The organism is Rhodococcus sp. NPDC060176, assembly GCF_042728675.1.
Taxonomy (GTDB): Bacteria; Actinomycetota; Actinomycetes; order Mycobacteriales; family Mycobacteriaceae; genus Rhodococcus_F.
Window position 1 is genome coordinate 506,147 of sequence record NZ_JBHWYS010000003.1, and the last position, 115,343, is coordinate 621,489.

At 63.0% G+C, this 115,343-nt stretch carries 99 protein-coding genes, 1 pseudogene and 1 riboswitch (2 of these 101 running past the window's edge); of the genes and pseudogenes, 53 read left to right on the forward strand and 47 right to left on the reverse strand.

Features of this window, described 5'->3' with window-relative positions:
* On the reverse strand, positions 1–34 hold the 5' portion of the coding sequence (locus tag ACFWEM_RS17235) for an ABC transporter permease (protein ID WP_378535313.1). 1,001 nt of this gene lie to the left of the window's left edge; only the first 34 of its 1,035 coding nucleotides appear in the window; its start codon is at positions 32–34; the stop codon falls past the left edge of the window.
* Complete coding sequence (locus tag ACFWEM_RS17240) at positions 31–1,653, reverse strand: ABC transporter substrate-binding protein (RefSeq protein WP_378535315.1); 1,623 nt, start codon at positions 1,651–1,653, stop codon at positions 31–33. Before ACFWEM_RS17240 ends, ACFWEM_RS17235 begins: the two co-directional genes overlap by 4 nt.
* 171 nt (positions 1,654–1,824) lie before the next feature.
* On the opposite strand from ACFWEM_RS17240, the gene purD reads away from it, so the two are divergent.
* The 4 genes from purD to ACFWEM_RS17260 all read left to right on the forward strand — a co-directional run bounded on the left by purD (position 1,825) and on the right by ACFWEM_RS17260 (position 6,969).
* Complete coding sequence (purD, locus tag ACFWEM_RS17245) at positions 1,825–3,081, forward strand: phosphoribosylamine--glycine ligase (RefSeq protein ID WP_378535317.1); 1,257 nt, start codon at positions 1,825–1,827, stop codon at positions 3,079–3,081.
* 242 nt (positions 3,082–3,323) lie between these two features.
* Entirely contained in the window at positions 3,324–4,892 is a 1,569-nt protein-coding gene (locus ACFWEM_RS17250; protein WP_378536169.1) for a GMC oxidoreductase, read from the forward strand.
* A gap of 110 nt (positions 4,893–5,002) precedes the next feature.
* The gene (locus ACFWEM_RS17255; protein WP_378535319.1) at positions 5,003–5,836 is read left to right on the forward strand and encodes a helix-turn-helix domain-containing protein; all 834 of its coding nucleotides are present in this window, start codon (positions 5,003–5,005) and stop codon (positions 5,834–5,836) included.
* Positions 5,837–6,027: 191 nt separating this feature from the next.
* Complete coding sequence (locus ACFWEM_RS17260) at positions 6,028–6,969, forward strand: ABC transporter substrate-binding protein (RefSeq protein ID WP_378535321.1); 942 nt, start codon at positions 6,028–6,030, stop codon at positions 6,967–6,969.
* A 6-nt stretch (positions 6,970–6,975) separates the two neighbouring features.
* Here the strand turns inward: ACFWEM_RS17260 and ACFWEM_RS17265 are convergent, their stop codons facing one another.
* On the reverse strand, positions 6,976–7,431 hold the full coding sequence (locus ACFWEM_RS17265; protein ID WP_378535323.1) for a MarR family winged helix-turn-helix transcriptional regulator: 456 nt from the start codon (positions 7,429–7,431) through the stop codon (positions 6,976–6,978).
* Between the two features lie 147 nt (positions 7,432–7,578).
* Between ACFWEM_RS17265 and ACFWEM_RS17270 the strand changes: the two genes are divergently transcribed.
* Positions 7,579–8,613, forward strand: coding sequence for an ABC transporter substrate-binding protein (locus tag ACFWEM_RS17270; RefSeq protein WP_378535325.1), 1,035 nt, complete (start codon positions 7,579–7,581; stop codon positions 8,611–8,613).
* Here the strand turns inward: ACFWEM_RS17270 and ACFWEM_RS17275 are convergent.
* Entirely contained in the window at positions 8,549–9,382 is an 834-nt protein-coding gene (locus ACFWEM_RS17275; RefSeq protein ID WP_378535330.1) for a phosphatase PAP2 family protein, read from the reverse strand. The two genes, ACFWEM_RS17270 and ACFWEM_RS17275, sit on opposite strands and share 65 nt — an antisense overlap.
* A 117-nt stretch (positions 9,383–9,499) precedes the next feature.
* Here ACFWEM_RS17275 and ACFWEM_RS17280 point away from each other — a divergent pair, with 117 nt between their 5' ends.
* Positions 9,500–10,174 carry a response regulator transcription factor gene (locus tag ACFWEM_RS17280; protein WP_378536171.1) on the forward strand — a complete coding sequence of 225 codons (675 nt, stop codon included), beginning with the start codon at positions 9,500–9,502 and terminating at the stop codon, positions 10,172–10,174.
* Between the two features lie 3 nt (positions 10,175–10,177).
* Here the strand turns inward: ACFWEM_RS17280 and ACFWEM_RS17285 are convergent, their stop codons facing one another.
* The 4 genes from ACFWEM_RS17285 to ACFWEM_RS17300 all read right to left on the reverse strand — a co-directional run bounded on the left by ACFWEM_RS17285 (position 10,178) and on the right by ACFWEM_RS17300 (position 18,105).
* On the reverse strand, positions 10,178–11,566 hold the full coding sequence (locus tag ACFWEM_RS17285; protein ID WP_378535332.1) for a sensor histidine kinase: 1,389 nt from the start codon (positions 11,564–11,566) through the stop codon (positions 10,178–10,180).
* An 87-nt stretch (positions 11,567–11,653) separates the two neighbouring features.
* Positions 11,654–13,069: a serine hydrolase domain-containing protein gene (locus ACFWEM_RS17290; protein ID WP_378535334.1), complete on the reverse strand. Its 1,416-nt coding sequence runs from the start codon at positions 13,067–13,069 to the stop codon at positions 11,654–11,656.
* 2 nt (positions 13,070–13,071) lie between these two features.
* Complete coding sequence (locus ACFWEM_RS17295; RefSeq protein ID WP_378535336.1) at positions 13,072–16,440, reverse strand: serine hydrolase; 3,369 nt, start codon at positions 16,438–16,440, stop codon at positions 13,072–13,074.
* Positions 16,441–16,494: 54 nt separating this feature from the next.
* The gene (locus ACFWEM_RS17300; protein WP_378535338.1) at positions 16,495–18,105 is read right to left on the reverse strand and encodes an ABC transporter substrate-binding protein; all 1,611 of its coding nucleotides are present in this window, start codon (positions 18,103–18,105) and stop codon (positions 16,495–16,497) included.
* A gap of 162 nt (positions 18,106–18,267) precedes the next feature.
* On the opposite strand from ACFWEM_RS17300, the gene ACFWEM_RS17305 reads away from it, so the two are divergent.
* The 5 genes from ACFWEM_RS17305 (at position 18,268) to ACFWEM_RS17325 (ending at position 23,499) form a co-directional block, all read left to right on the forward strand.
* The gene (locus ACFWEM_RS17305; protein WP_378535341.1) at positions 18,268–19,428 is read left to right on the forward strand and encodes a pyridoxal phosphate-dependent aminotransferase; all 1,161 of its coding nucleotides are present in this window, start codon (positions 18,268–18,270) and stop codon (positions 19,426–19,428) included.
* A 64-nt stretch (positions 19,429–19,492) separates the two neighbouring features.
* The gene (locus ACFWEM_RS17310) at positions 19,493–20,098 is read left to right on the forward strand and encodes a TetR/AcrR family transcriptional regulator (protein ID WP_003945736.1); all 606 of its coding nucleotides are present in this window, start codon (positions 19,493–19,495) and stop codon (positions 20,096–20,098) included.
* 55 nt (positions 20,099–20,153) lie between these two features.
* Positions 20,154–21,575 (forward strand): adenylosuccinate lyase, encoded by a 1,422-nt coding sequence (gene purB / locus ACFWEM_RS17315; protein ID WP_378535344.1) that lies wholly within the window; start codon positions 20,154–20,156, stop codon positions 21,573–21,575.
* A 66-nt stretch (positions 21,576–21,641) separates the two neighbouring features.
* Positions 21,642–22,055, forward strand: coding sequence for an HIT family protein (locus tag ACFWEM_RS17320; RefSeq protein ID WP_378535346.1), 414 nt, complete (start codon positions 21,642–21,644; stop codon positions 22,053–22,055).
* A 55-nt stretch (positions 22,056–22,110) separates the two neighbouring features.
* A complete protein-coding gene (locus tag ACFWEM_RS17325; protein WP_378535348.1) occupies positions 22,111–23,499 on the forward strand; it encodes a DUF1254 domain-containing protein in 1,389 nt (462 codons plus the stop codon).
* 42 nt (positions 23,500–23,541) lie between these two features.
* Here ACFWEM_RS17325 and fes read toward each other — a convergent pair whose 3' ends face one another.
* Positions 23,542–24,777 (reverse strand): enterochelin esterase, encoded by a 1,236-nt coding sequence (gene fes / locus ACFWEM_RS17330; RefSeq protein ID WP_378535350.1) that lies wholly within the window; start codon positions 24,775–24,777, stop codon positions 23,542–23,544.
* A 65-nt stretch (positions 24,778–24,842) separates the two neighbouring features.
* Between fes and fepB the strand changes: the two genes are divergently transcribed.
* From fepB to ACFWEM_RS17345, 3 genes are all read left to right on the forward strand, one after another.
* A complete protein-coding gene (gene fepB, locus ACFWEM_RS17335; RefSeq protein WP_378535352.1) occupies positions 24,843–25,838 on the forward strand; it encodes a Fe2+-enterobactin ABC transporter substrate-binding protein in 996 nt (331 codons plus the stop codon).
* A 111-nt stretch (positions 25,839–25,949) separates the two neighbouring features.
* The gene (locus ACFWEM_RS17340; protein ID WP_378535354.1) at positions 25,950–27,263 is read left to right on the forward strand and encodes a sensor histidine kinase; all 1,314 of its coding nucleotides are present in this window, start codon (positions 25,950–25,952) and stop codon (positions 27,261–27,263) included.
* The gene (locus ACFWEM_RS17345; protein WP_378535357.1) at positions 27,260–27,922 is read left to right on the forward strand and encodes a response regulator; all 663 of its coding nucleotides are present in this window, start codon (positions 27,260–27,262) and stop codon (positions 27,920–27,922) included. Before ACFWEM_RS17340 ends, ACFWEM_RS17345 begins: the two co-directional genes overlap by 4 nt.
* 92 nt (positions 27,923–28,014) lie before the next feature.
* Here ACFWEM_RS17345 and ACFWEM_RS17350 read toward each other — a convergent pair whose 3' ends face one another.
* Positions 28,015–28,947, reverse strand: coding sequence for a tyrosine-protein phosphatase (locus ACFWEM_RS17350; RefSeq protein WP_378535359.1), 933 nt, complete (start codon positions 28,945–28,947; stop codon positions 28,015–28,017).
* Between the two features lie 248 nt (positions 28,948–29,195).
* Here ACFWEM_RS17350 and ACFWEM_RS17355 point away from each other — a divergent pair, with 248 nt between their 5' ends.
* The 3 genes from ACFWEM_RS17355 (at position 29,196) to ACFWEM_RS17365 (ending at position 33,390) form a co-directional block, all read left to right on the forward strand.
* Positions 29,196–30,230, forward strand: coding sequence for an ABC transporter substrate-binding protein (locus ACFWEM_RS17355; RefSeq protein ID WP_378535361.1), 1,035 nt, complete (start codon positions 29,196–29,198; stop codon positions 30,228–30,230).
* 155 nt (positions 30,231–30,385) lie between these two features.
* Entirely contained in the window at positions 30,386–31,279 is an 894-nt protein-coding gene (locus ACFWEM_RS17360; protein WP_378535363.1) for a phosphoribosylaminoimidazolesuccinocarboxamide synthase, read from the forward strand.
* On the forward strand, positions 31,276–33,390 hold the full coding sequence (locus tag ACFWEM_RS17365) for a S9 family peptidase (RefSeq protein WP_378535365.1): 2,115 nt from the start codon (positions 31,276–31,278) through the stop codon (positions 33,388–33,390). The genes ACFWEM_RS17360 and ACFWEM_RS17365 overlap by 4 nt, the downstream gene beginning before the upstream one ends.
* 28 nt (positions 33,391–33,418) lie before the next feature.
* Here ACFWEM_RS17365 and ACFWEM_RS17370 read toward each other — a convergent pair whose 3' ends face one another.
* Positions 33,419–34,108 carry a response regulator gene (locus tag ACFWEM_RS17370; RefSeq protein WP_378535367.1) on the reverse strand — a complete coding sequence of 230 codons (690 nt, stop codon included), beginning with the start codon at positions 34,106–34,108 and terminating at the stop codon, positions 33,419–33,421.
* On the reverse strand, positions 34,105–35,691 hold the full coding sequence (locus ACFWEM_RS17375; protein ID WP_378535369.1) for an ATP-binding protein: 1,587 nt from the start codon (positions 35,689–35,691) through the stop codon (positions 34,105–34,107). Before ACFWEM_RS17375 ends, ACFWEM_RS17370 begins: the two co-directional genes overlap by 4 nt.
* 119 nt (positions 35,692–35,810) lie before the next feature.
* Here ACFWEM_RS17375 and ACFWEM_RS17380 point away from each other — a divergent pair, with 119 nt between their 5' ends.
* Positions 35,811–37,223: a cation:dicarboxylate symporter family transporter gene (locus ACFWEM_RS17380; protein ID WP_378448841.1), complete on the forward strand. Its 1,413-nt coding sequence runs from the start codon at positions 35,811–35,813 to the stop codon at positions 37,221–37,223.
* A gap of 131 nt (positions 37,224–37,354) precedes the next feature.
* Here ACFWEM_RS17380 and ACFWEM_RS17385 read toward each other — a convergent pair whose 3' ends face one another.
* From ACFWEM_RS17385 to ACFWEM_RS17395, 3 genes are all read right to left on the reverse strand, one after another.
* Complete coding sequence (locus ACFWEM_RS17385; protein ID WP_378535371.1) at positions 37,355–38,578, reverse strand: acyl-CoA dehydrogenase family protein; 1,224 nt, start codon at positions 38,576–38,578, stop codon at positions 37,355–37,357.
* Positions 38,575–39,852, reverse strand: a complete 1,278-nt coding sequence (locus ACFWEM_RS17390; RefSeq protein WP_378535373.1) for an acyl-CoA dehydrogenase family protein — start codon at positions 39,850–39,852, stop codon at positions 38,575–38,577. Before ACFWEM_RS17390 ends, ACFWEM_RS17385 begins: the two co-directional genes overlap by 4 nt.
* 125 nt (positions 39,853–39,977) lie before the next feature.
* Positions 39,978–40,802 (reverse strand): sucrase ferredoxin, encoded by an 825-nt coding sequence (locus tag ACFWEM_RS17395; protein WP_378535375.1) that lies wholly within the window; start codon positions 40,800–40,802, stop codon positions 39,978–39,980.
* Positions 40,803–41,079: 277 nt separating this feature from the next.
* Here ACFWEM_RS17395 and ACFWEM_RS17400 point away from each other — a divergent pair, with 277 nt between their 5' ends.
* The 4 genes from ACFWEM_RS17400 to ACFWEM_RS17415 all read left to right on the forward strand — a co-directional run bounded on the left by ACFWEM_RS17400 (position 41,080) and on the right by ACFWEM_RS17415 (position 44,988).
* Complete coding sequence (locus tag ACFWEM_RS17400; protein WP_378535377.1) at positions 41,080–42,015, forward strand: ABC transporter substrate-binding protein; 936 nt, start codon at positions 41,080–41,082, stop codon at positions 42,013–42,015.
* A 47-nt stretch (positions 42,016–42,062) separates the two neighbouring features.
* Positions 42,063–42,560, forward strand: coding sequence for a glutathione peroxidase (locus ACFWEM_RS17405; protein ID WP_003945816.1), 498 nt, complete (start codon positions 42,063–42,065; stop codon positions 42,558–42,560).
* 125 nt (positions 42,561–42,685) lie between these two features.
* On the forward strand, positions 42,686–43,390 hold the full coding sequence (locus ACFWEM_RS17410) for a DUF2334 domain-containing protein (RefSeq protein ID WP_378535379.1): 705 nt from the start codon (positions 42,686–42,688) through the stop codon (positions 43,388–43,390).
* A 227-nt stretch (positions 43,391–43,617) separates the two neighbouring features.
* Positions 43,618–44,988 carry an Ig-like domain-containing protein gene (locus ACFWEM_RS17415; RefSeq protein ID WP_378535381.1) on the forward strand — a complete coding sequence of 457 codons (1,371 nt, stop codon included), beginning with the start codon at positions 43,618–43,620 and terminating at the stop codon, positions 44,986–44,988.
* A gap of 9 nt (positions 44,989–44,997) precedes the next feature.
* Here ACFWEM_RS17415 and ACFWEM_RS17420 read toward each other — a convergent pair whose 3' ends face one another.
* Positions 44,998–45,645 carry an MBL fold metallo-hydrolase gene (locus tag ACFWEM_RS17420; protein ID WP_378535383.1) on the reverse strand — a complete coding sequence of 216 codons (648 nt, stop codon included), beginning with the start codon at positions 45,643–45,645 and terminating at the stop codon, positions 44,998–45,000.
* Between the two features lie 165 nt (positions 45,646–45,810).
* Between ACFWEM_RS17420 and purS the strand changes: the two genes are divergently transcribed.
* Both purS and purQ read left to right on the forward strand, forming a co-directional pair.
* Positions 45,811–46,050 (forward strand): phosphoribosylformylglycinamidine synthase subunit PurS, encoded by a 240-nt coding sequence (purS, locus tag ACFWEM_RS17425; protein WP_003945817.1) that lies wholly within the window; start codon positions 45,811–45,813, stop codon positions 46,048–46,050.
* Positions 46,047–46,724, forward strand: a complete 678-nt coding sequence (purQ, locus tag ACFWEM_RS17430) for a phosphoribosylformylglycinamidine synthase subunit PurQ (protein WP_050655460.1) — start codon at positions 46,047–46,049, stop codon at positions 46,722–46,724. The genes purS and purQ overlap by 4 nt, the downstream gene beginning before the upstream one ends.
* A 77-nt stretch (positions 46,725–46,801) precedes the next feature.
* Here the strand turns inward: purQ and ACFWEM_RS17435 are convergent, their stop codons facing one another.
* The gene (locus tag ACFWEM_RS17435) at positions 46,802–48,022 is read right to left on the reverse strand and encodes a pyridoxal phosphate-dependent aminotransferase (RefSeq protein ID WP_378535386.1); all 1,221 of its coding nucleotides are present in this window, start codon (positions 48,020–48,022) and stop codon (positions 46,802–46,804) included.
* Between the two features lie 137 nt (positions 48,023–48,159).
* Between ACFWEM_RS17435 and ACFWEM_RS17440 the strand changes: the two genes are divergently transcribed.
* Together ACFWEM_RS17440 and ACFWEM_RS17445 are read left to right on the forward strand one after the other, a co-directional pair.
* Positions 48,160–49,566, forward strand: a complete 1,407-nt coding sequence (locus tag ACFWEM_RS17440; RefSeq protein ID WP_378535389.1) for a PLP-dependent aminotransferase family protein — start codon at positions 48,160–48,162, stop codon at positions 49,564–49,566.
* Between the two features lie 55 nt (positions 49,567–49,621).
* Positions 49,622–50,068: a MarR family winged helix-turn-helix transcriptional regulator gene (locus ACFWEM_RS17445; RefSeq protein ID WP_378535391.1), complete on the forward strand. Its 447-nt coding sequence runs from the start codon at positions 49,622–49,624 to the stop codon at positions 50,066–50,068.
* Positions 50,069–50,074: 6 nt separating this feature from the next.
* Here ACFWEM_RS17445 and ACFWEM_RS17450 read toward each other — a convergent pair whose 3' ends face one another.
* On the reverse strand, positions 50,075–51,283 hold the full coding sequence (locus tag ACFWEM_RS17450; RefSeq protein ID WP_378535393.1) for a macrolide family glycosyltransferase: 1,209 nt from the start codon (positions 51,281–51,283) through the stop codon (positions 50,075–50,077).
* A gap of 164 nt (positions 51,284–51,447) precedes the next feature.
* Here ACFWEM_RS17450 and ACFWEM_RS17455 point away from each other — a divergent pair, with 164 nt between their 5' ends.
* Positions 51,448–51,738 (forward strand): YiaA/YiaB family inner membrane protein, encoded by a 291-nt coding sequence (locus ACFWEM_RS17455; protein WP_054800678.1) that lies wholly within the window; start codon positions 51,448–51,450, stop codon positions 51,736–51,738.
* On the opposite strand, the gene ACFWEM_RS17460 is transcribed toward ACFWEM_RS17455, so the two are convergent.
* Together ACFWEM_RS17460 and ACFWEM_RS17465 are read right to left on the reverse strand one after the other, a co-directional pair.
* Positions 51,722–52,828, reverse strand: coding sequence for a sensor histidine kinase (locus ACFWEM_RS17460; protein WP_378535396.1), 1,107 nt, complete (start codon positions 52,826–52,828; stop codon positions 51,722–51,724). The two genes, ACFWEM_RS17455 and ACFWEM_RS17460, sit on opposite strands and share 17 nt — an antisense overlap.
* The gene (locus ACFWEM_RS17465; protein ID WP_378535398.1) at positions 52,825–53,538 is read right to left on the reverse strand and encodes a response regulator transcription factor; all 714 of its coding nucleotides are present in this window, start codon (positions 53,536–53,538) and stop codon (positions 52,825–52,827) included. Before ACFWEM_RS17465 ends, ACFWEM_RS17460 begins: the two co-directional genes overlap by 4 nt.
* Before the next feature lie 212 nt (positions 53,539–53,750).
* Between ACFWEM_RS17465 and ACFWEM_RS17470 the strand changes: the two genes are divergently transcribed.
* Together ACFWEM_RS17470 and ACFWEM_RS17475 are read left to right on the forward strand one after the other, a co-directional pair.
* Positions 53,751–54,401 carry a DUF305 domain-containing protein gene (locus ACFWEM_RS17470; protein WP_378535401.1) on the forward strand — a complete coding sequence of 217 codons (651 nt, stop codon included), beginning with the start codon at positions 53,751–53,753 and terminating at the stop codon, positions 54,399–54,401.
* Between the two features lie 112 nt (positions 54,402–54,513).
* Entirely contained in the window at positions 54,514–56,577 is a 2,064-nt protein-coding gene (locus ACFWEM_RS17475) for a heavy metal translocating P-type ATPase (protein ID WP_378535403.1), read from the forward strand.
* Between the two features lie 18 nt (positions 56,578–56,595).
* Here the strand turns inward: ACFWEM_RS17475 and ACFWEM_RS17480 are convergent, their stop codons facing one another.
* The 4 genes from ACFWEM_RS17480 to ACFWEM_RS17495 form a co-directional block, all read right to left on the reverse strand.
* Positions 56,596–57,366 (reverse strand): alpha/beta fold hydrolase, encoded by a 771-nt coding sequence (locus ACFWEM_RS17480; protein WP_378536174.1) that lies wholly within the window; start codon positions 57,364–57,366, stop codon positions 56,596–56,598.
* 78 nt (positions 57,367–57,444) lie between these two features.
* Complete coding sequence (locus ACFWEM_RS17485) at positions 57,445–57,984, reverse strand: hypothetical protein (RefSeq protein WP_378535405.1); 540 nt, start codon at positions 57,982–57,984, stop codon at positions 57,445–57,447.
* Positions 57,985–58,034: 50 nt separating this feature from the next.
* Entirely contained in the window at positions 58,035–59,636 is a 1,602-nt protein-coding gene (locus tag ACFWEM_RS17490) for an ABC-F family ATP-binding cassette domain-containing protein (RefSeq protein WP_378535407.1), read from the reverse strand.
* 218 nt (positions 59,637–59,854) lie between these two features.
* Positions 59,855–60,409, reverse strand: coding sequence for a hypothetical protein (locus ACFWEM_RS17495; RefSeq protein WP_378535409.1), 555 nt, complete (start codon positions 60,407–60,409; stop codon positions 59,855–59,857).
* A gap of 100 nt (positions 60,410–60,509) precedes the next feature.
* On the opposite strand from ACFWEM_RS17495, the gene ACFWEM_RS17500 reads away from it, so the two are divergent.
* The 3 genes from ACFWEM_RS17500 (at position 60,510) to ACFWEM_RS17510 (ending at position 64,882) form a co-directional block, all read left to right on the forward strand.
* Positions 60,510–62,327 carry a penicillin-binding transpeptidase domain-containing protein gene (locus ACFWEM_RS17500; RefSeq protein WP_378535411.1) on the forward strand — a complete coding sequence of 606 codons (1,818 nt, stop codon included), beginning with the start codon at positions 60,510–60,512 and terminating at the stop codon, positions 62,325–62,327.
* 107 nt (positions 62,328–62,434) lie between these two features.
* Positions 62,435–64,114 carry an NTF2-like N-terminal transpeptidase domain-containing protein gene (locus ACFWEM_RS17505; RefSeq protein ID WP_378535413.1) on the forward strand — a complete coding sequence of 560 codons (1,680 nt, stop codon included), beginning with the start codon at positions 62,435–62,437 and terminating at the stop codon, positions 64,112–64,114.
* 30 nt (positions 64,115–64,144) lie between these two features.
* Complete coding sequence (locus tag ACFWEM_RS17510) at positions 64,145–64,882, forward strand: sulfite exporter TauE/SafE family protein (RefSeq protein WP_378535415.1); 738 nt, start codon at positions 64,145–64,147, stop codon at positions 64,880–64,882.
* A 6-nt stretch (positions 64,883–64,888) separates the two neighbouring features.
* On the opposite strand, the gene ACFWEM_RS17515 is transcribed toward ACFWEM_RS17510, so the two are convergent.
* From ACFWEM_RS17515 to ACFWEM_RS17530, 4 genes are all read right to left on the reverse strand, one after another.
* Positions 64,889–66,361, reverse strand: a complete 1,473-nt coding sequence (locus tag ACFWEM_RS17515) for a peptide MFS transporter (RefSeq protein WP_378535417.1) — start codon at positions 66,359–66,361, stop codon at positions 64,889–64,891.
* Positions 66,362–66,418: 57 nt separating this feature from the next.
* Positions 66,419–66,796: a DUF3054 domain-containing protein gene (locus tag ACFWEM_RS17520; RefSeq protein ID WP_378535419.1), complete on the reverse strand. Its 378-nt coding sequence runs from the start codon at positions 66,794–66,796 to the stop codon at positions 66,419–66,421.
* A 64-nt stretch (positions 66,797–66,860) separates the two neighbouring features.
* Entirely contained in the window at positions 66,861–67,409 is a 549-nt protein-coding gene (locus tag ACFWEM_RS17525) for a YceI family protein (protein ID WP_019747097.1), read from the reverse strand.
* Positions 67,410–67,487: 78 nt separating this feature from the next.
* The gene (locus ACFWEM_RS17530) at positions 67,488–69,224 is read right to left on the reverse strand and encodes a 2-isopropylmalate synthase (RefSeq protein ID WP_378535422.1); all 1,737 of its coding nucleotides are present in this window, start codon (positions 69,222–69,224) and stop codon (positions 67,488–67,490) included.
* A gap of 163 nt (positions 69,225–69,387) precedes the next feature.
* Between ACFWEM_RS17530 and ACFWEM_RS17535 the strand changes: the two genes are divergently transcribed.
* Positions 69,388–70,068, forward strand: a complete 681-nt coding sequence (locus ACFWEM_RS17535; protein WP_378535424.1) for a FadR/GntR family transcriptional regulator — start codon at positions 69,388–69,390, stop codon at positions 70,066–70,068.
* Here ACFWEM_RS17535 and ACFWEM_RS17540 read toward each other — a convergent pair.
* Positions 70,065–71,171, reverse strand: coding sequence for a YbhN family protein (locus ACFWEM_RS17540; protein ID WP_378535426.1), 1,107 nt, complete (start codon positions 71,169–71,171; stop codon positions 70,065–70,067). The two genes, ACFWEM_RS17535 and ACFWEM_RS17540, sit on opposite strands and share 4 nt — an antisense overlap.
* Before the next feature lie 9 nt (positions 71,172–71,180).
* Positions 71,181–72,659, reverse strand: a complete 1,479-nt coding sequence (locus tag ACFWEM_RS17545) for an adenylate/guanylate cyclase domain-containing protein (RefSeq protein WP_021343017.1) — start codon at positions 72,657–72,659, stop codon at positions 71,181–71,183.
* A 192-nt stretch (positions 72,660–72,851) separates the two neighbouring features.
* Here ACFWEM_RS17545 and ACFWEM_RS17550 point away from each other — a divergent pair, with 192 nt between their 5' ends.
* Genes ACFWEM_RS17550 through ACFWEM_RS17565 form a run of 4 tightly spaced genes read left to right on the forward strand, consistent with a single transcriptional unit; the run spans position 72,852 to position 76,653 of the window.
* Positions 72,852–74,030 carry an AI-2E family transporter gene (locus tag ACFWEM_RS17550; protein ID WP_378535428.1) on the forward strand — a complete coding sequence of 393 codons (1,179 nt, stop codon included), beginning with the start codon at positions 72,852–72,854 and terminating at the stop codon, positions 74,028–74,030.
* Positions 74,023–75,246, forward strand: coding sequence for a MacS family sensor histidine kinase (gene macS / locus ACFWEM_RS17555; RefSeq protein ID WP_378535430.1), 1,224 nt, complete (start codon positions 74,023–74,025; stop codon positions 75,244–75,246). The genes ACFWEM_RS17550 and macS overlap by 8 nt, the downstream gene beginning before the upstream one ends.
* 28 nt (positions 75,247–75,274) lie before the next feature.
* The gene (locus ACFWEM_RS17560; protein WP_047269712.1) at positions 75,275–75,907 is read left to right on the forward strand and encodes a response regulator transcription factor; all 633 of its coding nucleotides are present in this window, start codon (positions 75,275–75,277) and stop codon (positions 75,905–75,907) included.
* Between the two features lie 17 nt (positions 75,908–75,924).
* Complete coding sequence (locus tag ACFWEM_RS17565; RefSeq protein ID WP_378448809.1) at positions 75,925–76,653, forward strand: DUF1707 domain-containing protein; 729 nt, start codon at positions 75,925–75,927, stop codon at positions 76,651–76,653.
* Positions 76,654–76,657: 4 nt separating this feature from the next.
* Here ACFWEM_RS17565 and ACFWEM_RS17570 read toward each other — a convergent pair whose 3' ends face one another.
* Together ACFWEM_RS17570 and ACFWEM_RS17575 are read right to left on the reverse strand one after the other, a co-directional pair.
* Entirely contained in the window at positions 76,658–77,110 is a 453-nt protein-coding gene (locus ACFWEM_RS17570) for a MaoC family dehydratase (protein WP_378535432.1), read from the reverse strand.
* A 35-nt stretch (positions 77,111–77,145) separates the two neighbouring features.
* Positions 77,146–77,673: a cupin domain-containing protein gene (locus ACFWEM_RS17575; RefSeq protein WP_378535434.1), complete on the reverse strand. Its 528-nt coding sequence runs from the start codon at positions 77,671–77,673 to the stop codon at positions 77,146–77,148.
* Positions 77,674–77,825: 152 nt separating this feature from the next.
* On the opposite strand from ACFWEM_RS17575, the gene ACFWEM_RS17580 reads away from it, so the two are divergent.
* Positions 77,826–78,398, forward strand: coding sequence for a TetR family transcriptional regulator (locus ACFWEM_RS17580; protein WP_378535436.1), 573 nt, complete (start codon positions 77,826–77,828; stop codon positions 78,396–78,398).
* Between the two features lie 105 nt (positions 78,399–78,503).
* Positions 78,504–80,381, forward strand: a complete 1,878-nt coding sequence (locus tag ACFWEM_RS17585; protein ID WP_378535438.1) for a DUF2339 domain-containing protein — start codon at positions 78,504–78,506, stop codon at positions 80,379–80,381.
* On the opposite strand, the gene ACFWEM_RS17590 is transcribed toward ACFWEM_RS17585, so the two are convergent.
* The 3 genes from ACFWEM_RS17590 to trmB are packed head-to-tail and all read right to left on the reverse strand — an operon-like array spanning position 80,356 to position 84,783.
* Positions 80,356–83,310, reverse strand: coding sequence for an MMPL family transporter (locus tag ACFWEM_RS17590; protein ID WP_378535440.1), 2,955 nt, complete (start codon positions 83,308–83,310; stop codon positions 80,356–80,358). The genes ACFWEM_RS17585 and ACFWEM_RS17590 overlap by 26 nt on opposite strands.
* A 10-nt stretch (positions 83,311–83,320) precedes the next feature.
* Positions 83,321–84,028, reverse strand: a complete 708-nt coding sequence (locus tag ACFWEM_RS17595; RefSeq protein ID WP_283307642.1) for an NYN domain-containing protein — start codon at positions 84,026–84,028, stop codon at positions 83,321–83,323.
* Positions 84,025–84,783 (reverse strand): tRNA (guanosine(46)-N7)-methyltransferase TrmB, encoded by a 759-nt coding sequence (gene trmB / locus ACFWEM_RS17600; protein WP_378448806.1) that lies wholly within the window; start codon positions 84,781–84,783, stop codon positions 84,025–84,027. The genes ACFWEM_RS17595 and trmB overlap by 4 nt, the downstream gene beginning before the upstream one ends.
* Positions 84,784–84,946: 163 nt before the next feature.
* Between trmB and ACFWEM_RS17605 the strand changes: the two genes are divergently transcribed.
* From ACFWEM_RS17605 to epsC, 6 genes are all read left to right on the forward strand, one after another.
* Positions 84,947–85,879, forward strand: coding sequence for a GTPase domain-containing protein (locus tag ACFWEM_RS17605; RefSeq protein ID WP_378535442.1), 933 nt, complete (start codon positions 84,947–84,949; stop codon positions 85,877–85,879).
* On the forward strand, positions 85,872–87,212 hold the full coding sequence (locus ACFWEM_RS17610; RefSeq protein WP_378535444.1) for a hypothetical protein: 1,341 nt from the start codon (positions 85,872–85,874) through the stop codon (positions 87,210–87,212). Before ACFWEM_RS17605 ends, ACFWEM_RS17610 begins: the two co-directional genes overlap by 8 nt.
* A 131-nt stretch (positions 87,213–87,343) precedes the next feature.
* A complete protein-coding gene (locus tag ACFWEM_RS17615; protein WP_378535446.1) occupies positions 87,344–87,685 on the forward strand; it encodes a DUF6802 family protein in 342 nt (113 codons plus the stop codon).
* Positions 87,686–87,962: 277 nt separating this feature from the next.
* Positions 87,963–89,792, forward strand: coding sequence for a phosphoenolpyruvate carboxykinase (GTP) (locus ACFWEM_RS17620; RefSeq protein WP_317551408.1), 1,830 nt, complete (start codon positions 87,963–87,965; stop codon positions 89,790–89,792).
* 170 nt (positions 89,793–89,962) lie between these two features.
* A complete protein-coding gene (gene cysK, locus ACFWEM_RS17625; protein ID WP_019747115.1) occupies positions 89,963–90,898 on the forward strand; it encodes a cysteine synthase A in 936 nt (311 codons plus the stop codon).
* 5 nt (positions 90,899–90,903) lie between these two features.
* Entirely contained in the window at positions 90,904–91,482 is a 579-nt protein-coding gene (gene epsC, locus ACFWEM_RS17630) for a serine O-acetyltransferase EpsC (RefSeq protein WP_003945907.1), read from the forward strand.
* A gap of 59 nt (positions 91,483–91,541) precedes the next feature.
* Here the strand turns inward: epsC and ACFWEM_RS17635 are convergent, their stop codons facing one another.
* From ACFWEM_RS17635 to ACFWEM_RS17645, 3 genes are read right to left on the reverse strand one after another with little or no spacing between them, the layout of a single operon-like run.
* A complete protein-coding gene (locus tag ACFWEM_RS17635) occupies positions 91,542–91,847 on the reverse strand; it encodes a hypothetical protein (RefSeq protein WP_378535448.1) in 306 nt (101 codons plus the stop codon).
* Positions 91,848–91,875: 28 nt separating this feature from the next.
* Entirely contained in the window at positions 91,876–92,823 is a 948-nt protein-coding gene (locus ACFWEM_RS17640; protein WP_378535450.1) for a cation diffusion facilitator family transporter, read from the reverse strand.
* A 10-nt stretch (positions 92,824–92,833) separates the two neighbouring features.
* Positions 92,834–93,772, reverse strand: a complete 939-nt coding sequence (locus ACFWEM_RS17645; protein WP_378535452.1) for an alpha/beta hydrolase — start codon at positions 93,770–93,772, stop codon at positions 92,834–92,836.
* 52 nt (positions 93,773–93,824) lie between these two features.
* Here ACFWEM_RS17645 and ACFWEM_RS17650 point away from each other — a divergent pair, with 52 nt between their 5' ends.
* The 5 genes from ACFWEM_RS17650 (at position 93,825) to ACFWEM_RS17670 (ending at position 98,281) form a co-directional block, all read left to right on the forward strand.
* Positions 93,825–94,433 (forward strand): TetR/AcrR family transcriptional regulator, encoded by a 609-nt coding sequence (locus tag ACFWEM_RS17650; protein WP_378535454.1) that lies wholly within the window; start codon positions 93,825–93,827, stop codon positions 94,431–94,433.
* A 16-nt stretch (positions 94,434–94,449) separates the two neighbouring features.
* A riboswitch (cobalamin riboswitch) is annotated at positions 94,450–94,587 on the forward strand.
* Between the two features lie 115 nt (positions 94,588–94,702).
* Positions 94,703–95,710, forward strand: coding sequence for a FecCD family ABC transporter permease (locus ACFWEM_RS17655; protein WP_378536176.1), 1,008 nt, complete (start codon positions 94,703–94,705; stop codon positions 95,708–95,710).
* Positions 95,707–96,525 carry an ABC transporter ATP-binding protein gene (locus tag ACFWEM_RS17660; RefSeq protein ID WP_378535456.1) on the forward strand — a complete coding sequence of 273 codons (819 nt, stop codon included), beginning with the start codon at positions 95,707–95,709 and terminating at the stop codon, positions 96,523–96,525. Before ACFWEM_RS17655 ends, ACFWEM_RS17660 begins: the two co-directional genes overlap by 4 nt.
* Complete coding sequence (locus tag ACFWEM_RS17665) at positions 96,522–97,583, forward strand: ABC transporter substrate-binding protein (RefSeq protein WP_378535459.1); 1,062 nt, start codon at positions 96,522–96,524, stop codon at positions 97,581–97,583. The genes ACFWEM_RS17660 and ACFWEM_RS17665 overlap by 4 nt, the downstream gene beginning before the upstream one ends.
* On the forward strand, positions 97,580–98,281 hold the full coding sequence (locus ACFWEM_RS17670; protein ID WP_378535461.1) for a hypothetical protein: 702 nt from the start codon (positions 97,580–97,582) through the stop codon (positions 98,279–98,281). The genes ACFWEM_RS17665 and ACFWEM_RS17670 overlap by 4 nt, the downstream gene beginning before the upstream one ends.
* Before the next feature lie 332 nt (positions 98,282–98,613).
* Here the strand turns inward: ACFWEM_RS17670 and ACFWEM_RS17675 are convergent, their stop codons facing one another.
* The 5 genes from ACFWEM_RS17675 to ACFWEM_RS17695 all read right to left on the reverse strand — a co-directional run bounded on the left by ACFWEM_RS17675 (position 98,614) and on the right by ACFWEM_RS17695 (position 104,224).
* The gene (locus ACFWEM_RS17675; RefSeq protein WP_003945530.1) at positions 98,614–100,059 is read right to left on the reverse strand and encodes an aldehyde dehydrogenase; all 1,446 of its coding nucleotides are present in this window, start codon (positions 100,057–100,059) and stop codon (positions 98,614–98,616) included.
* A 4-nt stretch (positions 100,060–100,063) separates the two neighbouring features.
* Positions 100,064–101,233 carry a hypothetical protein gene (locus ACFWEM_RS17680; RefSeq protein ID WP_378535463.1) on the reverse strand — a complete coding sequence of 390 codons (1,170 nt, stop codon included), beginning with the start codon at positions 101,231–101,233 and terminating at the stop codon, positions 100,064–100,066.
* A gap of 1 nt (position 101,234) precedes the next feature.
* Positions 101,235–102,422 carry a phosphotransferase family protein gene (locus tag ACFWEM_RS17685; RefSeq protein ID WP_378535465.1) on the reverse strand — a complete coding sequence of 396 codons (1,188 nt, stop codon included), beginning with the start codon at positions 102,420–102,422 and terminating at the stop codon, positions 101,235–101,237.
* Positions 102,423–102,561: 139 nt separating this feature from the next.
* The gene (locus tag ACFWEM_RS17690) at positions 102,562–103,449 is read right to left on the reverse strand and encodes an ROK family protein (RefSeq protein ID WP_378535467.1); all 888 of its coding nucleotides are present in this window, start codon (positions 103,447–103,449) and stop codon (positions 102,562–102,564) included.
* A 4-nt stretch (positions 103,450–103,453) separates the two neighbouring features.
* The gene (locus ACFWEM_RS17695; RefSeq protein ID WP_378448792.1) at positions 103,454–104,224 is read right to left on the reverse strand and encodes a class I SAM-dependent methyltransferase; all 771 of its coding nucleotides are present in this window, start codon (positions 104,222–104,224) and stop codon (positions 103,454–103,456) included.
* Positions 104,225–104,397: 173 nt separating this feature from the next.
* Between ACFWEM_RS17695 and ACFWEM_RS17700 the strand changes: the two genes are divergently transcribed.
* Positions 104,398–105,612 carry a glycosyltransferase family 4 protein gene (locus ACFWEM_RS17700; protein ID WP_378535469.1) on the forward strand — a complete coding sequence of 405 codons (1,215 nt, stop codon included), beginning with the start codon at positions 104,398–104,400 and terminating at the stop codon, positions 105,610–105,612.
* Here the strand turns inward: ACFWEM_RS17700 and ACFWEM_RS17705 are convergent.
* The gene (locus tag ACFWEM_RS17705) at positions 105,559–107,298 is read right to left on the reverse strand and encodes a hypothetical protein (RefSeq protein WP_378535471.1); all 1,740 of its coding nucleotides are present in this window, start codon (positions 107,296–107,298) and stop codon (positions 105,559–105,561) included. The genes ACFWEM_RS17700 and ACFWEM_RS17705 overlap by 54 nt on opposite strands.
* 33 nt (positions 107,299–107,331) lie before the next feature.
* Here ACFWEM_RS17705 and ACFWEM_RS17710 point away from each other — a divergent pair, with 33 nt between their 5' ends.
* Positions 107,332–108,558: a lipopolysaccharide biosynthesis protein gene (locus tag ACFWEM_RS17710; protein ID WP_378535473.1), complete on the forward strand. Its 1,227-nt coding sequence runs from the start codon at positions 107,332–107,334 to the stop codon at positions 108,556–108,558.
* Here ACFWEM_RS17710 and ACFWEM_RS17715 read toward each other — a convergent pair.
* Together ACFWEM_RS17715 and ACFWEM_RS17720 are read right to left on the reverse strand one after the other, a co-directional pair.
* Complete coding sequence (locus ACFWEM_RS17715) at positions 108,539–109,495, reverse strand: ABC transporter substrate-binding protein (protein WP_378535475.1); 957 nt, start codon at positions 109,493–109,495, stop codon at positions 108,539–108,541. The genes ACFWEM_RS17710 and ACFWEM_RS17715 overlap by 20 nt on opposite strands.
* Positions 109,496–109,664: 169 nt before the next feature.
* Positions 109,665–110,798 (reverse strand): DUF3068 domain-containing protein, encoded by a 1,134-nt coding sequence (locus ACFWEM_RS17720; RefSeq protein ID WP_378535477.1) that lies wholly within the window; start codon positions 110,796–110,798, stop codon positions 109,665–109,667.
* Between the two features lie 216 nt (positions 110,799–111,014).
* Here ACFWEM_RS17720 and ACFWEM_RS17725 point away from each other — a divergent pair.
* A pseudogene (locus tag ACFWEM_RS17725) lies at positions 111,015–112,064 on the forward strand (acyltransferase family protein); the annotation flags it as partial.
* 23 nt (positions 112,065–112,087) lie between these two features.
* Here the strand turns inward: ACFWEM_RS17725 and ACFWEM_RS17730 are convergent.
* Positions 112,088–115,343, reverse strand: partial view of an alpha-(1->3)-arabinofuranosyltransferase family protein gene (locus ACFWEM_RS17730; RefSeq protein WP_378536178.1) — the 3' portion only. It continues 1,064 nt past the right edge of the window; the window shows 3,256 of its 4,320 coding nt (coding positions 1,065–4,320); its start codon lies off the right edge, out of view; its stop codon occupies positions 112,088–112,090.

Consider the following 115,343-nt stretch of genomic DNA (forward strand, 5'->3'; position numbering starts at 1 on the left):
CCGGCGCGTCTGCCCGAACGTCGACCGCTGTCATTGCCCTCGGGCCCACGTCTGCAGTGACCACCACGGGCCCCAGGTCACACCGTGTGAGTGTGGCTCGAGTACCGGTCCGGACATCTGCCAGTCGGAATCCTTCGATACGTACGTATGGTCGAGGAAGACGAGGATGACAAATCCGGGATCTTCGACGTACGCCTGCTGAACGTCGCGATACGCGGCGTCACGCGTTGCCGGATCGAGGCTGCGGCGTCCTACTTCCAAGCCTGCGTCGACTGCTGGATTGGAGTAGTCGCTGGCGTTGTCGTAGATGCTGCCGACCCCGGGTGCGATGTACTTCGAGTTCAGCGCGTCGTACGCCTGTGTGTCAGGGTCGAAAGGTTCGTCTCCGCCACCGAGAAGCGTCGAATCCTGGTTGATTCGAGGGTCTATGCGGTCCCAGGAGAGAGCTTCGAGATCCACCTCGATGCCGACTGCGAGAGCGTCGGAGGCAAATGCCTGAGCAAGATCACGTCGGACGGTGTCGACGGAGTTGTACATGATCGTGAACTGCGCGCGCCGGCCTTCCTTCGAACGGATTCCTTCGGCACCTTCGATCCAGCCGGCCTCGGTCAGAATTCGCTCGGCCTCGGCCGGGTCGTAGGCGAAGGTCGCGTTCGGGTTGTACGAGTCGCCGTAGACCTCGGGGATCGGAGTGGCGGCAACTCTGCCGTGTCCGCCCAGGACGTTGTCGATCATCGACTGGCGATTGGCGGCGAGGTTGAGCGCCATACGCACGGCTTTGTCGCCCGCGACGGGATTGTTCGTGGGGAGTGAGAGGCCGCGCCAGTCTGCCGACTGATGGGCTGTCACGGACATGTTGTCTTTGCCTGAGAACGTATTGGCAAGCAGTGGAGGGAGATTGGTTCCGTCTATCTCACCGGACACCATTCGTTGGGCGCGGGTGTTGTCATCGGGAACGTAGAGAAGAGTCAGCTTCTTGATCTCCGGCGCTCCGTCCCAGTAGTTCTCGTTCGCCTCGAAGACCGCTCGATCCGGTGAGAGGTCGACGAGTGTGTACGGACCCGTACCGACGGGCGCTGTGTTCAACGGTGACTCGGCGGCGAGCCCGGGTGTTGCGAGGGACTCCGACGGAACCATGCCGATCAGCATCTTCGTCGGCAACGGCGCATACGAGTAGGCGAGTCGAAACTCGACTGTGCTGTCGTCGACGGCCACGACATCGCTGATCATGTCGTACGACGACCGCGCCTCCGAGGCGGAAGCGGGATCGAGGATCGCCTGGTACGTGGCAACCACGTCGGCGGCATCGAAGGTCGATCCGTCGGAGAAGGTGACCCCGTCACGGAGCTTGACCGTCCAGACTGTCGCGTCGGCGTTGGCCGTCGGCATCTCTGCGGCCAAAGACGGCTCGAATCCAGGCATGCCGGCGGCGCCGGTGAGCCGGACGAGACCGTCGTACATCTTGGCTTCACCGGCAGCGCCGAAGCCTGCGACCGGGTTGTAGCCGCCCAGTTCGTAGCCGTCGGCCAAGACGAGGCCGTCGTTGTTGCCCGAAGAGTTGGTGCCAGTCGGGCTACTGCACGACGTGATCAGAAGTGCGCCGATTGCGGCGGTTGCGGTGAGCGTCAGAACGCCTGGTTTGTGGAGTTTCACGGGAGTCCTTTCCTCGGTGGACAGGTGTCCGAAAACATCTGTTCACCTATTCAGGTATTCATATGATCTCATCTCGAAACGGATATTTCGCACAAAGGCCGAACCCTGCGACCTTGGCCCCACCCGTAGCACTCCGAGAGCGCTGTTACCGCAGGCCGTAGTCTGTTCCCCGTGCGCGTACTAGTAATCGGCTCCGGAGCCCGTGAACATGCCCTCCTTCTCTCTCTTGCTCGCGATCCAGGTGTCACGGCCCTGATCTGCGCGCCTGGCAATGCCGGGATCGCAAAAATCGCCGAGCAGCACCCCGTCGACGTTGCTTCGGGTGACGCGGTTACCGCGCTGGCCAAGAAAGTCGAGGCCGACCTCGTCGTCATCGGACCGGAGGTTCCCCTGGTTCTCGGTGTCGCAGATGCGGTGCGCGCAGCAGGTATCGCCTGCTTCGGGCCGTCGGCCGACGCCGCCCGCATCGAGGGCTCGAAGGCTTTCGCCAAGGACGTGATGGCTGTCGCCGGCGTCAAGACCGCACACAGCGAGATCGTCGACAATCCGGCAAAGCTCGACGACGCACTCGACCGCTTCGGACCGAACTGGGTGGTCAAGGACGACGGTTTGGCTGCAGGCAAGGGTGTTGTCGTCACGACGGATCGTCTCGCCGCGCGCGATCACGCCGCTGAACTGCTCGAGACCGGACACCCGGTGCTCCTCGAGTCCTTCCTCGACGGTCCGGAAGTTTCGCTCTTCTGCCTCGTCGACGGCGAAACCGTGATCCCTCTGCTCCCGGCGCAGGACCACAAGCGCGTCGGCGACGGAGATTCCGGACCCAACACCGGCGGCATGGGCGCATACACACCGTTGCCGTGGCTGCCCGACGAGATGATCACGCAGATCGTCGACGACGTGGTCAAGCCCGTCGCTGCCGAGTTGGTGGCGCGCGGTAGCAGCTTCTCCGGCCTTCTCTACGCTGGTCTCGCGATCGGCGTCGACGGCCCGGCCGTGGTCGAATTCAACTGCCGGTTCGGTGACCCCGAAACTCAGGCCGTGCTTGCTCTCCTCGAAACGCCGCTCGGCGGTCTACTCAATGCAGCCTCGACCGGAACCCTCGATTCGGTCGGCCCGTTGCAGTGGCGCGACGGTTCCGCCGTCACGGTCGTGATTGCTGCCGAGAACTACCCGGCAACCCCGCGCACTGGCGACGTGATCACCGGAGCAGACGCCGACGGAGTCCTGCACGCCGGTACCAAGAAGCGTGAAGACGGAGCCGTCGTCTCGGCCGGTGGACGTGTGCTGAGTGTTGTCGGAGTGGGCAAGGATCTGACCGAAGCTCGTGACGACGCCTACGCAAAGATCGCCGACGTCAAGCTTCCCGGCGGTCATTTCCGCAAGGACATCGGACTCGGCGCCGTCGAAGGTCGCATCTCAATTCCCTGACTCGTTCTTTCGGAGGGCCGGTGAACTTTCTGTTCATCGGCCCTTTTCGTGGAAAATCAACGGTTCCTCGAAGTTACCCACGAGTATGGACTTCTCGTTCGGTTTCTCCCGGTATATCTCAGCGCGGGGGTCACGGAAAGAGAAGGGCACACTTGAGCATTCGCGCTGGATCCAACGAACGGCACGCACGTACCAATTCCACGCTCTCGCGTAGAAACTTCTTGGCAGCAACAGGATTAGCTGTGGGCGCCGCTGCGCTCTCGTCCTCGTGGACTACGGCGGCCGCTGCGCCCAGGCGAGCATTGAACGACGGAGACCGTGTCCCCGCGCTTGTGATCGGGAGCGGATACGGCGGGGCCGTTGCGGCACTTCGGTTGACGCAGGCCGGCATCGACACACACATGGTCGAAATGGGGAAGTCGTGGACCACACCAGGGTCCGACGGCAAGATCTTCTGCCCGATGCTCTCGCCCGACGGCCGGTCCTTCTGGCTCAGAGACCGTACAGTTCAACCGGTTTCACACTTCTCCGGCGGCTCGGTGGACAAGAACATCAACCGGTATGTCGGTGTTCTCGACGCCGAGGACTTCGGCGGGATCAAGGTCTACCAGGGCCGAGGGGTCGGCGGTGGGTCGCTGGTCAACGGCGGTATGGCTGTCACACCCAAGCGCAACTATTTCGAAGAGATCCTGCCCGGGGTCGATTCCAACGAGATGTACTCGACGTATTTCCCGCGGGCCAACGCCGCGCTCGGAGTCAACAACATCGACCCGGCGTGGTTCGAATCGACCGAGTACTACAAGTTCGCGCGGACCGGGCGAAAGACCGCTGAGAGATCCGGTTACACAACAACGTTCGTGCCGAATGTCTACGACTTCAACTACATGAAGCAGGAAGCTGCAGGCCAGGTCACCAAGTCCGCCCTGGTCAGTGAGGTCATCTACGGCAACAACGCGGGAAAGAAGTCTCTGGACAAGACGTACCTCGCTGCGGCATCCGCCACGGGCAAGCTCACCATTTCAGCTCTGCACGTCGTGACCTCGGTTGCCCCGGCCGCGACCGGCGGTGGTTATCAAGTGGTGATGAATCAGATCAACGAGCAGGGCAACACTGTCGGCACCAAGACGGTGACGGCGGACAAGGTCTTCTTTGCAGCCGGCAGTATCGGCACCAGTAAGCTCCTGGTCGCGATGAAAGCGCAAGGGCAGCTGGCGAATTTGCCGGGTGCTGTGGGCCAGGAATGGGGTCACAACGGCAACGTGATGGTGGGTCGCGCCAATCACATGTGGGACGCCACCGGTGCGAAGCAATCTGCGATCCCGGTGATGGGTATCGACAACTGGGCCGATGCATCCGCACCTGTATTCGCGGAAATCGCACCCTTCCCGGCCGGTACCGAACTGTGGGTCAGCCTGTACTTGGCGATTGCCAAGAATCCGCAACGTGCGCAGTTTCAATTCAACTCGGCAACAGGCAAAGTCGGTTTGAACTGGCAGCGTTCGCAGAACCAGCCGTCGATCGACATGGCGAAGAAGCTCTTCGACAAGATCAACAAGAAGGAAGGCACGATCTACCGGACCGACCTCTTCGGCCCGACACAGACGTGGGGCGACCAGTTGACGTACCACCCCCTCGGCGGTTGTGTGCTCGGCAAGGCGACCGACGGCTACGGTCGTCTGCCGGAGTACCCGGGTCTGTACGTCATGGACGGATCCCTCGTTCCGGGCAACGTCGGAGTCAACCCGTTTGTCACCATCACCGCTCTGGCCGAACGGAATATCGAGAACATCATTGCGAACGACATGAACTAGAGCGGCAACTCGCGGTCAGGTGCGGTGGGATCGACTTCCACCGCACCTGTTCAACGTGGGTAGCGGTTACAGTCACCTGGACAGACGACGCTCGATCCAGGGATGTAGACGTGAGGCGGACAAAATCCGAGATCGACGGTGATTGGCTCCGGTGGGGCGTGCCGTCGAACGACGAGTTGGTGGTATCCGAACACGAATTGGACGACGAGCCCGAGGATTTGGTTCTGTGGGGTGGTGCGTCGAGTGCTGATCAGCCGGTGACGTGGGAAACCCACGCACACCGATCGAACGAGATTCTTTTTCCTCGTTCCGGCATTGTGGTTGTACGCTCGGGCGCTCAGATGTGGACGTTGCTGCCGGGCAGAGGGCTGTGGATACCGGCACTGGTTCGGCACTCGGTGCGCGTTGCCGCGGGTGCGCAATTCTTGACCGTGTATTGCGCTGTAGGGCAGGGACCTTCGCTCGGTGATCACCCGGTTGCGGTGCACGGCACGCCGCTTCTGTACGAGTTGTTTCTGCATCTGAGTGCTCGCGAGATGACGGACGATGCGAGGCGCCGCGCCGAGCGAGTGTTCTTCGACCTCGTTGTTCCAGGCGACGAGCGCGGAGCGATGAAGATTCCCGATTCGGGGCCGGTCGGCCGGATTGCGCGCGACCTGTTGTCCCAACCGGACGATCCACGCAGTTTCGAAGACTGGGCGAACGAGATCGGTGTCAGTACCAGCACTTTGGCTCGTCGATTCAAAGTGGATACCGGCGTCAGTTTCGGCCAGTGGCGCGTTCTGCTTCGGATGAACGTGGCGATGTCCCTGCTCGGCCAAGGCATTGCGGTGACCGATGTGGCAGAGCAGATCGGATACTCGACGCCGAGTAGCTTCGTCGCAGCCTTCAAGCAGTCCACAGGTGTCACACCGATGGCATTTCGAAAGAACGCGGACCGCTGATCGGATTTCGACATTCTTTGACAAAACTCCGCGATTGCGTCAATTCCTGATCCGATCTACCGTTAGCCATGTAGGCGAGGCTTACTTTACTTTCCGGGTTCGGGGTTCTCCCGAAACCCGCTCGACAGCATGGGGCAGAAGTGATCGATTTTGTTGCGCCGCGTTCCCAACGCGGTAGCAGGGCCATCTTCATGGCTGTGGCAGTGGCACTTTCGACGGTGCTGGCAGCATGTGGCACCTCGACGACCGACACGAAGCCCGACGGTGAAGCGTGGACGTATGTAGATGCGCGCGGGCAGCAGATTTCGCTCGACAAGGTCCCCGAACGCATTGTGGCGACGGCGGACACCGCACCGGTGCTACTCGAATACGGCGTCGTTCCGGTCGGCATCATCGGATTCTCCAGGCTCGACGAATCCACGTTGAATGCATTCGACTTCAGCGGAATCGCCCATGTCAGCGAGACTGACACAGATATCAGTGCCGAGAAACTCCTGGCAGTGGACCCGGATCTCGTCATCGACATCTGGAGTTCGTACAACGGTGGAAACTTCGGCAGCATCTGGGGTGACGATATCGCTCGCGTCGAAGAGGTTGCTCCCATTGCCGGCGTCAAGATCACCGACGGGGCGCAAGCGGCGCTGGACAGCTTCAGTTCGTTGGTCCAGGGTATCGGCGGCACCGACGCCTCGCCGGTCTACGCGGCGAAGCGGGAAGAGTTGAGTGCGCTCGGTGACCGGGTGCGCGACTTGGCCACTTCGCGGTCGAATATCTCTGTTGCATACGTGATTCCGTTGGAGTCGAGCCTTGACTACGCGGTGCCGGGATGGACTCCGCTCGGAAGTATTCTCGAAACGATGGGCGTCGAATTTGCGAAGCTCGACAGCGAGGACGGTTTCTGGGCTTCGGCGAGTTGGGAAGAGCCGGGCGTCTTTCCGGCTGATCTCCTCCTGATTCCGCCGACTTGGTCGGATGCACCGGAGCTCAATTCGCCGACTGTCACCAGGCTTCCGGCTGTGGTTTCAGGCCAGGTTGCGTCGGTCGAACTTCGTACGGGGTACAGCCTGACGGGCATCACCGAGCAGATGAAGCGTTTTTCCGACGTCTACGAGAAGAGCGGGAAAGTCACCTGAGCAGCATCACCGCGGTGCGTGATCTCGCAATGATCGATTGACCCGGTCGAGGATGCCGATGGCAGCGGTCAATGTGCCGAGGTCGCCCTCGTCGAGGGACTCCAGTTCTTCGGCGAGGACACCGATGCGTAGTTCGGACCGACGGTCCCGTCGCGCGCTTCGCTCGTCCTTCACGTAAAGCGTGCTCACTCGGCCGTCCGTGGGATCGGGCCGTCGCTCGATCAGATCTTTGTCGGAGAGTGTGCGCACCAGTGTGCTGACGGTGTTCGGGCGTCTGGAGAGACGGTCGGCGACAGCCCCGATGCGAGTGCCCGGATGGTGTGCAACATCGTGAAGTACTTCGGATTGTGCCTCGGGCAACGTCGCGTCGGTGCCCGATGCGTCCATGTATTCGCGCAGCGCTCGACGTAATTCGAAGGCCGTAGCGATGAGTGATCTCGATGATTCTTCTGCTGTGGGCACGCGATCAGGGTAGCGATCAGCCCCGTGTGAGCCACGCCCTGAAACTGTATCTGACACAGATATAGTTTACAGTTCTCTAAAGGGTAGGCTCACCTAACCATGGCGGAACATGAAGCAGCCATGCTTCACGACGTACGGGACACGATCATGAATTTTCGAATAAAGTCACGCAGTGCACTGCTGATCGGCGCACTGGCCTTGGTGGCGACTCTCAGTGGCTGCGCGAGTGAGAACGCTTCGACCACAGATCCTGAGATCAGTGCGTCGGCGCCGTCGGACTCTGCGTTTGTCGCTCCGCGAAAAGTCCCCGCCGGCATGGGGAGCGGGAAGTCGGACGGCGAATTTCCCCGCATCGTCTCACACTTCAAAGGGGACACCACGATCGAATCACAGCCGGAGAAGGTTGTAGTGATCTCGACCGGACAGGCCGATGCACTCCTGTCGCTCGGTGTCGTGCCGGCAGGTTCGACGCGTGGTGACGGTGCGGATCTGGTGCCGCCGTACTTGTCGGCCGCATACCCCGAATACCGAACTCAGTTAGGTGATGTCGTCGACGCAGGTGGTCGCTTCACACCGAACTTCGAAGCGATCGTCAAGCTCGATCCTGACCTGATCTTGATGAATGTTGCAGGGAAGGATGCTGATTCGCTGTACGACCAGCTTTCGGCGATTGCACCCACCGTGGCAACACAGGGGACCGGCGTCAACTGGAAGCAGGACTTCCTGCTCGTTGCGGACGGAATCGGCAAGACACAGCAGGCGACGGCACTACTGGATACCTTCAACGCGGATGCCGCAGCTCTCGGTGCTTCCCTCTCGTCGCCGCCGACGGTGTCGTTCACCCGCCAGAACGGAAATCGGCTGCGCATCTTCGGCATTCCTTCGTTCACCGGCAGTATCGCCCAGGATGCCGGCCTGACGCGTCCGGAGTCGCAGCAATTCGACGACACCTCCCGAGACATCAGTGAGGAGGAGTTGAACGTGGCGGACGCTGATTGGATCTTCTACGGAGTGCAGGGCGGGGACCCGGCGGCGTTGACGAACGCGCCGTTGTGGGCGCAGCTACATGGTGTTGTTGCCAACCACGCCGTTGCTGTCGACGACGACGTCTTCTACCTCAATACCGGACCGACTGCGGCGCGTGAAGTGCTGAAGGTTCTGCAGAGCACACTGCAGCAGTAGTCGATTCGGCTTGGCTGGGGGTGCCGACGAACCGGAATACTGCCCCGCCCACAGTGACTGCAAGCGTCGCGAGAATGGCTCCGCCGATGACGTCGGTGAGCCAGTGCGCTCCCAAGTAGAGGCGAGTGAGCGCGACGACGACGGTGACCGTCACGGCGAGGAGCATCAGAAGGCGTTTGACGGCCGGTGTTCGGTCGATGCTCACAACGAGAACCGCGATGCCGAACAACGCTGCGGTTCCGGTCACGTGACCGGACGGGAACGAGTGGCCGGTCTCGAGAAGTACTTGGATATTGGTCGGCGGACGTTCGCGACCGACCAGTGCCTTGACGACTGTGCTGGCAACCGCTGCACCGCCAACGGTTCCGATCACGATCAAGCCTGGAACTACCGAACGCGCTCGCCACGAGATGAGCACGCCGCAGGTGACCCCGAGCAATGCGGTGGCGACAGGACTGCCGAGATCTGTGACTGCGACCGCTATCTGGTTCAGGGTGCCGCTCCGATGATCGACCATCCAGTCGGTCACCGGCCCGTCGAAGCTCGTCAACCAGCCGTTTCCATACACCTGGATCGACAGCGTCACCAGTGCAAGCACGAGTCCGCATGTGCGGAGGACTGTAGACCGAACGCTGGAAGCTCGGTAGATCGAACCGAACGCGAACAGAGCTGCGGCAACCACGATTGCGGCAACCGCAATCTCTGCGGTGGTGCTCTCGGTCAGGACTTCGGTGACCACGTTTCGCACGGTCGATACAGTTGCGGGCATGAATGCAGTGTGACGATCCGAAGCTGAAGAAACGCTGAACAGAACTCGGCCATGGGTCAACCGTCTGCTCTACTGGGTGCATCCGAACAACTGTGTGTCGACGAAACGGGGCCGGTGGTGCGAGTACTGGTGGTCGAAGACGAAGTGCGCCTGGCCGAGACGATCCGGCGGGGACTCGTGGCCGAGGGATTCGTGACCGCCGTCGAAGTCAACGGGGACGACGGATTCGCGACTGCCTGCAGCGACGAATTCGACGTGATAGTTCTCGACATCATGTTGCCGGGCAAACACGGATACGACATCGTGCGGGACCTACGCGCCCGGGAGATTTGGACGCCGATCCTGATGCTGTCCGCGAAGGACGGCGAATACGACCTCGCTGATGCTTTCGACCTCGGTGCCGACGACTATCTAGTCAAGCCCTTCTCGTTTGTCGTCCTCCTCGCGCGGCTGCGCGCTCTGGTGCGGCGAGGCGCTCCGCAACGTCCCGCGATACTCACAATAGGAAACCTGTCCCTCGACCCTGCCAAACATCAGGTGCGGCGAGCGAGAAGCGAATTGACCTTGACGCCGCGTGAGTACAGCGTTCTCGAGTTCCTGATGCGCAACAACGGAGTTGTGGTCACCAAGAGCGAGATCGTTCGCTCCGTCTGGGACCGCAACTACGAAGGTGACGAGAACATCGTCGAGGTCTATATCGGTTACCTACGTAAGAAGGTCGACCTGCCGTTCGGAACTCACAGCATCGAAACCGTTCGAGGTGTCGGGTACCGCTTTGTCGGGACTGCCTGATCCTCAGTCGTTCGGTACCGGAATTGTCACCTCGAATCGACTTCCGCCGCCCACTCTCTCACTGACGGCAATGGTTCCGTGATGCGCCGCAACGATTTCCGACGCGATGGCGAGTCCAAGTCCGGACCCGCCTCCCTGCCTCGACCGTGGTTGGTCCAGGCGGACGAAGCGTCCGAAGATTCGTTCGCGTTCTGCTGCAGGGATTCCGGGCCCGTCGTCCTCGATCACGATATGGGCTTCGTGGCCGGCTTCGGAGCACTCGAGATGCACGAGAGTCTCGGCATGCCGCACCGCGTTGTCGACCAGGTTGCGCACCATTCGCGTCAACGCTCGGGGGTCTCCTGAGACGCGAACCGGAGCCACGGCAGCGGTGACCTTGACGTCGGAGAAACCATCGATCCTTTTCTTCTCGGCGAACAAGATGTCGTCGAGGTCGACATCGACGGAGGTACCGATCTTTTCGAGTTCGCTTTCGTCCGAGCGCGCGAGAATCAACAGATCCTCGATCAACTGCCGCATCCGGCGCGCCTCGGGAAGTAGTGCGTCTTCGATCAATGCATCGTCGAGGAGATCCGGGCGTCGGTGTGCGAGTTCGAGAGCCGTCGTGATCGTGGACAGTGGACTACGTAATTCGTGTGAGGCATCGCTGACAAATCGTTGCTGGGCCAGTGCGCCTTCGTCGAGGCGTGCAAGCATGTCGTTCATTGTTGTTGCCAGCCGGGCTATCTCGTCGTTCCCAGCTGGGACAGGCACTCGTTCACCTTGTCGCCCACTCGAAATCGAGGCCACCCGGGCGCGTATGCGTTCGACGGGAGCGAGGGCCGAACCGACCAGGCGGTAGGTGGCAAACGCAGCCAGCCCCAGCACCAGGGGGCCGACGATTGCCAGCAGAACGGCAACGGTGGTCACCACGGTTTCAACCGGTTCACGGTCAGCGCCGACGAAGACGGTGACCGGTCCAGTCGGCGTCCGAGCGCCGCGTCCGACCAGCCAGTAGTCCTCGTTGTCCGACTCTTTCACCCGTCCGAAGGTGTCCGACTCGTCAGGGCCGAGAAGCTGTTCGGACAGAAGGCCGCTCTCGGTTCCGGGAGACTGGGCGACTATTCGGTGGTCGGCGTCGACGATCTGCACAATTCCGATCTGACTGTCTGTGGACAGAAGCGAAGGGTCGAGATCGGCCGGGTTCTTTCCGTTGAGTTGCTGGACCAGTTGAGTGGCGCGAGCTTCGGAGCTGTTCAGTGCGGACAGATGCAGGGAGTTCGCCAGTACCAAAACCAGTGCAAGCCCGGCGATCACCAGGCAGAAGGCGATCACGAGCGTCGATGCCACGGTCGAACGGGCACGTACGCTCCACCGGGACGGGTGCAGAATCGACTCGCCGATGAAGTTCATGGAGTCCAGTCTGTACCTTCGAGGCTGTGCATTTACGAAGACGGGTGACGCGGTCCCGTAATCGGACCGCGTCACCCGCCTACAGGATCACGCCACTCGCTTGGCGGTACGCCCGCCGAATTCGAGCATCACGGCGCGACCGGTCTCGTCGGTGACGAAGCGGCCCAACGCCCGGGTGGTGTCGGCGCGAGCAGCGAAGTCATGGTCGTTGACGAAGGCGATCGGGATCGCCGGCGGCCAGACGATGTCCTCGTATTCGCCGAGGTCCTGCGCGCTACCCATCCGGATGCCGATTCCCTCGTCACCGGGGGCGACGGTCATCGTCAGCGAGCCTGCCTGATACTTGCCCAGGACTGCATCGACGGCAGCGGGTTCGGGCTCGACCACGTCGAGGGATGCCGGCGCGGGTAGTTCAGTGAGATTGGCCATGGACCAGTCGACGATCTTCTTGCCGATTCCGCCGCCGAGTGCGTTGGTCAGCACGGTGACGGCGAAGTTCTTCTCGGGCACCGTCATGAACTCGGAGACCTGGAGATTGCTGACGTTTCCGCCGTGCCGCACTACCTGCGTGGTTCCGTACCGAGTCAGCAGCCATCCCAGGCCGACTTCCTCGAACATCATCGCTGCGGGACGCTGCGGCTTCTGCATCAGCAACCGGGTGGACTCGTCGAGTGGCTGCCCTTCGCCGGGGCGTTCGCCCGACAGCGCGTAGCGTGCCCAGACGAGCTGGTCTCGCACCGAGGACCACATTCCACCACAGGGAATCATGCCGCGGTCCAGTCCGGTTTCGTTGGATACGAACGGCACACCGTCGCGGATGTAGTGGCCGAGTGCGAACCGGTGGGTCATCACGTCCCAGGGCAGGAACGCCGAATTCTTCATTTCCAGAGGGTCCAGCACGCGTTGTTTGACCAGCTCTTCGAAGGTCAGTCCGCTGATCTTTGCCACGACATGTCCGGCGAGAACGAATCCGGAGTTGCTGTAGGAGAATACTTCTCCGACAGGGAACTCTTGTCGCAGTTCGTTCAGCCGTGAAACCGAGCGTCCCAGGGCGTCTTCGCCCCAGCCTGCCGAGAGGCCCGCGTCGCCGGTGAATCCGCCGGTGTGGGTCAGGAGATGACGCATCGTGACTGTGCGGGTGGCTTCTTCGTCGGCGAAGGTCAGTTCGGGGACATACTCGACCACCGGGGTGTCGAGGTCGAGCAGTCCGTCCTCGACGAGTGCCATCGCGGCTGTTGCGGCGAACACCTTTGTGGTGGAGCCGATCATGAACATCGTCTTGTCGGTGACCGGGAGCTGGGTTTCGACGCTTTCGATGCCACTGGTGACGACGATGTCCTTGTCACCGTGCACGATACCGACCGAGACGCCGGGGATGTTTGCCTCGACCCTCCACTGATCGACGAGTTCTTGAAGCTGTTCTTGCATCTTTGATTCCTCGAGTTCGCTGGCGTTCTGTGTTTCGGCGTTCTGTGTTTCCGCAATCGTATGTGTATCGGTCATGGTCACGCGTTAACCCGTGGTAGGAAGCGGAATCCGACGTACACGCCGTCGCGGTGCGGCCGTACCGTCGTCCAACCGGCGGCTCCCGGTTGACGGGTGGTCCAGGTTCCGGGGATCTGCGACGGTACGAGAGTGGCTACCGCTGCAGGCTTCTTCGGAGCTGTTTCGTCTTCCTCGGGATTCGGGATGACGTCGCCGATGACGGTGATCACGGCCTCGTCGGCGGACTCTCCTCGACGGAACTCGATTGCTATTCCGCCCGAGCTGTACTTTCCCAGAACCGAATCCGGAATCGACTCCACACTCGCGGGGTTCGGGGCGAGGGCTTGCGGAGGTTCGAGTCCGACCAACGCGGCCGCGGCTTCGGTGAAGAGATCACGGTAGAGGCCGTCGGCCTTGCCGCCGCTGGTCAGCAGTGCGATCGCGACATTGTGGCGGGGGAAGATGCGCAGATAGGCGTGCTGGCCGATGGTGCTGCCGTCGTGCCCGAAAATCTCTTCACCCGACCAGGTTTCGTGGAACCAGCCCAAGCCCCAACCCGACTTGTCCGGGAACAGTTCACTGATGTCGATTTCGGGTGTACGCATCGCGGCGGCTGATTCCTCCGACACGATCCGTACGCCGTCGACGCTCTGTCCTTCGAGGAGACCGAGTTCCGCGAACGTGAGTAGATCTCCGATGCTGGCAGTGATGCAGCCGGCCGGCCCCATCGAGCGCGTGATCGGCCAGACGGGCATCACGACAGAGTTTCCCGTATGTCCTGCTGCCACAGAGAATCTCGGAGCATCTCCGGTCAACGTGAGTGTGTGCTCGAGGCCGAGCGGATCGATGATCCGCTCCTTGAGGATGTCGTCCCAGATGCCGCCGCGAAGAACCTCGACGATACGAGCTGCAAGGACGTACGCGGAGTTCGAGTACGCGAAGCCGTCCTCGAGGGGATGAACCTGACGGAAGTCGCGCAGGCCCTCGACGTAGCGTTCGACGACGTCGTCTCCGCGACCCTTGTCGATGAAGAGGTCACCGTCGATTCCGTTGCGATGGTTCAGAAGTGCGCGAACCGTGATGCGGGCGGCTGTTTCCTCGTCTTGCAGTGCGAAATCGGGCAGGATCGACCGGACGGTTGCGTCCAGGTCGAGCAAGCCCTCGTCGACCAGCTGCATGACCAGCATCGCGGTCCACACTTTGGTGATGGATCCGATCTGGAACAGGGAGTCGGTGGAGACCTCGACCCCGGTGTCTGCATTGATCACGCCGGAAGCCACCGTCGTGCGGGTGATTTCCTTACCGCTGGAATCGAGTGTGAGAATACCGAATTGAGCACCGGTGACGCCGTAACGCTCACAGAGTACGTCCAGTGAACGCTTCCATGCATCGGCTCCGGCAGACGCGTTGGCCAGGCCGGTCTTGGGCAGCTTCGCCGAGGTGTATCGCTTCACCCACTCAATGAGCCGTGTGCTGTAGTCGATTCGGTGTGCGATCGAGCCGTTGACGAGGAAACCGTGGCTTGCGCCGGGATACGCCACCAGACGGGTGGGGACATGCTGCTGGCGCAGCGCGGCGAACCAGGCCTCGGCCTGACCCAGCGGGCACCGCTCGTCCGACTTTCCGTGCAGGATCAGCGTCGGAGTCACCACGTTCTTCACGGAGGCGAGGGGCGAGGCAGCCAGGAGTTTGGCGGAGTTCTCGGGGACAGTCGTTCCGGTGGCCAGTGAGGCGAGGTGCGGACCGAAATCGCAGACTCCGGCCATGGCGTTGAAATCGCAGATCAGCCCGCCGGCCACAGCCGCGGCAAAGCGATCGGTCTGTGAGGTGAGGTGACAGGTGCTGTATCCGCCGTAGCTGTACCCGGTGATCGCCAGTCGGTCCCCGTCGACAAGTCCTTCGGCGACAAGAGCATCGATCGGCTCGAGGAAGTCAGCTTGGTCCGAGGTGCCCCAGGCGCCGTTGACGGCGTACATGAAGTCCTCGCCGTACCCGTCTGATCCACGTGGATTGAGGGTCAAGATGCGCCAACCCTGCGCTGCGAGAACCTGGTGGGCGGGGTGATAGGTGTCGGCAACGCCCGTCCATGCGTTGTGCGGCCCACCGTGAATGTCGAGCAGAAGTGGTGCGGCGCCATCGGTTTCGGGAGCGGACAGCAACCAACCGTGCACGGTACGGCCGTCGGAGATGGTGAACTCGCGTTCCTCGGCGGCAAACAGTGTCACCTCGGGGAGTGCTTCTGCGGTGAATTTCGTCAGCGTGGTGACAGCGCCGCTGTCCAGATCGACGAGTGCGACCTCACCGAAGGACTGCTGCGTGGAGACGATGACGGAGGCGACGCGCGCATCACGGGCAACGGAGAGCGCCGCGACGACCTCGTTGGGATTGGCGACGAGGGAGCGGGAGGTGCCGGTTTCTATGTCGACGGCGTACAGATGCGTCCATCCGCGATCGCGCAGGCAGAACACGATCTCGTCGCCGGTGTTCGACAGTGCCGGTGTGCCACCGGGGTAACCGGGTGCGCCGGGCATCACGTTGCGATCGAGATGAGCGGTGAGGGTGACGTCGACCGGTGTCTCGATTGGGCCGGGGACGGACAGACGGATCAGGTCTGCAGTTCCGACACGGACCTCGGGAGTGCCGATGGCGACAACCGAATCTCCGTTCGGGTGCCAGAGCGTCGAGCCCTGCACCCCGGTGGCGTGGCCGAGTTGCTGCGGCGGAACCGACAGATCGTCGACGAGGATTCGGTAGGCGCTGAACGTGAGGTTCAGATCGCTGTCCGGTTCCAGATTCGCTGTGAAGGCGAGAGCCTTGCCGTCCGGTGACCAGGACGGAACGTCTGCATTCCAATCACCGTCGGTGAGGCGTCGAACTGCCTTCGTTTCCAGTTCGACGGTGTGCAGGTGGCGCCGGAAGGTTCCGAGCCAACCGGCACCGTCCACCTTGTATCCGAGTCGGTCGGTGACGATGGGCGCGTTCGGGTCGGTGGAGTCCGAACGTGAGACCACGGCGGCGAATGCAATGGCTTTTCCGTGCGGGCTCCAGGCCGCTGCGCCGGCCCCGAGGGGGAGTGATGCTGCTGTGGTGAGGGTTTCAGCCTCGCCGCCGGCGAGCGGGATCAGGTGCAGCTGCGCGGAGTCTCCGACCTTACGGAGGAAGGCAATCGAGGTTCCGTCCGGAGAGAACCGAGGTGCCGAATCCGCGGGCCCCGCAGTGAGGCGGCGAGCCTGGGAATCGCGGGACACCGCCCAGAGCGATGTAGTTGCCTTTCCGGCAACAATTTCCGAGCGAACGAAGACGACCACGGTGCCGTCGGGAGAGATTGAGGTCTCAGTGGGTGTGACCACACGGTGGAGGTCGTCGAGAACAAATGGACGGTCAGTCATGTAGATCCTTCGAATCGGAGAAATAGATGCAGACGTAAAGCTTTGTCTTCCGGCTTATTTCAGAACGCGGATGCCAGGGCCGGCCAGGGTGCCGCCAATCGGTGCATACAGGGCCGTCGCGCCGTTGAAGAACATGAAGTTCGGCGATGTGGACACCGGAATGACGTCGGACGAGGTGAACAGTGCTTGTTCCGCTTCCTTCCAAACCGAGCAGGATTCCTGCCCGGGCAGAACCGAGGCCTTCGCTGCCAGTTCGGTGTACTTCGGATTGTCGATCGATGCGAAGTTGACACCCGACGGTGGAGTGGGGCCGGCGAAGTACGGAACGAAGATGCTGGGGGTGTCGCTCTGGACGGTCAGTCCGATCGAGATCGACCATGACGTCAGGTCTTTTGCCGCGAATGTGTTGGAGATGATGAAGTTGTTGTCACCACCGCGAAGCTCTACCTTCGCGCCGAGCTCCTGCCACTGCTTCATTGCGTATTCTGCTGCTGCAGAAGTGGTGTCGCGGTAGTTGGCAAAGATGACCGTCAATTGCAGCGTTTGACCGTCCTTGGTCAGGACGCCGTCGGATCCGGGCTTCCAACCGGCGTCCGCGAGAGTCTTCTTCGCCGCGGCCATGTCGAACTTCGGAACTACACCGGTGACGCTGTCGAAGTCGCACGCCCGCGGATCGACTACTGCCAGTGCCGTAGCGCGTGAGCCTTTGCCGCCGGTGTTGATGTCTGTGTAATCGTCGAGATCGATCGCCTGCACCAGTGCGGTGCGTACGGCCTCGTCCTTGGTGGGGAGAGCCGCATTGTGGTTGAAGATGAACTGTCCGCTCAGGGTGTTGGACGTCATCGATTCAAGGCCGGAAGCTTCCACACGTTCGATATCCGAGCCGGCAACCGGGGCCGCGTTGACCGTTCCGGTGAGGACCAGGTTCGCCGTCGTCGCGGCGTCGGTCACGACCTTGATCGTGACCGTCTTGGGCACTCCGAGCGTGTCCGATGTGGTTTCGCCGTTCGGTCCCCAGTTGTATCCGTCGCGGCGTTCGAGGGTGACGTGATCGTTGGCCACTACTTCGGTGACTTTGAACAGTCCGGTTCCGTTGCTACTGCCTCGAACACTGGCAGGGTCGTCGAGCGCTGCCTGGCACGCCAACTTGAGAGCGCCGATGCGTTCGAGGAGGAAGGGCGCGGGTTCCGTTGTCTTGATCGTGAGTTCGTCACCGTCAGCGGTTGCTACCGCAGTTTCGGGTACGGATGCTCCCAACCACGGCGAGCCGTTGGTCTTGTCGACGACCCAGTTGATGTTGTTCGCTGCGGTCTGGGCAGTGAAGGTCGTGCCGTCTTCACACGTGATCCCCTTTTTGAGGGTGAAGTTCAGCGAAGTTCCGTTCTCGCTCCATTTTTCGGCCAGATACTGGCCCGCTGCGCGGGTTTTGGGGTCGATGGCCAACAACGAGTCGTTGGTATAGCTGTTGATCGCCTGCGTGGCAGTCAGATTGGTGATCAGGGGATGAAGGTTGCCGGGGTCGGTGTTCACGATCGTCGTGAAGCTGCCGTCCTTGGCGTAATCGCCGGAAGAATTGCCGCCAGGATCAGAGGTGCTTCCGCACGAGGCAACCGTGAGAACGCCGATCGTGACCAGAGCCGCGGTGGGCACTGAGCGAGCTTTCATCTGATGCACCTTTTGATCGAAGGATGTCGTTGATCAATGTTGCGCGAGTGACGTGGCCCAGGTCTCGTTGAATCGACTCATGCTGAGTGCCTGAATCTGTCGGATCGTCACAATGGGTGGTCGTCGTTTCTTGCCGCACCACGGTTCGGCTACCGTCGGAGTGTGCGCTCAGAATCTCGTCGATCAGATATCCAGACCTTCCATGTCATGGATGTATGGAAGGCCGCGACCGAACGTCAGCGGACACATGGTGACGTTCTGACGTTGGCTGCCGGTCAACCGTCGACGCCCGCTCCCGCACCGGTACTACGTGCGACGCGAGAGATTCTCGGCACCGAACTACTCGGATACACCGAGACTTTCGGGATCCTGCCGCTGCGCGAAGCTATTGCGCGCTACCACAGTGAGCACTCGGGAATCGCCGTCGACGCCGAAGACGTGGTGGTGACGACCGGTTCGTCCGGGGCGTTCACCTTGCTCTTCCTCGCCGCGTTCGACGAGGGCGACACCGTGGTGGTTGCTCGCCCCGGATATCCCGCGTACCGCAATACCCTTGCCGCTCTCGGCTGCAACGTCGTCGAACTCGACTGCGGGCCGGCAACTCGATACCAGCCGACGGTGGAAATGCTCGAGGCTTTGCCGTCGCCGCCTGCCGGTCTGATCGTCGCCAGCCCCGCAAATCCCACGGGCACGGTGATCTCGCCCGAGGAGCTCGCTGCATTGGCGACGTGGTGCGAGCAGCACGGCACCCTTCTGATCTCGGACGAGATCTACCACGGCATCGGGTACGGCGATCAGCACACGTCGAGCGCCTGGGAGACCTCGCGCGAATCAGTTGTGATCGGCTCGGTGTCCAAGTACTTCTCGATGACCGGTTGGCGACTCGGGTGGATGTTGGTGCCGACGTACCTGCGACGCCCGCTGCAGAGACTCGCGTCGAACATGACGGTGTGTCCGCCCGCGATCTCGCAGTACGCCGCGATCGAGGCGTTCTCGGACGAGGCGAAGGTCGAGTTGGACGGGCACGTTCAGCGATACGCAGTCAATCGTGAACTGCTGTTGACCGGACTGCCGAAACTGGGCATCACGGAGTTGGCTCCTGCTGACGGCGCCTTCTACGTCTACGCGGATATCGGCCATCTGTGTGGCGACGAGGGCGCCACCGCTTGGTGTGCGCGGTTGCTGACAGATACCGGGGTCGCGTTGGCGCCCGGAATCGATTTCGACACCGTCCACGGAAACCGGATGGTCAGACTTTCGTTCGCGGGCGCGACAGCCGACATCCAGGAGGCGCTGATTCGCCTCGAGAAGTGGCTCGGGTAACAAACAGCAGGGTCTTCGAGCTGTTTCGCCATGCGGAGGTGCCCTCTGCTGGCACGATGTCGTGGTGTCTTCTGCAGCTACGCCCAAGGGCGAACGACGTCGCCAAGCTCTGGTGGCGTCCGCTGCTGAACTATTGCTGGAAGGCGGGTTCGACGCCGTTCGTCACCGAGCGGTGGCAACCAGGGCCGACCTTCCACTGGCTTCGACGACGTACTACTTCGACTCACTCGACGATCTGATCGCGTGCGCCGTCGAGCTCAACGGCAACGCCGACATGGAAGCAATGCGCGCCAGAGTGGCTGCGGTGACCCAACGTCGGCGGGGCGCCGAATCAACGGTCGAACTGTTGGTCGAACTGCTGCTCGGCGACGAAGAGAAGCGTCCGGAGAGCCGCGAGCGTTTGATCTCGCGCTACGAACGATTCGTCGCGTGTGCCCGTCATCCCGCACTTCGTGACGTGCAGTTGCGCCTACGCGCCCAGCTCGACGACCTGTTGACCGATGCGCTTCGACGCTCGGGCCGCTCGGCTCCCGAGGGGCAACTGCGTCGTCTCGTCGCGATGGTCGACGGCGCGATGATCACGGCTCTGGGGGAGTACGACCCGGACCCACGGGGGTTGGCCAGGGGAATGCTCTTGGAATCGATCGACGTGATGGCGCCGCCGGTCTAGCTCGGTCACTATCGGGGGTAACAGCACTGCTTGGCCCCCGTTAGACTGAGGCCTCGTGAGCCGCATCCCGAATGTCCTTGCCAACCGTTACGCCAGCCCCGAGCTTGTTGCTCTGTGGTCTCCCGAGTACAAGATCGTGCTCGAGCGTCAATTGTGGGTGGCGGTGTTGCGTGCGCAGGCAGAGTTGGGCATCGACATTCCGGCCGGCGCCATCGACGACTACGAGCGCGTCATCGACAACGTCGACCTCGAGTCCATCGCGGACCGCGAGCGGGTCACCCGCCACGACGTGAAGGCACGCATCGAGGAATTCAATGCACTCGCCGGTCACGAGCAGGTCCACAAGGGCATGACCAGCCGTGACCTCACCGAGAACGTCGAGCAGCTGCAGATCGTGCGTTCACTCGAACACGTCTACAACCACGGCATCGCCGTCGCCGCCCGCCTGGGTGAGCGCGCTGCCGAGTACTCGTCCATCGTTATGGCCGGACGCTCACACAACGTCGCAGCTCAGGCCACCACCTTGGGCAAGCGTTTCGCTTCGGCCGCCGACGAGCTGCTGGTAGCACTGACGCGTCTGCGCCAGCTGATCGACCGCTACCCGCTGCGCGGGATCAAGGGCCCGATGGGTACCGCTCAGGACATGCTCGATCTGCTCGACGGCGATGCGGCCAAGCTCGATCAGCTCGAAGCGAAGGTCGCCGAGCACCTCGGATTCGCGCACGTACTGACCAGCGTCGGCCAGGTGTACCCGCGTTCCCTCGACCACGACGTCATCTCCGCGCTCGTCCAGGTCGGCGCGGGACCGTCGTCGTTTGCACACACGATCCGCCTGATGGCCGGCCACGAGCTGGTCACCGAAGGCTTCCAGCCCGGCCAGGTGGGCAGCTCGGCGATGCCGCACAAGATGAACACCCGCTCGTGCGAGCGCGTCAACGGACTGCAGGTGATCCTGCGCGGATACGGCTCCATGGCAGCCGAGCTCGCGGGTGCACAGTGGAACGAGGGCGACGTCTTCTGCTCCGTCGTGCGTCGCGTCGCTCTACCGGACGCGTTCTTCGCGATCGACGGCATGTTCGAGACCTTCCTGACCGTGCTGATCGAGATGGGTGCCTACCCGGCCGTCATCGAGAAGGAACTGACGCGGTACCTGCCGTTCCTCGCCACGACGCGCGTGCTGATGGCTGCCGTGCGCGCCGGCGTCGGACGCGAGACCGCGCACGAGGCGATCAAGGAGAACGCCGTCGCAGTTGCACTGGCGATGCGTGAAGAGGGCAAGGAGCCCGATCTGCTCGATCGCCTCGCCGCCGACGACCGTCTGCCGCTCGACCGCGCCGCACTCGACGAGGCTCTGGCCGACAAGGCAGCCTTTGTCGGCGCCGCGTCTGCTCAGGTCGACGCCGTTGTCGCCGAGGTCCGGAAACTTGTCGATGCCAACCCCGAAGCTGCGGCATACGCGCCGTCGCCGATTCTGTAAGGGCTACGCCCCCGTGCGCCTTTCTGGTAGTGGTGACTACCAAAAAGGCGCACAGGGGCGGAGACCATGGACTGCATCTTCTGTTCCATCATCGCCGGTGAGGCCGAGGCGAGTGTCGTCTACGACGACGCGAATGTCCTTGCCTTCATGGATATTCGGCCGTTCACGTCCGGTCATCTCCTGGTCGTGCCCAAGCGTCACGCCAGCGGATTGTCCACGCTCGACGCCGACGACGGTGCCAGGATCTTTGCGGTCGCGCAGAAGATCGCCGCGGCGATGCGTACTGGGCCTCTCCCCATCGACGGAGTGAATCTGCACCTCTCCGACGGAGCTGTTGCGGGGCAGGAAGTCTTCCATGTCCACCTGCACGTCATTCCGCGAAATCGCGGCGACGGCTTCGGCCTGCGTGCACTACCTCGCACACCCAATCGGGCAATTCTCGACAGCACGGCTGCTGTCATTCGCGACGCACTGAACTAGCGGTTCACCCGGTGCGGGTGATTCGCGCCGAGGTTTCTCCCCGCACCATCTGGTTATGGCCGACATCGAACTGACGTATTCCTCCGGAGTTGTCCCCAGGGACGGAGAGCTTCCCGCTCGCGAAAACATCGCAACGGTGTTCGACGAACTCGACTTCCAGACAGCAGTGCAGGCGTACTTGTGGGCCATCCCCATCGTGTCCTGGGCGCAGTGGATGGACGTGCATACCAACATCTTCGGAGCAACTGCGTCCGATATCGTCGTCTACCGCTCATATCGTGACCGACTAGGCCTGATCACCGCCAACGCGACGACGCCGTACATCTTGAATTTTTTCGATCTCGGTACAACGGGTCCGTTGGTGATCGAGTTGCCGCCGGGGCCGACCGCCGGGGGCATCGCAGATTTCTGGCAACGAGAATTCGCGGTGCTCGGTGAGATGGGCCCCGATGCAGGCAATGGCGGCAAGACCCTGGTAGTCGGCCCAGACCAGAGTGCCCAGGACACAGGTGAATACACCGTTGTCCACTCCCCGATGATGCACATCATGTTCGGCCTCCGCACGCTCGATCCCGACCCGGTGCGCTCGGGCGAGTTGGTCGACGCCGTCCGGGTGTACCCCTACTCCGATCGCGAGAATCCGACTCCCACACGACTGGTCTCACCGGACGGCAAGCCCTGGAGCGGAATTCAGCCGCGGGACCTTCGGTACTGGGAACTTCTGCACGACATCGTGCAGGACGAACCTGTCGAAGAGCGCGACCGGTTCCCGATGGCGTGGCTTCGGCAGCTGGGGATGGAGAAGGGCAAACCGTTTGCCCCGGATGATCGCTTGCGGAAGATCTTGCAGCGGGCAGTCGAAGTGGGGGAGGTGTTCGCTCAGGCGAATGCGTTTGTCAAACGCTTCCCCGGTTCGCGTTACTGGCCGGATCGTCAGTGGGACTTGGCGATTGTTCTCGACAACTCCGCTCAGCGAGGCGGCAGCTATGACGAGTTCTACGAACGCGCGTCGTGGTTCTACGAGGCAGTCAGCTTCTCCCAGGCGATGAAGAGTACGACGCCTGGACTCGGTCAGGCATATCTGGGTAGTTACTCCGACGCCGACGGCAACTGGTTGGACGGCGGAAACAGCTACACACTCCACGTACCTGCCGATGTCCCGGCAAAGCTGTTCTGGTCCGCGACGGTCTACTCGATCGACACGCGGTGCCTGATCGACAACGAACAAGGGCGAGGCGACCGTGGCTCGCGAGATCCCGATCTTGTTGTCAACGACGATGGTTCGGTAGATCTCTACTACGGACCGACTGCTCCGGAAGGGAAGGAATCCAATTGGGTTCAGACCATTCCGGGTCAGCACTGGTTCTCGTATTTCCGCTTCTACGGACCTCTCGAACCTTATTTCGATCGAACGTGGAAACTGGGTGACATCACGGCGGCCTAGATCGCACGCACCCAGATCACATGCCCTGAGATCGTACCTATTTCACGGACTGCCGATCAGTTCGACGACGGAGTCCAGAAGAACACTGCGCCAGCACAACCAGTCGTGGCCACCGTCGAAAATTCGGTACGACACTTGCGCTCCGGCTGCCTCCAGCGCCCGGGCGACGGCTGCGCTGTGCCCGACCATGTCGGCCTCGTGCTTACCTACTTCGAGGACAACGCGTAAGCCGTCCGGTGCACCGTCGCGCTCGACGCGTGCGGCTATGTCTCCACCCGGCGGACCGTCCTCCCCGCGCTTCAATCCGGTCGGCCACCAGAATGAACCGGACCCACTGGCGACCAGCGCGAAGTGTTCGGGGAATTCGAGTGCTGCGAACATCGAAGCCAGGCCGCCGAAGCTCTGCCCCGAGACCACGTTTCGCGTTCGATCAGACGAGAAGGGTGTGACGGCGCGTACTTGCGGGAGTAGTTCGTGGACGACTGCGCTCCAGTATTCGCGGTTGCACGGCAATTCTTGCGAACGGCGTTGATTGTCAACGGAATCGATGGCCAGCAGAACGCAGGATTTCAGCTTGCCGGTCTGGACCGCACGATCGAAGGCGGCGCCGGCAGGCATGACCTCGGCCCAGTGGCGCCCGTCGAGAAGTATCACGAGTGGACGTTCTTCGAGAGGTGTCAATCCGTCGTCGACGGTCTCGTAGATCCACACCGGCCGCTCGACGCCCAAAGTCGAGCTGTTCCAGTTGACCTCCACGAAATTCCTGAAAGCCGGAGCATCCCAGCCGAACTGGACCGGCGCCGAGGGCATCTCGGCGACGGAACGTCTTGTGTCCACGCCCGCGGAGAGCGGATTGAGTGGGTCGGCAATGCGGTATTCGAGCAGCCCCAACCAGCGGGCACGGCGGGTCGTGTCCTCCTTGCCTGCTCCCGGATAGTCGAACTCGTCGACTACGGACTTCGGTACCGGGATGATGCTGTAACTGCTGCGCCAGGTGTTCGAGACTTCGGCGGTGTAGAACCACACCGGACTGTCGCCGATCCGCTGCATGACGCTCAGTTGTTCCGCGTGATGGTCGGTCAGCGAATTTGCATCCAGGTAGACGCGCTCGATCTCCGTCTCCTCGGGCTGACGCCAGAAGAAGGTGACGCGAACAGTCTGTGTATCAACACTTTCGATGATCGGCGTGCCTTGTTGCACTATCCGATTCCAGGACGTCTCGATGTCGGGCGAGGCCGCGAGGGTAGCGGACAATTCAGTCACCGCCTGAGTTAGCATGAGCACAGCCTAACCTAATTCGATGGGCTTTGAATTCGAGGAGTGGTCCGCCAGTGGGCGTCACAATGAAAAAATCGCGCACCTTGAAGGTGCTCTCCGCAGTCTTGGTGGCAGGGTTCGCTCTCGCCGGGTGTAGTTCTGCGGATGCAGATTCCGATCCTGATTCGGCTGCATCGCAGGGTAATTGGCCGCGCACGGTGGAGACACCGAAAGGGCCGGTGGAGATTACGTCGAAGCCGGAGAGGATCGTCTCGACCAGTGTGACGCTGACAGGCACGCTGTTGTCGATCGACGCACCGGTGGTGGCTACCGCATCGACCGGACCGAGTACCGACGTGTCGGATGCGCAGGGGTTGTTCACGCAGTGGGGCGGCATAGCAAAAGAACGCGGACTCGCCGTGTTGCCGATGGGTGGCGCGAACGCGGAATCCGTTCTGGCTCAGAACCCGGACCTGATCGTCGTCTCGGCGACGGGAGGCGACTCCGTCGTCGATCTGTACGAACAGTTCACGGCCATCGCTCCGACAATCGTGGTGGACTACGGCGGAAGCAGTTGGCAGGAAGTAGCCGCTGTGCTGGGTGAAGCGACAGGTCTCGAAGACAACGCCGCGGCCACGGTCGCGAAGTTCGACAGCGCAGTAGAGGCCGCCCAGGCCAAGATCACACTTCCCCCGCAGCCGACCACTGCGCTGGTCTACTACGAGGACGGCAGCGGTGCCAATATCTGGACGCACGAGTCCGGACAGGCGAAGTTGCTTACGGCGATGGGTTTCACGGTCGCCGACATTCCAGAGTCCGCGAAGAGCAGTGAATCGATGGGCAAGCGTAAGGACATCATCCAGGTCTCGGCCGAGAATCTCTACGACGGAATCGCGGGCAACACTCTGATCTTGGTCAGCGCCGACGACGGTGCGGTGAAAGTGGTCGAGGGACTGCCCCTGTTGGCTCAGCATCCGGCAATTCGTGATCATCATGTCTATGCCGTGGGACTCGATACCTTCCGTCTCGATTACTACAGTGCAACCAATATGGTGAACCGGTTGGTCGAGCAGTTCAGCTGATCCATAAGTACTAGTACCTCCACTCCGAACTAGTCCTTTGGTAGTAACCGAGAATCGAACATTCCCTTCACGTTCGTCGAATGTGTGACCAAGTGGTGTGGGCATGCCACCATGAACGTCAATCATCGGATGCGGAATGGGGAGTGGATGTTCGACTCGGCTGGTCAGAATGCCCCGGGGCAAGCCCTGGCATCGCGAGGCTGGGGACGTTTCAGCCTGAGCAACCCGGCTACTGCGGCCGTGATCGTCGGTCTGTTGAGCGTGCCCTGGGTATTCGGCCTCGCCAGTCTCAAGTCGGAATCCGAGACGAGCAATCGAGTACTGAGCGATCCGGCAACTGTTGTCGGCATCATGGGTTTCCTGACGGTGTTGACGATTGTGGCGTGTACGCGCCGTCGGTACCCGATCGCGTACTACCTTCTGACGTTGGCAGGATCCGGCGGGTTGATGCTCTTCCTCGGCAGTCGATCGCTTGGGGCCACACCGCTTTTCTGGTTCGCGATCATGGCAGTATCCATCCGGGTGACAGGCATGCGCCTGGTCGGACTGTTGGTCCTCGGAATGGCGATGGACGTGATCATGGCGATGTATCTCACCGAACGGGACGGGCTGACAGTCGCCGAGGTTCAGGTGGGGGAGTTGCCTCACTTGTTCCTCGAGCCGGCGGCAAATACCGTGACGAGTTTTCTGGTCGTCGCAGCCATGGGAAAGATCGTCGCGCGTCTGCGAAAGCAAGCCGTTGAGAACAGTCAGGCTGTAGCCGATCTGCACCGGGACCGCGAACGCAAGATCGCGAATGCCGTTGTCGCCGAACGGCAGGACATGGCACGCGAGTTGCACGACGTCGCGGCTCACCACATGACCGGCATGATCATCCAAGCGCGTGCCGCCGACAAGTTCTTCTCGAGCAATCCCGAACAAGCGCAAGCCCTGCTGGGCGGCGTCATCGAGCAGGGTCAGCGGGCCCTCAACAGCTTGCGGCAGATCGTGGGGATCCTTCGCCTGGGTGAAGAAGACCCCGATTTCCCGACGCCCATGGTCTCCGACATCGACGAGTTGGTCGATGACTGCAGGCGCACCATCTCGTCGATATCGCTGGAGAAAGTCGGCCGCTTCGACGACCTGGACAGTGGAGTTCAGTTGACCTGCTATCGGATCGTGCAGGAAGCGTTGTCGAACGTCCTTCGCCATGCGCCGGGCAGTGAGTCGAAGGTGTGTCTGAGCCGAGAAGCCGGCGCGGTGAGGGTGCGGGTGATCAATACTCTCGGAAATTCTCGCCCGGCTTCCGACGGGCAAAACCTCGGAATTGTGGGAATGCGCGAACGCGCGACGCTCATGGGTGGTCAACTGGACGCCGGACCGAATTCGGAAGGTGAGTGGGCTGTGCAGGCACTGGTGCCGGTGAACGGGAGGATCAACGCATGATCGATGTCCTTATTGCGGACGACCAGCAGGTGGTGCGGCAGGGGTTCGAGCTGTTTCTCTCCGGACATCCCGAGATTCGCGTAGTCGGGCATGCCAAGACGGGAGTCGAGGCGTACGAGCAGGTGCGTGCACTGCGTCCGGATGTCGTACTGATGGATATCCGAATGCCGCACGGCGACGGGTTGACTGCGACCAGGGAGGTTCTTGCCGAGTTTCCGGCGACCCGCGTCATCGTGATCACCACGTTCGATCTCGACGAGTACGTTTTCGAGGCGCTCGACAGCGGCGCCGCAGGGTTCTTGCTCAAAGACGCCGATCCCGAAGAGCTCTCGTCGGCCGTGTTGACCGTCGCCGAGGGTGGCTCGGTGCTTTCACCGAGATTGACGTCGAGACTGATCGTGGAGTTCGCGAGGCGCAAGCCGGCACCGATGTCCTCAGCGCGCTCCGGATCGGATCACGGTCTCAGCGCGCGTGAAATGGATGTGGTGCAGTTGCTGTCACAAGGCTTGGGAAACAACGACATCGCAGATTCCCTCAGCCTCGAGCAGAGCACGGTGAAGTCGCACATCAGCAACATCTGCAAGAAGCTACAGGTGCGAACCCGGGTGCAGATCGTCATCTGGGCGTACCGAAACAACGTGATCGCCGTATCTCGCTGACGCACGGGACGCTGCGCATCCGGCACGGCACGGGCAGACAAGCACAGTGCCCCGGGTTCGGCCCCTCGTCGAACCCGGGGCATCTGTGTCGCTCAGCCCAGCAGTTTGGCTTTGAGCGTCATGACCGTCGCCGGGCTCAGGCCCAGGCCCTCGGTCAGATAGCGATCGACCGACCCGTAGGTCTGGTCCAACTGGGCGAGGCCGGCATCGAGATAGCTTGCCTCGACACCCAATAGAGGCTCCATGTTGACGGCCATCTGCTCGCCCAAGCTCGCCGCGATGCCCGCGCGCGTGGCCTTCATGCCCTCGGCGGTGTACTCGTTTGTCAGCAGGTAGTCGTTCACGATCACCGAGCGGTCGACGCCGGCGATGCTCAGTAGCAGAAAGGACGTCCAGCCGGTGCGGTCCTTACCTGCAGTGCAGTGGAAGACCTGTGCACCTTCGGTTTCCGCGAGGCCGGTCAGCAACTGCGCGAACCCGGCTCGCTCCGTCGCTCCGGTGACGAAGGCGCGGTTCATGTCCTGCATCATCGAACGTGAGTCCTCGGGGGACTTGATCTTCGCGACCATCTCGGCGATGTTCCCGGACAGGATCGGAATGTTCTCGTACGCAACACCGTCGGGCAGAACGTCCGGCTTGCTGGCGATCTCGGGTGCCGTGCGCAGATCGTAAACCTTTGTCAGTCCAAGCTTTTCGAGAACGCTCATGTCATCGCCCTTGGGCGTGATCGCGTTCGCGCGGTAGAAGACTCCCTTGTTCACGGGCAGACCGAAAGTTCCCGAGTATCCGGCGCCGGTGCCTGCGACATCGCGGAAGTTGTCGATCCCGGTCAGCCGGGGGGCATCTGGAGTTTGCTCGGCACTGCCGAAGCTGCTGGAGCCTAGATCCAGTGAGCCGAATTGTGGAGCCGAGGGGGCAGGTTCGGCCTGTGCGATCGAGGCGCCGAAACCGGTGAAGAGAAAGCTACTGGTCAAGGCAATGGCCGCGGCAGACCGTAGTGAGCAGGTGCGCGTGGATCGGGACATGTGTGAGCCCTTCGTCGAGCGGTGAGAGTGGCGAATCGATGAGGTATCGCGAAGGCAAGGTAGCGAGTTCGAGTGTCCGATTCGAGAGGAATCTTGCTTTGCTCCCTCTCAGTGGGAGGCGTGCTGCTCTGAGCGTGAGCAGCTCGGGAGGCGCAGTTCATTCCTCGAGACCTGTGTTTGTGCACACTCTCGCCGCCCTGATATTGGTTAGCCTCACCAAATCATCCGGGGTAGTCCGGTGCGTTCAGATGGAGTTCAACATGCGGGTTCAAGGTCTGTCGCGGTTTCGCCGCGCAGTGGTGATCGGTGCAGCAGCTGCGCTGGCGGTCGGCGTCGCCGGCTGCAGCAACTCGGAGGAGGCGTCGTCCGAATCGTCGACGACAGCCGCGAGCTCGCAGACCCGTGTCTTCGAAGCACAAAACGGATCCATCGAGATCCCGAGCGAACCGCAGCGGATCGTGGCCTGCGGATACGCAGTTCTGCCGCTGATTCAGGCGGGAGCGAACCTGGCTGCGGTATGTGAGTGGACCCGTGAACTCGGCAACATGGACGACAAGACCAAGGCCGCTTACGAAGCTCTGCCCAAGGTCGCGCCCGACGGCAACGTCTCCCAGCTCAACTACGAGGGAATCGTCGCTGCCGAGCCCGATCTGATCATCATGGGCGTTCCCGCTCGAGTCGAAAGTCAGTTGGACATGGCTCAGCTCGAGGCTGCTGCTCCGGTCGTCTTCCTGGGGCCGACGGTTCCCGCTGATTGGCGAGTGCTGGGCGAGCAGTTCGCCGACGCCGCCAATGTTTCCGACACCTACGGTGAGTTCAAGGGCGAGTACGACGCTCGCACCGCCGAATTGGCCGCGAAGTACAAGGACAAGCTCGGCTCGGTCACCTTCGGAGGCGTGTGCAACGTCTGCAAGCCCGAGGCTGGAACGTTCTCCCGCGAGTACGCGTCTTCGTACACAACCAACCTCTTCGACGGACTCGGCCTGCAGTTCCCCGGCACCCCTGCCGACCCGGCTGACGTCCACGTCGAACAGGTATCCATCGAGAAGATCGGCGAGAATCTCGGAAATGTCGACGTGATCGTCTACGGCCTCAACGCCGACGGCTCGATGTCTCCGCAGCTTCAGGAACTGGTCAATTCCGAGCTGTGGAAGGAACTGCCCGCAGTGAAGGCCGGCAACGTCGTCCAGGTTCAGCATTCGTTGGCAGCGACCTATCAGACGGCTCTTCTGACGCTGGATTCGATCGACGAGGGCCTGTCGAAGCTGCCCGCAAACCAGTAGTTCATCGACTGTGACGGTGGCCTCTCGCCCAGTGGCGAGGGGCCACCTGCATATCCGGATGAGCAGGGCGGACAGCTCTCCGAACGGCGAGGACGCTCACCTGTCCCGGCTACCGGGGTTCTGTACGAACTGCGAACGCCCGATAGGGTGACCGGGTGCGTCCTACACTTGATTCCTACACTCATCTGGCCGGTGGCAAGGTCCGCGACCTTTACACGATCGACGACGAGCATCTGCTGCTTGTCGCGAGTGATCGGATCTCGGCCTACGACCACGTGCTCAGCACACCGATCCCGGACAAGGGCCGCGTTCTCACCGCGATGAGCGTGTTCTTCTTCAACGTCCTCGGTGGCACCAACCATCTGGCCGGTGAGCCCGACGACGATCGCATCCCGGAAGAGGTGCTCGGCCGGGCTCTCGTCGTGCGCTCCCTCGACATGGTTCCCGTCGAATGCGTCGTCCGTGGCTTCCTCACCGGCTCCGGCCTGGTCGACTACAACAACACCGGCGCAGTGTGCGGCGTCGCGCTGCCCGAGGGCCTTGTCGAGGCGTCGCGGCTGCCCGACCCGATCTTCACGCCGGCGTCCAAGGCGGCTCTCGGCGATCACGACGAGAACATCAGCTTCGAGCAGGTAGTGGAGAAGGTCGGCCTGAAGCTGGCCGTGCAGCTTCGCGAGGACACTCTCGACGTCTACGCCCGCGCCTCCAACTTCGCGGCCGATCGCGGAATCGTCCTCGCGGACACCAAGCTCGAATTCGGTCTCGACTCCGCGGGAAACCTCGTGCTCGCCGACGAGGTGCTCACCCCCGACTCGTCCCGCTACTGGCCCCTCGAAGGTTACGAGGCAGGCAAGGTGCAGCCCAGTTTCGACAAGCAGTTCGTCCGCGACTGGCTCACGAGCCCCGAATCCGGTTGGGATCGAAGCTCGGACACGACTCCGCCGCCGTTGCCGCAGGAGATCGTCGATGCGACTCGCGCTCGCTACATCGAGGCGTACGAACGCATTTCCGGGTTGTCCTTCGACGATTGGGTCGGTCCCAGCGCATGAGCCTCGTCCCGCCGGTCGCAAAGAAGGTCCCCACCGAACGTACCCATCACGGACACACGTTCGTCGATGACTACGAGTGGCTGCGGGACAAGGACAATGCCGAGGTAGTCGCGTACCTCGAAGCCGAGAACGCGTACACCGACGAGCAGACCGCAGCTCTCGAGCCGTTGCGCGAGAAGATCTTCCAGGAGATCAAGTCGCGGACGCAGGAAACCGACATGTCGGTACCCACACGCATGGGCAAGTGGTGGTACTACTCGCGCAGCGTGGAAGGCAAGTCGTACACCGTCCAGTGCCGGTGTCCCATTGCCGGTGAGGACGACTGGACTCCCCCCAACCTGACGCCTGGCGTCGAGCTGGCCGGCGAGCAGATCCTCATGGACGGCAATGTCGAAGCCGAAGGGCACGAGTTTTTTTCGCTCGGCGCGTTCTCCATCAGCGAGGACGGCACGTTGCTGGCGTACTCGGTCGATATCGTCGGCGACGAGCGGTACACCTTGCGGTTCAAGAACCTCGAGACCGGCGAAATGCTGGCTGACGAGATTCCCGACACCGCACCCGGTGCCACCTGGGCAATCGACCACAGTCACGTCTTCTACATGACCGTCGACGACTCCTGGCGTCCGGACACCGTGTGGCGTCACAAGCTGGGAACGCCGCAGAGCCAAGATGTTTCGGTCTTCCACGAGCCCGACGAGCGTTACTGGGTATCCGTGGGTTCGACTCGCAGCGAGAAGTACCTGATGATCTGGGTCGGGTCCAAGGTGACCAGCGAAGGCTGGATGCTGGAATCGGCGAATCCGGAAGGCGACTTCCGCGTCATCATCCCGCGTCGCGAAGGCGTCGAGTACGGGGCCGAACACGCGGTGATCGGGGGAGAGGACCGCTTCCTCATCCTCCACAACGACGTCGTCGACGGAGTCAAGGCCGAGAACTTCGTGTTGGTGGAAGCTCCGGTATCGGATCCGACGAACATGACGACGCTGATCGAGCACAGCGCCGACGTTCGTCTGGAAGAAGCCGAAGCCTTTGCCGGGCACCTCGTCCTGAGCTACCGCCGCGAGGCTCTCACTCGGGTTGCCGTATGGCCGTTGACGGGTGACGGGTACGGCGAACGTCACGAGATCGACTTCGACGAAGAACTGTTCAGCATCGGGATGGGGTCCAACCCGGAATGGGCGCAGCCCACCATCCGGCTCGGCTTCACGTCCTTCATCACTCCCGGGCAGGTGTACGACTACTACGTCGCCAGTGGTGAACTGGCACTGCGTAAATCGCAGCCCGTTCTCGGTGACTTCGATGCGAGTAATTACGAGCAGCGCCGCGACTGGGCAGTGGCCGACGACGGCACCCGCATTCCACTCTCGATCGTGAGGCGCATAGGTGCACCCGAAGGTCCCGCGCCGTTGTTGTTGTACGGCTACGGTTCCTACGAGGCGAGCATCGACCCGTCGTTCTCGGTTGCCCGGCTGTCGTTGCTCGATCGCGGTGTCGTTTTCGTGGTTGCGCACGTGCGCGGTGGCGGCGAGATGGGCCGTCACTGGTACGAAAACGGCAAGACGCTCACGAAGAAGAACACCTTCACCGATTTTGTCTCTTGCGCAAAGCATTTGATCGACACCGGAGTCACAGCCGCTGATCGTATGGTTGCCGACGGCGGTAGTGCGGGCGGACTGCTGATGGGCGCTGTCGCCAACCTCGCTCCGGAACTGTTTGCCGGCATTCTCGCCAACGTTCCGTTTGTCGATCCGCTGACGTCGATTCTCGATCCGTCGCTGCCGTTGACGGTTATCGAGTGGGACGAATGGGGAGATCCGCTGCACAACAAGGACGTCTACGACTACATGCGCTCGTACAGCCCGTACGAGAACGTGGAAGCCAAGGACTATCCCGCGATTCTCGCAATCACGAGCATCAACGACACCCGTGTCCTGTATGTGGAGCCGGCCAAGTGGGTCGCAAAACTGCGGGCCACGAAGACCGGTGACGCTCCGCTGCTTCTCAAGACGGAGATGAGCGCCGGACACGGCGGTGTCAGCGGTCGTTACGAGAAGTGGAAAGAGGTCGCGTTCGAGTTCGCCTGGGTGCTGGACACCGTGGGCGCGAACTAGCTTCTGTATCAATCAGGTTCGGTGACTATCAGGTTCTGCGGTAACGAACCTGAGGGCGCCCAGCGCGCCCGTACTCGGTCTCCCGGGTGAGCATGCCGTCGTCTGCCAATTTTTCGAGGTAGCGCCAGGCTGTCACCCGGGACACTCCGACCGAGGCTGCCACCTCTGCCGCAGTCACAGGACCTTCCGAATTCCGGACGGACGCAGCGACGAGTCCGAGCGTTTGAGACGCAAAGCCTTTCGGTGCCGCTGCTCGATCGTCGGACGTTCGCAGTGCGGACATCGCGCGGTCGATGTCGTGCTGGCTGACCGCAGACTCTCCGGCGGGAAGCGCTGCACGATATTCGAGGTAGCGCTCGAGCTTGTCGCGGAACGCTGCGAAGGTGAACGGCTTGAGGAGATAGAGCACGATCCCGCGAGCGACGGCGCTTCGAACCACCTCGAGATCTCGCGCCGAGGTGACCGCGATGATGTCCGGACTCGGGCGCAACCCACCGAGGGCGGAAGCCACGTCGAGGCCGCTGGCGTCGGGCAACCCGATGTCGAGCAGGACCAGGTCGATGGGCTGGTCGGTTGCGTTCGCCGCCGTAACTGCACGCACGGCGGCGTTCCCGGAATGAACCACACCGTGGACCACGAACTCCGGCACGCGTTCGACGTACGAACGGTGCGCCTGCGCGATCAACGGTTCGTCGTCGACTATCAGGACGCGAATCATCGGGGTGCTTCCGCTTCGCGCAGCGGGATGCGGACCACCAGCATCGAGCCCATCGCCGGTTCACTGGACAGCGTGCCGCCGTGCCGTTTCACCACTTGAGAGACCAGTGCGAGTCCGAGTCCACGAGAGCCGGATTTTGTGGAGTAGCCACGGCCCTTGGCCTTTTCGAGAGCTTCGGGTGTCATTCCCGGGCCGCTGTCGGCAACGGCAACAACCATCATCGAATCCTCTTCCATTACCGTCACTTCCACCCACGGAGACTCGCTCGCGCGCGATGCGTCAATAGCATTGTCCACGAGATTGCCGACCAGCGTGACCAACTCGCGTGCATTGAGTGAAGGCACGGGACCGAGTGCGGTGTCTTCCGTGATGGTCAGGTCGACCCCGCGTTCTGCCGCTTCGCTCATTTTTCCGAGCAACAGTGCGGCCAGCGCCGGCTCGTGAACCGCATTCATCAGACGATCGATCAGCTGCTGAGACACCCGCAATTCGTTGGTGGCGAAGGCCACTGCGTCTTCGTTTCGCCCCAACTCGACCATCGTGATAATCGTGTGCAGACGATTTGCGCTCTCGTGCGCTTGCGAGCGAAGCGACTCGGCAAAACTACGCACCGAATCCAATTCTCCGAGGACGTTCTGAAGTTCGGTGTGATCGCGAATTGTCAGCACGGTGCCAATTCTGTTGCCCTCCCACTCAACCGGGTGTTGGTTGACCACCAGCACGCGCTTGTCGGTGAGGTGCACTTGATCCTTGGCGGGCGATGCGTCGTCGACTCGCAAGGTCTCGGGGATGGACGAAAGCGGGACAGGTCCTTCCGGCAGGTCGAGGAGTCGACGTGCTTCGTCGTTGACGATGTCCACTTTCGCGTCCTTGCCCCGGCCTCGGCCGATCACCACCAAACCCTCACCGATGCTGTGCAGGACGGCGTCGTGGTGCTCGAACATGGTGCGGAGTTCGTCGGGAGCCATTCCCAGGGTCTGTCGCCTGATTCGCCGACTCACCAGAAGCGAACTCAAGAGCGCGGCAAGAAGACCGCCGGCAGCAACGAACAGGATGACCGGAACACTTTGGGCGAATTGCTTGCTGATCTGTTCGCGGGTGACACCGGCAGAAACCAGACCGACCAGGGTTCCGCCGGAATCGTAGACGGGAGTGACTGCGCGGATCGACGGCCCCAGCGACCCGGCGTACGTCTCCGTGAAGGTCGCGCCGGCGAGTGCGCGGTCGATGTTCCCGGTGAACAGTTGACCGATCAGTTCCGGGCTCGTGTGGGTGAACCGAGTGCGATCCGGCGCCATCACCACGATGAAATCGACGCCAGTTGCCTGTCGGATTTTCTCGGTCTGTGGTTGCAGAATCGCGGTCGGGTCTGCACTCGTCAGGGCTGCCGCCGTCGAATCCGACAGGGCGAGAGTCTGCGCTATCGAGCTCACCTGCCTGCGGATCGCGTCGTCGCTGTCTCGGCGTTCGTCGACAACCGCGAGCGCTGCTCCCACGCCGATGACCAGCGCCAACAACGCCAATTGCAGGAGCAGGATCTGTCTGGCGACGCTCATACGTCGGCCGGTCTTTCGTTCGACCATCGAGCGCCTCCTGAACGTAATGAACACAAACTTCCGGGTCCACCTGTTTGCAACAAGAATTCTCCACGACTCGAAGTGATCCCGATCACTTCACAGATATCCGATCCAAAGGACACCCCATGAGCAGCACGGCAACAGGGACAGTAGACGGTTCCCCACAGCCCGAGGGCACCAAGGCAAAGCGCGACAAGACGCATTGGCTCTACATGAGCGTCATCGTCGCGGTTATCGGCGGCATCCTCGTCGGTTGGCTCGCACCCGAGTTCGGTAAGTCCGTCGGTGTACTCGGCACGTTGTTCGTCAGCCTGATCAAGATGATGATCAGCCCGGTCATCTTCTGCACCATCGTGCTCGGCATCGGCTCGGTTCGAGCAGCGGCCAAGGTCGGCAAGGTCGGCGGCCTCGCACTCGCTTACTTCATCGGGATGTCCACCATCGCACTCGCGATCGGCCTGGGCGTCGGCAACCTGCTCAACCCGGGCAGTGGCCTGAACATCACGCCCAACGCGGCTTCTGTGGCCAAGCTTGCAGATCAGGCGCACAGCGCCGGCGGTACCTGGGACTTCGTCGCGTCCATCATTCCGACGTCGATGCTGTCCTCCCTCACAGCCGGCAGCGTGCTGCAGACTCTGTTCGTCGCCCTTCTGGTCGGCTTCGCGATCCAGTCGCTCGGCAAGTCGGGCGAGCCGATCCTCAAGGCTGTCGGATACATCCAGAAGCTCGTGTTCAAGATCCTGACGATGATCCTCTGGCTCGCCCCGATCGGCGCCTTCGGAGCCATCGCCAGCGTCGTCGGCCAGACCGGTCTGAACGCCGTCGTCCAGCTCGGAACCCTGATGATCGGCTTCTACCTGACCTGCCTGATCTTCGTCTTCGGTGTTCTCGGAACGCTGCTGCGCGCGGTCACCGGATTCAACATCTTCAAGCTGGTCAAGTACTTGGCCCGTGAGTACCTGCTCATCTTCGCCACCTCGTCCTCCGAATCGGCACTGCCGCGTCTGATCGCCAAGATGGAGCACGTGGGCGTCGAGCGCACCACGGTCGGCATCGTCGTTCCCACCGGCTACTCGTTCAACCTCGACGGCACCGCGATCTACCTGACGATGGCGTCGATCTTCATCGCCGACGCCATGGGACAGCCGCTCGCCTTCGGTGAACAGCTCTCGCTGCTGGTGTTCATGATCATCGCCTCCAAGGGTGCAGCCGGAGTCAGTGGCGCCGGTCTGGCCACACTGGCCGGCGGACTGCAGAGCCATCGCCCCGAGCTTCTCGACGGCGTCGGACTCATCGTCGGAATCGACCGCTTCATGTCGGAAGCGCGAGCGATCACCAACTTCTCGGGCAACGCGGTCGCGACTCTCCTGGTCGGCGCGTGGACCAAGACGATCGACAAGGAACGCGTCATCGAGGTGCTCGACGGGAAGATCCCGTTCAACGAGGCAACGATGCTCGACGACGAGGACGAAGAGGAGCAGCACAAACTCGAGACGGCTCCGACCGGCACCAAGCAGTCGTTTGTGAGCCATCACTAGATCCGTGCGCTCTGCTGAACGTTTGACTGCGCTGCAAGCGCGGAACCCGATCTACGATCAGTGATCCTGGTCGTAACGATGAAAGAGACCGCCGCACCAACCGTGCGACGGTCTCTTTCTGTTCGTGGCCGCTATGTGTACCAGGTCGGTTCAGGAATCTCGCCGGTCAGGTACTGGCTACCGACTTCACGGCGCTTGTACGCGAGCGGATCGTGAAGGGTGTGCGTCCGAATGTTGCGCCAGTAGATGTCCAGGCCGACATCGTTGGAAGTGGCTCGGGCACCGGTCAGTTCGAAGATCTTGTTGCTGATCTCCAAGGACACGTCGGCCGCGCGGAGTTTGGCGGCCGCGATGCGTACGGCGAGGTCGCCGCGAGCCTGCTCGGTGAGGTTTTCGCGAGCAGCGTGGAGTACGGCGTCGGCCTCGCGGCTGACCTGGTCCACGAAGGCCTCCGCTGCCCACAGCTTGGATTGCAAGTCGCCGTAGCCCTCACGGAGGTACCACTCGTCGGTCGCGATTTCGCGGTTGTCACCTCCGTACGGCCATGGACGCGTTCGGGTTCGGGTGTACTCGGCTGCGGTGTCCAGCGCGCCACGGGCGATCCCGAGGTAGAAGTTCGCGAACACGATCTCGATCGCCGGGAAGTTCAGGGTGTTGTAGACGAGGGGTCGGAATTCCTTGTCGACAAAGCCTGCTGCACTTGCCCAGTCGACCTCGACGTCGTTGATCTCGACACTGCCGGAATCGGTGAGGCGCTGCCCGAGGTTGTCCCAGTCTCCGCGGAAGACTATGCCGTCCTGAGCAGTCGGCACGATTGCGAACACATGCGTCGCAGTTCCGTCGATGATTCCTTCGAGCACGGTGAGGTCGGTGACTCGGCCGCCGGTGGAAAACGACTTCACGCCGTTAAATACCAGGGTGTCCCCGCGGTCCACGACGGTGAGGTCGGTGTCTCGAGGGTTAACCGCGCCGCCGAAGAAGAATCGGTTGCTCGTGTACAGCTCCTCGACAGCAGAGATCTGCGGATCGGTTCCGACCAATCTGGCAGCCCAGGCCCACAGGTAGTGGTATCCGAGCAACTGTCCGATGGATCCGTCGGCGCGGGCGATCTCCCGAACCACCTTGTACGCGGTCTCCCATCGCTGCCCGCCGCCGCCGAACTCGACCGGACCCAGCAGTGTCACCAGACCACTGTCCTTGAGTAGCTGAACTTCTCGGAACGGCGGTTCACCGGCTCGATCACGCGCGAGTGCGTCGACGGTGAGGATGTTGCTCACCTCGCGAGCCCGGTCGATCCAGCCCTCGGGTGTGTCGGGAATGCCGACGAAGACTTCGGTTTCACTGGTCACGGTCATGCCTGTACATCCTTTTCTGTCGGTGCAGTCCCGATGGCCCACACGTAAATCGGTTCGGTTCCGTTGATTTCGTAGTCGCCGACAACTTTGGATTTGAAGACGACCGGGTTGTGACTGGCCACGGTGCGGGCGTTGCGCCAGAACCGATCGAGATCGAGGTCCCGGCTCACTCCGGAAGCACCAAGTGCGTCGAAGATCTTGGCCGTGGCCGGCACGACCAGTCCGATCGAGGCGACCTGGCCTCGCCCTGAATCGATTTCGGCCGCGATGTTGGCGGCCTTCTCTTCCTCCGGCGAGCCGGAGAACGCGGCTTCGTAAGCCCATTGGGACGACTGCGCGGCGTGCAGTGCAACGGCCTCGGCTGCAAAGGCGGCAGAGGACACTTCACCGACCACTTGCTGGATCTGTGAATCCTGCGCATACCGTGGAGCGTTGCCGTGACTGAAGGTGCGAGTGCGAGCGGCAACTCGGCGAGAAATCTCGGTTGTCGCAGCCTTGGCGATGCCGGCGAGAGTGGCGAGATGGAACAGTTGATAGAACGCGGTCTGGTATTTGAATCGCGTCGAGAAGTCGAAGATGTTCTCCGGCTGGACAATCGCATTCTCGTAGACGGATGAGCCGGACCCCGTCGTCTGCTGGCCGAAGCCGTTCCAGTCGTCGCTGTGTGTGACACCGGGTTGCCTCGCCTCGACCGCGGCAATCACGAATGCGCCAGTGTCGGTGCGCTGCGAGTACAGGTCGATCCAGTCGGCGAAAATGGAACCCGTGCTGTAGAACTTGGCCCCGTTCGCCAGGAAATGATCGGCATCGGGTGCGGGCGAGACCTTGGTGTTGGCTTCGCCCAATGCAACATCGCCGATTTCGGTCCACGCGTTCCCGACCAACTGTCCCTCGGCAAAGCGTCGGAGCCAGGTATCGCGTTCAGTTCCGGGGTCGGCGACCAGTCGGTCTTCGACAAACGCGAAATGACCGCGCAATGCCTGGGTGATGTTGGAATCGGCGCTCGACAACTCGACCAACAAACGGATCAATTGTGGGATGCTCGCGCCGGATCCGCCGTGCGTGGTCGGCACCCGAACGGCGCCGAAGCCTGCCTTCTTGAGTGCGTCGATCTGTTGGAACGGAAGCACGTGGTCGCGTTCGCGTTCGACGACGGATTGTGCGATGTCCTCGAAGATCGGACGGAATTTCTCTGCCAGTGTTTCGTAGTCGACCTCACTCTTGATCGGATCTGCAGACCGGGCTACGGCATTCGGCGTCAGTGCGGTGGTCATGGGAAGAATGCAAGCTGTAATCACCAGGGGCGTCGATCCTTCATCGCGACCTGATTCGAAGTGTTGTCACTCAGCGCAAATCTCGGTTCGATGGCCTGCCGGGCAGTCGTACCGAAACTGAGTGGTCAGTGCGATTGCTCGTGAAGATGCTCGACGATCCATCCGTTCCATTCGACGGTGCCACCGGAACCACAATCATGTCGGAACGGTTGCCCTGGAGGGCCGGGACGTACGGCCACGCGAAAGTCTCTCGCTCCCAACCGGAGATCGACAGTCGTGCGTACTCCGTCCACCCTCTCGGTGACACTCTCGAGTGCGCCCGAAGCGACAATGTCGGTGGCGCGCCGGACAGCGTGCTCGGCGGCCTGAGCGGCCTGCGACAGCGCTGCCCGGCCGCGCAGGTGCGTCAGGGACAGTTCTCCGTTCAGGTACTTCTCGGCTGCATCCATCGCAGAGTTGCCGTCCAGTCGGCTGAAATAGACTGCGGCGGGCCACGCAATCATGTTGGCGGCGAAACGATCTCCACCGATGTGACTGCACTCCCACACGTCCGCGATCTGGGCCGCGTCCAGCGCCGCTACAACCGGACGGCCGAGTTCGGCGCAGCACGCATCCTTTTTCCCATGTGTGCAGACTCCGAAGAGCGGTTCCGTACGGGAGCGGCCGAAGGCGGACTCCACTCCGGTGGCCATCGATTCGAACGGTAGTGCCGACAGGTTCTCGTATCGGTCCACCGACCCTTCCCTCATCCAGTGGCGCGTGCCGTCCGTCCACGCGAGAACGCACGTCGGGGTGAGGACCTGGCGGTTGCGGGGACGCCGGATCAGCACAACGCGGATACGACCCTGCGCTGAGTAGATTTTTTCGGTGAGCGCGTCTGGCAGAACGTCGTCCGGGGCGGACGCCGGCCAGGGCCCGGGGTGCTCGATCAACACCCACAGATGTGTCATTCCGGCGCGACCGACCATAGGTTCGCCGGCAGTCGACGACTGCCGTGTACAGGCGTGAGGGCGTCGACTGGTTTGAGGATTGGCGAAAAATTCCGAAAGGCACTGCACAGGTGCCTTCCCCACGACACCGTCGCTGTGGCAGGGGAGGGAAGACACGAAAAGGCTCCAGTTTCGTAGGTTAGGCTCACCAGACTATTGGATGGTGAATCCTTTGCTCAGCCGTGGTGAATACGCGTGGCTGTGACGGTCGGAAGCAGTCGGTGACAGGAGTGTGTGAATGAAGCGCAGTAACTCGCGTACGAGGTACGTGCTGGGTGGTTTTGTCCTCGCCGCCATCGTGGCAACTACGACTGCTTGTGGCGGTGACGATCTTGATGACCCTGGGATGCAGCCCGACGCCGTGCACGCGGTCGCCCACGCCCGCGGAACCACCGAAGTGCCGATGGATCCGCAGAGAGTTGTCGTGCTCGAGCCGGTTCAGCTCGACACGTCGGTAGCGCTGGGCGTGATTCCCGTGGGCACCGCGGTACTCAGCGAGACGACGGGCGTTCCGGCGTACCTCGGTGAGAAGGCGGCGGAGATCGAGATGGTCGGAACCGTCGCGGCACCGAACCTCGAGAAGATCGTCGCGCTGAGCCCGGATCTGATCATCGGAACGGAAACACGGCACGGGGATCTGTACGAGCAGCTCGCTGCCATCGCGCCGACCGTCTACATGGCAACTCAGACCGATCCGTGGCAGGACAACGTCCAGTTCGTCGCAGAAGCGTTGAACAAGACCGATCAGGCGGGCGAGCTGCTCGGTGACTACACGGCACGCTGCGAGGAAGTGGCGAGCAAGCACAGCACCGAGGGCAAGACCGCTCAGCTCATCCGCCCACGCGACGACGTTCTGACGCTGTACGGACCCACGTCGTTTGCCGGAAGCACTCTCGAATGTGCTGGACTCACGATTCCCGCACGCGACTGGGAGAACTCGATCTCCGTCGACCTCTCCCCGGAATTCGTCTCCGGAGCCAACGCCGACCTCATCCTGGTCACCTCCGCGAAACCGGCCGATGCCGGCACGATGCCGAAGGCCGTGGCCGACAACGCCGGATTCTTCCCGAACCCGCATCTGGTGGACATGTCCTACTGGATCACCGGCGTCGGACCGCTCGGCGGCCTCACCGTTCTGGACGACCTCGATCGCATTCTCGGAGCGTCGAATTAGCAGTGCGCGAAGGAGCAGTGCGCGAGAGAGTCGCTAAGTTGGAACCTATGACAACTCCAGTACAGAACATCGCGATCAACACTCTCGGTGGCGTGCCCACCTCGTTGGGCGAATACGACGGCCGTGCCGTGCTCGTGGTCAACGTCGCATCCAAGTGTGGACTGACCCCGCAGTACTCGGCTCTCGAGAAGCTGGCCAGTGAATACGCGGACCGCGGTCTGACCGTGATCGGTATCCCGTGCAACCAGTTCATGGGCCAGGAACCGGGCACCGCAGAAGAGATCGAGACGTTCTGCTCCACCACATACGGCGTTACGTTCCCGCTGCTGGAGAAGATCGAGGTGAACGGCGAAAACCAGCATCCGCTGTACGCCGAACTCACCAAGGCCGCCGACGCCGAAGGCGCTGCCGGCGACATCCAGTGGAACTTCGAGAAGTTCCTGATCGGACCGGACGGCACCGTCGTCAACCGATTCCGTCCGCGGACCGAGCCTGACGCACCCGAGGTCGTCGCCGCGATCGAAGCTGCGCTTCCCAAGAACTAGTAGCTGCGCTTCCCGAGAACTAGTAGCTGCGCTTCCCGAGAACTAGCGGCTCGTTGCTGGAAACTGCCGCCGGATGATCATCCGGCGGCAGTGTGCTGTTCACCCACAGCTGCCACTATCGGAGTATGTCCGCAGAACTGATCGTGTCGGTATCCGGAATCAGAGACGAGACATGTTATCTCGCTGCCGGATTCGCTGACGAGATGGACGCTCGAGGTGTGCGTTTGTCGCTCCTGGTGGCGCCGCGACTCAAGGACAAATATCGACTTGCCGACGACGCGGTGACGACGGCCTGGCTGCGTGAGCGTCGTGAGCACGGCGACGCCATCGTTCTGCACGGCTACGACCAGGCCGCGACCAAGCGTCGTCGGGCCGAGTTCGCCACTCTGTCCAAGCACGAAGCAAAACTGCGACTACTCGCTGCGGATCGGGTCCTCGAACAGGCAGGCCTCAGGACCCGGGTGTTCGCACCGCCGCGCTGGGTGGCGTCGCCCGGTGCCATGTCGGTGTTGCCGGAGACCGGCTTTCGGACGATGGCAGGCCTCGGCGCCGTGCACGATCTGACCCGTGGAACCTTGCAGCGGGGAAGGGTTTTCGGTATCGGCGAGGGCTTCAAGGCCGAACCGTGGTGGTGCCGTGCGTTGGTTCTCGGAGCCGGGCGCGCAGCCAAGCGTGGGGGACTGGTCAGGTTGTCGATCACCGCCAAGCAGTTGGGAAACGAGGGACCGCGCCAGGCAGTTCTCGACGCCGTCGATCTTGCTCTCTTTCACGAAGCCGCCTCGCAGGTGTATCGGTGGAACTCGCCGTCTCGAGAACTCGGCGCTGCCTGAGTTCGGCGGTTGGCAACTATTTGATAGCTAGGAGGCGGCGTCGTCTGTCCGGGTTGTCCGAGCAGGCGCACTCTTCGTATTTCTCCGCTTCTTGGCTGGTAGTGGTCCATCAAGGGGCTAATTCGGATATATCGGACGCTGAAGTGGAGAGTGGAGTCTGCCGGCTTTCTCGCTGCTAGAGTGCGTGCAGTTAATGTGCCGCTAGTAGACGAGGTTGGGACTTCACCATGCGCGCAAGAGTGTTCTCCAAGTCGGCCGAGGGTCTTGTTGCCGTGGCTGTTGGCGCAGTTGTCTGTGCTGCGTTCGTTCCGGCACTCGCGTCTGCCGCTCCGGCCGGCGCGGTTCACACGCTGCCGACGGGCAGTATCGACGGTGGATCGAGCGGATCGAGTGATGGCGTACGCACCGCAACCGTCGACGATCAAGGTGAGCAACTCACTCTGCGGCTGCACAAGATGGATCTGCGGGGATCAGACTTCTCGATGGCCGTACAAGAAAGCGGCGGCAAGCTGTCCGATGTGGTGATTCCGGCGCCCCGTTCGTACATCGGCAGCGTGGAAGGGCATCCGGACGCAATCGTCTCGGCCATCGTCGACTCGGCCGGAATACTGCGTGGGCAGGCGATTTTCGATCGTGGTTCTTCGATCGAGTTCGTTGGATCCGACGTGGTCGGTCGAAGTACAGCGCCGATCGATGCGAAGCCTCAGTGGCCGACGGCCTCGATCGCGCCGGCTTCGGCAGCCGGCGTCGGCAAAACCGTGAAGCAGTTCGTAGTGGGGTTGGACCTGAGCGGTGAGTGGTACTCCGCGCACGGCGAAGGCAGTCCCGCCGTTGCTTTGGATCGGGCCGAGGAATCCATGGCCAGAACCGCTGCCATCTGGATCAGAGACGTCGGAATTCGGCCGATCCTCGGTCGCGTCGTCCTTCGGGCCGATGCCGTCAGTGACCCGTACTCGAGCAGCTGTGAAAACCTCGAGCAGTTGGAAGATCTGTGGTCCGATCAAGTCGGGACGAGCGTCGATCAGGCGACTGTCGTGTGCAGGTCCGGTGGCGGAAATGCCTACTACTCGAAGTTCGAGGTTGATCACAGCTACGCGCAGGTCGGCGCCGAGTCCGACGGCAACTTCAGCCGCGTCCTCCGCCACGAGTTGGGCCACAACTTCTATGCCGACGACTATCACGGCGGCGGCGCCGAGGGCCGAACCATCATGAACGGCAACGACCTCTCGCGCTTCGACGGCACCGAATTCGCAGCCATCGTCGATGCCGCGGACGTTGCCTCGGCTCGACTCGACGACATCGGTCGGTACATGGCAACCCCGATCCCGCCGTACGCCGCACTCGACACCGCGCGGGTCAGTTCGGGTGGCACAGCCACTGTCGACGCTGTCGCGAATGATCATGACAGCAACGGAGATTCGATCAAGGTGACCGGTGTCGAGGCGACCTCACTTCTCGGCGGTACCGTGAAACTCGACGGCGGCAAAGTTGTCTACACGGCGGGGACGAAGACGGGGGTCGACCGGATCCGCTACACACTCACCGACGCAGCCGGCGGGACGAGCACCGGCTGGATCATCGTCGATGTGAGTGCCTGAAGGGTTGAATCAGGCGACCTCGACGCTCGACTCCTCGTCGAGGACGCGGAACTCCGTGCCGTCGGCAGCCATTTCCGAGTAGCGGCCGTAGAAAATTCCGGCGGCCTCGTCGCGGATGATCGCTTGATGGATGGGAACCGCGACACGTGGCGCCACCGCGCGGAGGTAGTCGATGGCCTCGGAAATCTTGAGCCACGGTGCGGCGGCAGGAAGAGCAAGAACGTCGACCGTCTGTTCGGGAACGAAGAGGGAATCGCCGGGATGCATGAACTGCGCCGGGTTGGTGGCGTCGCCGAGGAGGAACGCGGTGTTGTCGATCATCGGTAGGTCCGGGTGGATGATCGCGTGCTCACCGCCGGTTCCGGTCACTTCGACGTCGCCGATGCTGAACCGGTCGCCGGGCCGGACTCCGGTCCAGCGCCCACCGAGCTTTTCAGCCGTCTGCGGATCGCTGTAGAGCACGGCGTCGGGGTTCGCTTCGGCCAGTTCGGGCAGGCGAGCCGGGTCGGCATGATCAGGGTGTTGATGTGTCACGAGGATGGCGTCGAGGCCGGTGATGCCTTCGAATCCGTGCGAGAAGTTGCCGGGATCGAAGAGGATCTTCGAGCCGTTCAACTCCACGAGCACACAGGAATGGCCAAAATGTGTCAGTCGCATGATTTCGAGTATGCGCCGACGCGGAAGGGCTCGCAGGCGAGTCCGACAGGTGTTGGCCGTCACGCCCCGATCACTCGATGCGAACCATCTCGGGTGCGCCCGGTAAACTGGCCATCACCCGAGCGTTTCACTCCGGGTTCGCGCACTAGTACCGAGGAGCAGCACGTGGCCCGTGTCGTCGTCGAAGTCATGCCCAAGGCCGAGATTCTCGACCCCCAGGGACAGGCAATTGTCGGGGCACTGTCTCGCCTGGGCTTTGCAGGAGTATCCGATGTCCGTCAGGGCAAGCGGTTCGAGTTGGAGATCGACGGCAGTGTCGAAGACGCCGAACTCGAGAAGATCGCCGAAGGCCTGCTGGCCAACACGGTGATCGAGGATTGGACCGTCAGGCGAGTCGAGGCATGAGCGCACGTATCGGGGTTATCACGTTCCCGGGCACGCTCGACGACATCGACGCTGCTCGGGCCGTCAACCTGGCCGGCGGTGAAGCAGTTGAACTCTGGCACGGCGATGCAGACCTCAAGGGTGTCGACGCAGTCGTCGTCCCGGGTGGATTCTCCTACGGCGACTACCTTCGCTGCGGCGCAATCGCCCGGTTTGCTCCCGCGATGGGCAAGGTCGTCGAAGCAGCCAAGGGTGGCATGCCGGTCCTCGGCATTTGCAACGGTTTCCAGATCCTCTGCGAAGCCGGTCTGCTCCCCGGTGCCCTGACCCGTAACCAGGGTCTGCACTTCATCTGCCGCGACGAGTGGTTGACGGTCGAAGCCAACAACACGGCGTGGTCCTCACGCTACGAGGCCGGCGCCCAGATCCTCATCCCGCTCAAGTCGGGTGAAGGCCGCTTCCAGGCGTCCGAGAAGGTCCTCGACGAACTCGAGGGCGAAGGCCGCGTTGTCTTCCGTTACTCGGAGGAGAACCCCAACGGCTCGCAGCGTCGTATCGCCGGTATTTCTTCGGCCAACGGCCGCGTCGTCGGTCTGATGCCGCACCCCGAGCACGCCACCGAGGCTCTCACCGGCCCCAGCGACGACGGACTCGGCTTGTTCTACTCGGCACTCGACGCGATCGTCACTGCCTGATCGCCTGCTGATTTTCACGACTGAACGCCGACCGGAAATCCGGTCGGCGTTCAGTCGTTTGTGGAGGTGCGCGGGGATTACTGGCTGTAGGAACTGAGGAAGTTACCGAGGCGCTCGAGGGCGGTCGCGAGGTCGTCGGTGTTCGGCAGAGTCACCAGTCGGAAGTGATCAGGTTCGATCCAATTGAACGCGCGACCGTGACTGACAAGAATCTTCTCCGATTCCAGTAGATCGAGAACGAACCTCTCGTCGTCGACGATGCCAAACTTGTCGACGTCGAGCTTCGGGAACAGGTACAGCGCCCCGTCGGCCTGCTGGCAACTGATCCCGTCGATGCTGTTGAGCGTGCTGTGCGCGAGATCGCGCTGGGCCGTCAGCCGACCTTGTGGAAGCAACAGGTCCTCGATGGACTGGCGTCCGCCGAGTGCGGTCTGGATCGCGTGCTGCGCCGGCACGTTGGCACACATACGCATGTTGGCCAGCAGTTTGATGCCTTCGATGAAGCTCGACGCCCGTTCGAGTGGTCCGGTGATGGCCAGCCATCCGGCTCGGAATCCGCAGACGCGGTAGGCCTTGGACAGTCCCGAATAGGTCAGACACAGGACGTCTCGCCCGGTCATCGTCGCAAGGTTTGTCATGGATCGACCGTCGTAGACGATCTTCTCGTAGATTTCGTCTGCGAAGAGCATCAGATCGTGTTTGCGCGCAAGGTCCACGAAGCGTTGCAGCACCTCCGTCGAGTAGACGGCGCCCGTCGGATTGTTGGGATTGATGACGACAATCCCTCGGGTGCGCGGAGAGATCCGAGCTTCCAGATCGTCGAAGTCCGGTGCCCAGCTTTGGCTTTCGTCGGTGAGGTAGTGGACCGGTGTACCGCCGGCAAGCGACACCGAAGCCGTCCACAAGGGGTAGTCGGGAGCGGGAATGAGGATCTCGTCCTCTGGATTGCAGAGGGCCTGCATCGTCAGGGTGATCAGTTCGGAGACACCGTTTCCGAGGTAGATCTCGTCGACGGTGACGTCGGTGATACCCCGTGTCTGGTAGTACTGGACCACCGCAGTGCGCGCCGAATACAGTCCGCGAGAATCGCAATATCCCTGTGCGGTAGGGAGATTACGGATCATGGCCATCATGATCTCGTCCGGTGCTTCGAACCCGAAGGGGGCCGGATTGCCGACGTTGAGTCGCAGGATCGTGTGTCCCTGATCCTCGAGTTCTTCGGTCTTGTCGAGAATTCGCCCTCTGATGTCGTACCTGACATTCTCGAGCTTGCGGGCCTGATCGATGGGTGTGTTCACGCGGTTACGTACCTCTCCGGTTCGGTGGACGAGTGGTGTGTCGGACGAGAAGGGCGCCTTACGGTTCGGCCTGGAAACGGACAAAAATTCGCGATAGCGCTGGCGTTGGCGAGAGAGTAGCGCTACTATGATTCGACATGTCCAATGATAGCAGTTCGCGGATAGCCGCAGCTTTGCGCGAGTGGATCGCGACGGCTCCTCCAGGTGCGAAGCTTCCGTCCACTCGGTCGCTCGTCAGCACGCACGGGGCGAGTCCGGTCACTGTGCAGAAGGCGCTGCGAACACTGGTATCTCAGGGGGCTGTGGAGGCTCGTCCCGGTGTGGGGACCTTCGTGCGCGCCGCACGCGTCGTGCGACCCAACGATTACGGGTGGCAGACGGCGGCGCTCGGATCGCCGAACTATCGGCTGCAACTGCCTATTGCGCTGCAGTCCACCTCCAACGACGTGATCGCGCTGCATTCCGGCTATCCGGCCCGAGAACTGTTGCCGGAAGGACTGGTTCGTGCAGCGTTCACCAGGGCGACGCGAACCGACGCCGTCTTCAATCGGCCACTTGCTGCCGGGCTTCCGGAACTGCAATCCTGGTTTGCCTCCGAATTGGGTTCTGCCACTCCGGCCGGGATCACGCCGCCGGGGCCGAACGACGTGGTTGTACTTCCCGGCAGTCAGGGTGGACTTGCGACGTCCTTCCGTGCGCTCGTGGGGGAGGGGCGTCCGTTGCTCATGGAATCGCCGACGTACTGGGGTGCGATCCTTGCTGCCGCCCAGGCCGGTGTCACGGTCATTCCGATCTCCAGTGGTGCCAACGGTCCTGATCCGGAAGAGCTTTCGCGCGCATTCGAACAGACAGGCGCTCGGGCGTTCTACGCACAACCGAGTTTCGCGAGTCCGACGGGGGCGCTGTGGTCGCCGACATTGGCTGACAAGGTGCTCGAGACCGTCCGTCGGCACGGCGCCTTCCTGATCGAGGACAGTTCGGCGCTCGACTTCGGCATCACCGCCGATCCCAGCCCTATTGCCGCTCGAGACGACAGCGGACACGTTGTCTACCTCCGTGCGCTGACCAAGAGTGTGTCCCCATCGGTGCGAGTTGCCGGCTTGATCGCTCGCGGCCCGGCGTACGAGCGGATTCTTGCTGATACACAAGCAGATTCGATGTACGTCAGCGGAATGCTGCAGGCAGTCGCCCTTGACGTCGTTACCCAACCGGCCTGGCGAACGCACCTGCGCAGGCTTCGTCACCAACTCGAGGCCAGACGCGACCTCCTCGTGTCGAGTCTGCGCGAGCATGCGCCGGACGCTCACCTCGACGCCGTACCGCAAGGTGGACTCAACCTCTGGCTTCGGCTTCCGGACACCACGAATCTCGAACGCGTCGTGCAGGACTGCCGGTCGGCCGGTGTGATCGTCGGGGCCGGAGACGATTGGTTCCCGGCGGAACCGACCGGAAAGTTCCTGCGGCTCAACTACGCCGGTCCGAACCCGGGCGAATTCCCCGACGCCGCCCGCATCATCGGCGGAGCAATCACACAACATATGTAGAACTCACCGCCTTGGGGTTGACCTGAACTTCCATTGAGGTTTTATCGTCGTGTCCATGACCGAACAGCCAATGCAGCCACCGGCGAATCAGCCGATCGGATTCTGGACCGCGCGTGCAGGCGAAGCGATTCGCGCACGCACGCGCGGGGCACTCGAAGCAATCGGCGTGACTCAGCCGCAATGGTGGATCCTGCACCAACTTTCGCTGCACCCTGAAGGGGTGGAGCGAGCCGTCCTCCTACGGACGATCGGTCCGAACGAATCAACTGACGTCATCGACGAGGCCGTCGACTCTGCCCTCGAACTGGGGTGGGCGCGTGAGGACGGGACTGTCCTTCGTCCTACTGATGCCGGCTCCGAGCAGTTCGATCGTGCAGCGCGGGTACAGCAGACGTTGCAGGAGGAGCGGATGCAAGGAATCAGCGAAGAAGAATTTGTCACCACCATCACGGTCCTGCAGCGAACCATCAAGAACGTGGGGGGCGACGCCTGGCACTGGTAGAACTCGTCATCTCGGCCCGCTGCCGGGTAGGGCGGCTTCGATCAAGTCGACTGCACGGGATACGCCGCCCGCCGCTGCGAGTTCTTCTGCCAACTCTGCGCTGCGTCGGCGGAACTCACTAGAACTCACGCGCGTCAGCGCCTCACGAAGCTCTTTTGCCGTGACGGTAGCGCCGTCGACGCGTACTGCGACGCCGGCGTCGACAAGCGAGTCGGCGTTGCCGAACTGGTCAACGGCTTGCGGTACCGCGATCATGGGCGTGCCGGTGACGAGTCCCTCGCTGGATCCGCCCATACCCGCGTGGGTCACAAATGCGTCGGCCTGCTGCAGAATCGCGAACTGCGGTACCCAGCGGTGTATTTCGACAGTCTCGGGCACAGATCCGAGATCTGAGATCTGTACCTGCTTTCCGATTTGGAGGACGACGTGCCACCCGTCCATTTCGCCGAAAGCTTCGACGCAGGTGCGGTAGAAATCCGGGTGATCGGTGAAGGCAGAACCCAGCGAAATCAACAAGAGCTTGCGTTCCGGATCCGGGTTCACCCAGGGTTGACTGCTCGGCTCGAGTGCGGGGCCGACAAACGTGTAGACGTCGCGGTTCACTCGATCGGCGTTGGGCTGCATAGATTCTGCGATCAGAACGATCGCACGCGGTGGGCGTCCGGTGAACTCACGAGGATCGACCTCGACGCCTTCGCTGCGGAAGAACCGGGCCTCCCGATCGAGCAGGTCCACGCCTCTCGGATCGGAACGAATCTCGTCGTACATCGGTGCGGCGTCGGCTTCGTAACCGTCCCAGGCAACGTACGTCGGCGACAACTGCATGATGGGAACGTTCCACTGCTGAGCCAGTATTCGTGCCGGAATGCCGGCGATGTCGTAAAGAAAGAGGTCAGGTCGATCGTCTTCGTAAATTCGGCGCAGTTGCGGCAGCATCGACTCGTAATCGTCCTGGAACAGGGTCAACTGATCTATCAGATCCCCGTCCCAGCTCTTCTCCGGTTCGGTGTCGTCAGGGGAAGGAGCGAGACTGGGCAGCGTGGATACGTACGGTGCGAATTCGGCCCCGGTCGCCTCGATGATCTCACGCATCGACTCGTCGTTGGCATAGGTGACGCGGTGACCGGCGGCGACGAGACGCGCGATGATCGCCAGGCTCGGATTGACGTGGCCCGGTGCCGGAATGCTCACCATGGCGATATGTCTGCGGGTCATCGATCACTCCTGCCGTCTGACTGTTCTCGAACATCTCCGTCTACCGAACCGAGACTATCCACCACGATGGGCGACGGCATCTGATTTTTGCCGGGGGAAGTACCGTGGGCTCTCGAGTAGGACTACGCATCCGAGTGTTGCGGCGACAGGCCAGACTTCGAAGCATGAGCGCACCGACAACACCTTCGAAGACCACTGCAGCCTTCTACCTGCAGGCCGGAATCGCCTTTGCCGTCAGTTTTGTCGGCACCCTCCTCGGAATTGCCTATCTTCCGATCGATGCGTGGCAACGCGGATTTCTCGGAATGTCCTTGCTGTTCTTGGTCACCAGCACGTTCACGTTGGCCAAGGTGATTCGTGATCAGCAGGAGGCATCGACGGTCAGAGTTCGGGTGGACGAGGCTCGACTCGAGAAGTTGATCGCCGAACACGATCCGTTCAAAGCGGCAGCGTGAAACCTGTCGGCAAGGTCAGGATCAGCGTGCTGCCGAGAGGTTGCTCGTTTCGGCGTGCCGACAGATCGCCGCCGTGGGCGAGCGCGAGGCTACGCGCAATCGTGAGCCCCAAACCCGAACCGTCGGATCGATCACCACGATGAAACCGGTCGAAGACGGATTCGAGCTGGTCTGAGGGAATTCCGTCGCCGGTGTCGGTGACGGACACCGAGAGGTGATCCTCTCCCCGCGCGAGTGTCACCGTCACCGAACCTCCGGTTGGAGTGTGCCGCAACGCGTTCTCGAGAAGGTTGGCGAGGATCTGTTCGATTCGTTGGCGATCGACCTCGGCCGTGATTGTGTGCGGAGGCAAGACGGTCGTCAATTCGACCCCACGATCGACAAATCGTGGCCGCGCTGCTGCCGTTGCGCCGGCGACGATATCGCCGAGATCCTCGGCCCGTCGATCGAGTTCGAGTGCGTGCTCGTCGGCAGCGGAGACGTCCGCCAGATCGCACGAGAGCCGACGAAGTCTTTCGAGTTGGTCACGCATCACCGACCACGAAGTGGTGTCCGTGGGTAGGACGCCATCCTCGATGCCGTCCACGTACGCAGCCAAAGTCGATACCGGAGTGCGCAGTTCGTGGGCGAGGTCGGCAAGCAGTCGTTTGCGAACCCGATCCGAATGATCAAGGCGTGCAGCCATGTCAGCGAAGGCCGTTTCGAGACGCGTGAAATCTGCATCCACGTCGGACCTGTCGATAGTCACGTCGAAGTTCCCGTCGGCGACGCTTTGCGCCGCCTCCGCCAGCGTTGTGATCGGGGCCGTGATGCGTCGGACGATGTAGACCGCGGCGATGCCTGCTCCCACCAATGCGACCGCGATCCCGCACAACAGTGCGATGGTCATGGTCTGAGCGAACGCTTCTTCGGTGTGGGTACGTACATTCGAGTCTTCGATGCCGGCCATCATGAGGTGGTTGTGAAAGAGCGGGGCAGCCACGGCAATGGCAACGGCGGCGATGGCGAGGCAGGAAACGAACAGGACGACAAGCTGCGCGAGCAGCAGTTTTCCGCGTAGCCCGAGTTTCTTCATGGCGACCCCGTTCATGACGACCTCAACGAGTATCCGACGCCCCTGACGGTTCTGATGAACCGCGGATCGGTCGCGTCGTCGCCGAGTTTGCGGCGTAGTGCACGGACATGGACGTCGACGATGTGCTGGTCCCCGAACCAGGACGAACCCCACACCGAGGCGATGATGTCTGCTCGACTCCAGGCCGCGTCGGGTCGGGCAGCGAGGGCGGAGAGCAACGCGAACTCGGTGGGAGTGAGATCGACAGGGCGGTTGTCGACATGCACCGTGCGGGCGAGGACGTCGATGTCGAGACCGGGTGGCGTCGGCAGCGCTTCCGGCAGCATGCTCGACGCACGTGGCCGTCTGAGCAGTGCTTTCACTCGAGCAACCAACTCGCGGGGGCCGAAGGGTTTGACCACGTAGTCGTCTGCGCCAGCTGCCAGTCCGGTCACCTTGTCCGACTCGTCACCGCGGGCGGAGAGCATCAGGACGTACGCGTCGGAAAACGTGCGGATCCGCCGGCAGACTTCCAGGCCGTCGAAGCCCGGGAGCATCAGGTCGAGCACGATCAGTGCGGGCTCGAATTCGCGGACCGCACGTACCGCGTTCGGACCGTCGTGTGCGATCCGAACGGTGAAGCCCTCTCGGCTCAGGTAGTTGGAGACAACCTTCGCGAGCGCAGGTTCGTCGTCGACGACGAGTACGCGCCCAGGCTCCTCGCTCGGTCGTAGTTCGGCGCTCATCAGTCCGAGGTTAGTCGACTGCGCCGCCTTGTTACCGCCGCCTGATGGTTTCGTTCGACTGTGAAGATTCGATGAAGGAACATCGTATGGGCCGGTTATCGGGCCTCGCGGCGGAGTTGCGCCGGTAGTGTGGCAAATGTGCAATAGCGCCCACAGTGATCAAAACGGTTGTGGGGCAATGTATATCACATCAATTTCTGGGAGTGGAAAACATGTCTACGACATTCAAGCGGAGCGCCGCGCGGTTCGTTCCAGTGGTGGTAGCGGCAGCACTGTTGATTGCGGGATGCTCGGACAACTCCGGAGAAAGCGTCACCCATTCTTCCGAAACGACCAGCGTCGCAGCACAGTCGGCGATTCCGGCGGGTGTCAATGCAGCCGACATCGAATTCCTCGAAGGGATGTACCCGCATCACGCGCAGGCATTGGACATGGCCCGGATGGTGGAAGGCCGAACCGACAATGCCGAACTTCTTTCTCTTGCAGCGCAGATAGAGGCAGCGCAAGGCCCGGAGATGGCTCAGATGACCGAACTGCTGACGAAGTGGGGACGCCCCGACCCTGCGTCGAGTTCGATGGGAGGAATGGATGATTCGGCGCACGCGGGTCACGGCGTCGGGATGGCAGACATGCCGGGCATGATGTCGGCCGAAGACATGACGGCTCTCACCGACGCCAGCGGCGCGGAGTTCGACAAGATGTGGCTGACGATGATGATCGAGCACCACAAGGGCGCCATCACCATGTCCCAGACCGAAATCGACAACGGGCTCGACCCCTCGGCGGAGGCGATGGCAGAAGCGATCATCGCTGGTCAGCAGGCAGAAATCACTCAGATGGAAGCGATGTTGAAGGGCAGCTGAACGGGAGACCTTGGCCGCGTGACCTTGCTCGGGTGACTGCCTGGGCATACGTTCGAGGCAGATGGCTTGACTGGTGCTGTGCTGCAATCACACGCGAGGGGATGACCGCCACATGGATCACAGTCAGATGGACCACAGTCAGATGGACCACAGCCAGATGGAGCATGGGGCACACGGTGGTCACGGGGATCACGTCGCACAGTTCCGGAAATTGTTCGCGGTCATGCTGGTCATTGCAGTTCCGGTTGTTGCGGCAGACGCGATGTTCGCTGATCTGGTCGGGTACACCTTGCCGGAAAACTCTCTGGTGGAATGGATCTCACCGGTACTCGGCACAGTGATGTACTTCTGGGGCGGTAAGCCGTTCCTCACCGGTGGCGTGTCCGAAATCCGTTCTCGGCAACCGGGAATGATGCTGTTGATCGCGCTCGCGATCACGGTGGCCTTCTTTGCGTCCTGGGCTGCGAGTCTGCACTGGGTGGATCACACTCTCGATTTCTGGTGGGAACTCGCGCTTCTGATCGTGATCATGTTGTTGGGCCACTGGATCGAGATGCGTTCGCTCAGTCAGACCTCGAGCGCCTTGGATTCGCTTGCCGCGTTGCTACCCGACGAGGCGGAACGGGTGGTGGGCGATTCGGTGGAAACCGTGCCCACCGCAGCTCTGGTCACCGGTGACCTGGTGATAGTTCGTCCCGGCGCCCGCGTTCCCTCGGACGGAACGGTGGTCGAGGGCAGTGCCGACATGGACGAATCCATGATCACGGGCGAGTCGAAGACAGTTCGGCGCACTGTCGGTGACCAGGTGGTGGCCGGCACCGTAGCCACCGACTCGGCGCTGCGGCTGCGAGTCACCGCGGTGGGCGAAGACACCGCGCTCGCCGGTATCCGTCGCCTGGTCGAGCAGGCCCAGAATTCGTCGAGTCGTGCCCAGGTGTTGGCGGACAAGGCCGCTGCCCTGCTGTTCTGGTACGCACTCGGCGCGGCAGTGTTGACCGCGATCGCCTGGAGCATCTGGGGCACACCGGAAAGCGCAGTCACCCGTACGATCACCGTTCTGGTGATCGCCTGCCCGCACGCACTCGGGTTGGCGATTCCGCTGGTCGTGTCGATCGCGACCGAACGGGCGGCTCGGGCTGGGATTCTGATCACGGACCGCATGGCCCTCGAGGCGATGCGCAACGTAGACACCGTTCTCTTCGACAAGACCGGCACTCTCACCAAGGGGGAGCCGGCAGTGGTCGGTGTGCGCGGTGTCGACGGGTATGCCGATGACGAAGTTCTCGGCGCTGCCGCTGCCGTCGAATTCGACAGTGAACATCCACTCGGACGCGCCGTGGTCGCAGCGGCGCGGGAGTTGTCACTCGAATTCACTGCAGGTTCGGACTTTCAGGCGCACAACGGGATCGGGGTTGCGGCGAACGTCGACGGTGCACGCGTAGGCGTCGGCGGACCGGGGATGTTGAGATCGGCCGGTGCCACGCCGATCCCGGGGACCGAAGAGTGGCTCAGCGACGGGTCGACGGTTCTGCACGTGGTGCGTGACGAGAAGGTGATCGGTGCATTGGCATTGGCCGACGAGATTCGCCCGGAATCAGTATTGGCTGTCGACGCCCTCCACGCTCGCGGTGTGCGTGTAGCCATGGTCACCGGAGACGCGGAGGCCGTGGCACATTCGGTTGCCCGCACGCTCGGGATCGACGAGGTCTTCGCCGAGGTGCTTCCGCAGGACAAGGGGGCACAGGTATCGCGGCTTCAGGCTGCGGGCCACCGCGTGGCGATGGTCGGCGACGGGGTCAACGATGCGCCGGCGCTCGCCCAGGCGGATGTGGGCATCGCGATCGGTGCCGGAACGGACGTGGCGATCGCGTCGGCGGGAGTTGTTCTGGCCAGCGATGATCCGCGATCGGTGAGCTCGGTCATCGAGCTGTCCCGCGCCACCTACCGGAAGATGGTTCAGAACCTGTGGTGGGCAGCGGGATACAACGCGATCTCGGTTCCCCTCGCTGCGGGAGTGCTGGCGCCCGTCGGGTTCGTGCTGCCGATGGAGGTCGGAGCAATCCTGATGTCGGTGTCCACCGTGGTAGTTGCCGCGAATGCGCAGTTGCTGCGGCGCTTGGACTTGCGGCAACCACCGGTGACCGCACTCGAGTCGAAAGTGCTCACACCTCAGTAGCGGTCGGGTGTAGCCGGACTACTGACGGCTCAGGAACGGAATGAGCGCACGCAGCACAGCTTCGGAGTCCGCGACTGCGCTCGCATGATCAGCGCCCTCGATCACGGTCAAGGCACTGTCCGGGATCATCGACGCGAGATGCTCGGTATCCGGTAGGCGCTCGCGATCTCTCGATCCGACGAACAACAAAGTCGGCGTGGTGATCAGTTGAAGCACCGCGTCGTCGATGCCTTTCTCCTTCTCGGCTCGCCGCATGTATGCCGCGAGTGCGAGTGCGTCGTTGATTCGAAACGCGGTCGCAGTCTGGGGATCCACCGGTTTGCCGCGCCGAGCGCCCCAACCGGACAGGAACCCTTCGATACCGCCGCTTTCGAGTGCGTCGATGCAACCGGGAAAGAACAATGCGTCGAACGCACCCGTCATCGGTCGGCTACTACCGCCCCCGACCGTCAACGACCGCACCCGTTCGGAGTGCTCTACTGCCAGTGACATCACCGAACGCCCGCCGAACGAGTATCCGAGGACGTGAGCCGGTTCGAACGGAGACTCCGTGTCGAGAATTTCCAGGAGGTCAGCGACCACCAGATCCATTGCATACGAATCGGAGTCGTGCGGCTTGTCGCTGCGTCCGTGACCCCGCATGTCGACGAGGATCAGACGGTACCGGTCCTGGAGTGCCTTGACGTACCCGAAGCCACGCCAGATGGAGCGCGACAACGCCGTGCCGTGCACCATCAACAGGGGCGGGCCATCGCCCACGATCTGATAGGCGATTCGCGCACCGTCCACCGGATTTCTCACGTCGTGCAACACCCGTCCAGTATGGGTGCCAGTTGCTACGGGCCATCAACTCGGCCTCCCTCACAGCTACCGGTCACTGCCCGGCGGGGCAGTGCCCACTGTTCCAAGCAGTGCATCGGTGAAGGGGTCTGCAGTGCTGACGCCTGCGGCTATGCCCCGAATCAGAGCCTCGAAATCAGCGGCGACGATGGTGACCTCCTCGAACTCCGGCACTCTCCCGCGGACAACCTGACCGTCGGGTGCGAGCGCCAGGTACTCGTACCCATTGCGTACCGACATCAGGACCGGGAGGTGAGTGGACCAGAAGGCGTTGATCGCCGCGCGCTCCGCCGGCCCGGAAGCGACCGCCAGGCTCTCGTGCCGGAACGCATTCCAGGGAAACGCCTCATCGCTGACGCCAACACCACCGGCATAGTTCTCTGCCGAGAGAAACCACACCTGGTCGTCGGAACTGGCAAGTACGGAGAACGAACTCGCCCACACTATGAGTTGGTCACAACCGCCGACCAGTGGTTGCGGAACTGGGGCAGAGGCCGATCGAGTAGGTTCTTCGCGAACCCAACCTGCGAGCGACAGCGCAGCGGTTGCGTCGAGGTGAAGGCACATCGCCCCACGGTAGGCCAGACCGTCAAGCACCGTTGGCGACAACCGTCGGCCTACTCGGGATCGATGTCTCGAATACCAGTCTCGTCCATGCTGATCCACCGCGTTATGCCGATGTCGCGCAGAAACGGCAGATCGTGACTCACCACCACCATGGCACCGCGGAAATCGGAAAGTGCCTGCGTGAGGTGAGCGAGACTCGGTAGGTCCAGGTTGTTGGTCGGCTCGTCGAGAAGAAGCAACTGGGGCGCGGGTTCGGCCAGAAGGATCGTCGCTAACGCCGCGCGCAATCGTTCACCGCCGGAGAGCGCAGAAGCCAACACGTCGGAATCCGTTCCCCGGAAAAGGAACCGTGCCAACTGCCCGCGAATTTCCTCGGCTGTCGCGTGTGGCGCGGCCAAAGCGACGTTGTCTGCCACCGAGAGATCCTCGTCGAACACGTCGAGACGTTGGGGGAGCGCACGAGAGGCTACGAACGGAGTCGACGCAGCGAGTGCATCGAGCAACGTTGTCTTGCCGATTCCGTTGCGTCCCAGTAGCGCAATCCGCTCCGGCCCGGTGATCTGGAGCGATACCCCTTGGCCGCTCCGCAACGTCACCTCGTCGAGCCGCGCAACCTGCTGCCCCGGATGAACCTCTGTAGCAGGAAGGTCCAGGCGGATCTCGCGATCGTCTCGAAGGAGTTCCTCTGCCTCCGACAGGGCGGACTTGGCCTCGCCCACCTTCCCGATATGGTTGAGGGCCAGCTTTCCGGCCGAAACTTGGGCTTGGCGTTTTCGTTCCTGCGCGATAATCAGTGGCACCCGCTTGTTCTCGAACATCTTCTGCCCATAGCGCTTACGTCGGTCCAGTTTTGTTCGAGCGTCGATCAGCTCGCGGCTCTGCTTCGCCAGATCGGCCTTGGCGTCGCGAACGGTGGCGAGTGCGTTTTCCTGCTCAGCGGTCACGACCTCCTGGTAGTGCGAGTAGTTGCCGCCGAACACGCGTAGATCCCCGCGACGCAGCTCGACCGTGTACTCCGCTGTGTCGAGCAGTTCCCGGTCGTGGCTGACGATCAGCACGGTTCCCGGAAACTGTTGGACTGCAGCATGAACTCGTGATCGAGCGTCGCGGTCCAGGTTGTTGGTCGGCTCGTCGAGGAGTAGCACCTGCGGATTCTTCAGCAGCGTTGCGGTCAGGCCGAGTAGGACGGTCTCTCCGCCGGAGAGGGTACCGACGGTTCGGCTCAATGCTGCGGTATCCGGAACTACCTTCTCGAGGCCGAGTCGATGCAAGGTGGAGAGAGCGCTCTCCTCGATATCCCAGTTGTTGTCCACGAGCGCAAAGTCGGATTCGGAGCCGTCGCCGGTTTCGATGCGGTGCAATGCGTTTCGTAGTTCGTGGATACCGAGGATGTCATCCACCCGAACGCTCGGATCGAGTGTGACGTCTTGGCGGAGGTAGCCGACCTCGCCGGAGGCGGTCACGGATCCGGATTCCGGTGAGAGCTCTCCCGCGATCAATCGCAGCAGAGTTGACTTTCCCGACCCGTTAAGTCCCACGAGACCGACACGGCCACTGGGGAATACAAAATTGGTGCGGGAAAAGACTGATTCGCCGTCCGGCCAGATGAAGGTGAGATCCGAGAGCGACAGAGAAAGATGGGATTGGGTCATGAGTACTCCAGAGGGTGCTTGGACTGTGCGCCCGGCTCAGCAAGTGCTGATGGGTGCGAGTGCCTTCGCGTGATGAACCTCTAGAGGAGCAACGGCCCGTTTCCTGTTCTGTCGGGAATGATTCGTGTTCCAGGTTAGAACACTCGAACGGTCCCGTGCAATCGAATTATTCTGTGCTGTCGGTCTCGTCAGTGTTCGGTGCTCAGATTTTCTGGCCTTCAGATCTTCGGGCCTTCGGATCGGAGATCGTCGACCTTCGACATCGCTTCGCGAAGTTCAGTGAGCCACTGTTCGCTGTGCTTGCCCGCCAACCGAACTGTCCACATGAGGGCATCCGCTCGCGAACGAGCGACACCCGCGTCCACCAGAGTGTCGAGAACCTTGCGTTCGGGTTGGCGTAGTCGTGTCATGACCGGTACCGCGAGATGTGTGAACAGGACAGTCTTTTCGTCGAGGCGTACGCCCCAGGCGACCTTGCGCCCGTAGCGAGCCTCGGCCTCGTCGGCGATGCGCATCCGGTCGGCGCGCGTGGTTTCGCGAAAGCGCGAGATCCTTCCGTCCGTGGCTGCCTCGCCGCCGTCGACTGCCGGGAGTTCACCGATCACGACGATTTCTTCGCGGTCGACCTGGACGTCGGCAGTTCCGGTGAACCAATCGTCGGGAAGTCGACCGGCAAACCAGTCGGACGCATCACTCGCGTCGGGAACCGATGCTTGTTGCCAACCCCCGGGACGGCCGAACCTGCGGTCGCCGGAGGCTTGTGAGTTCTTCATGGCGTTCTCCTCGGAAAGCTGGTGGAGTCTGATGTGCTCTTGTTGATTGCACTGATTACATGATTACACCGATAGTCGAACTGGCGCCACAAATTCGGGCATGATCGAAGTCGTGCGCCTTTCACACGCTCGTCAGAGCTTTCGAACTTTTCGTCGTCCCGTGGCTGCCGTAGCTCTGGGGGTGTTGGCAGCAGGATCCGTCGTTGCGTGCAGTTCTGGCCCTGACCAGCCGAAATCTGTGGCAGAGGAGTTCGCGTCCGCGCTCACCGCGGATGACGTGCAAGCGGCGGCAGCCCTGACCACCGACCCGGCGGCGGCGTCGACTGCGATGTCGGCCCTGATCGACGGACTGGGCAAGGACGAGGGAACATTCACCGTCTCCGACGCCACCGAGTCCGGTGATTCTGCGGGGACGTTCACACTCGATGCGGCGTGGAAGTTCGGTGAAGGTCAGGACTGGAACTACTCGACGCAGGGAAACGCGTCGAAAAGCGGTGACAACTGGCTGATCCAGTGGAACCCGGCACTGCTCGCTCCGGACCTGACCGCTTCGACCACGCTGCGCTACACACCTACGACAGGCGCGCCGCCGTCGGTGCTGGACGCTGCGGGTCAGCCGATCATGGAGCAGCAGGTGGTGACGCTGGTCAATCTCGATTCCGCCGCGGTGCCCCCGGTGGACACGGCAGCCGTGGCGGCCCTTCTCTCGCCCATCGCACCGACGATTACGGCGGCATCGCTGAGCGGCGATCTTGCGTCGGCAAGTGGGAAGCCGGTCACCGCAATCACTTTGCGGGCCGAGGATCTTGCACCGATCGAGGAGCGGTTGGCGGTGATTCCCGGAGTGAGCTTGGCACCGCAGGCGCGGTTGCTCTCGGTGGACAAAACTCTGGCGTCGCCGACGTTCAGTGGGTTGTCCGATCTGTGGCAGGAGGGGCAGGACAAGTCAGCAGGCTGGGCGGTACAGCAGGTGAAGCAGAACGGAACCGTCACCACAGTCGCCGGCCAAGACGGGCCGGTTGCTCCGAACATCGCGACAACCATCGACCGACCGCTGCAACTCGCGGCCGAGAACGCACTGGCCGGGGTGACGCAACAGGCGGCGATCGTTGCGCTGCAGCCGTCAACCGGAGCGGTGTTGGCGGTGGCCCAGAACGCCCCCGCAGACGCACAGGGCCCGATCGCGTTGACCGGCCTGTACCCACCGGGTTCGACGTTCAAGACAGTGACGACGTCCGCGGCCCTGCAAGCCGGCGTCGCTACACCGGACACAGTTCTGCCGTGCCCGGGTACCGAGAACATCGAAGGGCGTCAGATCCCCAACGACGACGAGTTCGACCTCGGATCGGTCCCGCTGCACACGGCATTCGCGAAGTCGTGCAACACCACCATGGCGAGGATGGCCGTCGGTCTGCCTGCGGATGCCCTGCACAATGCGGGATTGCAGTTCGGGCTCGGCGTCGACTACGTGACCCCCGGGCTCACGACGGTGACGGGCAACGTCCCCGACGCGAACACTCCCGCCGAGCGCGTCGAGTCCGCGATCGGCCAGGGCACCGTGACCGCCACGCCTTTCGGGATGGCTCTCGTGGCGGCCTCGATCGCCAACGGAACCACGCCGTCGCCGATGTTGGTCAAGGGACAGGCCGGCGTGGCGGATCAGACGGTCGCACCTGCTCCCGCGGAGGTGACCGAACAGTTGCGGGTGATGATGCGCGAGACCGTCACGGGCGGTACTGCGACGTCGTTGCAGGACATTCCGGGGCTTCTCGGCAAGACCGGCACGGCCGAAACCGAGGGTGGCCCGGCACATGGGTGGTTTGTCGGAATCAAGGGAGACCTCGCATTTGCGGTATTCATCGCGGGTGCGGACAGCTCTTCGCCTGCAGTGCAGGTAGCGGGCACTTTTCTGCGCTGAAACCTGTTTTCCGTTGCAGTTGGATCACACCGTCGTAGCTCAACCGTGACACGTTCGTAGGCATCCCGTGCTTGTTACTCGTGTGACAGAAGTAAAGAGTTACATGCATGGGGCCCGGAGGACAGCACAACCGTCGTGGAAAATATGTCGTTGCGTCGATAACTGCTGTCGTTCTGACAGTGGCGCTCGCGTCGTGTGTCATCGGTGGGGAGAAGAAATCCGACGCCGCCTCGGTGGTGGAGGACTTCGTCACCGCCCTCAACAACCACGACGCCGAAGCTGCCGCGGCGCTCACGTCGTACCCCAACGCGGCACGGCCGTCGATCCAGCAGATGTTCGACGGACTGGCCGCCAAGTCCACCGACTTCGACGTCGCTCAGGTCATGGATCTGGGTAGCGACTCCGGACTCTTCACCCTCGACGCGTCCTGGAATTTCGGGGAAGGCAAGGACTGGAGCTACCAGTCGCAGGGTGAGGTTCGCGATCTGTCCGTCGGCTGGCGTGTGTCCTGGGACCCGTCGGTCCTCGTCCCCGACCTCGGCAACGGTCGCACCGTCTCGTACACCCGTACGGACGCAGCGCCGCCGAAGGTCGTCGACAGCACCGGCACCCTGCTCATGAACGAGCAGACCATCAACGCGATCACTCTCGACCCGGCCACCATGCCGGACCCCGTCGACACCACCCGTCGCCTCGCCACGGTCCTCGAACCTGTCGCGCCGTTGGTCACCTCGGAGTCGATGCTGGCCGACCTCGCCGCCAACCCCGGCAAGCCCGTCACCGCCGTACTGCTCCGCGATCCCGACTACGCCTACCTGGAAAGCGATTTTGCGATCCCCGGCGTCGTTGTGGTCAAGACACCCAAGCTGATCGCCTCCGACCGTCGCATCAACTCGCCGTTGCTCGATCCGCTGCGAACCGTGTGGCAGGCCAATCGTGACGCCACCGCCGGCTGGGCGGTCAACCTGGTCGAGTCCAACGGGTTCCCGATCAAGCAAGCCGGCTTCCAGGGACCTCCCGGTCCCGACGTTGCCGCGACTCTCGACTCACACGCTCAACTTGCCGCGATCGAAGCCGTCGTCAGTGCGGGTACTCCTGCCGCCATCGTCGCGATCCGCCCGTCGGACGGCGCCATTCTGGCTGCAGCACAGAACAATCAGGCCATCGAACAGGGGCCCATCGCTTTCACCGGGTTGCGCCCGGCCGGCGGCGCCCTCGATCTAGTTCGTCTCGCATCGTCGATGCAGAACGGCGTCGACCCCGGAGCAGTGTCAGCCGAGCAGTTGGCCGACACGGGGCAGCAACTCGGACTGGGCAACGGCTTCCATATTCAGGGACTCGAACAGCAGACTGCAGTGCTTGCCGCGAACCGCCCCGGCGTGGACCAGGCGATGAACAACGTCATGGCCAACAAGACGTCCAACGACTCGGGTGCGCCGACGGTGACTCCATTCGGGATGGCGATGCTGGCGGCGTCGATCGCCCGCGGCAGTGCCCCGCTTCCGATGATGGTCTTCGGACAACCGGCTACCGCCGACGTCGCCCCGACGGCATTACCCGGCGATGTGAACAATCGTCTGCGCGACGCCATGCGAGGGGCCGGCGGACTGGCCGGATACCCGGACATGATGGCGGCCGGTGCAGCGAGCGGCGACGATCGCTGGTTCTACGGATCACGCGGAGACTTCGCGTTCGCGGTGTTCGTCGCAGACGCCGACGGCGGCGATCGAGCAATGCAGATGACGGACAAGCTCTTCCAGGAACTCGGCAAGCCTGCCGACAAGTAGTACCGGGCACCGCGAGTAGATTCCTGGTTCGTGAACCTGCTCGATTTCCTTTTCCTCGTCGTAGCGGGATTCTTCAGCGGTCTTGTCGGTTTTGTCACTGGTCTTGCATCGATCGTCTCGTATCCGGCGTTGCTGAGCGTCGGACTCTCACCGGTCAGCGCGAACATGACCAATACCGTCGCGTTGGTGGCCGTCGGCGTCGGAGCATTGGCGAACTCGTCACGCGAAGTTGCCGATACCGGTCCGAAACTTGTTCGCTGGGCTCTCTATTCAGCGGCCGGCGGCATTGTCGGTGCCCTGATTCTGTGGCTGGCACCGGAAGGCTCTTTCGAATCCGTTGTGCCCGCGATGGTTGTGTTCGCCTCGCTCGCACTGCTACTGCAACCGAAGATTCGTGAGCTGGCCGGCGGCGGTGACCGTCCCGGAATCTACTCGGCAGCGCTGTTTGCCGTTGCGGTTTACGGTGGCTATTTCGGCGCCGGCGCCGGTGTCATCTTCCTGGCCGCGACGCTCATCCTGACCTCCGAAACGGTCTGGCGTGCAACGATCCTGAAGAGCTTCTTTCTCGGGATCGCCAATCTTGTGGCTGCGCTCGTCTTCGCCTTCTCCGGACAGGTGCACTGGGTGGCCGCGTTGGCGATGGCGATCGGCGCGTTGGCCGGAGGCTGGTGCGGGCCACCCGTCGTCAAGAAAATCCCGCCATCGGTACTGCGTGTGGCAGTAGCGATAGCGGGATTCGTGCTGGCTGTGTGGTTGTGGGTGAAGTGAGACTGTCTAATTCACGCCCTGCATCAGCTTCTTGATCCACGGGGAGGCAAGAGCAAGAATCACTCCGATTCCGATCGACGAGAAACCGATGATCAGGAAGAAGGGGCGACTGTCGTCGATGTCGAAGTAACCGGCCAAGGTTCCTGCCATCGAAGAACCCAATGCAACGGACAGGAAGAACAACGCCACCATCTGGGTGTGGAAGTGCTCGGGCGCGAGTTTGGTTGCAAGGGAAAGGCCGACGGGGGAGAGGAAGAGTTCTGCGAAGGTGAAGAGCAGAAGCACTCCGGCAAGACCGAGTAGCGGTGCACTGTTCGGTCCGCCACCGGTGATCGGGATGAACGCCAGGAACGCCAGACCCATCGTGCCGGTACCGAGTGCGAATTTGATCGGCGACGACGGCTGACGGTCACCGAGTTTGGTCCACATCGCAGCGAAGACACCGGCAAAGATGATGATGAAGACCGGGTTGATCGACTGCACCCACGTCGGCGGGAAGTCCCAACCGAAGAGATTGCGGTCGAGGAGTTTGTCGGAAATTACCGGCACGGTGGTGAACTGCTGCTGGAACAGTGACCAGAAGGCCGCGCTCGCGATGAACATCGGGATGAACGCAAAGACCCGACTGCGTTCGACCTTGGTCACCTTCTTGCTGGTGAGCATGAGGAGGAAGTAGCCGACGGACGCGATGATCGTGAGTCCGACAACGACGTCGGACATGTTGTCCGCCGTGATCAAACCGGTGACCGAGGCGACCGCGACGACGACGATCGCAGCAATGCCGATACCGATGTAGAGAGCGCGCTTGTCCGCGGGCAACGGGTTGCCGGGCTCGGCTCCGATTCCGTGAAGATGCTTGCGGCCCAGCGTGTACTGGATCAAACCGAGCGCCATACCGACGGCGGCGAGAGCAAAACCGGCGTGGAATCCCCAGGCGTCCTGGACGGCACCGGTGAGCAGCGGACCGACAAGCCCGCCGATATTGATGCCCATGTAGAAGATGGAGAATCCGGCGTCGCGGCGGACATCCTTTTCGGAATAGAGATCTCCGACCAGTGAGGTCGCATTGGCCTTGAGACCACCACTGCCGAAGGCAACCATGACCAGGCCGACACCCACACCCCACATGCCGGGGAGAACCGACAGTGCGATGTGGCCGGCCATCACCAGCGAAGCACTGTAGAAGAGGGTGCGCTCGGAGCCGAGCAGTCGGTCGGCCACCCACGCCCCGAGAATCGTCGACAGGTAGACGGTGCCGCCGTACGCGCCGACGATGCTGGTCGCTGCTGCCTGGCTGATGCCGAGGCCGCCGTCACTGACGCTGTAATACAGGTAGTAGATGAGGATGCCTTGCATCCCGTAGAAGGAGAATCTCTCCCACATTTCGACGCCGAACAGGTTCGCCAGCGCAAAGGGCTGTCCGAAGAACCCCCGGTCTTCCTTTTCGCTACGTTCGACGGGCTCCGTAGTGTTGCTCATCCGAAAAGTGTCCTACGTCCTCGGGCATTTCGGGTGGTTCCGAGCCGTGGAATTTGGTTACGACTTGGTGCGAATCCTCGCTACCAGCGGCACGAGTGCGCGCCAGCCGAGCAGGAACGCGCCGAGGACGAGCGTCGCGACGACGATGAAGCTGAACTGCGTGCCTTGACCGCTCAGCACTCGCAGGACCATGCCGATGACGACGGCGCCGAGCCACACGGCAATGCCGGTGGGGAGCAGGAGAACGGGGTTGAACTTGTCGCGGTACAGCGCGAACGTGGCGGCCCATCCGATTGCCAGGCCGGTCAGGAACGGCCAGGACGTCTTCGCGAGACCGGCGAGCGCGTTGGCTTCTTCGTGGGTACGGCGCCCTATCGCGCAGAAGATTATGACAAGAATGGCGTCGATCAGCAGGAATGGTGCGTACTTCTTCACGCTCACACCATACGACTGTGCGCCTTTATTAACCGCGGGCGGTTAATAAAGGCGCACAGTGAGGTTAGGCCTGGAGGCCGGCTTCGATCTCGAGGGTGATCGTGATCTTGTCGCCGACAACTGCTCCGCCGCCTTCGAGGGGCATCTCGATGGAGATGTCGAAGTCCTTGCGGTTGATGACGGTGGTGGCTTCGAATCCGGCGACGGGGCCCTGGCCCATGCCCGGGTTGACGCCGTTGAACTCGAGGTTCAGCTCGACCTCGCGGGTGACGCCGTGGAGCGTGAAGTCGCCGGCGAGGACGAAGTCGCTGCCCTTGGAGCGCACTGCGGTGGACTTGAAGGTTGCCTTCGGGAACTTCTCGACGTCGAAGAAGTCAGCGGACTTGATGTGGCCGTCGCGCTGCTCGTTCTTGGTGTTGATGGAGTCCACGGAGATCTCGGCCTCGACGGCGGGGGTTCCGTCTTCGGCAACGGTGATCGTTCCGGAGAACTCGTCGAACGTTCCACGAACCTTGGAAACCATGAGGTGGCGAACCGAGAATCCGACGGTGGAGTGGACAGTGTCGATGACCCAGGTTCCGGCGGTCAATGTGGGCAAGGTTGCGGTGGTCATGGAAGCTCCTGAAGAAGTAGTTGAATGTTCAAGTTCTTGTAGCTTCAACTATGGACCCCCGGAAATCTTTCCGCAAGATCATGTGAGCTGCATCACAGTTCGTGTGCTAGCGGCATAGACCGCGTGAAGCGCCGACGCCGTCACCGACTGATGCACCGCAATGCCCCAGCGCCCTTCACCGTTCACCACGCACTCTGCAATGGTGACTGCCGAATTCGCACTCCCGGAAGATTTCGGGTTGCGGGGCAGTGAATGCTGGGTGAGCGAGACGACCTCGACCGCCGAACCCTGTTCGGTCAGGATTTTGCTCAATGCCTCGACCGGTCCGGACGCGCTGGCTGCGGCGGTGACCTCGCGCCCGTCACGATCGATGGCGACGAACAACTGATCACCGTCGGCGGTGTGTTCCAGCGAGTACCGACGCACTCCTCCGTTGTACCCGTACTCGCGCAGCAGCAGGTTCCACAGCTGATCGGCCGTCATTTCGGTGCCCGAGTCGTCGGTCTCGAGTTGCACCCGCGAAGCGAAGTCGATCTGCAGACGCCGGGGGAGTTCGACTCCGTACTCGGTCTGCACCAGATAAGCGATTCCGCCCTTGCCCGACTGGCTGTTCACACGAATCACCGCCTGGTAATCACGGCCGACGTCAGCGGGGTCGATCGGCAGGTAGGGGACTGCCCACGGCGCCGATCCCGGATCGACGCCCGCGGCCTTCGCGCTCTCGTAGTGATGGGCGAAACCCTTCTTGATCGCATCCTGGTGGGTGCCGGAGAATGCCGTGTACACGAGATCGCCGCCGTACGGGTGACGCTCGTGGACGGGAATTCTGTTGCAGTACTCCACCGTTCGACGGATCTTGTCGATGTCGGAGAAGTCGATTTCCGGATCGACGCCTTGTGCATGCAGATTCAGCCCCAGGGTTACCAGGTCGACGTTGCCTGTGCGCTCGCCGTTGCCGAACAGGCACCCCTCGACGCGCTGCGCACCGGCCAGCGCTGCCAGTTCGGCGCATGCAACTCCGGTGCCGCGGTCGTTGTGCGGATGGACCGAGAGGATCACCGAATCGCGTCGGGCCAGGTTCTGGTGCATGTATTCGATCTGATCGGCATAGATGTTGGGGGTGGCGATTTCGACTGTGGCAGGCAGGTTGTGAATGACCGGGCGATCGGGACTGGCGTCCCAGAGTTCGGTGAGGCTGTTGCAGACTTGCAGGATGTAGTCGGGTTCGGTGAGGTTGAAGACCTCGGGGGAGAACTCGAATCGCCATCCGTCGTGGCCTTCGCCGCCGCGAGCGACATCTTGTGCGGCGCGGAAAATCATGTCGTGCAGCTCTTCTCGCTCTTTGCCGAGAACCACGTTTCGCCACGTCGGCGCCGTCGCCGTGTACATGTGGACGACCGCGTTCGGCAGTCCCTCTATCGATTGGTACGTCCGCTCGATCAAATCCGTACGCGCGGCGGTGAATACGACGATGGTGACGTCGTCGGGAACGAGATCGAAGCGCACCAGGTCTCGAACGAAATCGAAATCGGTCTGGCTCGCGGAGGGGTAGCCGACCTCGATTTCCTTGTAGCCGATCGCCACCATCAGTTCGAACATTCGGCGCTTGCGCTCGGGGTCCATCGGTTCCGCGAGGGCTTGGTTGCCGTCGCGCAGATCGACGGGCACCCACAGGGGTGCCGCGGTGGTGCGATTGGACGGCCAGGTTCGCTCGAAAGTCGGAATGTCGACGCGGTCCCAGGCTGCGCGATAGCGCTCGGACGGCATGGGGGAGCGCTTCTGGTTGTTCCAGTGGTTGGAGCGGGTTGTACTCATCTTCGGTTTCTCCTGCGGTCGAGTCGAAAGACCGGCATGGCGAAACCCCGCGGAGGGGTGCCGGTCTTTCAGACCCCGCCGCGGCAGTCGAGAAGGAGTGCTCCTGTAGCCATGCGGGCTACACTAGAACGAAATCACTTATCAGACAACCTGAGGAGTTCACGTGTCCCCGATCGTCGAGCGTCGGCTGCTCACCGACCAGGCCGCGGAGCTGCTGCGAGCGCGGATCGTGAACGGTGAATGGGAAGTCGGCGCCAAACTTCCAGGTGAAACCACTCTTGCCGCGCAGTTGGGTATCGGGCGGTCCACTATCAGGGAAGCAGTGCGGACTCTCGCGGGTCTCGGCATGCTCGAATCGCGACAGGGAGCCGGCGTCTTTCTACGGAGTACGACGCCACCGGATCAGTGGCCCCGAGTGCTCGAGGCCGAGGCGATTCTTCACGTCGTCGAGGTGCGAAACGCGGTTGAGATCGAAGCGGCTCGCCTCGCAGCGCAGCGGCGCGATGCCGTCGACGTCGCGGCTCTGAGACAAGCGTTGGACGGTAGAACTGCTGCCGCCCATTCCGGGGACGCAGCCTTCGTCGACGCCGACATCGCCGTCCACCGAGCAGTGGTGGACGCGGCACACAATCCCGTGCTGTCGGAACTCTTCGAGACCTTTGTGCCGCGTCTGCGGGCTGCGTTGATCGAGTTGATCGCGGTTCTGGATCTGCATCCACACAGCCAGCCCGACGCAGACGAACATCGAATGTTGGTGGACGCCATTGAAGCCGGCGACGCGGAGGCAGCGGTCCGGATCAGCCGAGCCCACCTTGACGACATGGCGGCAGCGTTGCGACGCTAGACGCCGGGTTGTTCTCGACGTTCGAATTCGAGGTCCATCTCGAGATCTTCGTGGTGAGTGGCGCGGAACGACACGAGGAAGACGAGCCATCCCACCAGTGCGACGAGAACGAAACTGACTATCCGATAAACGAATACCGCTGCTGCGGCCTGTGCCCAGGTAGATCCCGCGACGGTCAGCGCCGTGATGAGGACCGGCTCCACATAGCCGAGGCCGCCGGGCAAGAGTGGGATACTGCCCACTGCTTTCGCCGCCGTGAATGCGATCAGCAGACCGGCGAACGACGGGTCGGCCCCCACTGCCCAACAAGCGAAACCGAGACAGAGGACGTCCGCAACTCGGTGAACGGCTGACCATCCGAATGCGATCGCGGTGTCGGTGCGGCTCAGTTCTACCGAGTCCAGCTGCTTGAGGATTTCGGACCAACGGTGCATGCCGCGTCCGGTCGGGTTTTTGCGGGAACGGTTGTACAGCGCCAGAACTCGGTGCCCGATGCGCTCGATGCTGCCGGGATTCTGGGCTATGTATCGCAACGCCAGGAACAGCGCTGCCATGCCGACGAGCGAAATCGTCAGCGTCACCGGGCTGACCTTGGTACCGAATGCTATTGCGCCGGTGGCACCGAGGAGTGCCAGAGTGACAGCGGCGATGACGCCGCACATTGCCAACTGCCACGACGCGACTACCGGCGTCGCACCCCACTTTCGAGTCTGCTTGTACGTGAACGCAGTGGAGAAGACTTGGCCGGCAGGCAACGTCAGCGCCATCGCCGTGCTGGCGTAAATGACCGAAAGGTTCTTGACGTGACCGGCGACTACTCCGGCGGCATTGAGAAGACGTTGTTGAACGGACGCGTATCCACTGAGCGACACTGCCTGAGCCGCCACGCAGGCGGCCACCCAACCCCAGTGAATCTCGGTGAGCGCTTGCCAGTACTCGTTGAGTCGGGGCCACAGGATGGTGCCCTCGACTATCAGGAGAGCGATCAGAGCCACCCCGAGCAGCCACTTCAGCCACCAGAAGCGCCCTCTGGCCCGACTGGTCTCGGCCACGGGCGAGCGTGGTCGTCTCAGTCGCCGTGGGGTGTTTCCAGGCTGAGCCATCGACTCACCCTAACCAATTTGATCCGGATCGACCTCTGGATACTTTTCGGGCCACGCCAGATGCGTCAGTCGTCGGCGTCCACGCAGTTGAACTTGCTCGCCGAGTTCCCACTCGGCCTGTTCCTCTTCGTCGGCGAAGTACAGCGCGCTCGTCGACGCCAGCACTCGGCTGGGCCGAAGCTTCGCGAGCTCGGTGAGCCGTGACGCTTCGTTGACCGGATCGCCGATCACGGTGTACTCGAAACGTTCGGCAGCACCGATGTTGCCGGCGACCGCAAGACCCGCGCTCACGCCGATACCGACGTCCAGGCCGGTGATGTCGTTGAGCTTGAACCGCAGCTCGCGAGCCGCAGCGAGGGCGGCCGTCGGAGCGTCGGGTCGATCGAGTGGTGCACCGAAGATGGCGAGCGCCGCATCACCCATGAACTTGTTGACAAAACCGTGGTGACGATCGATGACGTCGACGACCACACGGAAGAACTCGTTGAGCAGCTCGACCACTTCACCCGGCGGGCGCTCGGCCGCGGCGCCGGTGGATCCGACCATGTCGACGAACAGAACTGCCACGAATCGAGTTTCGCCGCCCAGTTCGGTGCCGAACTTCAGCGCGCGCCGGGCCACGTCCTCGCCGACGTGCTGACCGAACAGCTCACGCAGCAGACGACGCTCGTCGGACTCTTTCATCATGCGGTTGAAGCCGACCTGCAGCCGGCCGATCTCACTACCGTCGAACACCTCGACGCGTACGTCGGTAGCGCCGCGCTGCACCCGCTCGATGGCCCGACGCAGTTGGCGGATGGGATCGGAGATCTGAGTAGCCGTCAGCATCGACAGCGCAAACGCCTGCACGATCGCCATGATCGAGATGAGCAGGATCGCCCACGCGAGTGAGTCGGGGGAGAACTCGAGATTCGTCGTGAGCTGCGTCGAGCACAGCAAAATGATGCCTGCGACGGGCATCAGCGTGCCGAGTCCCCAGGTCATCGCCAGCCGGGTGCCGACGCCTGGCGCCATGGTCCGATCGAATTCGCCCTCGCTCAAGGCCTGGGCGGCGACCGGACGCAAGATGCGCTCACCGAGCATGTAGGTGAACCCGAAGGTCGTGGTCGCGGCCATACACACCGTCACGATCACCGCGATCGCGAGTCCGGGCATCTCGGTGATGGTGAGGAACACGAAGATGATTCCGCCCAAGATCCACAGCACCAGGTGGACAATGGCCTGGCGAAGCGGCGCGTGGAGTGCCGCCATCTGCTCCGACCTTGTCGGCGGACCCCCGCGCAGCCGCCAACGGATGACCGATTTCAACATCATGGCCGCCGCCGTGAGGCTGACGGCTCCGGCGAATGCCAGGTACACGCCGAAGATCGCGAAGTTGCGGACCCGGTCGGCAACAATCGCGTCGGACTCCTGGATCGGCACGCCGTACCGCACGAAGGCGAAGACCAGTACCGCGCCGATCAGGTTGGCCGCGAGCATGGAGAGCATATAGAGAGGCCACCGGCTGCGGATGGTCACCGCTATTGCTCTGTATGAGGCCCGCACAGGGTTCAATTTAGCTGGCAGAGGTCGAAGTGTTGGTACGCGCGTCCGATTATTCGTCCGCTCACCTGTGTCGGCCGGTCCGGTTAGGCTCGCGATGTGAACGCAAACAGGGGGCGTGCGGAGCGAGCTTCGAGGATGAACAAACCCATATCCGCCGACGCTCGGGCAGTGCATCCGGGTGTGCGCATAGCGGCGGAATGGTCGTGGCGCCTCATTGTGATCTTCGCTGGACTGTTGGTTCTCGGGTATGTCGTTCTACGTCTCGAAACCGTGCTCATCCCAGTCGGGCTGGCTCTTTTGGCATCGGCTCTGTTGATTCCGGTGGTTGATCGGCTGCAGGTGTGGGGTGTTCCTCGCTCGGCAGCCGTCATCGTCGTGTTGCTCGGCTCGATCGGGCTGGTCGCGGGAATCATGACGTTTGTCGTCGAGCAGTTCATCGACGGGTTGCCGCAGCTCACCGACCAGTTCACGGCTAGCGTCACGCAGATTCAGAACTGGCTCACCAGCGGACCGTTGCACTTCAGTGAGGATCAGATCCGCCAAGCGGGTGATTCGGTCGTCAAGTCGGTGCAATCCAATCGTGAGTCCCTGACCAGCGGCGCCTTGACCACGGCGACAGTCATCGGCGAGATCTTCACCGGGGCATTGCTGACGCTGTTCACTCTCATCTTCTTCCTCTACGGCGGCGACCAGATCTGGCAGTTCGTCACCCGGATCGTTCCCACCGACGCTCGACGTCGCGTGCGGATCGCCGGTTCTGCGGGTTTCGGGTCGCTGATCGGCTACGTGCGCGCCACGGTCGCGGTTGCCGCAGCCGACGCGATCGGTATCGGGGCCGGCCTGGCGATCCTCGGGGTGCCGCTCGCCCTGCCGCTGGCGTCGTTGGTGTTCATCGGCGCGTTCATTCCGATCGTCGGTGCATTTCTGACCGGTTTTCTCGCGGTGCTTGTCGCTCTGGTCACGAAGGGTTTCCTGACCGCGCTGATTGTCCTCGGCATCATCATCGGCGTCATGCAGCTCGAAGCGCACGTGATGCAACCGCTGTTGTTGGGTCGCGCTGTTCGCCTGCATCCGCTGGCAGTCGTTCTCGCCATTACGACGGGCATCGTTCTCGCCGGAATCGTCGGCGGGCTATTGGCTGTTCCGATCGTCGCGGTCCTGAATACCGCTATTCGTTCCCTCCTCGCCGACGACCCGGACATCGCGTACGCCGAACTGCACGTCGAAGATCCGGAGACCCCACTGTTCCCCGCCGAACCCGACGAGCCGCGCGCCGAGCCTCGCATCGTGAACCCCACCCCTCCCGATGACTGAGCCCACCCGCCGTCGCCGGCTGCACTATCAGCCGACCGTTCGCGAGGCGTCGGGCATCGACACCGACCCTGATGCCCCGCTGTGGCGGGCGGCGCAGGCATTTCGGCTCGTCACGCTGGTGTACGCGATCAGCTACCAGTTCGCTTCGGCCTCCGACTACACCAACTCCCGGCTCAGCTGGTTCTTCGTCGCTCTGATGGCCGTGTGGACCGGGGTGTCGGCACTGCTGCTCGGGACCTCCGGGGCTTTGTTCGGGAAGAAGCTGCCGAGATATCAGGTGGTGATTGCCGATCAGGTGGTCGTCGTCTTGCTGATGGCGTCGACGAGGCTGGTCTCCGACCACGACTGGTATCAGAATCACCAGACGCTCCCCACCACGCTGTGGGCCACCAACGCTGTCATCTCCGCGGCAATTCTCGGCGGGCCGTGGCTCGGCATGGCGTCCGGAGTCGTCATCTCGGCGGCCAGCGCGATCATCCGCGACCAGGTCAACCTGGACCTCTGGCGCGATGCGACGGCTCCCGTGCTCGTATCGGTCGGCCTGGCGTTGGGCTTGGCCACCACCACCGCTCGGCGCTCGCATCGACAACTCGAACAAGCCGTACGTCTGGCGGCGGCCACAGAAGAGCGCGAACGCTTGGCACGCGAAGTACACGACGGAGTCCTGCAGGTCCTGGCGATGGTGCGCCGGCGAGGAGCGGCACTCGGCGGCGAGGCAGCTGAACTGGCTGCTCTGGCAGGTGAGCAGGAGGTCGCCTTGAGAATGCTGATCTCCGAGCAGGTTTCGGGTGCCGCGGCAGACGTCGGCGGACAGACAGTGGATCTGTGTCCGCTGTTGACCACGCAGGCAAGTACGTCGGTGTCGGTGTCGACGCCTGCGCACCCCGTCGTGATCGAGCGCGATCGAGCTATCGAGCTGGCAGCCATCGTCGACAACGCCCTGTCCAATGTCGGGCTCCACGCCGGACCTTCGGCGAAGGCATACGTGTTGCTCGAAGATCTGCCGGACGAAGTGATCGTCAGCGTCCGCGACGACGGAATCGGAATTCCAGAGGGTCGCTTGGCGCAAGCCGAAGCCGAAGGCCGCATGGGAGTATCGAAGTCCATTCTCGGCCGAGTGCAGGTGCTCGGCGGAACTGCGGTCCTGCAAACGGGGCCGGGGGAGGGCACCGAATGGGAGATCAACGTTCCGAAGGGGAAGAGTGAGCGTGGCTGACGAACAAGGCGAGAATCCGGTGACGGTGATGGTCGTCGACGATCACCCGATGTGGCGCGACGGTGTCTCTCGGGACCTCGAGGCCGCCGGTTTCACGGTGAGTGCGACGGCGGAGGGTGTCGAGAGTGCACGCCGCCGCGCCGCCGCCGTGCAACCCGCCGTGGTTCTGATGGACATGAACCTGCCGGACGGAAACGGCGCCGACGCCACCACTGCGGTGCTCGAGGTTTCGCCGAAGAGCAAGGTACTCGTGCTTTCGGCCTCCGCCGAGCGTGACGACGTCCTCGACGCGGTCAAAGCCGGAGCGTCGGGTTACCTGGTCAAGAGTGCTTCCGTGGCGGAACTGCTCGAGGCCGTGCGAGCGACCTTCGACGGACAAGCCGTCTTCACACCCGGCCTCGCCGGATTGGTGCTCGGCGAGTACCGCCGGATGTCGACGGCACCGGCCGACGATCGTGCACCAGAGCTGCCTCGGCTCACAGACCGTGAGACTGAAGTGCTCCGTCTTGTCGCCAAGGGGCTGAGCGCAAAACAGATCGCCACGAGGCTCTCGCTCAGCCACCGGACCGTCGAAAACCACGTCCAGGCGACGCTTCGGAAGCTTCAGTTGGCCAATCGCGTCGAGCTCACGCGATACGCGATAGAACAAGGTCTCGAATAACGTTTATCCTGGAAATCATGGAGGCCAGGAATCTACGCGTGTCCGATGCCGAACGAGAGCACGTCGGCGAGCTGCTGCAGAAAGCTGTCGGTCAAGGGATGCTCTCGCTCGGTGAGTTCACCGAGCGCATGGACACGGCCTTGGCCGCGAAGACGCGAGGTGAACTCAACTCGGTACTCACGGATCTTCCGGGCATCACACTGATCTCCGACTACGATCCACCCGCGTATCCCAATGCGGGTCAGCCGATGTACCAAGGCCAGCCCTATCCGGCGCCGACCTACCAACCCCAGCCGCATCAGCCACCGCCGGTTCACCCGAGCCCGCCCTACCGCGCTCCGGTCGGGGCTCCGGTTGTCGGTGCGTACGGCGCGGCGAATGCTGCCGTGATCCGCGGACGAATGGCGACGGTGACGCGGAACGGTGCATGGATCGTTCCTCCAGCCGTCGTGGTCGACACCAGAATGTCCAGTGTGACCATCGATTTCACGCGTGCAGTGATGCAGACGCAGGTCGTGAACATCTCGATCGACGACTACGCCAGTTCGATCTCACTGATCGTTCCCGAAGAGGCGACGGTGGACATGAACGGTGTCGAGGCAGTCGGGGGAAGCGCGTCCAACAAGGTTCGCTCCGGTCCGCAGATGGGGCCGCTGCACCTGGTGGTTCACGGCAAGGTGCGATTCGGCAGCGTCACCGCGAAGCATCCCTTCGGTACCACGATCCGAAAGATGTTCGGCTCCTGACCTTTCAGTGATACGCGCGGGTCAACATCTCGGCGACGCACACGGGTTTGTCACCGTGTTCTCGTTCGAATGTCTGGGTCACCGTGATCTGGACGCCGCCATTGATCGGTTCGACTTTGCTCAACGTCGCACGCATGCGGACGCGAGAGCCAACCGGAAGCGGAGCAGGCAACCTGACCTTGTCGAATCCGCAGTTGAGAGCAAACGCAAAACCCTCGAGCGAGAACATCGCATACGAGAACTTGGGTCCGAGTGAGAGCGTGTAGTTACCGTGCGCGATCGTTCCGCCGAACGGTGACTCCTTCGCACGATCAACATCGACGTGAATCCACTGATCGTCGCCGGTGACGCGGGCGAACTCGTCGATGGACTCCTGCGTGACCTCGTGCCAGTCGCTGACGCCCAGCTCTTGGTTCAGGTTGGCGGTGAGGTCTTCTGCTCCGGTGAGTACAAGCATGAATTTTCCTTCGATCGGTAGGTGCTGACAGTCGGTCAGTGACTTTCGATGCCGAATCCCACACCGTGTGTCTGTGCGATCTCGGCGGTGGCAACGAGATCGAATTCGATCCCGAAGTCTGCTTCTACCCGCGCTGCAACCGATTCCGCGGCGGAACCTGCTTCGGCCAGTAGCTTCGGCATCAGTTCGAACAGGTCTTCCATCCCTCCTGGTGTGATGATTTCGAGAATCCGGGCTGGAATGTCGTCGGGATTCCACACTGCGTGCCACTGGCCACGTGGTTTGAAGATCATGGCGCCGGTCTCCGCGTAGACGACCTCGTCTCCGACCATCGCTGCGACGCGGCCACTTTGAACCACCGTGTACTCGTCTTCCCGGCTGTGGCGATGGACCGGCGAGGTCATCGAATGCGGAGCGATGCGGTGTTGGACAAGCGAGAATCCTCCCTCGGTCTGTTTGCTTCGAACCATCATCCGGACGCCGGTGGCCGAGAGAGTCGCGGCGAGATCTTCGTCCGGTCCGAGGACGGTCGGCGTGGTGCGGTTTGTGGGATTCGGGGACATCGATTCGATCCTTTGCCATCGTGAGCGTCGTTGGCCGCGCTCCGGTTTGTCGATTTCCGAATCATGTACCAATCGGTCTAGTGATGCAAGGTTTTGGTAGTTTATGCACTTCAAGTGTTGGTGATATGTGTACTGATCGGTATATTGAACTTATGTCTACGAGGGATTTGTTGGTCGATGCCGCTGCCGATTTGCTGCAGCGGAAGGGCTACGCGGGAACGGGTGTGTCGGAAGTTCTCTCGGCTAGTGCGACTACCAAAGGTTCCTTGTACTTTCACTTTCCGGGCGGCAAGGAAGAACTCGCAGGCGAGGCTCTGAGGCGTCGCGGTGAGGCAATGGCCGATTTCATCCGGCATCTGCTGGAGAGCTCACCCGATGCCGCCACCGCGATCTCGGCATTCGCCGCCGCGCTGGCTGCTCGGTTGTCGGATTCGGACTACGAACGTGGATGTGCTCTGGCTACGGCAACGCTGGATGCCGCAACCGAATCCGACGTCATCCGTGGTGCTTGCGCGGACGGGTACAACTCCTGGCTTGCTCTGCTGGCTCAGCGCCTCGAAGCCGACGGCTGGTCCCGCGAGGACGCAGAGTCCGAGGCCATCCTCGCTCTGTCCGCACTCGAGGGTGCGCTGGTGCTCGCTCGAGCGCGTCAGGATCCCGCTCCGCTTCACACGTCGGGTCGGCTTCTGTCCGAACGATTGCGGAACGCAGCAGCTCGGCGATAGTGCCCTGTCAGCCGAGGGTGCTGTCGGTCGAATACGAGAAGTCCCCACGCTGATCGGGTAGTACTACTCATCTGATCTGTTCGGCTGAGAAGCAAGCTCATATTCATGACTACACCGAGCTCTCCCGCCGTCGATCCGCGACTGGTGATCGCCCTCTCGGCCGAGTGCGACAGCATCGGCCGGCAGTTGCGTCACATGGGCCAGAACCTGTCGATTCTGCAGACTCAGCTGGCCTCGACCGCCGTGCCGGCGCCCGCGCCGGTAGTTCCGGCTCCGGTAGCTTCTGTTCCCGTAGTTCAGGTAGCCCCGGTACAGCCGATGCAGCAGGTCCGCCCTCAGCAGAGCGTGCCCTCGTGGCAGCCACCGACGTATCCGGTTGCGGCACCTCGCCAGCCCTGGTGGCAACGCGACGGCGTCATCAGTCGACTCCTGGCCGCGGCAGGTGTTGCCGTCACACTGATCGGAGTCGTGATGCTGCTGGTACTTGCAGCGCAGGCCGGATTCTTCGGACCGCCGCTGCGGGTGCTCGGTGGCGCACTCCTTTCCGGCGCCTTGGTATTTGCCGGGGTGCGGGTGCACGGACGCCCAGGGGGCAAGGTGGGGGCAATTGCCCTGGCTGCCACCGGTTTCGCAGGGATGTACCTCGACGTCGTCGCAGCGTCCGTTCTCTACGGTTGGGTGGCGACGCCGCTCGCGGTGGTGATTGCCTTCGGGATTGCCGCGGCCGGCGGTGCCCTCGCCGTCAAATGGGATTCCGAATCACTGGCGCTCATGATCGTTCTGGGCGCAGCGGTGCTGGCTCCCGTACTGACGTCGGGAATATCGTTGACCCTCATCGGTTTCCTGTTCGCGATCCAATCGGCGACGTTCTCCGCCCAGCTCGGTCGTGACTGGAAGTACCTGGGTATGGCGCGCACCGTACCGGTGGTTCTCGCACTGCTAATCGCGATCGCGTCGGAGTCCATCTTCAACGAATCCGGTAACAGTGCAGTGCAATTGGTGATCAGTGCCAGCGTGGTTGCAATCGTGGGCGCCGGCTGCGCGATGGCTATGCAGTGGACGGGTTGGCCCTCGCGCGGCGGAGTTGCAGGGGCGTGGTCCACCGCTACCTTTGTTGTCTCGACCCTTCCGCTGATGAGCGTCGGAGCCGTGCTCGGGCGCACCGAATCCGCAGTGCTGTACGGAATTACTGCGGCACTACTTCTTTCCGCCGGAGCGGCGGCCAAGCCTTTGCCGACGCAACTGCGATTCGGGCTGGGCGCAACCGGCGCCCTCGCATTGTTGCTCTGCTGCCTCTCCGGGGCGACGGAATCTCTGGTCGTGCCGCTGATCCTCACGGTCGGCATGATCTTCCTCGGAGTCTCGCTGTATGCAGGTTCGCGCTTCGTCTTCGCCCTCGGAACCGCCTTTGTGGCAATCGGATCGATCGGATACCTCACGACGGTTCCGCCGGAGGCGTTGACGACCGCTCGCGCCGCTTCCATGCAACTTGGTGCGATCACGGCGCTCTCGAGCCTGACGGCGATAGGCGCCCTGGCGATGCTGGTGTGGGGGATTCACCGACTGAAGTTGATCGCCGATTCAAACGCAGCGGTCTTGTGGGCAGTCGCAGGGTTCGGTGTCCTCTACGCGGTGACGTGCGCGCTCGTCTCGTCCGGCGTCGAAATCTTCGACAGTGCAACCGGATTCGTCGTCGGGCACAGCGTCGCAACCATCGTCTGGATGCTTGCCGCCACGTCAGCCCTGGTGCTCGGATTGAACAACCGCCAGCACGCTCGCGTCTTGCTCGGAGCCGGGCTTGCTCTCACCAGTGCGGCAGTGGCAAAGCTGTTCCTCTTCGACCTGGCCACACTCAGTGGGCTGGTGCGCAGCGTCGCCTTCCTGGTGGTCGGCTTGCTGCTCCTGCTGGTCGGGACACGTTATGCACGAGCCTTTGCCAAGCAGGAGCAGGAGCAGGTCAGCTTCGCTTCTGGCGAGCGATGAGTTCGCTCACGCTGATGGCGCCGGCGTCGTCAGGCCGGTGCCTGCCGGTGGCGTTGTCGTCGCCGTCGGGGGTGGCGTCCGAAACTCGGGGCTCGGTGGTAGGCGAAGGCGCATCCGTGAAAACCCCGTTGCGACGCTCCGGAGCGGTCGGTGGAGGCGGCGACTGGGGGGTCGCCTCCACCGAGGTCGGGGCTGAGCCGTTGGTTACGGAACCGTTTGTTGCAGAGCCGGTGGCAGCACCGTTTGCAGAGCCGTTCCGGCTCGAGCCGTTGGTGCCTGAAGCGCTGCTGGCGGCACCGTTGGTCGCCGAACCGTTTGTACGCGAAGGCGTCCGCACCACCGGCAGCGGCCGTGAGGCCGGGGGAGTCTGTTCCCGGGCCCGCAAGTCCGACAACCAGCTTTCGATGGGACGCTCGGCCGGCGCAGCGGGCGCGGGGTTCCTGCGCTTGTCGGTGGCGTTCGGTTGCGGTCGGTACGAGGGATTGGGGACCGGTGCCTCGATCAAGTTCTGGGGCGCGCTTGCTGCACTCCCGATATCGAGACGACGTCGCGGTGCTGGCTTCTCCGCGGCGGGAGCCTCCGTGTTCGGTGCCTTGATCGCCATTTCGCTGAGCGGAATGGGCTCGGTGAGTGGATCGGGAACACGAGGTCCGCTGTCCGGCTGTACAGCCGGGGCAGGCGGCGGCATGACCCGAGAGGCCGCTTCGATCTTGCGCGGTTGACCCGGTCCGGCGATCGCACCGACAGGCGCGATCTGCGGGACGTTCGCGAGTACCAGCTCGTTGTCGAGGATCGGCTCACCCAGCCCGATCTTCTGCTGGATCCGCTTCATCCAGGCCGGAGCCCACCAGCAGTCGTCGCCGAGCAGTTTCATGGTCGCGGGGACCAGGAACATTCGGATCAGCGTCGCGTCGATGATCAGCGCGGAGATCATGCCGTAGGAGATGTATTTCATCATCACCAGATCGGACAGGCCGAAGGCGCCGGTGACCACGATCAGGATCAGTGCGGCAGCGGTGATGATTCGGCCGGTATGTGCCGTGCCGATTCGGATGGATTCGGTGGTACTCGCGCCCTGCGCTCGCGCTTCGACCATGCGGGAGAGCAGGAACACTTCGTAGTCGGTCGACAGGCCGTAGACGATCGCGATGATCAACACCAGGACTGGAGACATGATCGGTCCCGGTGTGAAGTTCAACAGACCGGAACCGTGCCCGTCGATGAAGATCCAGGTCAGGATTCCGAGCGTCGAACCCAGTCCGAGCGCACTCATCAACGCAGCCTTGATGGGCAGGACGAGCGAACCGAACGTCAAGAACATCAGCAGGGTCGTCAGCAGGATGACGGATACGACCATCAGCGGCAGACGATCGAGCAACGCGTCGACGCTGTCCTGCTCGATGGCCGGAGTGCCGCCGACCAGCACAGTTGTGCCCTCGGGCCAGTCCGCGGATCGCAGATAGTCGATGGTGGGACGTGCCTCGTTGCGCTCGGTCAGACCGGCCTTGAGGACGTTGACACCGTCCTTGGTCGCAACTTCCGGGGTGAACTTCTCGACCAGACCCGGCGCAGCGTTTGCGGTCTTGGAGATTTGACCGAGTGTGGTGTTGTCGGCGCCCTGGATGACCAGTCGCACGGGTTCGGTGCGATTGCCCGGGAAGAGTTCGTCGAACTGCGCTTGCGCGACACGAGTGGGGCTGTCGGGGGGCAGGTACGTCTCGTTGATACCGCCGAACTTGATGCCCGTCAGCGGAATGATCATCAGCAGCAGAGCCGCGACGATCGGGACCGCGACCTTGAGCGGATGCTGCATGACCCAGCGGGTCAGCTTGCCCCAGAAACCGTTCTCGATTTCCTCGTTGGTCTTGGTCTGGCGCAGTTTCTTGAAGGTCAGCGCGTCGATCCGCTTGCCGAGAATGCCGAGAATCGCAGGAAGGATCGTGATGGACGAGATCGCGGCAAGCATGACAGCAGCGATGGCGCCGTAGGCCACCGATTTGAGGAAGCCCTGCGGGAACAACAGCAGACCGCCGAGGCTGACGGCAACCATGGTCGCCGAGAACATGACCGTTCTACCTGCCGTCATGACCGTTCGGCGTACTGCGGTCGGGGTGTCGTACCCCTCGGCTATCTCTTCTCGGAAACGGCTGACGATGAACAGTCCGTAGTCGATCGCGAGGCCCAGACCGACCAGAGAGACCACGGGCGCGACAAACGCGTTGACCTCGGTGAAGTTGGTGATCAGTCGAATGATGCCGTTGGCGCCGATGACGGTCAGTCCGCCGACGATCAACGGGAGGGCGGCAGCGACCACGCCACCGAAGACGAAGAACAGCAGGACACCGACAGCGGGAATTGCGAGCATTTCCATGCGCTTGATGTCGTTGGCCATCGTGTCGTTGAGCGAATTCGCGACAGGTTGCAGGCCGGCGAGTTGCACGTCGACGCCGTCGATGTAGAACTGCGACTCGACGTCGCGGAAGTTGTTGGACACCGCGGTGTCGTTGTCGCCGGCGATCGCGATGCTGGTGACCGCGTGTTGCTTGGTCTTGTCCGCCAGTGCCGCCACCGAGAGACCGTTGTCGACCTTGAAGTACGAGCCGTTGATCTTCATGATCTGGTCGGGGTTGTCGGCAACGAGCCGCTGCAGATTGTCGATGACCTTCGCTTGGAACTCGGGGTCGTCGACCGTCTTGCCCTCCGGCGCTGTGTACAGCGCCAGAACGTCACCCGTCGTGCTGCGTCCGAACGTGCCGTCAGCGAGTTTGGCAGCCTCTACCGATTCCGACCCCGGATCGTCCCAGCCGCTCTGGCTGAGATGATCCTGCAGGCTCAGGCCGTACGCAGCGAGCCCGAGGAGCCCCGCCACCATGACAGCGATGACGGTGAAGCGGGCTCGATAGACGATGCTTCCCCAGCTGGCGAACACTGATCAACTCCTACTCGGCAACACTTTTTCGCCCGATGAGCAGGGCAGAAAGCGGTCGGAACGGCTGCAACCAGGCGCCCTCGTCGGGCAGGGTGTCCAGGCTTACCCGTGGCAGAGGCTCACGGAAGACACCCGGGATGTCCTCGAGATCGACGAAATCCAAGATATCGGACGACACAGCCCAGCTGGCGTGTTCGCGGAACCCGAGAACCTGGACCGGGATGCCGGTTGCTGCGATGTCCTCGAGAGGTTCGCGGAACGCTTGGCCGTCGGCAGACGCGACCATGATTCCGGCGAGGCCCTCGCCGTACCGGAGCGCGATGTGCTCGAGCATGTCCGAATCGACATCGCTGTCTTCATCGACCTTCGGCTTGGCGAACACCGCGAAACCCACGTTACGCAAGGCTTCGACCCAAGGACGAACGACGTCGGCGCTGCCGGAGGCGATGTTGGTGAAAACCGTCGCTTCGGGCTCGAGCGTGCCACTGTTCTGTGCGGACAGTTCGGCGGTGCGAGAGAGCAGCCAGCGACCCAGTGCATCGAATCGTGGCCGGTAGGCGGCGGTAGGCCGGCCACCGAGGATGGCGCCGAGGCCCATGTCGAGGTTGGGGGCGTCCCAGACCAGAAGCACCCGCTTGGGGTGGCGGGAGTCACGACCGAAGTCGAGAGGAGATTCCGACGACGCCACGTCGTCGGATAGCTGTTCGCTGACGCTCATGCTCTGATCTTCCCCCATATAAGCTCGGTGATTGCACTTCCGACCTTATGGGCTTTGTCCTCGAACTTGGTGACCGGACGCTCGTGGGTCATCGGAGACTCCCAGTCGAGTGCGGTCAGCAGCGGCTCGGCATTACCGGCTTCTTCGATCCATTCTGCGTATTCGGCGTGATCGGTGGCCACGTGCAGCACTCCGCCAGGCTTGAGGCGGTTGGCGATCAGCGCGAACGTCGGCCCCTGCAGGAGGCGACGCTTGTGGTGGCGGGCTTTGGGCCACGGATCCGGGAAGAACACCCGGACGCCCGTCAGGGATTCGGGGGCGACCATGTTTTCGAGTACGTCCATCGCGTCACCGCGTAGTACGCGGACGTTGGGAATCTCTTCGCGTTCGACCTGCTGCAGAAGCTGTGCGAGCCCCGGGCGGTACACCTCGATCGCGACCAGGTTCACGTGCGGTTCTGCCTTGGCCATAGCGGACGTCGCGGTACCGGTACCCGAACCGATCTCGATGATCAGGGGTGCTTCGCGTCCGAACCAGGCGTTCGCGTCGAGCGGTGTGTCCGAGACGTCGGCGCCGATGAGCGGCCACTGACGGTCCCAAGCCTGCTGCTGTGCGTCGGTCAGCGCACCCCGGCGAGAGCGAAAGCTGGTCACTCTCGGATGGAGACGGGACCCCTTGGCGTGGTCCGTCTGCCCCGTCTCTGGGGTCTGCGGTGCATGCTGATCGGCTTCGTTCACGAACCCATTGTCACGCATGACCCCCGTTTGGCGCAGACGGGTCTGAAGTTTGAGTTGAGACTTTCCGCTGAAAGTCCTGAATCCGCCGACTTCGGACAGTCGGCGAAAGGGCGGTGTCACCTGCCGTCCTTGCCGAGAACCTGACAGAATCTCACCGACACGATGGGGACGTGGGGTGGGGATGAACACAGGATTTGCATGCAGTAATTGGTCACGAATGTTGCCCGCAGAATCGCTCGACGACGCCTGCGCGGAGCCGATCGACCGGTTGCGCGCTCTGGCATACCGGCTGGCGTCGATCGATTCGGGAGCCGCAGAGGCGGTTCACTCCGTGCTCGGATCGCTGACCGCACCGCTCGAGTTGGTAGTCGCGGGTCGAGCCGGGGTGGGGCGGTCGTCGTTGGTCCGGGTCCTGGGGCGCGATCAGCGGTTCTCGCGCAGAGTTGTCGGTGCACCGGTTGTGGTGACCGAGTCGCGGGCGTTCGACGTCCCTGGAACGTCGAACCCTGATCTGGGTCGTCGTTGTGTTGTCTACGTGGTGGTCGACGCGGTCCGCGAAGTCGACCGCCGAGCGATCTCCCGAGTCTCGGATCGGGCGGTGGTCGCGGCAAACAAGGCCGACCTGTTCGGACCGCGCTGGGACGAGGCACTGGGACGGGCCGCGGAAATCTCGGAGACCGTCGGCGTGCACACGGTTCCGGTGGAGACGCTGACCGGACGCGGAGTCGAAGAGTTGTTCGCGGCCCTCGGACCTGTCCTGGAGGCGCAGTGGTGGGGCCGGGTCGAGCAGATCGGTCCAGCGCTGACGCGATCTGCCTCGCGGAGCACTGCGGGCAGGGACGAGATCGAGTTGTATCTGAGTTCGGACTCCGCGGTGTTGTTCGGCGCCGCGGCGGCGATGATGAGCCCCGAAATTCGAGGCCTGCGGCACGGCGAGCCTCCCGATCCTCGGACTGCTGACGAGGCGGGCACGTGCAGTCGGTGGTGGGGCGAGCTTGTCGACGAGTCGGAAGAGGCTCCACAACAAAGGATCTCACTGATTCGCCGCGGGTATGTGCGTCGGTGGGCGCAGCTCGGGGGCGATCGCTCCGCTCCGGCGGTGACCGATGAATAGCGTTTCGGTACTTCCGGATTCGATTCTGCGTGTGGTGCAACGATGGAACCCGTCCTCCGATCCGGGTCGCCTCGTCAGTGGTGAATCATCCAGTGGCACTCGCATTTACGTAGTCGGGCCACAGAGATGTGGTCGGGAAGACATCGTGCAGATGTTCCGTGCTTCAGGCGAGTGTTCGATCGCGGCGCGCGAAGCGGACGCGGACGTCGTACTTCTGGTCGTCGATGCTGCCAGCGTGATCGGTCGCGAGGATCTTCTTCTGCTCGACGACGCAGCAGAAAGCGGAACGCCGGTGGTGGTGGCGTTGACCCGCGTTGACGTCTACCGAGACTGGCAGGCTGTGCACCGACGCGATGCCGAGGTTCTTTCCTCTCACTGCACCGCCTTTGCCCAGGCATCGATCGTTCCGATTGCGCCTGGTCAGGAGCAGACGCTCGTTGCCGTCGTGAGCCAGGTGGCACGCGAGAGGCAGGCCGGCGACTCGAATTCCGGCGTCATAGCGCAGACACGTCGGATGATCGAGGTAGAGATCCGGAATCTTCGTGACAGCGTTCCGGGTGCCGAACTGCGGGCCGAGCGATCGCGACTGCTGGCAGATCGTGACGGTCGGCGAGGCGAACGACTGGTGCAGGTGCGAAGCCGACTGCAACGATCGCGTGGGGATCTGTCACAACAAATCGCCGAAGCGACCCGGGCGACGGTCGCAGGGGCACGTGCCTGGGTCGACACGGCCTCGCGAGCCGAATTGGGCAGCGTACCGATGCGGTTGCAGCATGAGGTCGACCATCACACCCGGGTAATCGATGCCGCGATGGCGGCAGCTGTCGAGGTGGCGGGTGCGACCGGCTACGTGGCTTCCCCACGGATTCCAGAGGACCCGCCGGATCGTCGACGGAGAAATGAGGACCGGGTGACGATTCTCGTCGGCGCGTCCGCGGGCCTCGGCCTCGGCCGGATCGCGGTGACTCCGCTGGAGATGATTCCGGCGTTGGAGTTCGCGAGCATCCCGGTGACCTTGGTGCTGGGTGGCGTCGCGGCGTGGTGGTTGGCGCGAACTCGCGGGCTGATGGCGGATCGTGCCCAATCGCGATCGTGGATCGTCGAGTCGATGTCGACGGTGCGCGCTCAGTGGGAGCAGCGGGTACAGAGCGTGATGCTCGAGGCGGAGGCAGATCTGGGAGCGGCGATCATGGCGGAGAGTCGCGAACAGCTGGCGTCGGCACAGGCGCGAATCGTGGAGATCGACGGTGAACTTCGTGAGCTTGCCGCGGCCAGATCGGGTCAGCTCGCGTCGTGCGAGCGCGACCTCGCCGCGTTGAACGCTGCCCTCTGACGATTCTCGGGCGGGCGGTTGTCCACAGGGCGGAAATTTCGGCCACGCGTGATCGGCCGAGTCTGGTAATACTGAGCGGACGGTTTCGGTAGGGGTTGCCGAAGCAGCAGTCACTTTCATTTGGGGGATTCATGGATGCATTTCTGATCACGGCCGGACACATCGACGACGGGCACGAATCCGAAGCGCTCGATCCTGGGCGTATCGAGCCCGAGACCTTCGGGCCCGCGTCGGGACCGGTCGATGCCGGCGAAATGAACTTCGACGCCTTCGACTTGGACGGTGACGGGACGGTCGACAGCCGCGTCGTCCACTCCGACGATGCCGTCGTGATCGTGTCCGATTTCGATCGTGACGGTAGCGCCGATCGCCTCACGATGATCGAATCGGACGGCGACTACTCGGCCTGGGAATGCCGTCGAGACGACGCAGGCTCCCTCGTCTGGCAGAAAATCGATGCCGGCGCGCTCTGAAAAGCTTCCGTTTATGTGCTCTGAGCGCCGGGTAGGCACGTGAACACACCAACTGAATCGTTTCTGTGACATTTCTGACCGCACCCGATTACCTGCAGGTGAACAGCCAGCGTTAACCTCAATACATAGGACACCCGGCGTCCGTGAAATCCACGTGAGTGGATGACGCGGCTGGACCCCGTCGAGAGGGGGACACCGGGATCGACTGGTATCGGGGCGCTGCAGTTCGCATCCGGTGTCACGAGAACCCGGTTCCGGCTCACCCCAGGAGAGTTTGATGACCTCAGCGACCATTCCCGGTCTCAATGGAACTGACGGCACGCCCCCCACGGAGCACAAGGAACTGCTTGCATGGGTGCAAGAGGTTGCCGAACTCACCCAGCCTGACCGCGTCGTCTTCGCAGACGGCTCGGACGAAGAATGGGACCGACTGACCACGAAGTTGGTCGAGGCAGGAACCTTCACCCGCCTCAACGACGAGAAGAAGCCGAACTCTTTCCTCGGCAACTCCGATCCTTCCGATGTGGCGCGAGTCGAATCGCGTACGTACATCTGCTCGAAGGAAGAAATCGACGCAGGTCCCACCAACAACTGGATGGACCCGGCGGAGATGCGCACCCTCATGGGTGACCTCTACCGCGGTTGCATGCGTGGACGCACCATGTACGTCGTTCCGTTCTGCATGGGCCCCCTCGACGCCGAGGATCCGAAGCTGGGCGTCGAGCTCACCGATTCCGAGTACGTCGTCGTCTCCATGCGCGTCATGACCCGCATGGGCGGCAAGGTTCTCGACAAGCTCGGCACCGACGGATTCTTCGTCAAGGCTCTGCACTCGCTCGGCGCCCCGCTGGCCGAGGGCCAGGAAGACGTGGCGTGGCCGTGCAACGACACCAAGTACATCACTCACTTCCCCGAGGATCGTGAGATCTGGAGCTTCGGTTCCGGCTACGGCGGAAACGCTCTCCTGGGCAAGAAGTGCTACTCGCTGCGTATCGCTTCGGCAATGGCGCACGACGAGGGCTGGCTGGCCGAGCACATGCTCATCCTCAAACTGATCTCGCCCGAGGACAAGGCATACTACATCGCGGCGGCATTCCCCTCCGCTTGTGGCAAGACCAACCTCGCGATGATCCAGCCGACCATCCCCGGATGGCGCGCCGAGACCCTCGGTGACGACATCGCCTGGATGCGTTTCGGTGAGGACGGACAGCTGTACGCCGTCAACCCCGAGTTCGGTTTCTTCGGCGTGGCTCCCGGCACCAACTGGTCCTCGAACCCCAACGCCATGCGCACCATCGACCAGGGCAACACGGTCTTCACCAACGTCGCTCTGACCGACGACGGTGACGTCTGGTGGGAGGGCCTCGAAGGCGACCCGCAGCACCTGATCGACTGGAAGGGCAACGAGTGGACGCCCGAGTCGGGCACCCATGCGGCTCATCCCAACTCGCGTTACTGCACCCCGATGTCGCAGTGCCCGATCATGGCTCCCGAGTGGGACGACCCGAAGGGCGTGCCGATCTCGGCAATCCTGTTCGGCGGACGTCGCAAGACGACGGTTCCGCTGGTCACCGAGGCTCGCGACTGGCAGCACGGCGTCTTCATGGGTGCAACGGTCGGCTCCGAGCAGACCGCAGCAGCCGAAGGCCAGGTCGGTACGGTTCGCCGCGATCCGATGGCGATGCTGCCGTTCCTCGGCTACAACGTCGGTGACTACTTCCAGCACTGGATCGACCTCGGCAAGTCCGCGGATGCGTCCAAGCTCCCCAAGGTCTTCTACGTCAACTGGTTCCGCCGCGGCGACGACGGACGCTTCCTGTGGCCAGGCTTCGGCGAGAACTCTCGCGTCCTGAAGTGGATCGTCGAGCGTATCGAGCACAAGGCTGCGGGCATCGACACCCCGATCGGCGTCGTTCCCACCGGATCGGCACTCGACATCGAAGGCCTGGACGTGTCGGACGCCGACATCACCGAGGCTCTCGCGGTGAACATCGACGAGTGGAAGGCCGAGATCCCGCTCATCGAAGAGTGGTTCGACTTCGTCGGCGAGAAGCTTCCAACCGGCATTCGTGACGAGTTCGAAGCTCTGAAGCAGCGGTTGGCCTGATAAACCGCCCCCGTATGTAGTGGCCTGATGCCGCATTGGTTCAATTTGATGAACCGATGCGGCATCGGTCGTCTGTATGCCCTTGCCTGTAGCCGTAAAGCAGTTCAGCCGTAAAGCAGTGATCAGCGAATCGAGCGGGTCGACACACTCGATCCTCAGGAGGACCAGATATGAGCGGGATCTACAACAACGTGACCGAATTGGTCGGGCGCACCCCGATCGTGCGGCTCAACCGTCTGACCGAGGGCCTGGACGCACAGGTTGCCGTCAAGCTCGAGTTCTACAACCCGGCCAACAGCGTCAAGGACCGGATCGGCGTGGCAATCATCGATGCCGCCGAGAAGTCCGGTGCACTCAAGCCCGGTGGCACCATCGTCGAGGGCACCAGTGGTAACACCGGTATCGCCCTTGCCATGGTCGGTGCTGCTCGCGGCTACAAGGTCATCCTGACCATGCCAGAGACCATGTCCACCGAGCGTCGCGTGATGCTGCGTGCATACGGCGCCGAGATCGTGCTGACCCCGGGCTCCGAGGGCATGGCCGGTGCGGTCGCCAAGGCCAAGGAAATCGTCGAGCAGACCGAGAACGCCGTCTCGGCCAGCCAGTTCGCGAACCCGGCCAACCCGGCCATCCACGAGGCCACGACGGGCGAAGAGGTCTGGGCCGACACCGACGGCGCCGTCGACATCTTCGTGTCCGGCATCGGCACCGGCGGCACCATTACCGGCGTCGGACGCACCCTCCGCAAGTACAAGCCCGAGGTCAAGATCGTCGGTGTCGAGCCCATCGACTCGCCGATCCTCAACGGTGGACAGCCCGGCCCTCACAAGATCCAGGGAATCGGCGCGAACTTCGTGCCCGACGTCCTCGATCGTGAGATCTACGACGAGATCATCGACGTCTCGTTCCCCGATTCCATCGAGGTCGCTCGCGCACTCGGCACCCAGGAAGGCATCCTGGGCGGCATCTCGTCCGGCGCCATCGTCTGGGCAGCACTCGAGTTGGCGAAGCGTCCGGAAAACGCCGGCAAGCTGATCGTGGCTGTCGTGTGTGACTTCGGCGAGCGTTACATCTCCACCCCGCTGTTCGAACACATCCGGGATTGAGACTTGTGAGTATCCTCGGGACAATTCGCGAGGACCTGCAGGCTGCGCGCGGTCAGGATCCTGCCGCGCGCAGCAATGTGGAGAACGCGCTCGTTTATTCAGGGCTGCATGCCATTTGGGCACATCGGGTTGCGCATCGCATGTGGGCCGTCCCCGCACTACGCGGCCCGGCGCGAGTGCTCTCGCAGCTGACACGCTTCGTCACCGGCATCGAGATCCATCCGGGTGCCACCATCGGTCGACGGTTCTTCATCGACCACGGCATGGGCGTCGTGATCGGGGAGACGGCCGAGGTCGGTAACGACGTGATGCTCTATCACGGCGTCACTCTCGGTGGCCGCTCACTCGAGCAGGTCAAGCGCCACCCGACGCTGGGTGACCGGGTCACGGTCGGTGCGGGTGCCAAGATCCTCGGGCCCGTCGTCATCGGCGAAGGTAGCGCTATCGGCGCCAACGCCGTTGTGACCAGGGATGTTCCGGCCGAATCCATCGCGACGGGTATCCCGGCGGTGGCGCGGCCACGGACCACCAAGGAGAAATTGGTGGACCCGAACAGTTACATCGATCCTGCTATGTACATCTGAAGCTGTCCTTCTTCGATGGCCACCCCTCGTGTCGACGACGGGTGGCCATCGGCGTCTGCTCAGGCGCGCGTCAGGCGCCACCCGAGACGTCCCAGTACCGCGGCCGTCAAAGCGCCCAGTGCTGCTCCGATCAGGGGGTAGCAGGCCAGGACGAGCCAGTGCGGATTGTCCGATCGGGCGTCGAAAGCGATGTTCATCGACGACTCGTAGTCCCGAGCCATCTGCACGCCGCGCAGTGGTACGTAAGAACCCTGATAGACGATGGTCTCGTCAGGACTGGTCATCATGTCGATCAGACTGCCCACCAGGGGAATTCCGCCGACGACAAATCCCAGAACCATCAGAATCACGATCAGTGCGCGCATCGAACGAGCCTATCGCCCAGCCGAAAGTTCAGACGGTGATCGACGGTTCTTCGGGCGTCGAGAGGGTTAGGATCGCCCGCACGACGCGTGGGCTCTGCTCGAGTGAGCGTTCGAGTTCGCGCAACGTGTGGGCCACTCGCGATTCCACGTAGTCACCGACCAGATCGACGCTTGCCACCAGATACACCTGCCGCGGCCCGAGGTATTCCATGCGCAAGAACGTGATTCGGTTTATCTCGGGTAGTTGGGAGAGGGCTTCGACGGCTGCTGCCCGCAGCGTCGGTGAGGCCTCTTCGCCCACCAGGAATCGGCGGTTGCGATCGATCAGGATGATCGCGATGACTCCGAGAAGTATGCCGACGAAGATGGAGCCGAGGGCGTCGGGGATCGGTGAACCGGTGATCTGGTGCAACAGGACACCGACGAACGCGATGACCAAACCGATAAGTGCCGCAGCGTCTTCGGCGAACACGGCCCGAGTCGTCGGGTCGGATGTGTTGAGTGCCTGGGTCATGACGTCGCGGTTCACGGCGGAGGCTTCGTTTCGGAGTTGTTTGTACGCCTGCCGGAACGAGATGCCTTCGAGGATGAACGAGACGCCGAGGACGGCGTAGGCGACACCGAAGTCGGACGCCGGTTCGGAATGGAACAGTTCCTGGATGCCATGGGTGATCGAGACACCCGCGCCGAGTGCAAACAGTCCGAGAGCGGCGAACATCGACCAGATGTAGGCCTCCCGGCCGTAGCCGAGTGGCTGGTCTCGGTCGGGAACCCGTTTCGAGCGGCGGTTCGCGATCAGCAGCAGCACTTCGTTGCCGGTATCGGCCCAGGAGTGGGTGGCCTCGGCGACCATCGAGGCAGATCCGGTGACGATGGCGGCCGCGGTCTTGGCCCCGGCGATCAGTGCATTCGCCGCAAACGCCAGTACGACCGTCGTGGTGCTCTCGTCGGCCGATGCTTCCGTTTCGGTGCTCACGATTCTCAGGCTAGGCGGGTGACGACGGTTTCGTGCGGTGACGCTCGGCGACGGAGTGCAGCAGTGTGGCGACGGCGTCGTGGAACTGCGTCAGGCCCGGCTCTTCGACGGGAAAGTGCCCGCACCCTTCCAACATCACGGATTCGGTGGGTGTGTTGATACGGCGAAGGAACTCCAGGCTCAGCTCGGGTGGCGTCCATCGGTCGCCGGCCGGGTGGGTGAGCAGGACAGGCGTCGTCCGAAACGATTCGGGCGCGGTGTGCTGGAACGAGAAGTAGCTGCTGAGGAATCCGAGTGGTACCCGAACACCGCCGCCGCGCGGATCGGTTGCACACAGCGTCGCGAGTTCCCGATTGCTGCTCATGTTCGCGACGTCGGCGACCCAACGGATGGGCACGCGGATACGGCCCACCAGTCGTTCGGTGCGGCGCATCAGGGGAGCGCCGTAGACACCCATCGGGCCGAACCGCGCCGCGGCAGCTCTGGCCGACGGATTCGAGGGATCGAGCAGACAGGTGGCGACGACGGCGTCGGCCAGACCGGTCCGCGCGGCCACCTCGTAGGCCAGCAGACCGCCGATGCTGGCTCCCAACAACACCAGCGGCCGATCGTCGGCTGCCTTCTCTGCTCGGACGAGATCGCAGAGAAGATCGACCCACTGCTCGTACCGGACGCCGGCGGGATCGGCTGCAACGGTGTCGCCGTACAGCGGAAGGTCGGGGAAGAGGACTTCGGCTCCGAGTTTCACGCCGATCCCGGCGAACGGCCACAATGCGCCCGAGTAGCCGCCGGCGCCGTGGATGCCGAGAACACGAACCGGCGCGTCCGGCACCACCGCCCGTGCGACGTGGACGGTGTTGCCGTTCCACTCCCACCACGTCGGGGTCGGCGCCGGCATGTGGTCGGCGTACCGGGCGGGCATAAACTTCGAATAATCGGCGCTGGTCACCTACATAATTCTCGATACCGGCATCGCGGCTGACAACTCGCATCGGAGGACCGTGTCGACTCTGCGGAAAAGGCCCTCCCAGCAGCGCTCCAGGGCTACGTACGACGCGATCCTGGAGGCAGCTACTCGCGTTTTCGCTTCGGAGGGCATGGCGGCGACCACCAACCGGATCGCTGACGAGGCAGGCGTGTCGGTGGGCTCGCTCTACCAGTATTTCGGAAACAAGTACAAGATCCTCTCCGAGTTGGCGAACCGTCACGTGAGTGCCGCGCGGGAAAGTTTTGCGGTCTGCCTTTCCGACATCGTCGAGCGCGAACTCTCCCTCGACGAGGCCGTCAGGATGTTGGTGGAGTGCGCGGTCGCGGTGAACAGTAAACCGCGACAGTTCTTTCACCTGCTCTACGATCAGGTTCCGCGTACGCGTGAGCTCATCGAACAGGTCGAAGGAATGAATCAGCAACTGGTACTAGGGTTTTCGGAGGTGTTGCAAAGCCGTGGATTCAGTGCGCAGGACGCGTTGTTGACCTCGCGGCTGACCGTGACTGCCGTGGACAGTCAGGTGCATCGGGTTGTGCTGGAATCGGATTCACCCGAAGAACTTCGGGTGCGCACGGAAGCCGTCGTGCGGCATGCGAGATCGATGATCGCGTCGGAATCCTGATCCGGTGTGGGGAATGGTGACCGCCGTCCGTTATGGTTCTGACGTCATCATCGAGGTAATGGGAAGTCGGTGCAATTCCGGCGCGGTCCCGCCACTGTGAGGTCGTCCACGCGTCGACCGTAGCCAGATACCACCCTCGTTGACGTTGTGTCATGCCACGAGGATGGATCGGTCACACCATGAATGCTGTTGGCGGAGCTCTGTCTCCACCTACCCACCTGCCTTCGCCGAAGGCTGGTGCACCGCGAGGACGACTCAGTCCGGGTATCGTGCTGCCCGCTCTGCTGGTCGTCACCTTGCTCTCGGCTGTGTGCGCGTTGGCCTTCGGATCCGAGATGCTCCCCGTGTCCACCGTGGTGGACGTGGTGCACTCGCGCTTCGGAGGCCCGGCCGTCACACGCTCGGATCTTGCGATCGTGTGGGGGATCAGGGCACCTCGGGTGCTGCTCGGTCTGGCCGTCGGCGCTGGTCTTGCCGTCGCCGGTGCGGTGGTGCAAACCCTCGTCCGTAACGCTCTCGCCGATCCCCACCTGCTCGGAGTGTCGTCCGGCGCGAGTGTCGGTGCTACCGCCGTCATCACCACCGGACTGTTCGCCGGTGCCGGAGTATGGGCGCTCAGCCTCGGTGCGATGATCGGAGCTTTGGGAGCTGCGATTCTGGTCTTCACCATCGCGACGCTGCAAGGCGGCATCACTCCACTGCGATTGGTTCTCACGGGAACTGTTACCGCATCCGCGCTGTCGGCGATCGCGAGCTTTTTGGTCCTGCGCACCAACGACTCCCAGGCTGCGCAGTCCGTATTGTTCTGGCTCCTGGGAAGTTTGGCCGGGGCATCCTGGGACAAGTTGTGGGCGCCGGTCATCGTTGTGGTCCTGCTGACGGCAGCGGTGTTCGCGCTGCACGGTTGGTTGGACGCACTGGCGGCTGGGCCGGACGTCGCGGCTTCCCTGGGTATTCCCATCCGAACCCTGCGAAACGTGTTGTTCGGAGTGCTGGCGGCGTTGGTCGGCACGATGGTTGCTGTGTCCGGTGCGATCGCCTTCGTAGGCTTGGTCATTCCGCACGTGACACGCATGATCGTCGGAGCCAGACATCGAGTGGTGTTGCCGGCGGCAGCACTGATCGGGGCGTCGTTCCTGGTGTGGGTCGACGTCGTGGCGCGGACGTCGTTGCGGCCGACAGAGATCCCGCTGAGCGTGGTGACCGGGGTGATCGGGGCCCCGCTGTTTCTCCTGCTTCTCGGCCGTCGGCGCTACCGTTTCGGTGGTAGTTCGTGAGCGCCCGTGCACTGCCTCTGACTGCGTCCGGAGTGGTTGTTCGCAACGACCGTCGAACCATCGTCAAGGGCGTCGACATCGTGGCTGACGCCGGCGCAGTAGTGGGTGTGGTCGGTCCGAACGGATCGGGCAAGTCGACCTTCTTGCGTGCTCTCGCCGGTCTCGGACCGATCGCTGACGGTGACGTCCGCGTCGGCGGCGAGTCCGTGCACGCGATGTCCGCGCGGTCGCGGGCCAAAGCGATTTCTTTTGTGGCGCAGGAAGAGCAGAGTCCCGCCGACCTGCTGGTTCACGAATACGTGACTTTGGGACGCACCCCACACACGAAGCCCTGGAGCGTCGGCGGAAAGCACGAGAATGCCGTCGTGGACCGTGCTCTGGGTGAGGTCGGAATGATCGAGCACCGATTCTCTTCGATGGACACGCTTTCCGGTGGAGAGCGTCGGCGGGTATTTCTTGCCCGGGGACTCGCACAGGACGCCGGCGTACTCATCCTCGACGAGCCGACCAATCATCTCGACATCCGGCATCAACTCGAACTGCTCGATCTGGTCCGGTCGTTGGACCGGACGGTGATCATGGCACTGCACGACCTCGATTTGGCTGCAGCAGTGTGCGATCGGGTACTCGTGCTCGCGGACGGAGTTGCCAAAGCCTTCGGTCATCCCTCCGACGTACTCACCACCTCGGTGGTCGCAACTGTTTTCGGCGTCGAGACTTTCGAACTCGTGAACCCTGCGACAGGCCGTTCACACCTCGTATTCGAATCGCGAAATTCTCAACCACAACACACATTTTCGGAGAGTGCACTTTGATACACGTCAAGACCCGCGCGTCGTTCGGTGCGGTCGCAGCCGCGACAGCGTTGCTGGCCGTTTCCGGCTGCACAGCGACCGCACCCCTCGACGAAGCCGCAGACAAGACTTCGGTCACGCTGGAGAACTGCGGAACGGAAAGCACTTTCCAACTTCCGATCGAAAAAGTTGTTGCCACAAGCAATGCGGCCAATATCGGCACCATTCTCAGGGTCGGCGGTCTGGATCGTCTCGCTGCGGTCGTGTTGAACACCAACAACGACGCGGTCATGGATTCGATGTTCGGTCCTGGAATCGCCGACGTTCCACACCTGGACGGAACGATCACGATGGAGACGATTCTGGGTAAGCAGGCGGACCTGGTGGTCGGCTCGTACAGCGGCTTGTTCAAGGGAGCGTCCGGTGTGACGCCGGAATCGCTGCAGGGCAACAATATCGACTCATATGTGATCTCCGACAGCTGTCGGCAGAGTGCCGCCGCGGATTCCGCGCTCGGAACGATGGGTCCGTGGGATGCCCTCCGTGCAGACGTGACGAATTACGGAAAGCTGTTCGGAACCGAGGACACCGCCGCCGAGGCGCAGACCGAATTGGATTCGCGTTTGGCACGTTTGGAGTCGGCACCGGATGCGGGCGACAAGCCGAAGGTGCTGATCTACGACAGCGGTGAAGAAGATCTGTACACCAGCGGAGGTAATGGAGCCCCCAACGGAATCATCGATGCGGCCGGGGGAACCAATGTGTTCGCCGACGTCGACAACACCTGGTTCAAGGCGAGCTGGGAGACCGTCGCGAAGTCCGAACCCGACGTCATCGTGATCATGGACTACAAGAAGAGTGCCGACGAAGTACAGGGCAAGATCGACGCGATCAAGAGCCGAGAAGGTCTACGTGACCTCGACGCCGTCAAGCAGAACCGCTTCGTCGTACTTCCTCTCGCCATGTTCACCAGCGGATTCCCCAACATCTACGGCGCGGAACAGTTGCGCGCGAAGATCGAAGAGTTCGGGCTGGCTCCGTCGAGCAGCATCGACTGGACAACCGCGCCGTCGGCATGAGCAACAACCGGTGCTCGCGTCGGGTGATTGTCGTCTTACGACCGACTGTCAGCGGCCTGGACGAGTCGGCTGCACGACGGATGCTCGACGCTGTTCAGGCGGGCACCGACGTCGACGTTCGCGTTGCGTACCTCGATGTCGCTTCGCCGAGCCTTCACGAGGAACTCGATCGAGCCCTTACCGATGACGTGGGCAAGGTCGTGCTGATTCCAGTTGCGGTGCCGAGGGATCGGTACCTGCTCACGTGGACAAGCAAGGCGGTTGCGAACTGGCGCGAAACCCGAATCGACGCCGAACTGGAAGTGACGCTCCACGAATCGGAATCGCTCGAAGGTGCGGTGGCCGGGCAGGTGATCGACGAACTCGGCTCGGTGGGAAAGCCGATCACCGCGAGTCCGGCGTCGTACCGCAGTCCGGCGTGGTCGGTGATCGAGCCGCACGAGAGGCATCTGTTGGTGTGCAAGGGGCCTCGCTGTATGGCGTACGGAGCAGGACCTCTCCACCGGGCGATGAGCGCGGCGGCCAAAGGCACTTCGGCAAAGGTGACGGGGACCGGTTGCCTGAGCCCGTGCAACCTGGGGCCGTTGGTGATCGCGAACCCCGGTGGTACCTGGTTCGGTCACGTGGACGCCGGAGACGCCGACGCGTTGGTGTCCGGTCTCGAGGATCGATTGGTGGATCACGTTCTGGACCGGTAGATACCGGGTCGGTGAAAGCAGAGAACCCGCTGGGCGCGAACTGCGCTCAGCGGGTTCTGGTGTCCTGTCTCAGGAACCGAAGGGAAGGGTTCCCGGCGGGATCTGGTATCCACTGCTGCCGACGGAGGCGCTGCCCCAGAGTGCGAGGAAAGCGTTGATGGCGTTGGTGAGCATATGAATGTCCTTTGTGAGATGACTGATTCGTTTTCGACGGTACCGGGTGGATCTGTGGATTCGCTGGGGGTTGGCACCCTTTTCACGGGGTCGGCACCCGTTCCGGCAGGTCGGAAGGGGTGCCAACTGTCAGCAAAGGGTGCCAACTCCCGGGTGGGTCAGCCCACGTAGCCGGGCGGCATGAGTACGGACTTGGTCTCGCAGAAGGCCTCGAGGCCCTCGGGTCCGTTCTCGCGGCCGATACCGGAGTTCTTGTACCCACCAAACGGTGATCCGGGATCGAAGGCGTACCAGTTGATCGCGTAGGTACCCGTGCGGATCTGCGCGGCAACTTCGAGGCCGTGGTCGATGTCGGTGGTCCACACCGATCCGGCGAGGCCGTAATCCGAATCGTTGGCGATCTTGATGGCCTCGTCCTCGGAGTCGTACGGAATCACCGAGAGAACGGGTCCGAAAATCTCCTCGCGTGCGATGGTCATCGAGTTGTCGACGTCGGCGAAGATCGTCGGCTCGACGTACCAGCCCTTGTCCAGACCGGCGGGGCGTCCACCACCGAGTACGACGCGTGCGCCTTCTTCCTTGCCCTTGGCGATGTATCCCTCGACGCGCTCACGCTGCTTCTCGGAGATCAGCGGGCCGAGTTGTGCTGCAGGATCGGACGGATCGCCGACGGTCATGAAGCCTGCGGCGGTCTTCATTCCCTCGATGACCTCGTCGTAACGCGAACGGGGAGCGAGGATTCGGGTCTGAGCGACGCAGGCCTGACCGGTGTTCATCAGCCCGGACATGACGAGCATCGGCATTCCGGCGGCGATGTCGGCGTCCTCGAGGATGATCGCGGCGGACTTGCCACCCAGTTCGAGGGAGCAGCGCTTGAGGTTCTGCGCGGCGATGGCACCGATCTTGCGGCCGACGGCACTGGATCCGGTGAAGGTGATCTTGTCGATGCCCGCGTGCGAGACCAGGTATTCGCCGGTCTCGGCTCCGCCGGGGAGCACGGAGATGACGCCTTCGGGAACGCCTGCCTCGGTAAAGATCTCGGCAATCACGTGGACGGACAGTGGGGATTCGGGTGCGGGCTTGAGCAGAACCGTGCAGCCGGCGAGCAGGGCGGGTGCCAGCTTGTTGATCGCCAGGAACAGCGGGACGTTCCAGGCCAGCACGGCGGCGACGACGCCGACGGGCTCACGGGTCACCTTGGTCTGCCCGAATGCGCCGGTGCGCTTCTCTTCCCACGCGAACTTGTCGGCCAGTTCGGCGTAGTAGCCCAGCGTCGCCATCGACGGGGTCTGCTGCATCATGCCGACCATGGCGGGCGGCTGGCCCATCTCGTTGGAGATGAGCTGGTTGATTTCCGCGCTGCGCTCTTCGATCAGCTTGGCGGCCTTGGCGAGGATCGCGCCGCGCTCGGCGGGGGTGGTGCGTGACCACGGTCCCTCGAACGCCGCGCGGGCTGCGGACACGGCCGCGTCGATGTCTGCCGGTGCTGCGATGGGACAGCTGCCGACGCGCTCCTCCGTTGCGGGAGAGAACACTTCGAGTACCTGGTCGGTGGCCGGGGCCACCCATGCTCCACCGATGTAGAGCTTGTCGTAGTCAGTCATCAATTCATTCCTCGGTGTTGTCGGTCGCCGCGAGGGCATACGCGTCGTCTGCCTGTGCGGTGTCGGTGAAACTGGTGAATCCGTATTTCTCGTGCGGTCCGATGGCGGCTACCTCGAAAAGGCCGGTGCCGGTGTGGGTGTTCGCGCCTTCCGTGAGCGTGAAGGACGCAAGATTGTCGACGGGGGAGAACATGCGTTGGAACGGTTCGATCTCGTGGACCTTGTGGCGCAGTCCCTGTACGACGAGTTCGCCCTGCCACATTCCGTGACGCCAGTCCTGCTCGAGTCCGTAGCCGGTGCCGATTCCGATGTAGTTGGCCAGCAACAGTTCGCAGGTGACGGTCAGGACTTCACCGCTTGGCCGGTGGAATGTGATGGTTGCTCCGGTGACGTCGCGGGTGTCGGGGCAGAACGTCAGTTCGTGTTCGGGCCGGCCGAGCCATTCGTTGTCCCTGGTTTCGTCCGGCCACACTCGCATGGCCTCTTCGACTATGCGCCTGCCCTGCTCGTCTTCCTGCATGATCACCGAGATCGTGAACTCGTCGAACTGCATGACAGCGTAGATCCAGAAGAAGTTCTGGATTCCGTCGACGGCGCGTCTGCCTTGCGGTTCGGCTTCACCGACCGGACGCACACCCCACGAGCGGTCGCGGTTTCCCCGCCATGTCTTCGGGTCGATCGCGAACTCCTCCCCGTCGACGGTGAGCGATCCGGTCCAGGTTCCGGTTTGCAGGAAGCGCGAGGTGTCGAACGTGACCCGTTCGAGTTGGCGACGAAAGTGCTTGGGCTCGAGCGCCGCCGGGATGGTGGCGTCGAAGGTGATGTCGAAGGAGAGATCGTATTCGCTGCCCGGTTCGAGGACGACGCGGAGCTTCTGCAGTCCTTCCAGCACTTCGATGCGCAAAGGTCCGACGGTGGTGTCGGTACGGTCGGCGCCCAGAGCCTTCGACATACGGGCAACGATGTGGTCGTCACCGCGGCGCAGTACCGCGAAGGCGTCCATGACGCCGAGGTTGGGGTACTGGCCGAGTCCGACGATGAGGAACACGTCGGGGGATTCGGTGGGGTAGCAGTTGAAGTAGTAGCGGTCGTAGAAGTTTCGATCCGAGGTGGCTACGTGACGGATCGGTTCGGCGATCTGGTGAACGGGGTAGTCGTCCATCGGTGAGAGCATGTCAGGCCAACCTCTCCCAGTAGGTACCGTCCAGCATGGCGGCCAGCGAAGCGCGGTGCATGATCATGTCGTCGGGGTCTTCGGGTCGCTGCGACTGGCCGAAAGCTATGGCACGGGCCTGGATTCGCCACATGATGACCGCCTGACGCAGTGCGGCATAGGTAACGTAGAACTCCAGATCGTGTGGGGTGTGGCCGGTGATCTCGGCGTAGGTCTGCGCGAGATCCGGCAGTCTCAGGAAGTCGGGAAGGCCGGGTAGGTTCGCCAGGCCGGCGATGTCCTCGAAGAACCTGTGCAGGAATGCCATCCAGCCCAGATCCATCTCCCTTGGGCCGAGAGTTGCCATTTCCCAGTCGAGTACGGCTACCGGCGCGAAGTCCTGGTACATGACGTTGCCGATACGCGAGTCGCCCCAACAGAGCACGGCCGGCGAATCGTCCGCGGGATTGTTCTCCTCGATCCAGTCGAGGGCACGTTCGATGAGCGGTGATCTGATGCCGTCGGAGACCACCCACTCGTAGTACGCGCGCTGTTCGGCGATGTGTGCCGTGAATGCCTCTCGTGCAGTCGTTCCCGAATTGGGGAGCCGGAGGAAGTCGAAACGCTCACACGGCTTGTCGATGTCATGCAATTGAGCCAGGACGTCGACCGAGCTGCGCTGGAGGGTCTTTCGCTGCCCGGGGGACGCTTCGGTGACCCACGATCCGAAGTTGTACGGCATGACGTCAGGTGGCACGTCGCCGGAGATGCGTTCCATCACGAAGAACGGCGCACCCAACGCGTCCGGGTCGGATTCGGACCAGTACACGGCAGGTACGGGCACCGCCGAGTGCTCGCGCACCTGAGCCATGGTGCGGAACTGGGATTCGAGGTCGTAGGTCGGAAACACCGGCATGGTCGATTCCGTCGGTGCCACCCGAGCGACCAAGGGATGATGTTCGCCGTCCCAGGTGGCGTCGAAGAGGATGGTTTCGCTGGACATGCCGTTGGCTGCGGGCAAGGTGACGTCGGCGACGGTCACAGTGGATTCGCTCGGCACCTTGCCGGCCATCCACCGTTCCAGGCGCTCACGGAGATCTTCGGTGTCGCGGAGGGAATCGCTCGGTCGGGCGACCTGGGCGTGATGCTCGGTTTCATCGGTCGAAGAAGCAGTCGAGGCAACGTCAGATGAGGAAGCGTCTGGGCTCACGGTCACCTCCTTCCCGTAGGCGTCACGTGCAATGCCCGTAACGGTGTGAGTCAGAACACTAAAACACGTTACAGAAATTGGGAACAGGTGGCACCCGTTTAGTGGGACTCCCTGCGGATTTATCGGGGAAGAACGCGTGTCAGATAACGGCGGTGAGCGCGAGCAAGCCCGCACCGGTCAGAGTTCCGGCGCCGCCCAGCTCGGCGGGAACGATCCGGAGCCCGGCGATGAACGACAAACGGGCATGTCGGGCAGCCGCGTCGAGCATCGGTTCCCACAGCGGTGCACCCGACTGTGCGAAACCGCCACCGATCACCGCGAGGTCCACGTCCAGGAGGGCAGCCGCAGAGGCGATGGCACCACCGAGCGCCGTGCCTGCGCGGTGAAGCGCGTCCACGGCGATCGCGTCGCCGCTGCGTGCACCCTCGGCTAGTTCACGGCCGGTGTTCCCCGACCAGCCCTGGCTACGAGCCCATCGCACCGCGGACGGTCCACTGGCCACCGTCTCGAGGCAGCCGACGCCCCCACAGCTGCACGGTTCGGCAGAGCCTGGAACGACGAGGTGACCGATGTGGCCCGCGTTGCCGGTTCGACCTTGCGTGATCTCTCCGCCGAGAACAATTCCGCCGCCGATTCCCGTAGAGACGACCAGGCTCAGGAGGTTCGGGTTTCCGCGTCCGGCGCCGTGGTGGAACTCCGCCAGCGCCGCTGCCGCCCCGTCCATGGCGAGGGCGGTTCCGGCGTCGGGAAAGAGGTTACGGACGCCCGCGACCAGCTCGAATCCCTGTGCCCACTCGGTGATGTTGATGGGAGCGACGACGCCGGAGACGGTGTCCACCGGCCCGGCGCAGGCGATGCCCACACCGTCGACGCCTCGGCCGTCGGCGACTCGCTCGAGTAGCGCTGCGCACGCTCCCCACGGGTCGGTCTGCGGCGTCGGCACGCTGTCGAACACGGGAACACGGCCATCCTCGGACACGACGCCGGCAGCCATCTTGGTGCCACCGATGTCGAGTGCGAGGCGCATGCCGCTATCGCTTTTCGAGAACCACGACGAGGTTGCTCACCAGGAACTCCCGCAGGCCGGGGACTCGGACCATCCACCACGCCCACGACGGGTGGTAGCGCGGGATCGCGGCGAGCAATGTTCCCTGGCTGGTTCCACGGGCCCAGCGTAGGCCGTCGGTGGCGCCGACTTTGAACAACGACACCCCGAATCTGTTCTTCGGTTCGCGTCCGGTCTTGCGGAGGTACCGCTTGGCCGCGTACTCGCCGCCCAGCGCATGCCACGGCCCGGTTTCGTGGCCGCCGAACGGACCCCACCACAAGGTGTACGAGAGAACCATCAAGCCGCCGGGCTTGGTCACGCGCAGCATTTCCTCCGCCATCAGCCACGGCTCACTGACGTGTTCGGCCACGTTGGAGGAGAAGCAGATGTCCACCGACGAGTCCAGGAACGGCAGCGCCAAACCGGATCCACGCACCGCCCCTCCTACCGTCAGACCTGCCGCATGCATCTCCGAGGGATCGGGTTCGACGGGAATGTAGCGGGCACCGGCGGCCTGAAAGACCTCCGCGAAATAGCCCGGCCCGCCGCCCACGTCGAGGACGGTGAGGCCGTCGAGGGATCGCCCGGTGTGACCTTCGTGCAGGTCCGAGATCAATTCGACGGAGTCGCGTGCGAGCGCACCGTAGAAGATGTCGGGTGCGGTCTGCTCGTGGCGGAAGTCGCTGAGCAGGCCGAACGAGCGTTTCAGGGTTGCCCGTCGGCCGAAAATGCGGGTCACTGCGGGCTTGGTCACGGGTAGCAACTTTAGCCACTGGGGCGCCCGGTCCACGAACACCGTCAGGAGCGCGGCAATACGGACGCTCGAACAGTTAGGGTGTTCGGCAGGGTTACCGGCCGGTCAGGCGGGGCATCCCGCAGGATCGCCCGAATCGTGGTGGCCACCGACCAACTCAGGGAGTAACGCACGTGCGCGAGGTTCTGTTGCTCTGCTGGCGCGATACCGGGCATCCCCAGGGCGGTGGAAGCGAGCGTTACCTCGAGCAGGTCGGATCCCAGTTGGCCGAGCGCGGCATCAAGGTGACGCTGCGGACGGCGTCGTATCCCGGAGCGCCCGCGTCGGAGGTTCGTGACGGCATCACCATCAGCCGAGCGGGTGGACGTTTCAGTGTGTATCCCCGCGCTCTGGCTGCCATTGCCGCTGGGCGTCTGGGTTTCGGATCGCTGAAGGGCATTCGCCCCGACGCGGTGATCGACACCCAGAACGGCATCCCCTTCTTCTCCAAGACCGTGGCGGGTGCGCCGGTCACGCTTCTGGTCCATCACTGCCATCGTGAACAGTGGCCGGTGGCAGGCAAGCTCGTCGGTCGGATCGGCTGGTGGGTCGAATCGCGATTGTCACCGCGCACCCATCGACGTAGTCAGTATCTGACGGTGTCGCTTCCCTCGGCGGAAGAATTGGTAGACCTCGGTGTCGAGCGCGAACGAATTGCCGTGGTGCGCAACGGTGCCGATCGGCTTCCCGTCGGCGTCGACGCGGGTGGTTCGATCACCAGGGCCGAGCGTCCCACCATTTCGGTTCTCTCACGGCTGGTGCCGCACAAGCAGATCGAGGACGCACTCGAAGCTGTCGCGGCGCTGCGGCCGACGCTTCCAAGCATCCATCTCGACGTCATCGGTGGTGGTTGGTGGGAGCAGAACCTGCGTGATCGTGCCGCCGAGTTGGGGATCGGTGACGCCGTCTCGTTCTACGGTCACGTCGACGAGGCTCGTAAACATGAACTACTGGCGCAGTCGTGGATTCATCTCATGCCTTCGCGAAAAGAAGGATGGGGTCTTGCAGTCATCGAGGCTGCGCAGCACGGTGTTCCGACGATCGGCTACCGCAGTTCCAAGGGCCTGACCGATTCGATCGTCGACGGAGTGACCGGGCTTCTGGTCGGTGGCGAGCATGCCGGCGACGGTGACATCGCTGATCTGACGCAGGCTGCCGGCACCCTGCTCCGCGACCACGAACTCCGCACGGTGCTCGGTGAGAAAGCTCGCGTGTGGTCCGGCGAGTTCTCCTGGGAACAGACCGGCACCGGAGTCCTGGAGGTGCTGTCTGCACACAAGGACGGTCGGTGGGTCTCAGGACTGGCCGCGCCGCGTGAGTCGAATTCGGTTCTGGTTCAGTCCGACTGAGATCAGCGCGATCACGCCCATCAGTATCCACGCGAGATGCGCGACTATGACGGCAGTTCGGGCGCCGGTCGAGGCTTCCTGTGTGGCAACGTCTCCCGGTACTCGGTAGAGCTCGAGATCGTCGTCGGCGAAGACCTGCTCCAATCCGTCGAGCGTGGTTGCCGAGTTGCCGAGTTGACCTGGTGTCCCGCGCTCGATCAGTACCCATCCGACTCCGAGATCGGCCAACTGCGTAGGACTTCCGCCGGCCAGCAGTAGGTCCTCGACCCGAGTTGCCCGAGTCCCCTCGCCGCCGACAGCACCACCGGCAACCACCAGTTGGCCGGTCTGCAGAACGTCGAGGGGCAGGAAGCGTGGTGCAGGGTCGAGTACCGGCGCATCACCGCTGTAGGGGAAGGCACGGAACATTCCGGCGGGAAGCACTGCAACGTCACCGGTTTCGTCTCGCAGTTGCTCGGCCACCACGGCCCAGGACCCGGGATAGTGCACGGGTTTCAACGCGCCGCCGACGCCCCACACCAGATCCGGCAGCGCCACGATCGTCACCACGACGGCGGCGATCGAGAATGCCGGGCGGGGAACGGTGAACCGATTGCCTGCCCACATCACCGCGGCGGCGGCAGCGAGTGCGTAGAACGGTACGGCCAGCGCGACCCACTTCTGCGCGTCACGCAGCAGACCGGCGCCGGTGAACACGTCGACCGACCATCTGCCGACGTCGAGTCCCCACGGGGTGGCGCCCAGGGTCGGAGCCAGCACAGCAAACAGGGCCAGCGCGCCGAGTCCGCTGACAACGGGGTTTCGCCGTCGTCGCCACAGAGCGGGCACACCGGCGAACACCACGACTAGCAGAAGAAGTGTTCCGATCAATGCGAAGAGTGTTGTGCGCGTGGACGGTATCGCTGCCGAGTTCCAGATACCGCCGAGACCGGCGAGACTGCCGAGGGTCGCGAGACCGGGTTCCGCTCGGGCGGCAAAGGCGGCGACTCCCGCCGGATCGGAACCGTCGCCCGCTGCTCCGGATACGAAGGTGGCGACCAACCACGGCGAGGCTGTGACGAGGAAGAGTCCGACAGTGCCGCAGATACGCCTCGGAGCGGAGGTGCGCCCTCCTGGGGAGGCAACCACCACCAAGGCAGCCGCCAGAGCGAGCAGAGCGCCGGTAGGTGTCAGGCCCGCGAATGCCAGTGACGCGGCCAACGCCCACCACGATCCGGGCGTTGCTCGGCGAACTCCGATTCCGGCACACACGATCCACGGCAGTGCGGCATATCCGGTCAGCAGACTCCAATGTCCTTGCAGCAGGCGCTCGGCCACATACGGGTTCCAGAGCATCACCGTCGACGCGACGAGTTGTGGACCGAGACCGGCAGTCGGCAGCAGAACGGCGACCATGCGCGCCGCACCCCAACCGGCGATCCAGAGCGCCGCGAGCAGGATGAACTTGACCACCAGTCCGCCGTCGATCACGGTGCTCAATGCTGCGATCAGCGCGTCCTGGGGAACAGCGCGGGCTGCGGCGTCGGTGAGTCCGAGGGCCGAGTCGGTCAGGTACGAGCGCGGCGTGCTGACGGCGTCGCGCAGCAGGAGGTAGCCGGGGCCGAGCAGCGGTCCGAGGATCAACAGTGCCAGCGCCAGGCTGTACGCCGCAGGCAGGTAACGGCGGTATCCGGCTTGCACTGTCATGACGCGCACGATACGTGGTGCATCATTACTGCCATGTCTCGCCAACCACTCGATCGCGCCGCCGCGGCCGGGGTCGGCATGGTTTTGGTGGGATCGATGACGGCCAATGTCGCGTCGTACCTGTTGGCGTGGTTGGCCAGTAGATGGTTGGGGCCGGTCGGCTACGGCGAGTTCGCGAGTCTGCTTGCCGCCCAGTTGGTACTTGCGGTTCCGGCGTTGGCGTTGCAGACGGTGGTGGCCCGCGAGGCGGTGCGTGGCAAGAGTACAGATGCGTTGCGGTCGTTGGGGTATCGATGCACGGCGATCGTCGCCGTCCTCGCGGTGGCGCTGGCTCCGGCGATGGCGTGGCTGCTCGACACCGGAATCGTGGCGGCGTTCTCGGCGTTGGTGACCGCGCCCATGTTGGTTCTGTTGGCCACGGAGCAGGGGTTGTTGCAGGGGCACGGTCGATTCGGCACTCTCAGTGCGGTACTCGCCGGCGCCGGGGTGATGAAAGTCCTTCCGGCAGTGATCGTTCTGGCATTCGGCGGCGGAGCAGGTGCGGCATTGGTCGCGGGCGCGGCCGGAACCGCGGTGCTGGTGGCGATAGTGCGCGTGGTCGACCGAACCGTCTCGGTGAGCGAGGACCGGCCGGTGCGTATCGGCGTCGTCTCCGTGCTCGCGGCGTCGCAGGTTCAGCTCGCGCTTATCGCGTTGTCCTCGCTGGACCTGCTGATCGTCCGCGTCGTCCTCAGCGAATACGACGCCGGTGTCTACGCACTGGGCGCCGTCGCTACGAAGGTCGCGTTCTGGCTGCCGCAGGCAGTGGGCGTCGTGCTGTACCCGAAGATGGCGAACCCGGCGCACTCGGCACAGGCGGTTCGCTCGGCTCTGGCGGTGCTCGTCGGTATCGGCGCCGTCTTGGTTCTGGGGGCGGCGGTTGCCGGCCCGCTGGTGCCGATGCTCGTGGGCGACGCGTACGCCGCCGTGGCTCCGATGCTGTGGGCCTTCGCCTTGCACGGTGCAGCGCTGGCGGTACTCCAGGGTGCTTTGCTGTCCGCAATCGCGTCAGAACGCACACGAGTGGCCCTTCTGGCATGGGCAGGGCTGGCTGTGGAGGCGACGGTCATGCTGGTGTGGGCGAAGACGCCGGGAGAGTTGATCGGTGTCGCCGTCGTGGTTGCGTCGACGACGGCGTTGGCGGTGTCCGTCGCCGCGGTGCGAAGTGCCGACCGCGCCGGGCCGGCCCCTCGCAGCGGCGTCAGTTCTCCAGACGCGTGAACAGATCGTCGAAGTAGTCGAGCGTGCGCATCGCGGTGTAGACGGATCCGTAGTTGATGTTCCCACCCGTGTAGACGACGTTGTCGCCTTGAACTGCGCGGATACGGTTCCACATCGCGCGGTCGTCGCTGACGGGATCCACGCCGGGCGCGGTGGTGACGATCATTCCGTCGGCCGAGTCGAGAGCAGTCACCAGATTTTCGGTGGAGATCTCCTTCTGTCCCTCGACCGGCCACTGGAGTTGCACGCCGAGGTCTTCGGCAACCTGCGTGGAGATGCCCTTGCGGTTGACGCCGTTGACCTTCTGGTTCACGTAGTTCAGCAGCACGATCTGCTTGCTCGCCAAGCTCTGGGCATGGCGTTCCTTCAATCCGGCTGCTTTGTCCTCGTACGCTCCGATGACCTGACGGACGTCGGGGTTCTCGGTGCGCCCCAGCCAACTCGCCAACTGATCGATGTTCTCGCGCCAAGGGCGCGTGAAGTCCATCGGAAGCACAGGCGCTGTCTGGCTCAACTGCTGCAGCGGCCACATGTCGGAGGCCTCACCGATGTCGGTGCAGATGATCAGGTCCGGTTCCAGCGCGAGAATTGCCTCGACGTTGACCGGTGCCTCGAACACCTGCGCCGTGGGATCAGCAGGAACCCACGGCTCGGCGGCGTCGAAGCTGTAGGCGATGACCGGAAGGCCCATCGCGACGGCCGGTTCGAGGTCGAGTCGGGAGTCGATGGCGACGACGCGCTTCGGGGTGAGCGGAATGTCGTAGGTTCCGAGAGAGGTCGTGACCGTGCGCATCCCGGACGCATCGCCTTCGGTCCCGGCGGATCGTGCGCAACCGGCGGCGAACAGCCCGGAGAATGCTGCCGTACTGACCACGAATCTCCGCCGCGTCAGATCGCTGACACAGATGTGCGACCCCAGAACTGTTGATGCGGGCATGTGGCTCCTCGTGCTCGGGGTGATCTGGACTTCCAAAAAACGCTAAGCCCGTGACCGTGCGGAGGGAACCATCCGTCGCGCCAATCCGTACGCCGATCCGGCAACAACATCCCGAAACGCAGTAGAGCGCCCCTTCCGTGTGGAAGGGGCGCTCTACTTACTGTCTGAATCAGTCCTTGCGCAGATCCGGACGCGGGATCACCTGAGTGTCGTCCGAGGTCCAGTCGTGCTCACCCGGAGCCGGCTCTGGCGAGGCCTGGCCGCTGGGATTCTGGTTCGTTCCGCCGTGTGCAGCGCGGGCCGGAGTTCCGCCCTTGCCGCCGCGAAGGCCGAGGAAGATACCGGCGATCAGCGCGATGACGCCGAGGACACCTGCCACGATCGGGACGGTGCGGCCGAAGAGCGAGAGCTTGTCCATGCCGTCACGTGCCTGCTGGACCTGGTACTCGATGGTCGCTTCGTCGAAGGGCAGGGTGACCTTGAGAACCTCGACGTCGACGGCATCCTTGTTGCGTCCGTAGTACTGGTGCAACTGCTCCTGGCCCTTGACGACAACGCCGGTCTTGGGCTCGACCCACAGGTCACGGACGTTGGTGTACCAACGCGTCATCGTGATCGGAGTAGCGCCACCGGGAACGCCCCAGGTGTCGGCGGGCAGGCTCAGCTTGTTGGTGGGGGAGTTGACGACCTTCGACAAGTCGACGGGATCGATCGTCTGCTGGAAGTGGTAGACCTTCAGACCGTTGATCTCGGTCTCTTCGACGAAGTCGATGTCCTTCGTGGCGCGAGCGTTCAGGTCGAAGTAGGGGTAGCTCTTCTGTTCCGTGTTGAACGGGAACTTGTACTGCAGACCGTCGCGGGAAACTTCTTCGGCGGGCTGGTCGCTGGAGGTCTGGACGGTTCCGACCGGATCGTTGGTCGGCATCGAGCTGACACGATCGAGCGTGACGCGGTCCAGGGTTGCGGTCAGCAGCCCGGTGTCGCCCTGCTTGTCGGTACGACGGACCGTCTGGCCGGCTTCGACGGTGATGATGTCGGCGTCGGACGGGTCCTGCGTGGTGACGTAGCGCTGAGCGACGATCGGCACGTTGGTGTCGACCTGTGCCTTACCGCCGAGGAGGGCCGCCGAGTTGAGGACGCTACCGGTGCCCGTGGCGACGGTGGTCACCTCGAGGTCGAGTGGCGTCTTCTCCAGCTTGCCTACCGTGTAGGTAGGAATGAGGATGGCGATGGCCAAAAGGAAGGCACCGAGGCCCACCAGAATGCAAGGAAGTATCCGGCTCGGCCCTGAGCGTTCCGCCATGCTGTGACTCCTAACCCGTTAAGTCTTTCGAGGTTCCCCAACCGGCACAATATGAGCTGCGCAGATCGCATGGGGCCCCCGATGGACACCATGTGTGGCAGAACACTAACAGTCCACCGGCCCGGTTTGTCGCATGAGGGCATGAATTGGCCAGGCATTTTGTTGCGAGTCCCTGGTGGTTTCCCTCAATCGGCCTGGGGTGCACACTTATCCGTGATGATCAGTTCCACGAATTCCTCTCAGACGGTCCCGCCACAGGCTCGGGGCTTCGTTCCAGCTTTGGACGGTATGCGTGGATTGGCCGCGCTCGGCGTCCTCGTCACCCATGTCGCGTTCCAGACGGGTGAAGCTCAGTCGGGTGCGATCGGGCGCGCGTTCGGCCGACTCGATCTCGCCGTAGCGGTGTTCTTTGCTTTGTCCGGATTTCTGCTGTGGCGCCCCCACGCGGCAAAGGCTCGCGGAATCGGGCAGCCACAGTCGACCGTCCGGTACTGGATCTCCCGCGCGACGCGCATTCTGCCGGCGTACTGGGTGGCAGTGGTCCTGATCCTGCTGTTCCTGCCCGGCGCGGGCGGGGGCTACCAAGTGTGGCTGGCGAATCTCGGGTTGGCGCAGGTATTCGTGCCGTTGACACTCACCGAGGGGCTCACACAGATGTGGAGCCTGTCGGTCGAGGTGGCGTTCTACCTCCTGCTGCCGTTGTTCGCCTTCCTGATGGTGCGACTCCGTGGCAACTCGGCCCGGTTCCGGCTGCCGCTTCTGCTCGGGGTCTCGGTCTTGGCCTTGACGTGGGCGTTCATTCCGATTCCGACGCCGGACGCCATCCACCACGACAACTGGCTGCCCGGCTACCTGCCGTGGTTCGGCGCCGGCATGATCCTGGCCGAGCTGGCAGTTGGCCCGTCGACGTGGGTGCATCGCCTCGCGCACCGTCGGGTACTCCTGACCTTTGTTGCCTTGGTCGCCTTCGTTCTCTCGTGCACCGATCTGGCCGGGCCCGAAGGTCTGGTGCGGCCGGAGCCGTGGCAGTACGCGATCAAGATTGCTCTCGGCGCGATCATCAGCTTCTCGTTGATCGCGCCACTGGTTCTGCGCGATCAATCGCAGCATCGGTTCCTGGCCAGTCCCTTGGCTCTGGCAATTGGACGTTGGTCCTACGGACTGTTCATCTGGCACCTGGCCGTATTGAACGCTGTGTTCCCCGTGTTCGGCATAGTTCCGTTCTCGGGCAGCTTCTTCTACGTCCTGGCCCTTACGGTCGTCCTGAGCGTCGCTGTGGCCTCGGCCAGTTACGCGTTGGTGGAGGAACCGGCGCGCGTTGCGGTGACGCGGTGGGAGAAGCGTCGCCACATCGGTGAACCGGCAAAGGGCAGCGCGGCCAACCCGGTCACGACCAAGGCGACCAACATCGAGAACTGAATCGCGAACGAGTCACCCACGTAGCCGCCCGGTGCCCGCCACGGTCCCGTCGAGAGCAGCGTGATGCCGATCATCGCCGCCACGCCGGCAGTGCCGACCAGGATTCGTGCGGTTCGAGCCGGGCCGAAGAATCGCAGCGCGGCGAGCCCGAGGATCGAGCAGACAACCGCGATCGCCGCTCCCACTCCGCCGCCGATGACGGTGGCCGCCGCGAGCACGCCCACCCATCCCGCCGCGACGCTGCGCCACGGTCGGGGCGGTGTGAGGGGCTTGGACTCTCGGCGAGCGGGGACAGAAGCTGCGAACAGCAGCGGGATCAGCAACACGAGTCCGCCGAAGATGCCGAGGCGGTACCAACGGTCACTGGGGAAGTCGATGGTGACGGTTCCCGCGGTGCCTGCCGGCACGATCCAGCCCTGCTGCCATCCGTTCACGACCACCGGCGTCAGTTCGGAACCGTCCGGCGCCGTGGCGATCCAGCCGATGCTGGTGCTCTCGGGATTGACGATCAGCTGATCGGTGGACGAGTTCGTGACGGTGAGTTCGCGGTGATTCGCTGTCCACGCGCTCGATTCGAGCGGTGTATTCCGTTGCGCGGCTGAAGGACCGACCGCCGTCAGATCGAGGTTGTCGACCGAGAACGCCGGGCCGGGTTCGACGACCACCTCGGGCTGTCCAGCAGGCAGGGGCGTCGACGCGTTCGGGCCGCACGCAAGTGCCTCGATCGGTGCGCCGGTGCGTAGCTGCGCCGCCGTCGCGGTAATCGAGGTGGGGAACTGCTGTCCGGCAACCGAAATGGTCGGGCCCTCGCCACACGGGACGGTGACGGTGCGGTTGTCGAGTGCGTCCGTGTTCTGTACTCCGGAATCGGCGATCGGGGTTCCGTCGGCCCCGATGACACCGACCTCGGCGAGGCCGGTGGGCTGCGCCTGGGCGAAGCCGAGTGCTGTTTGATCGAGGACCGGCTCCCAGCCGGTGATACTCAGGACGATCTTGTCGGTGACATAGGGGGAGAGGGGAACTCGACTGGTCTGAGGTGTTTCGAGCTCTCGGACCTGCGGGCCGTTGCCGAGGTTCACTGCGACGCTGGTCGGCAGCGATGGGAGGGTGCCGAGCCCCCGCGTGATGTCCAGTCCGGTGACCAGAGTCGGCTCGGGGAGGGTCAGTGTCAGAGTCGGTTTCGGGCCGCCGGGTTCGGTGGTGCGCTGCGGGGCCGACCACGTGGTGCGTGTGTCCCCGTCGGTGGCAGCGAAGGCAGATCCGCGGGTGTCGCCGATGTCGCTCGAACCCGAAGCCGTGATTCGGCCGGGGACGGAAAGGAGGTCCTCGAGGGCGTTTCCTTGACGCGCTCGGACAGTCAGTGCCGGTGCAACTACGGTGTTTTCGGGAACCGAGAGCGTGCGCTGGAAACGGCTCGGCTCTTCGGGTATCGCCATGAACGCATTGCTGCATCGCACGCGGTCCGTCGAGTCCGCGCACGCATTGCGGCCGGGGAACTCCTGGCTCAGATTCCAGGCGTTCACGGATGCGCCCGTCGGCGTACTCGGCAGGACCGTGTCGAAACTGATCGGTACGGTCTCCGGCGCATTGCGGTCGGAGAAATCCTCGACAGAGAGTTCACTGATGCCGAACTGTGTTCCGGGTGAACCATTTTCGGTGTGAGTCGCAGTGATGCGCACCCACGGCGTATTGCCGCCCGGGATCGAGACGGTGATGGGCTCGCCCGGACGCTCCACCTTCACCGCCGTGCTGCCGTTCGGCGTCGAGACCTCGAGCCATTTGACGGGGGCGCCGATTGCCGCGGCACTGGTGGTCAGGTGGAGCAGGCCACTGGAAATCGGTGCGTCGAAGTCGATCTGCAGCCACTGACCCAGCGCGCGCTCGATGCCGTTGCTGAACCAACCGGTGGCCGGATCGCCGTCGACCGTCGATGCGGGACTGCTCGACGGTGAAGTGCCGCCCAGCTGGGTGGCATCTGAGGCGGCGCTGGAAACGGTGATCGAAGCTCCGCTCCAGCGGCCTTCCACGAGAGGCGTGTTCGCAACCGGATAGTCGGGAACCAAGTTGTAGGTGCGACGAGCGTCGTCGGGGGTGCGTAGCGCGGAACTGTGGTTGTCGACCTGACCGAAATCGGTTTCTCGATCGCGTGGGGTGTCGGTGACGGTGACCGAATCGACCGGCAGTCCCGCAGCTTCGGCGTCGGCCGCCAGGATCATCGGCCCGGTCCCCGGAACCAGTCCGCTTTCGTGAAGGCGCACAGTCGATTCCGGCCCGCCTTGAACGCGCGGAACCTGGTTCAGGGCTACGGAGTACGGTCCACTGACCGCCGTGGTGCCGTCCGGCGGGGTGACCTCGAAGATCTCGATGGCGGGGTAACCGGGGCGCAAATCGCTGTCTGCGACCAGCCCTTCGATCGGTTCGGGGCTGTTGTCCTCACCGAAGTGCGCGACTCGTTCGATTCCAGGAGAGCCTTCGACCGCTTGATGCACGAGAATCGGCCTGGCTGAGCGCGACGTTTCGCCGTCGAGGTCGTTGCGCATCACCAGGTAGTGGATGCCCTGCCCGAGCAAGGTCTGCGCGAGTCCGTCCGACGGGCGTCCGTCGGCGATCAGACGTTGCACCGAATCGAGCGCGCGAATCGCGCCGGGCGGGGTCAGCGGGACCGAATCACGCACTGCCCACGGCGTACTCGCCAATGCCTGAAGCGGCTCGTCACGCGTCAGGCCCCAGACCTGGCTGCCGAATGGCGCTCCGGGGACGACCAGGGCACGTTCTGCTTCCGATCCGGGTGAGGTGTTGTCCTCGAGCCACTGCGCTGCTTCGTTCCAGTACGAGGGGACGTCAGGGTACGCACCGCGGGGAGCGAGCTTTCCCGTCCAGGCCAAGGCGGTGGAGAGGGTGAGGGCGACAAGGATCAGGCTGGTCAGTGCGACCATCGGTTCGCGCTCGGGATGGGCGAACGCGCGTCGCCATCTGGTGAGCGGAACCGATCCCGGTAGCGGCACTTTGGCGAGTAGATGTGCGAGTCCGAGCACCAGCGGCAGACGGACCAACGGCTCGAGCTTGTGGACGTTGCGCAGCGGAGCGCCCGCCGAGTCGAGGAACAGGCGCACCGACTCCGACACG

What these genes read in the sequence shown, in the direction of transcription:
- ACFWEM_RS17325 (WP_378535348.1), top strand. Translation starts at nt 22,111, where the DNA reads ATGGCCGACATCGAACTGACGTATTCCTCCGGAGTTGTCCCCAGGGAC.
- ACFWEM_RS17405 (WP_003945816.1), top strand. Translation starts at nt 42,063, where the DNA reads ATGACAACTCCAGTACAGAACATCGCGATCAACACTCTCGGTGGCGTG.
- ACFWEM_RS17530 (WP_378535422.1), bottom strand. Translation starts at nt 69,224, where the DNA reads ATGAGTACAACCCGCTCCAACCACTGGAACAACCAGAAGCGCTCCCCC.
- ACFWEM_RS17575 (WP_378535434.1), bottom strand. Translation starts at nt 77,673, where the DNA reads ATGTCCCCGAATCCCACAAACCGCACCACGCCGACCGTCCTCGGACCG.
- ACFWEM_RS17580 (WP_378535436.1), top strand. Translation starts at nt 77,826, where the DNA reads ATGTCTACGAGGGATTTGTTGGTCGATGCCGCTGCCGATTTGCTGCAG.
- ACFWEM_RS17715 (WP_378535475.1), bottom strand. Translation starts at nt 109,495, where the DNA reads ATGCCCGCATCAACAGTTCTGGGGTCGCACATCTGTGTCAGCGATCTG.
- ACFWEM_RS17585 (WP_378535438.1), top strand. Translation starts at nt 78,504, where the DNA reads ATGACTACACCGAGCTCTCCCGCCGTCGATCCGCGACTGGTGATCGCC.
- macS (WP_378535430.1), top strand. Translation starts at nt 74,023, where the DNA reads ATGACTGAGCCCACCCGCCGTCGCCGGCTGCACTATCAGCCGACCGTT.
- ACFWEM_RS17400 (WP_378535377.1), top strand. Translation starts at nt 41,080, where the DNA reads ATGAAGCGCAGTAACTCGCGTACGAGGTACGTGCTGGGTGGTTTTGTC.
- ACFWEM_RS17495 (WP_378535409.1), bottom strand. Translation starts at nt 60,409, where the DNA reads ATGAAGAACTCACAAGCCTCCGGCGACCGCAGGTTCGGCCGTCCCGGG.
- ACFWEM_RS17705 (WP_378535471.1), bottom strand. Translation starts at nt 107,298, where the DNA reads ATGACAGTGCAAGCCGGATACCGCCGTTACCTGCCTGCGGCGTACAGC.
- ACFWEM_RS17720 (WP_378535477.1), bottom strand. Translation starts at nt 110,798, where the DNA reads ATGGCGGAACGCTCAGGGCCGAGCCGGATACTTCCTTGCATTCTGGTG.
- ACFWEM_RS17670 (WP_378535461.1), top strand. Translation starts at nt 97,580, where the DNA reads ATGAGCAACAACCGGTGCTCGCGTCGGGTGATTGTCGTCTTACGACCG.
- ACFWEM_RS17285 (WP_378535332.1), bottom strand. Translation starts at nt 11,566, where the DNA reads ATGAACTTCATCGGCGAGTCGATTCTGCACCCGTCCCGGTGGAGCGTA.
- ACFWEM_RS17350 (WP_378535359.1), bottom strand. Translation starts at nt 28,947, where the DNA reads ATGTCCCGATCCACGCGCACCTGCTCACTACGGTCTGCCGCGGCCATT.
- ACFWEM_RS17635 (WP_378535448.1), bottom strand. Translation starts at nt 91,847, where the DNA reads ATGCGCGCACTGATCGTGATTCTGATGGTTCTGGGATTTGTCGTCGGC.
- ACFWEM_RS17340 (WP_378535354.1), top strand. Translation starts at nt 25,950, where the DNA reads ATGAACGTCAATCATCGGATGCGGAATGGGGAGTGGATGTTCGACTCG.
- ACFWEM_RS17320 (WP_378535346.1), top strand. Translation starts at nt 21,642, where the DNA reads ATGGACTGCATCTTCTGTTCCATCATCGCCGGTGAGGCCGAGGCGAGT.
- ACFWEM_RS17345 (WP_378535357.1), top strand. Translation starts at nt 27,260, where the DNA reads ATGATCGATGTCCTTATTGCGGACGACCAGCAGGTGGTGCGGCAGGGG.
- ACFWEM_RS17595 (WP_283307642.1), bottom strand. Translation starts at nt 84,028, where the DNA reads ATGAGCGTCAGCGAACAGCTATCCGACGACGTGGCGTCGTCGGAATCT.
- ACFWEM_RS17470 (WP_378535401.1), top strand. Translation starts at nt 53,751, where the DNA reads ATGTCTACGACATTCAAGCGGAGCGCCGCGCGGTTCGTTCCAGTGGTG.
- ACFWEM_RS17550 (WP_378535428.1), top strand. Translation starts at nt 72,852, where the DNA reads ATGAACAAACCCATATCCGCCGACGCTCGGGCAGTGCATCCGGGTGTG.
- ACFWEM_RS17410 (WP_378535379.1), top strand. Translation starts at nt 42,686, where the DNA reads ATGTCCGCAGAACTGATCGTGTCGGTATCCGGAATCAGAGACGAGACA.
- ACFWEM_RS17395 (WP_378535375.1), bottom strand. Translation starts at nt 40,802, where the DNA reads ATGACACATCTGTGGGTGTTGATCGAGCACCCCGGGCCCTGGCCGGCG.
- ACFWEM_RS17675 (WP_003945530.1), bottom strand. Translation starts at nt 100,059, where the DNA reads ATGACTGACTACGACAAGCTCTACATCGGTGGAGCATGGGTGGCCCCG.
- ACFWEM_RS17260 (WP_378535321.1), top strand. Translation starts at nt 6,028, where the DNA reads ATGGCTGTGGCAGTGGCACTTTCGACGGTGCTGGCAGCATGTGGCACC.
- ACFWEM_RS17610 (WP_378535444.1), top strand. Translation starts at nt 85,872, where the DNA reads ATGAATAGCGTTTCGGTACTTCCGGATTCGATTCTGCGTGTGGTGCAA.
- ACFWEM_RS17450 (WP_378535393.1), bottom strand. Translation starts at nt 51,283, where the DNA reads ATGACCCGCAGACATATCGCCATGGTGAGCATTCCGGCACCGGGCCAC.
- ACFWEM_RS17380 (WP_378448841.1), top strand. Translation starts at nt 35,811, where the DNA reads ATGAGCAGCACGGCAACAGGGACAGTAGACGGTTCCCCACAGCCCGAG.
- fes (WP_378535350.1), bottom strand. Translation starts at nt 24,777, where the DNA reads ATGCTAACTCAGGCGGTGACTGAATTGTCCGCTACCCTCGCGGCCTCG.
- ACFWEM_RS17560 (WP_047269712.1), top strand. Translation starts at nt 75,275, where the DNA reads ATGGTCGTCGACGATCACCCGATGTGGCGCGACGGTGTCTCTCGGGAC.
- ACFWEM_RS17565 (WP_378448809.1), top strand. Translation starts at nt 75,925, where the DNA reads ATGGAGGCCAGGAATCTACGCGTGTCCGATGCCGAACGAGAGCACGTC.
- ACFWEM_RS17390 (WP_378535373.1), bottom strand. Translation starts at nt 39,852, where the DNA reads ATGACCACCGCACTGACGCCGAATGCCGTAGCCCGGTCTGCAGATCCG.
- ACFWEM_RS17460 (WP_378535396.1), bottom strand. Translation starts at nt 52,828, where the DNA reads ATGAACGGGGTCGCCATGAAGAAACTCGGGCTACGCGGAAAACTGCTG.
- ACFWEM_RS17290 (WP_378535334.1), bottom strand. Translation starts at nt 13,069, where the DNA reads ATGACCGATACACATACGATTGCGGAAACACAGAACGCCGAAACACAG.
- ACFWEM_RS17465 (WP_378535398.1), bottom strand. Translation starts at nt 53,538, where the DNA reads ATGAGCGCCGAACTACGACCGAGCGAGGAGCCTGGGCGCGTACTCGTC.
- ACFWEM_RS17270 (WP_378535325.1), top strand. Translation starts at nt 7,579, where the DNA reads ATGAATTTTCGAATAAAGTCACGCAGTGCACTGCTGATCGGCGCACTG.
- ACFWEM_RS17385 (WP_378535371.1), bottom strand. Translation starts at nt 38,578, where the DNA reads ATGACCGTGACCAGTGAAACCGAAGTCTTCGTCGGCATTCCCGACACA.
- ACFWEM_RS17545 (WP_021343017.1), bottom strand. Translation starts at nt 72,659, where the DNA reads ATGCTCTCCATGCTCGCGGCCAACCTGATCGGCGCGGTACTGGTCTTC.
- fepB (WP_378535352.1), top strand. Translation starts at nt 24,843, where the DNA reads ATGAAAAAATCGCGCACCTTGAAGGTGCTCTCCGCAGTCTTGGTGGCA.
- ACFWEM_RS17505 (WP_378535413.1), top strand. Translation starts at nt 62,435, where the DNA reads ATGGGGCCCGGAGGACAGCACAACCGTCGTGGAAAATATGTCGTTGCG.
- cysK (WP_019747115.1), top strand. Translation starts at nt 89,963, where the DNA reads ATGAGCGGGATCTACAACAACGTGACCGAATTGGTCGGGCGCACCCCG.
- ACFWEM_RS17605 (WP_378535442.1), top strand. Translation starts at nt 84,947, where the DNA reads ATGAACACAGGATTTGCATGCAGTAATTGGTCACGAATGTTGCCCGCA.
- ACFWEM_RS17690 (WP_378535467.1), bottom strand. Translation starts at nt 103,449, where the DNA reads ATGCGCCTCGCACTCGACATCGGTGGCACCAAGATGGCTGCCGGCGTC.
- ACFWEM_RS17515 (WP_378535417.1), bottom strand. Translation starts at nt 66,361, where the DNA reads ATGAGCAACACTACGGAGCCCGTCGAACGTAGCGAAAAGGAAGACCGG.
- ACFWEM_RS17570 (WP_378535432.1), bottom strand. Translation starts at nt 77,110, where the DNA reads ATGCTTGTACTCACCGGAGCAGAAGACCTCACCGCCAACCTGAACCAA.
- ACFWEM_RS17485 (WP_378535405.1), bottom strand. Translation starts at nt 57,984, where the DNA reads ATGTGCCTTCACCTCGACGCAACCGCTGCGCTGTCGCTCGCAGGTTGG.
- trmB (WP_378448806.1), bottom strand. Translation starts at nt 84,783, where the DNA reads ATGCGTGACAATGGGTTCGTGAACGAAGCCGATCAGCATGCACCGCAG.
- ACFWEM_RS17365 (WP_378535365.1), top strand. Translation starts at nt 31,276, where the DNA reads ATGAGCCTCGTCCCGCCGGTCGCAAAGAAGGTCCCCACCGAACGTACC.
- ACFWEM_RS17295 (WP_378535336.1), bottom strand. Translation starts at nt 16,440, where the DNA reads ATGACTGACCGTCCATTTGTTCTCGACGACCTCCACCGTGTGGTCACA.
- ACFWEM_RS17500 (WP_378535411.1), top strand. Translation starts at nt 60,510, where the DNA reads ATGATCGAAGTCGTGCGCCTTTCACACGCTCGTCAGAGCTTTCGAACT.
- ACFWEM_RS17275 (WP_378535330.1), bottom strand. Translation starts at nt 9,382, where the DNA reads ATGCCCGCAACTGTATCGACCGTGCGAAACGTGGTCACCGAAGTCCTG.
- ACFWEM_RS17710 (WP_378535473.1), top strand. Translation starts at nt 107,332, where the DNA reads ATGTCTCGCCAACCACTCGATCGCGCCGCCGCGGCCGGGGTCGGCATG.
- ACFWEM_RS17300 (WP_378535338.1), bottom strand. Translation starts at nt 18,105, where the DNA reads ATGAAAGCTCGCTCAGTGCCCACCGCGGCTCTGGTCACGATCGGCGTT.
- ACFWEM_RS17440 (WP_378535389.1), top strand. Translation starts at nt 48,160, where the DNA reads ATGTCCAATGATAGCAGTTCGCGGATAGCCGCAGCTTTGCGCGAGTGG.
- ACFWEM_RS17415 (WP_378535381.1), top strand. Translation starts at nt 43,618, where the DNA reads ATGCGCGCAAGAGTGTTCTCCAAGTCGGCCGAGGGTCTTGTTGCCGTG.
- ACFWEM_RS17525 (WP_019747097.1), bottom strand. Translation starts at nt 67,409, where the DNA reads ATGACCACCGCAACCTTGCCCACATTGACCGCCGGAACCTGGGTCATC.
- ACFWEM_RS17370 (WP_378535367.1), bottom strand. Translation starts at nt 34,108, where the DNA reads ATGATTCGCGTCCTGATAGTCGACGACGAACCGTTGATCGCGCAGGCG.
- ACFWEM_RS17420 (WP_378535383.1), bottom strand. Translation starts at nt 45,645, where the DNA reads ATGCGACTGACACATTTTGGCCATTCCTGTGTGCTCGTGGAGTTGAAC.
- ACFWEM_RS17490 (WP_378535407.1), bottom strand. Translation starts at nt 59,636, where the DNA reads ATGACCCAATCCCATCTTTCTCTGTCGCTCTCGGATCTCACCTTCATC.
- ACFWEM_RS17615 (WP_378535446.1), top strand. Translation starts at nt 87,344, where the DNA reads ATGGATGCATTTCTGATCACGGCCGGACACATCGACGACGGGCACGAA.
- ACFWEM_RS17445 (WP_378535391.1), top strand. Translation starts at nt 49,622, where the DNA reads ATGACCGAACAGCCAATGCAGCCACCGGCGAATCAGCCGATCGGATTC.
- ACFWEM_RS17680 (WP_378535463.1), bottom strand. Translation starts at nt 101,233, where the DNA reads ATGCTCTCACCGATGGACGACTACCCCGTTCACCAGATCGCCGAACCG.
- ACFWEM_RS17455 (WP_054800678.1), top strand. Translation starts at nt 51,448, where the DNA reads ATGAGCGCACCGACAACACCTTCGAAGACCACTGCAGCCTTCTACCTG.
- ACFWEM_RS17540 (WP_378535426.1), bottom strand. Translation starts at nt 71,171, where the DNA reads ATGGCTCAGCCTGGAAACACCCCACGGCGACTGAGACGACCACGCTCG.
- ACFWEM_RS17375 (WP_378535369.1), bottom strand. Translation starts at nt 35,691, where the DNA reads ATGGTCGAACGAAAGACCGGCCGACGTATGAGCGTCGCCAGACAGATC.
- ACFWEM_RS17355 (WP_378535361.1), top strand. Translation starts at nt 29,196, where the DNA reads ATGGAGTTCAACATGCGGGTTCAAGGTCTGTCGCGGTTTCGCCGCGCA.
- ACFWEM_RS17475 (WP_378535403.1), top strand. Translation starts at nt 54,514, where the DNA reads ATGGATCACAGTCAGATGGACCACAGTCAGATGGACCACAGCCAGATG.
- purQ (WP_050655460.1), top strand. Translation starts at nt 46,047, where the DNA reads ATGAGCGCACGTATCGGGGTTATCACGTTCCCGGGCACGCTCGACGAC.
- ACFWEM_RS17620 (WP_317551408.1), top strand. Translation starts at nt 87,963, where the DNA reads ATGACCTCAGCGACCATTCCCGGTCTCAATGGAACTGACGGCACGCCC.